This window comes from Sphingomonas sp. BL2 (assembly GCF_056680015.1).
This window is the reverse complement of sequence record NZ_CM155261.1, coordinates 1,368,609-1,457,500: the sequence shown is the minus strand read 5'-3', so window position 1 is coordinate 1,457,500 and position 88,892 is coordinate 1,368,609. Positions and strand designations below refer to the sequence as shown.

Sequence of the window (88,892 nt, the reverse complement as noted above, 5' to 3'; positions counted from 1 at the left end):
CGGCCTATCCCCTTTACCTGGGGATCAGCGCTTGGCGGACGCTGCCGGTGATCGGCGTTCGGGCGCGGGACGTGGCGCGCGCGGTCGCATCGCCGGCACTGGCGGCGATTGCGATGGCGCTGATCGTCGGGCTGGTGGATCGCGCGCTGCCACCGCTCGATGCGCATTGGCGGCTGATGATGCTCGTGGCGATCGGCGCGGCGGTCTATGCGGCGTGGATGCTTGTCTTTGCGCGGGCGACTGTGCGCGAACTGATCGCGGTCGCGCGGAAGCAGCCGGTCGCCGCTTAGTTACGCGGACTGGATATATTCGCGCATCGCCGCGGCATCGGCCTCGATCCGGTCGATGCGGTATTTGACGAGATCGCCGATCGAGACGAAGCCGACCAGCGTTTCGCCATCGATCACCGGCAGGTGGCGGATGCGGCGCTGGGTCATCAGCGACAGCGCACCGATCGCCGACTCATTGGGCCCGATCGACTTTACCGCGGTGGTCATCACATCGCCGATCCGCCGTTCGAGCGCCGCTGCGCCATCCGACTGCAGGCAGTGAATGACGTCGCGTTCGGAGAAGATCCCGACGACCTTGCCGCCTTCGAGCACCGGCGCCGCGCCGATCCGCTTCTCCGCGAGCAGGGCCACCGCCTGGGCCATGGTAGAATTGGGGGTCAGCGACTGTATGTCGCCCTTGTCCTTCAGGATCGCCGCGATCGTCATCTTCGCCTCTCCTCAACTGCGCCTGTTGCGCTTGGCTTGAGGAAACCATGTTTGCGCGGCAATGTGAAGCGATGACCGATCGATTGCCTGAACCGCCGGCCGGGTTGGACGACCCGCACTACGCTGCATTCGCGTGGGCACGGTTCCGGGGGATCATGGCGTGGATGGTGCTGGCGGCGGCGATATGCGTCGCGGCGATCATCGTGGCGATGGCGCATGTGCAAGGGCCGCTGAATCTGGTGACGATGCTCGCGGTGATGGGCGGGGTTGGCGGATCGGTGATGATGGCCGGACTGTTGATGGGTCTCGCATTCCTCAGTTCGGGAAGCGGGCATGACGAGGACGTGACGCGGCTCGATTGAGCGCGCGGCGCTGATATGGTCGGGCATGAAAAAGGCCGGCGTCGCGTGAAGCGGCACCGGCCTCTTCAGGTCTTAGCGTGATCCCGGAAAGGTCCGGAATGACGGCTTCAGCCTGCGACCTCGTCCGGTACCGCACGAACGCGGCGACGGCGGGGCTTTTCTTCGGGCGCAGCATCGGCGGCGGGCGAGTCCTTCGCAGGTGCTGGCGCCGGCGTTATTGCCGAGATCCCGAGTGATGGCGGCAGTCGGTCCGCGTCGAATGCGGTCGGTGCCGCATCTTCGGACGCGCCCTGGTCCTGCGCGACCGGTGCGTCGAGGCTGCGATCGCGGCGCGGGCGACCGCGACGGCGGGGCTGCTCCTCGGTTGCTGCAACGGGAGCGACGGTCTCGACGGTTTCGGTCGGCTGGGCTGCCTGCTCGGGGGCTTCGGTTACCGAGCGGACCGCATCAGCTTCGGAGTCCTGGTTGGCGTTGGCGACCGGCGCGCTCACGCGAGGGGTGCGGCGGATCGTCTCGCGCTGCGGCGCATCGCGGTAATCGCTGCGGGGCTCCCGGACCTGCTCGTCGCGTGACTGCGTCTCGCGTTGCTGAGTCTCGCGCGACTGGGCCTCACGGGCCTGATCCTGCTCTTCGCCGTTGCGGTCGTCGCGGGGCTGAGCATCACGCGGCTGGGCGTTGCGCTGGTTGCGCGGGTTGTCGCCACGGACGCGATCTTCGCGCTGGCCGTCGTTACGGGGGCCGTCGTTACGGGGGCCGTCATTACGCTGACCCTCATTACGCTGGCCTTCGTAGCGATTGTTCTCGTACCGCGGACGCTCTTCGCGCTGCGGACGATCTTCACGCTGAGGGCGGTCCTCGCGGTTCTGGTTCTCACGATTCTGGCGGGGCGCGTTCTGGTACTGGCCGTTCTGCTGGCCGCCATTCTGCTCGCCACGCGGCTGCTCGGGCGTACCCTGCTGCTCGCCGGAGCGGATCGGTTCGCCCTCGTCGCCGTAATCGTCGTCGCCGTCGAGATCGAACGGCTGCTGGCGGCGCGGCTGCTGCTGCGCCTGCGGCTGGCTCTCTTCGAAGCGGGCGCGGGTTTCGCTCAGGACGCGGAAATAATGATCCGCGAACTGGAGGTAATATTCGATGTTGACGCGGTCGCCCTGCTGCTGCGCGTCGCGCGCGAGGTTCTTGTACTTCTCGTACAGCTGGCTCGCGTTGCCGCGCGCGCGGCTGTCGATGCGGTTGCCGGTATCGCGACCACCCTGGCCGCCGCCGCCACCCTGGCGTTGACCGCCACCACTACCGCCGCCGCCATTATTATTGTTGCCACGACCGCGACGGCGGCCGGCTTGCCGGTTGTTGATCAAGCTTGTGTCCTCAGTCGTCGAACCAAAATCTGGTCGTGCTCCGAAATGCGGTGCAAACCCCCGTCGCGCACCGACGATCTAGACGAGATCGATGCGTCGAACTTGCCAGGGCCGCCGGACTGCAGCGACCTCAAAGCGAAGGATGCGGGTCATCGCTCTAAACCGACCAATCGTCGAGAGTGCGTGCCCCTGCCCGCGTGATAGCGTCCGCAAGGGACCTACTACAAGCGAAATGTGAGGTTTAGCGCCATATTGTTCAAGTCGCGGGCGCGTGGGTTGCCACTAACGCACGCGCGTTGCCGCCATAGTCGTGATGGAGCGCGACGTGCAGGCCCTGCGCTTCGAGCAGCGCCGTGACGGGGACGGCCTGCGTCGAACCGATCTCGATCACCGCCGCGCCACCGGGGGCGATCAGCGTGGGGAGTTGTTTGGCGAGGATGCGGTAGTCGTCGAGCCCGTCTGCGCCGGCGTAGAGCGCGGCGTGGGGTTCGTGGTCGTGGACTTCGGGCGGGAGCTGCTCGGCGGTGGCGATGTAGGGCGGGTTGGCGAGGATCAGGTCGAACCGGCCGACGATCGCGCTGGCCCAGCTGCCGCGGATGAAGTGCGCGCGGTCGGCCATGCCTAGGGTTGCGGCGTTGGCGCGGGCGTAGGCGAGCGCTTGGGGGGAATAGTCTACGCCGAGGCCTTGTGCAGGCCATTCGTCGAGCGCGGCGAGGAGCAATGTGCCGGGGCCGGTGCCGAGGTCGAGTATCGTTGCGGGGGCGCGGCCGGCAAAGTGCGCTTGGGCTGCGATCAGGAGTGTTTCGCTGTCGGCGCGGGGGACGAGTGCACCGGGGCCGACGGCGAGGTCGATCGACCAGAAGCCGCGGGTGCCGGTGATGTAGGCGATAGGCTCATGGTTGAGGCGGCGTTCGACGAGTGCGGCGAAGGTGTCGGGGACGGTGTGGCGATCCGGGTCGAGGAGGATCGCGTTGCGCTCGACGCCGAGCGCGTGCGCCATCAGGAGTTCCGCGTCGAGGCGCGGGGTGGCGGAGAAGCCGAACTGCCCAGCGGCGGTGGCGATGGCCGTCCTTACTGCTCCCCTTCCGCTTGCGGGAGGGGTCGGGGGAGGGGCTGTCACCAAGCGATGCCCTTAGCGGGAAGCCCCTCCCCTAACCCCTCCCGCAAGCGGGAGGGGAATGCCGTTGCGGCTGGGGAACGCTCAGCCATCCAGCTGCGCCAGGCGGTCCGCTTCGTCCTGCGCGACCAGCGCGCCGATCAGTTCGTCCATCTCGCCCGCGACGATCTCCGGCAGGCGGTGCAGCGTCAGGTTGATGCGGTGATCGGTGACGCGACCCTGCGGAAAATTATACGTCCGGATCCGCTCCGAGCGATCCCCCGAGCCGACCATCGATTTCCGCGCACCCGCGCGCTCGGCGTGCAGCCGGTCGCGCTCGGCTTCGTAGAGGCGTGTCCTGAGCACACGCAACGCCTTGGCCTTGTTCTTGTGCTGCGACTTCTCGTCCTGCTGGATCACGGTCAACCCGGTCGGGATGTGGACGATCCGCACCGCCGAGTCCGTCGTATTGACCGACTGCCCGCCCGGCCCCGACGAGCGATACACGTCGATGCGCAGGTCCTTGTCGTCGATCTTGACGTCGACCTCCTCCGCCTCGGGCAGCACCGCGACGGTCGCCGCCGAGGTGTGGATCCGGCCGCCGGCCTCGGTCGTCGGCACGCGCTGGACGCGGTGGACGCCGCTCTCGAACTTGAGTTTCGCGAACACGCCCTGGCCGGTGACGCTGGCGACGACTTCCTTGAAGCCGCCCGCGTCGGACGACGAACCGGAGATCATCTCGACCCGCCAGCCCTGCGATTCGGCATAGCGCTGGTACATCCGGAACAGGTCACCCGCGAACAGCGCCGCCTCGTCGCCACCGGTGCCGGCGCGGACCTCGAGCATCGCCGAGCGCTCGTCGGCGGAGTCGCGCGGCAACAGCGCGAGCGCGAGTTTGCGGTCCGCGGTCTCGAGCAGCGTGCGGTTCTCGTGCAGCTCGTCCGACGCCATCGCGCGCAGTTCGTCGTCGGCATCCTCCGCCATGAACGCGAGGCTTTCGGCCTCCTGACGCAACCGGCGCACTTCGGTGGCGGCTTGGGCGACGGGTTCGAGCTCGGCATATTCCTTCGACACCGCGACGAAGCGGTCCGAGGGGAGATCGCCGGTCGACATCAGCGCCTGGAGCTCGTCACGCCGCGCCTCGATCGCGCGGATGCGGTCGGGGGAGATCTGGGTCATGAAATCCTCCCCGGCACGGGGAGGGGGACCGCCCGAAGGGGGGTGGAGGGGGCGGGCCGCAGGTGTTGCGTGACGTGGAAGCCCCCCTCCGTCAGTGCCGCGCACTGCCACCTCCCCGTGCCGGGGAGGATTTGCGAATGATCCATCACGACAGCAGCGTCTTCAATTGGGCCTCAAGCCCTTCGGTTTCCGACCCGAGCATCTTCAACTTTCGAACGACTTCGCCGTCAACACGACGAACGCTCGCGATCGCCTGTGGGGTTGCCTTGACGGCCTTGTCGAAGCGTTTTTTCGCCGAACCGGAAGCAACCAGATCGGCAGAGACTCCATTTCGCCGGAGGTCGGAAATCAGGGCGATCGCATCGAGACTCGAGTCGTCGTCCTCTGCAACGACGATGACTTCGGCACGCTGCTCAGTCGGTTCTTCCAGCAGCATAGCCAGACGCTCGACGCCCGCAGCCCAACCAACGCCCGCCGTCTCCGGCCCACCAAGCGAGCCGATCAGCCCGTCATACCGGCCGCCGGCTAGGACCGTCCCCTGTGCACCCAACCGATCGGTCACGAACTCGAACGCGGTGTGGCGGTAGTAATCGAGGCCGCGGACCAGGCGCGCGTTGCGTTCCCATGCGACGCCTGCCGCATCGAGCCCGGCGGTCACCGCCTCGAAGAACGTGCGTGCCTCGGGGGTCAGATACGCGTCGATATCGGGCGCGCTGTCGGCGATTGGGCGGTCGCGCGGGTCCTTCGAGTCGAGGATCCGCATCGGGTTCTTCTTGAGCCGCGTCAGGCTGTCCTCGGACAGTTCCCCGCGATGCGCCTCGAAATGCGCGACCAGCGCCTCGCGCCACGCATCGCGCGTCGCCGCGTCGCCCAGCGTGTTGAGCTGCAACGTCACGCCCTCGGAAATGCCGAGTTCGCGCAGCAGCTGGTCCGCGAGCACGAGCAGCTCGACGTCCGCCGCCGGTTCTGCGGCACCGATCACCTCGGCATCGATCTGGTGAAATTGGCGGAAGCGCCCCTTTTGCGGGCGCTCGTAGCGGAACACGGGCCCGCTGGTGGTGAGCTTCAGCGGCGCGAACTGCTGCCAGCCTTCGGTCAGATAGGCGCGCGCAATGCCGGCGGTGAACTCCGGGCGGAGCGTCAGCGAGTCCCCGCCGCGATCCTCGAACGTGTACATCTCCTTCGACACGACGTCGGTCGTCTCGCCGAGCGATCGCGCGAACACCGCGGTGGATTCGAACACCGGGATATCGACGCGCTGGAAGCAATACAGCGCCCGCACGCGCTCGAACGTGGCAAGGACGTGCGCGAACCGGCGCTGCTCGTCGCCGAAAATGTCCTGGGTGCCACGGATGCGGCGCGGGGTTTCTGTCTTGGCCATGATGCGCGCGTATCTAGGCGACGTGCCCACGAAGCGCTAGCGCTGTGGCATGACTGAAAAAGCCAGATATTGGGGTCTCGGCCAACGCGTTGCCCCGCCGCGCTTCATCCTGTTCGTGCTGGTCTTCGCGATTGGGCTGGCCACGCTAATCCCGCGCTTCGGGCTCGGGCGGGGGACGATGGCCGCGTTCGACGTCGCGGCGGTCGTGTTCCTGATCGCGGTCTCGACCTTGTTTCGCAACGCCACCGCCGCCCGGATGCGCCGCGCGGCGGAGGAGAACGACGCCAACCGCGCGGTGCTGCTGGGGTTCAGCGGGACGATCATGCTGGTGATCCTGGTCGCGGTGGCGAAGGAATTGCAGGGCAAAAACGACGCGGTCGGAATCGCGCTGACGATCTCGACGCTGGCGCTCGCGTGGCTCTTCTCGAACATGATCTACACGCTGCACTATGCGCATATCTATTACAGCGACGACGAGGACGGGAAGGACATCAAGGGCCTGGACTTCCCCAAGTGCGACGAGCCCGATTACTGGGACTTCGCCTATTTCGCGTTCACGCTGGGGATGACGTTCCAGACCTCCGACGTCGAGATCACCTCGCGCCGGGTGCGCAAAGCCGCGCTCGGCCAGTGCATGGCGGCGTTCGTGTTCAACATCGGCGTGCTGGCGTTCACGATCAACGTGCTGGGGAGTGCTGGCTGAGGGTACCGGGTAAAGGACTGGACGGCTGCCCTTTATCGCGATTACACCTCGTGTCATCGTCTCTCAGCCGGAAGGCCCTTCCTTGATCCGCAAGCTTCTCGTCGCGTCCCTGCTCGCATCCGCCGTACCCGCCTTCGCGCAAGTCCCCGCCGGAAACACCGCACCACAGCCGGTGCCGTTCGTCGACACCATTCCCGATGCAGTCGACACGCCCTATCCCGGCACGTTGCTGCTCGATGTCGACGCTACCGATACCGAGCGCGGCATCTTCCGCGTGAAGCAGACGATTCCGGTCGCCAAGTCGGGGCCGATGGCACTGCTCTATTCGAAGTGGCTGCCCGGCGCGCATTCCCCACGCGGCGAGATCGAGAAGCTCGCGGGCCTCGTGATCCGCGCGAATGGTAAGATCGTCCCCTGGACGCGCGATCCGGTCGACGTCTTCGCCTTCCATATCGACGTGCCGACCGGCGCCAAGTCTGTGGTGGCCGAGTTCCAGTTCATCTCCGCGACCAAGGGCGACCAGGGCCGCATCGTCATGACCCCGACGATGGTGAGCCTCGAGCCGAACCTCGTCAGCCTGTACCCCGCCGGCTATTTCACGCGGCAGATTCCGATCAAGATGACCGTCACCTACCCGACCGGCTGGACCGCTGCGGGTGCGGTACCGGCGAAGGTCTCGGGATCGACCTACAGCTACGACACGACCAACTACGAGATCCTCGTCGATTCGCCGACGCTCGCGGGGAAGTACGGCAAGGTCTGGCCGCTCTCCCCCCGCGTCGACCTGAACGTTTTCGCCGACAGCCCCGACCAGCTCGTCGCCAAGCCCGAGCAGATCGATGCGCACAAGCGCCTCGTCGACCAGGCCGCGAAGACCTTCGGCGCGCAGCACTACGATCATTATGAATTCCTGCTGTCAATCACCGACCAGCTCGGCGGAATCGGCCTCGAACATCATCGCAGCTCCGAGAACGGCGTCCGTCCCGGCTATTTCACCGAGTGGGAAACCGGCGCCGCCGCGCGCAACCTGTTGCCGCACGAATACACGCATAGCTGGGACGGCAAGTTCCGCCGCGGCGCAGACCTGTGGACCCCCGACTTCCGCACGCCGATGCGCGATTCGCTACTCTGGGTGTATGAAGGCCAGACGCAGTTCTGGGGCTATGTGCTCCAGGCGCGTTCGGGTCTGGTCAGCAAGCAGGATACGCTCGACGGTTACGCCTCGATCCTCGGCAACTACGACACCGCGCCGGGCCGTCAGTGGCGTCCGCTGATCGATACGACCAACGATCCGGTGATCTCGGCACGCAAGCCGAAGGGCTGGACCAGCTGGCAGCGCTCGGAGGATTACTACAACGAGGGCCTGATGGTGTGGATGGAGGTCGATGCGATGCTCCGCCAGAAGTCCGGCGGGACCAAGTCGATCGACGATTTCGCGCGAGCCTTCTTCGGCGTCCGTGATGGCGACTACGGCGAGCTCACCTATACCTTCGCCGACGTTGCCAAGACGCTGAACGGTATCGTCCCCTATGATTGGGCGACGTTCCTCAACACGCGCCTGACCGAGACCGGCAAGCCCGCGCCGATTAATGGCTTCGCGATGAACGGCTACAAGCTGGTCTATGGCCCAGAGCAGAGCCCGTATCTGAAGCAGGCGGAGAAGAGCCGCGGCACCGACGTCAGCTACTCGCTCGGCATGGTGATCAACAAGGAGGGCGTAGTCACCTCGTCGATCTGGGACAGCCCCGCGTTCAAGGCGGGCCTGGACGTCGGCACCGAGATCGAGGCGGTCAACAGCGAGGCGTATTCGTCTGACCGGATCAAGGCGGCGATCCTCGCGGCAAAGGGCACGAAGGTGCCGATCCGTCTTACTGTGAAAAACAACGACCGATTCCGCGACATCTTGCTCGATTACCATGACGGCCCGCGCTATCCGCGGCTACAGAAGGTGGGTACGGGTGACGGCGGGCTGGACAGGCTGCTGATGCCGCGCTGACCAGAGACTAAACTAACGTGGTGCCGGCCGCTCCCCAGACGAGGAGCGCCGGCATCGTCATATCGAAAGGACCGCCATGCGTATCGACCTCATCCCGACCGGCAAGAATCCCCCCGATGACCTGAACGTCATCATCGAAGTGCCGACCGGCGGCGAGCCCGTGAAGTACGAGTTCGACAAGGCATCGGGCGCGCTGTTCGTCGATCGCATCCTCCACACGCCGATGCGCTATCCGGCGAACTACGGCTTCGTGCCGCACACGCTCAGCCCCGATGGCGATCCGTTGGATGCGCTGGTGATCGCACGCTCGCCGTTCATCCCCGGCTGCGTCGTTCGCGCGCGGCCGATCGCGGTGCTGAACCTCGAAGACGAAGCCGGTGGCGACGAGAAGCTCGTCTGCGTGCCGGTCGACGCGGTGTTCCCGTATTACGCCAACATCGGCGAGCGCGGCGATATGCCCGAGATCGTGTTCGAGCAGATCGAGCACTTCTTCACGCACTACAAGGACCTCGAGAAGACGAAGTGGGTCCGGGTCGGCAAGTGGGGCGACGCCGAAGAAGCCAAGCGCGTCACGATCGAGGCGATCGAGCGCTACAACGCCGAGAAGGCCAAGGGCGAAGAGCCGATGAACGCGGACGACACCGCAGGGCGCTGATAGCATGACGACGGCGTCTTCTACGTTCGACGGCATCCGCGTCCGCGCGGCGCAGATCGGACTGTACGAGACGCCGATCCTGCACGGACGGCTGGCCGATGCCGCGGCGCTGACGGCGGCGTTGCGTGCCGCAATCCTTGATCGCTACGCCGCCGCGCCCAGCTTGGCTCGATCGAATGTCGGTGGCTGGCATTCCGCCACAGACATGCTCGACTGGGGCGGGCCGGCGGCGGCCGCGCTCGCCGATACCGCGGTGAAGATGGCCAAGCGTGCATCGCATTTCGACGGGCGCGATGCGGCGACGGTCGAGTGGACCGTCAAGATGTGGGCGAACGTGTCGCCGCCCGGCGCGCTCAACATGAGCCACGCGCATCCCGGGGTGCTGTGGGCGGCGGTCTATTACGTCGACATGGGCGTAGCGCCGGCATCCGGTGAGGCAGGCGGCGAGCTCTTCTTCGAGGACCCGCGCTTTCCGGTGCCGTTCATGCGGCTGCCGGGGTTTCGGCTCGTCGGGATCGACGGCCAGCCGCAACCGGTCGAGCGTCGCCTGCCGACCGAGGCGGGCGATCTGGTCCTGTTCCCCGCCTGGCTCCGCCACGGCGTCCGCCCACACTTGGGAACAGGCGACCGTATCTCGATCGCGATGAACATCGACGTGAAGGGCTAGGCGGGCGCAACGGACAATCCTCCCCCGCCAGGGGGAGGTGGCTGGCACTTGCCAGACGGAGGGGGAGGTAAGCGCCGACCGACGTTCCGTGTCCTCCCCCTCCGTCACCTGCGGTGACACCTCCCCCTGGCGGGGGAGGATCATTTGCTACCCTACCGTCCAGCGAGCTTCACCAAAGCATCCCCCGACATTCGCTGGATCGTCCAGTCTTCCATCCCGACCGCGCCGACCTTCTGATAGAATGCAATCGCATCGGCGTTCCAGTCGAGCACCGACCATTCGAACCGCGCGCAGCCGCGATCGAGCGCAACACCCGCCAAATGCGCTAACAACGCACCGCCAACCCCCTGCCCGCGCGCGTCCGGCGTCACGTACAGGTCCTCCAGATACAGCCCGCGCTTGCCCGTCCACGTCGAGAAGTTGTGGAAGAACAGCGCGAACCCCAACGGGCCTTCCGCGGTCTCGGCGATCAAGGCTTCCGCGGCAGGTCGCTCACCGAACAGCGCCTCCGCCAGCATCGGCTCGGTAGCCTCAACGGCATCCGGCTCGCGCTCGAACGCGGCGAGTTCGCGGACGAAGCGGAGGATCGTGCCGACATCGGCGGTGGTCGCGAAACGGATATGGGTCATGCACTAGCCTCGATCGATGTCTGCGCGATGTCACGCCGCCGCGCCGCGTACAGGCACGCGACGACGATGATCGCCGCGCCCGCCAGCGTGAACGCCGATACCCGCTCGCCGAACACCAGGAAACCCAAGCCGGCGGCATAGACGAACGACGTATATTCGGTGGTCGCAAGGAACCCGGTATCGCCGTGCGCATAGGCCCAGCCGAGCAGCCACAGCGATGCGGTCGCGAGCCCCGCGGCGAGTATGAGCTTCGGCCATTGCGCCGCTTCGGGCATCACCGCCAGCCACGGCGCGGCGAGCCCCAGCGTGACGGTGATGACGAGCGCCTGGAAGAATGCGATCTCCCCCGGCCGCGCCGCCTGGCTCTGCATCCGCGCGATCACCAGGTTGACCGCATACAGCACTGCCGAACCCAGGATCGCCAGCGTCCCGTGGAACGTTTCGGGTCCAGGCACCTCGCGCCCCTGCCCGATCATCACCACCAGCACGCCACCCAGCGCGGCGATCGAGGCGACGAACGTTTTCCACCCGACCCGCTCACCGAGTGTCACCGCCGCGAGCAACAGCGCGAGAATTGGCGCGATGTAAGTCAGCGAAATCGCCTGCGCCATCGGCACGCGCGCCAGCCCCCAAAAGAACAGCACCGCCATCGCCGTCGTCACCAGCCCGCGCGCCAGATGCAGCTTGAGCGCCCGCCCGCTCGGTCGCCCGCTATTGCCCAGCTTCCACGCGACGGCACCGAGCCCTACGCTGATCATCTGTCGCCAGAGCAGTGCGTTATAGACGCCGATCGCCAGGACGAGCGACTTCATCACCGCATCCATCATGGAGAACAGTCCGATGCCCAGCGCGGCAACCGCAAAGGCCAAGGCCGGCGAAACGCCGCGAGGGGTCACCGGACTAAACCGCATCGTACACGATCAGTGTTTGGATCATCCGCATGCAATCCGCATAACCGGCATCCCATCGCTACGCTATCGTCGGCGCGGGAACCGCCGTTGCGGTTCCGTTTCGCTGGAGCGGTCTCCACGCTTTTTAATCGTTGTTCCCTCGCGAACGCGGGGCCCCAGGACCACGAACGCTATCGTCTCTTACCCTGGACTCCCGCTTTCGCGGGAGAACGAGGAAAGGCGCCTGCCTCCACACGGCGTCATCCTGACGGGATTCAAAATAACGGATGTTGGAGCCGCTCGCGTAAATCGTTATTCCGCCGCCATCTCCGGCACCAGCGCGGCTATCGCTTCATCCGCCGCGTCGATCTCCGCCGCCTTAGCTTCGACCAGCCGGACGATGTGGTCGACCATGTCGGCGTCCTGGACGTGGTGATCGGTGACGCCCGACAGATACACCATGTGCTTGCCGTTGCCGCCGCCAGTGATGCCGATATCGGTCTCGCGCGCCTCGCCGGGGCCGTTCACCACGCAGCCGAGCACCGACAAGGACATCGGCGTGCGAATGTGCTGCAGGCGTTCTTCCAGCGCCTGCACCGTGCGGATCACATCGAAGCCCTGCCGCGCGCACGAGGGACACGACACGACGCGGACGCCGCGATTGCGGATGCCGAGCGCTTTCAGGATCTCAAAGCCGACGCGGACTTCCTCCTCGGGCTCAGCCGAGAGCGACACGCGAATGGTGTCGCCGATGCCGTACCAGAGCAGGCTGCCCATCCCGATCGCCGACTTGACCGTGCCTCCAACGAACCCGCCCGCCTCGGTGATGCCGAGATGCAGCGGGCAATCGACCTGTTCGGCAAGCTGCTGGTAAGCCGCCACCGCGAGGAACAGGTCGGACGCCTTCACCGCGACCTTGAACTCGTGAAAGTCGTGGTCCTGCAACAGCTTGATGTGATCGAGCGCCGATTCGACCAGCGCATCAGGGCAAGGCTCGCCGTATTTCTCGAGCAGGTGCCGCTCGAGCGAGCCGCCGTTGACGCCGATCCGGATCGCGCAGCCGTTCGACTTGGCCGCATCAACGACTTCCTTCACGCGCGCCGCCGAACCGATATTGCCCGGATTGATCCGCAGGCACGCCGCGCCCGCATCGGCGGCTTCGAGTGCGCGCTTGTAATGGAAATGGATGTCGGCGACGATCGGCACGCGGCTCGCACGGACGATCTGCTTGAGCGCGGCAGTCGATTCGACGTCGGGGCAGCTTACGCGGATGATGTCGACGCCCGCGTCTTCGCAGCGCCGGATCTGGTCGACCGTCGCGCGCACGTCGTCGGTCGGGGTGTTGGTCATCGTCTGCACCGTGACCGGCGCATCGCCGCCGACGGGGACGTTGCCGACCATGATCTGGCGGCTCTTGCGGCGGGTGATATCGCGCCAGGGACGAAGGGACATGGGGATTCCTCGGGAGTTCGAGGCCTATATAGCGACTTGCGCGCTGGAACGGAACATCGCTGGCCCGAGTAGCGCTCGTCGGCCATAGCGGCGCACGGCTTTAGGAGCGAACGCGATGACCCTGTCCCTGTACGATGCGACGATTCCCTCGAATCTCCAGATTCTCCGCGCGGTCGACGCGCTGCTCGACAAGGCGGAAGCGTTCGCCGTCGAGAAGGGTATCGAACCCGCGACGCTGATCGATGCGAAGCTCGCCGACGACATGCTGCCGTTCGGTTACCAAGTGAAGGCGTGTGCGACGCATTCGGTCGGCGGCATCGAAGGCGTCCGCGGCGGCACCTTCGCGCCCGACCGTTCGGCCTGGCCGACCGATTTCGCGGGTCTCCACATCGTGATGCGCGACGCGATCGCCAAGCTGGAAGCGATCGACCGGGAGACGTTCGACGCGCTCGCCGACAACGACACGACCTTCGAGTTCGGCACGTTCGTCATGCCGTTCTCCGGCGCGAACTTCCTGCTCTCGTTCTCGCAGCCCAACTTCTACTTCCACGCCAGCACCGCCTACGCGATCCTCCGCGCGCAAGGCGTATCGATCGGCAAGCGCGACTTCATGGGCACGCCGCGCATGAAGGCATGAACCGGCGCGGGGAACGCCTCAGCCGTCGTACGCTTGCGGCACCGCTCCCCGCCCCGTAGGGCCGCGCGATGACGCGGCATTATGGCATGGACTGGCTGCGGATCGGGGCGTTCGCGCTGCTGATCCTCTACCATATCGGCATGGTCTTCGTGCCGTGGAACTTCCATGTGAAGTCGCTCCATGTCGAGGACTGGGTGCGGCTGCCGATGCTGGCGAGCAACGCGTGGCGGCTGACGCTGCTGTTCGTGGTTTCGGGCTATGCCAGCCGCGCGCTGCTTGCCCGGTCGAGCGGCACAAGCGGGTTCTTCGCCAACCGCTGCTACCGCCTGCTCGTGCCGCTTGTGTTCGGCATGGCGGTAATCGTGCCGCCGCAACCCTGGGTCGAGCTGGTGACCAAGCACGCTTATGCCGGCAGCTATCTAACGTTCTGGACCCATGACTATTTCCGCTTCGGCAAGCTCGCCGGACTGTCGCTGCCGACCTGGAACCACCTCTGGTTCGTGGTCTATCTCTGGGTCTACACGAGTGTTTTGACGCTCGGGCTGGTCGTCGTCCGCGGCGACTGGCTGCAACGCGCGTTCGACTGGGTCTTCGGCAGCTGGGCGGTGCTCGTCCTGCCGGTCGCGTGGCTCGTGTTCGTCCACGCCTGGTGGTTCCAGATGGCTGCAGAATCGCAAGCCCTGTTCGGCGACTGGGTCGCGCACGTCACCTATTTCCCCGCCTTCCTGTTCGGCTTCGGCCTAGCCCGTTCCGAGCCCGTAATGGCGGCGATCGCGCGCTGGTGGAAGGTCGGCGCGGTCGCCGCGGTGCTCGGCTATGGCGCGATCATCGGCGTCGAGCTCGAATGGCCGGGGGACATCGTTGCGCCGCGCTGGATCTACCCCGGCTACGGCGTCGCACACGCGCTCGAGCAATGGGGGGCGATCGTCGCGCTGATCGGGATCGCCGAGCGCCACTGGAACCGCGACCACCGCTGGCGCCGCACGCTGACCGAGGCGGTGTTCCCGTTCTACCTGATCCACCAGACGATCATCGTCCTCGTGATGTACGCGCTGCTCCCCGCCGGTCTGCCGGGCTGGGCCGAGTTCGCGTGCCTGCTCGCCGCGACGACGATCGGCTGCATCGCCTTCTACTGGATCGGCCGCAGCATCGCGCCGCTCCGTCCCCTCATCGGCCTTCGCGCCCTACCCTCGAAAGACTCAGCATGACCTGGACCCTCGTCATCCATGGCGGCGCCGGCAAACTCGACAGCGAGATGGTCTCGCCCGAGCAGGATGCAGGCGCGCGAGCCGGCCTGTCGCGCGCGCTCGACGTGGGCGCGAAAGTGCTGGCGGACAGCGGCAGCGCGCTCGACGCGGTCGAGGCGGCGGTTCGTGCCCTAGAGGACGACCCGCACTTCAATTCGGGGCGCGGCGCGGTGTTCACGCACGACGGCACGCTGGAGCTCGACGCCGCGATCATGGACGGGCGCACGCGGGCGGCGGGGGCCGTTGCCGCAGCGACCACGACGCGCAACCCCGTCGGCCTCGCCCGCGCGATCCTAGACGAAGGCCGCCACGTCTTCCTCGCCGGCAAAGGCGCGGATGCGTTCTCGCTCGAACGCGACCTTCCCCAGGCGGATGCGGACTGGTTCGCGACCGACGAACGCCGCCGGCAATTCGCCGAGTTCCAGGCCGATGGCGGCGGGTTCGACGTCGACATGAAATACGGCACGGTCGGTGCAGTGGCGTGCGACTCGCACGGCCACGTCGCCGCCGCCACATCGACCGGCGGCGTGACCGGCAAGCGCTGGGGCCGGATTGGCGATACGCCGGTGATCGGCGCGGGCACCTTCGCCGACGATCGCGCCTGCGCCGTGTCGTGCACGGGCTCGGGCGAGTTCTTCCTTCGCGTCGGCGTCGGCCACGAGATCGCCGCGCGCGTGCGGTTGTCGGACGAGTCGCTGCAGGTCGCCGCCGACGCGGTGCTGGCCGAAGTGAAGGCGCTTGGCGGCACCGGCGGGGTGATCGTCGCGGGGCCGGACGGCAACATGGCGTGGGGCTTCAACACCGTCGGCATGTACCGCGGATGCGCGTCGTCCGAGGGTAGCCGGACCGTTGCGATCTACGCTAACGAGCCAGCATGAAGCGCTATCTCCTGGCTGCGATTGCCTCGCTCGGCCTCGCCTCCCCCGCCACCGCGTTCTGGGAGTACGGCCACCAGACCGTCGCGCAGATCGCCTATGCCAACGTCACGCCAAAGACCAAGGCCGCGATCCGGAAGCTGCTCGCACAGCAGGCGCTGCTCGACACGCCCGAATGCCCGGCGGAGACGATCGAGCAGGCGAGCGTCTGGGCGGACTGCATCAAGCCGCTCAAGACCGCCGACGGCAAGTCGCGTTTCGGGTTCGCGTACACGTGGCATTTCCAGGATGCCGACGTCTGCGCGCCGTTCGACCTGACGCCCGCGTGCAAGGACGGCAATTGCGTCTCGGTCCAGATCGATCGCGACGTGAAGCTGTTGAGGGATCGCGCCACGTCGCCGAAGGACCGGGTGCAGGCGCTGGCGTTCCTGATCCACTTCGTCGGCGATCTGCACCAACCGCTGCATGCGGGCGATCGTAACGACAAGGGCGGCAACGACGTGAAGGCGGATTACGGGATCTACGGCCCCGCGCGGTTCAACCTGCACTCGATCTGGGACGGGCCGCTGGCGGAGCGGGCGATTTCGACGCCGCCGTCGCTGGTAAGGCGGTATCCGGCGGCCGAGCGGGCGAAGATCGGGGCTGGGACGGTCGTCGACTGGAGCCGGGAGTCCTGGGAAGCAGCGCATACGGCGTATGCGGCGGCACTTGGCGGCGACGCGTGCGGTACCGTGCCTGCGCGCGTGAAGATGGACGATGCCACGATCGCCAAGATGGTGCCGGTGTCGCGAGAAGAGATCCGCCGCGGGGGCATCCGTCTGGCGAAACTACTCGACAAGGCACTGGGCTGAGCCACTTACCCTCTCCCCGCCGGGGAGAGGGAGGGACCCGCGGGCTCTTGCACGTGGGAGGGTGAGGGGCGTGAGGCTCGGGCCGTCCGTCCCAACAGCCCCTCACCCTCCCGTCGCCAAGTGGCTCCTCCTTCCCTCTCCCCGGAGGGGAGAGGGACTGCCGCGACAATCCTAGTTCAACACCACCGTGACCGCGCGACGGTTCGCCGCCCAGCTCTGGTCGTCCGAGCCCATCGCCACCGGGCGCTCCTTGCCGTAGCTGATCGTCGTCATCCGCGACGACGACACGCCCTTCGCGGCCAGATAGTTCTTGGTCGCGTTCGCGCGGCGGTCACCCAGCGCGAGATTATACTCGCGCGTGCCACGCTCGTCGGCATGGCCTTCGATCGTGATGCGCTGGTTCGGGAACTTCGCCAGCCACTGCGCCTGGCTGTCGAGGATCGCGCGCGCGGTCGGATCGATGTCGTACATGTCGAGTCCGAAGTTCACCGTGTTCGAGCTGACCGAGCGCTGGAAATCGGCATCCGACCCCGGCACGATCGCCCCGCCGACATTGCCGCCGTTCTGCCCCGCATTGGGATCGACCGGCGCGTTGTTGTCGACCGGTGCGGGCGGCAGCACCTCGGGACGCTTCTTCGCACAGCCGGCGACGGCGATCAGCGCGGTACACGCAAGCAAGATGTTGGAAAGCTTCGACATAGATAGTCTCCCGTAGAAAATCACGTTTCCCCGTTATGCCCCCATAGCAGGTTCAGGGCCGCAAGGGGCCCCATGCCGGATCCGAGCCATCCAGCGGCGTCGGGATCTTGCGCTCGTTGACGCCGGTCAGGTCGACCGACCAGAGGTCCGCCTTGCCGCCGCTGCCGCGTCCCGAGCGATAGAAGTTGATCACGCGACCGTTCGGCGACCAGCTCGGTCCCTCGTCCTGCCAGTCGTTGGTGAGCAATTTCTCGCCGCCGCCGCTCGGGCTCATGATGCCGATCCGGAACCCGCCGCCGAGCTTGGTGAACGCGATCAGGTCGCCGCGCGGGCTCCACACCGGCGTCGCATACCGCCCGCCGCCGAAGCTGATCCGCTGTTGGTTAGAGCCGTCCGCGTTCATCACGTAGATCTGCTGCCCGCCCGAGCGATCGCTCTCGAACACGATCCGCGAGCCGTCAGGCGAATAGCTGCCGCCGGTGTCGATCCCCGGCGAGTTGGTCAGGCGTTGCGGGCTGCCTCCTTGCGCCGACACACGGTAGACGTCGGTATTGCCACCCTGCGCCATCGAGAACAGGATGTTACGCCCGTCCGGCGAGAAGCGCGGCGCAAACGTCAGGTTTGCGTTCGCCACCACCAGCCGCTGCTTCCCCGAGCCGATGTCGTAGACGTAGATCGCCGGGCGATTGTTGAGATAGCTCATATAGACGATCGACTGCTGGTTCGGCGCGAACCGCGGCGTCAGCACGATCGACTGGCCGTTGGTCAGGAAACGGTGATTGGCGCCGTCCTGATCCATGATCGCGAGCCGCTTGATCCGGCGTCCCTTGGGTCCGGTCTCGGACACATAGACGACGCGACTGTCGAAATAGGCGCCTTCGCCGGTGAGGCGCGTGTAGACCATGTCGGCGCATTTATGCCCTGCGCGACGCCAGTCCGACGGCGGCACGACGAACCCGGTGCGGGTCAGCTCGGCCTTCGACGACACATCGTAGAGGTAGCAGCCGACGGTCAGGTTGCCGTCGCCATTGGCGCGGATGAAACCCTGTACGAGCGCCTGCGCGCCGGTGCTGCCCCAGTAGTCGAACCCGGGTGCGGTGACTTCGGGGAAGGTGATCGGGCGGAGCTGACCGGGGGATAGCGGCGTGAACAGGCCCGAGTTGCGGAGATCGTTGGTGACGATGTCGGCGAGCTGGCGGCCGAGCACGTCGGTCGATCCTGCCGGCGTCGACATCACCGCGGCGGTCGGCATCACCGGAATGGCGATCGGCATCGGTGCGGAGATGCCGCCGGTGACGTCGACCACGAGCCCGCCGGACTGATCGCCTGCTGGGGCTGGGGCTGGGGCTGCAGGGTCAGCGGGGGCTTGTTGCGGTGCCGGGGCGGGAGCGTCCTGTGCGCTGGCGGTACCGGATACGAACGCCAGCAATCCCACCGAAGCCAGAACCGATCGAGCCTTACGCCCACTTAACACCACCCCGGCGAAGGCCGGGGCCCAGTTGGGAGACGCCGGTGAAGGAGCGTTGCGCATCGTTACATCGACCTTTCCAACTGGGCCCCGGCCTCCGCCGGGGTGGTTACCGAGCGATGAGTGGTCACCCGCAACTAAAGTTGGGCGCGAAGGGAAAAATCCCAGGATCGATCGAGTCATAACGGACATCCTCAGCCGGGAAGTTTGTAGCGCAGGCTGAAATTGCTCCAGCCGTTCTGCACGTCATACAGGTCGTCGGGCAAACCGCGTAGCGGCGAACACCCGACAAAGGTCGCGATCGCCAGATCGTCGACGCGGTCGACATAGCGCCGGTTGTCGTCGTCGACGCCCGCGTGACCGCTGATCGTCGGCCGCGACTTCAGCGTGCCGTCGCGGTTGAGCTTCAGGTTGATCGTCACGCGGATCCGCTCGGCGCCCGGCCCCGGCGTGACCTGGCGGTTGGCGCAAGGCTGCACCTGTCGCAGGATCGCCGAGCCGATGTTCGCCGCCGCCTGCGCGCCGAGCTTGGCGGCCTTGGGCGCCTCCGACTTGCTCGGCGACGGATCGGCCGACAGCCCCTTGAGGAAATTGTCGCCGAGCCGCGACCCGCGTGGCCGCGACGCCTTCGCCTCGGCGGTCGAGCCGCTGCCCTTGGTCGAGGACGGCTTGGCGGGCTTGGCCGACGACGCGGAAGACGACGTCTTCGCGGGCGCGGCGCTCGGTTTCGCCGCAGCCTTGGTCGGTGCGGCCTTCGCGGGAGCAGCCTTCGCAGGCGCGGACTTGGTCGGTGGCGCCTTTTCGGGCTTTGGCTGCGGCTTCACGACGGGCTTCGCGACCGGGGCAGGCTTGGCGGCGGGCTTTGGTGGCGCGGGCTTGGGTTTGGGCTGCGGCTTGGCCACCGGTTCCGGCGCCGGTTGCGGCTTGGGGGCAGGCTTCGGCGGCGCGGGCTTGGGCTGCGGCGCAGGCGGCACGGGATCAGGCTTCGGCTCGGGCTCGGCTTCTTCCGGAGCAGGCGGCGCAGCATCCTCGGGCGCGCCTTCGTCCGGTGCGATCGATTGCGCGGGCGTCTCCGCCGATTGCGGCGCGGTCGCCTCGAGCGCGACGTCGGGCACGAGGCTCACGTCGATCGGCTGCTGCTCGATCTTCTTCGGCAGTTCGGGCGCACCGAGAAAGCCAAGCGACAGCGCGCCGAACAGCAGGACGTGCCCGACGACCGCGACGCCAAGGCCGATCTTCTCCGAACGATCCATCAGCCGAGCGCCATCAGTTCTGGTTACCCTCGACGGTCACCAGCGCGACGCGGTTCAGCCCGGCGCGGTTGAGTTCGCCCATCACGCGCATCACGCGGCCGTAATCGAGCTTCCGATCCGCGCGCAACAGCACTTGAGGCTCGTCGCCGACCGCTCGGCTGGCGGCGATCGCGGCCAACCGGACCGGCAGCGCGTCATCGGTCACCTGATCCTTGTCGATGAACAGCGCGCCGGTGCCGTCCATCGAGATCTCGACCGGCTTCTGCTCCTGGTCGAGCGCTTTAGCGCGCGCGTCGGGGAGGTTCACCGGTACGCCCGCGGTCATCAGCGGCGCGGTCACCATGAAGATGATCAGCAGCACCAGCATCACGTCGACCAGCGGCGTAACATTGATATCCGCCATTGGCGCGCGGCGACCGCGGCCGCGGGAAGAAGGAAGGTTCATCGCCACTTAAAATCCTCCCCGCACGCGGGGAGGGGGACCAGCGAAGCTGGTGGTGGGGGCGTGCGTCATATGCTGTGGTGCGTAGAGGGCCTCGTTCCACGGGCGCTGTGCGACGTGGAGAACCCCCTCCACCACGCCGCTGCGCGTCGCGGTCCCCCTCCCCGTGCCGGGGAGGATTTGCGTCGCGCTCATCGCGAGCCGTCCAATTGGCGCGACAACGTCGTGTGGAAACCGTCGGCGAACCGGTTGAGGCTCGCCTCGATCCGGTTGATGCCGTGCGAGAACCGGTTGTACGCGATCACTGCCGGGATGGCCGCGAACAGGCCGATCGCGGTGGCGAACAACGCCTCCGCGATCCCCGGCGCGACCACCGCCAGCGACGTGTTCTGCGCCGCCGCGATGCTGGTGAAGCTCCGCATGATCCCCCACACCGTGCCGAACAGCCCGACGAACGGCGCGACCGAGCCGACCGTCGCCAGCACGTTGAGCCGATCCGACAGCTTGTCGATCTCGCCCGCGACCGCTGCGCCCATCGTCGTCGCCAGCCGCTCGCGCGTGCCGCTCTTGTCGATCGTGCCGCCCGCGGTCGAGCGCCGCCACTCGGTCACGCCGGCCGCGAACACGCGCGCCGACGGTAGGTCGTTCTCGCCCTCCGCCTTGTAGAAGACGTCGATATCCTCGGCCTTCCAGAAATCGCGCTCGAACCGGGTCATGCCCTTGCGCGTCTTGCCGATCCGCCGCCAGAACGCGACGATCAGCGCCCAGGTCCAGATACTGGCGAGCAACAGCCCGATCATCACGCCCTTCACCACCCAGTCGGCCTGGAGGAACAAGTGGATCGGCGACAGCGTCGCGCTATCCATAGTCAACACCGGATTCATGCTTCCCCCTGCCAGACAAGGCGTTCGTAGATATCGATCCAGGCGCGCGGCTGGCGGCGTGGGCGGCCATTGGGAGCGACCAATGCCGCCACCACGTCCGCCTCGGCCAAGACAAGCCCGTCGCGCATGACCCTTTGATGAATGGTGACCCCGGCCGAGCGGACACGGCGTATCCGCGAGACGACCAGCAAGGCGTCGTCGAGCTTCGCCGGCGCGGCGTAGCGGATGGCGACGCTGGCGATCGCGTAGGAGCCCTCGCCCGCCTCGAACGTCGCGCGCTGGTCGATCCCGCCGACCCGCAGCATGTCCGAGCGCGCGCGTTCCATGTAGCGCAGATAATTGGCGTGATAGACCGCGCCCGACAGATCGGTGTCCTCAAAATAGACGCGCACCGGAAACCGGTGCTCGCGCCCTTCGAAGCGGCCTTCCGCCGGACGATCTGAAACCTCAGTCATTCCCGCGGCTGTTAACCCAGTCTTTGCAGGTAAGCCAAGCTTTGCCTTCACCATGTCGGCACTGGCCGGGGGCAGGCGAGCGGCGTACGCTGGCAGGGTTCAACGCAGGAGACTCGCATGGCCGATCGTCCCACCAGCGGAATCACACCGTTCCTCGTCATCCGCGGGCAACGCGGACGCGAGGCGCTCGCGTTCTACGAGGCTGCGTTTGCCGCGACCGTAGTCGAGACGAACTTCGCGGACGACGGTGTTCGACTGATGCAGGCCAGCTTGCGAATCAACGACGCCTGGCTGATGCTGTCCGACGAGTTTCCCGAATGGCGTGGTCATGCCGAACCCGAACCCGCCGGCATAACCCTGCATCTCAGGGTCGACGACACCGACGCCTGGGTAGGTCGTGCGGTAGCCGCGGGCGCCGTCCTGACGATGCCGGTCGCCGACCAGTTCTGGGGCGATCGCTACGGTCAGGTGCGCGATCCGTTCGGCCATAGCTGGTCGATCGGAACGCCCATCAAGGCCTGACTACTGGAAGACGCTGGCGTCGAGCTTCAGACGAGGCTGCGCGGGTGGCACCGGCTGCGAGATCGGCTGGAGACGCGCCTGCGTGATCGTCTGCACCGGCATGTTCGACGCGTATTGGCGCGAGATGGCCAGTTGCGGCTGGACCGGACGCACCGTGCGCCCCCGCCATGCATCGACCGCGCGGTAGAAATCGGTGAACGGCCGCTCGAGCACCGGCAGGTTCTGTGCAGCGAACGTGGGCATGGCCTCGGCGGTCAGACCGGCGCTCTGCGCGAGAACCGTCTGCGCCGCGGCGCAGAACTCGTCGCGTGCGGGCGACTGCGAGAAGAAGTTGTACAGCCGCGTCATCGAATCGTCGTAGCGATCCTGCCAGTCGCCGCCGCCCGACTTGTATTCGCTGGCATAGGTCGCCTCGGCCTTGGCGAGCACCGGCTTCTGCGCCGAAAGCAACGCGTTGTAGCCCGCGACGATCACCACTTCCTGAGGCCCGCGGCACGCCAGCGCGGCGACGTTGAGCGCAGCGCGAAGGTGCCAGACCTTGGCGGACGTCGTCAGGTTGCGATTCGGTGTCGGGTAGGTGCCGTCGGCGAGCGCGACCGGGATGACGATGGTCGGCGACGCGCCCTTCGGCATCACCGGGGCCGGTACCGGCACCATGATCACGGGCGGCGCAACGGCAGCCACGGTCCGTGGTTTCTGTGCGCAACCGGCCAGCAGGCCAAGCGCGGTAACGGACAGCAAAGCAAACCGACGACTCATCGCAACCACCTCATGACGTCCCCCGACGGGACACTCTATGCATGTGTTAGGTTAACGAGACGTAAGCCGTATGCGCTTTGCGGCGAGTGGAGAGGGCATGGGGTTGGGGGTTAGGGTTATCTGTCGCTTCGGCGGGGTGCGGCGATAACCTCGCCCCCCACTCCACCACCCCGGCGGAGGCCGGGGCCCAGTTGGAAAGGTTGCAGTAACGGAGCGCGACCTCGGTCAGCGACGTCCCCCAATTGGGCCCCGGCCTTCGCCGGGGTGGTGCTGAGTTCTGTCGGCTGACCCGACATAACGAAGCGCCGTCCTATTGATCCTCCCCCGCCAGGGGGAGGTGGCGCCATAGGCGACGGAGGGGGAGGACACGGAACAGACGTTTCGCAATCCGCCCCCTCCGTCAGGCAAGAGCCTGACACCTCCCCCTTGCGGGGGAGGATCAGTACCGCCTCAAACCGCGCGCGCTTCCAGTGCCGCCGCCGCCTGCGCCATCAGCCCACCGATGATCTCCGCAACCGGCTCCTCGCGCTTGACCATGCCGACCGACTGGCCCGCCATCACCGAGCCATGCTCGACATCGCCATCGATCACCGCGCGGCGCAGCGCACCCGCCCAATAATGCTCGATCTGCAACTGTGCCTCGGCCATTTCCACGCGGCCACCGTCGAGATGCCCGGCAACCTCACGCTGCTTCGCGGTGAACAGCTCGCTCGATGCGTTCTTAAGCGCACGCACCGGGATGACCGGAAGCCGCACATCGATCTGCACGCTCGCGATCGCATCGCGTGCCGAGGCGCGAATGAACGCCTTCTTGAAATTGGCGTGTGCGATCGACTCGGTCGCGCACACGAACAGCGTGCCGAGCTGGACGCCCGCCGCACCCATGTCGAGATAGCCCGCGATCGCCTCGCCGCGACCGATCCCGCCCGCAACGAACACGGGAACCTGCTCGGCGATCTCGGGCAGCATCTCCTGCGCCAGCACGCTGGTCGAGACCGGTCCGATATGGCCACCGGCCTCCATCCCCTCGATCACCAGTGCATCGACGCCGCTGCGAATCAGCTTCTTCGCCAGCGCCAGTGCGGGCGAGAACGCGATCAGCTTGGCGCCCGTTTCCTTGATCGCCTCGATGCTACCCTTGGGCGGCAGGCCACCGGCGAGCACGACGTGGCCGACCTTGTGCTTGGCGCAGACCGCGATCAGCTCGAACAGGTCCGGGTGCATCGTGATCAGGTTTACGCCGAACGGCTTGTCAGTCATCGCCTTGGTCGCGGCGATCTCGGTATCGAGCAGCGCAGGCGTCATCGCGCCGCACGCGATCACGCCGAACCCACCCGCGTTCGAAATCGCCGACACGAGGTGCCGCTCGCTCACCCACGACATCGCGCCGCCGAGAATCGCGACCTCCGACCCGAGGAACGCGGCGCCGCGCGCCATCCGGCGTTGCAGCCGCTCAGTACCGATCGTCATGCATCCATCCCCGTCGTCCCGGCGCCTGCCAGGATCATGTCGTTATCTATCGAGCTCAAGCCGCATCCTCGGCATCGAGCCCGTACGCCGTGTGCAGCACGCGCACAGCCAGCTCGGTATAATCCTCTTCGATCAGCACGCTGACCTTGATCTCCGACGTCGCGATCGCCTGGATGTTAATCCCGCGCTCGCCGAGCGTGGTGAACATCGTCGAGGCGACGCCCGCGTGGCTGCGCATGCCGACGCCGACCACCGACACCTTGGCGACACGCGTATCGTGGACGATCGTCGCATAGCCGATCGCGTCCTTCGCCTTGTCGAGCACGTCGAGCGAGCGCGCCAGATCGGCTGCCGGCACGGTGAACGTCACGTCGGTCGAGCCGGTCGAATGCGCGACGTTCTGCACGATCATGTCGACGTTGATCCCCGCGTCGGCAAGCGGCGCGAAGATCGCCGCGACCGATCCCGGCCGATCGCTGACCTGCGTCAGGGTGATCTTCGCCTCGTTCTTGTCGTGCGCGATGCCGGTGATGAGCTGGCGTTCCATATCGTCGATTTCCTCTTCGCCCACGATCAACGTGCCGCGGTGACCATCATTGGTATCGCCGTCTTCGAACGAAGACAGCACGCGCACGCGCACATTCTCTTTCATCGCCAGGCCGACAGACCGCGTCTGCAACACCTTGGCACCGACGCTGGCGAGTTCCAGCATCTCTTCGTACGTGACCTTGCTCAGCTTCCGCGCACGCGGCACGATCCTGGGGTCGGTCGTGTAGACGCCGTCGACGTCGGTATAGATGTCGCAGCGGTCGGCCTTCATCGCCGCCGCCATCGCCACCGCCGACGTATCCGAGCCGCCGCGCCCGAGCGTCGTCACGCGCTGGCCGTCCGCGACGCCCTGGAAACCGGGGATCACGGCGACGACGCCGTCCGCAAGGCTCGCGTCGAGCGCGGCCGTGTCGATCTCACCGATACGGGCCGAGCCGTGCGCGTCCGACGTGTTGATCGGCAACTGCCAGCCGAGCCAGCTGCGCGCCTTGCAGCCCGCCGCCTGCAGCGCGATCGCGAGCAAACCACTCGTAATCTGCTCGCCGGCCGAGACGACGACGTCATATTCCTTCGCGTCGTACAGCGACGACGCCTCGCGGCAGAAGCCGACCAGCCGGTCCGTCTCGCCGGCCATCGCGGAGACGACGACGGCGACCTGGTTACCGGCGTCGACTTCGCGCTTCACGCGCGCGGCGACGTTGCGGATACGCTCGATCCCAGCCATCGACGTCCCGCCGAATTTCATCACGATACGGGCCATTGGCAGCGCAAATCCCTTTGGGTCGAAGCGGCGGCCCTGATAGGTAGCGCGCATGATACTGGCAAGTGACACCGTAAACGGCGCAACAATCGATCCGCGCGAAGCCGCGCATTTCGGTACGATGGCGAAGGACTGGTGGGACCCGAAGGGCTCGTCCGCCCCGCTCCACAAGCTCAACCCGCCGCGATTGCGCTATATCCGCGAGCAGGTCGACGCGCATTGGGGTGGCGATGGTGCGACCTTCACGCCGCTCGCGGGGAAGACGGCACTCGACGTCGGCTGCGGCGCGGGGTTGCTGTGCGAGCCGCTCGCCCGGCTTGGCGCAGAGGTTATGGGGATCGATGCGGCACCCGAGAATATCGCGGTTGCGGAGATCCATGCGGCGCAGAGCGGGCTTGCGATCGATTACCGCGCGGGGGGAGTCGAGGGACTGGTGGGACAGTTCGACCTCGTCACCAGTTTGGAGGTGATCGAGCATGTCAGCGATCCCGCCGGCTTCGTGCGGGGCTTGGCGCGGACGTTGGCGGAGGGTGGATTGCTGATTCTTTCGACGCCCAACCGGACGCCATTGTCGCGGTTGGCGATGATTACCGTGGCGGAGGGCGCTGGCGTCATTCCCAAGGGCACGCACGACTGGAACAAGTTCCTGACGCCCGAGGAACTGACCGCGTTGCTGAAGGATGCGGGGCTCCGCGTGACGGATACGCGGGGACTAAGCTTCTCGCCAGCGACGGGGTTCGCGCTGAGCGATTCGACCAACCTCGACTATTTCCTGACCGCGGTAAAAGCCTGACCTTGCCCCACACGCCACCACCCCGGCCTTCTCCGCCACCCCGGCGAAGGCCGGGGCCCAGTTGGGAAAGCCGTGGTAACGAAGCGCAGTCCTTAGCCATCACCGTCCCCCAACTGGGCCCCGGCCTCCGCCGGGGTGGGAGTGGTGGGTATGGTGGCATTCGTGGCTGAGCACACCGCTCCCCAACCCTGTTCACCCGCGAAGGCGGGCGCCCAGACTGGGCACCCGCCTTCGCGGGTGAACAAACTTCTGACGTTCGCAGCGCTGGCAATGATTCTCATCATCCTCGCCCTCCTCCGCCCCGTCGACCACGACGAGAGCCAGTACGTCGCCGCCGCCATCCTCACCGCGCACGGCCTTATCCCCTACCGAGACTTCGCCTACCTCCAGACCCCGCTCCAACCCTACCTCTTCGCCCCGATCGCAGCCCTGGCCACCACCTGGACCTGGCCGGCACTCCGCATAACCAACGCCGCCCTCGGCACAGCCACCATCGCCGCCGTCCACCGCGCCGCCCGCATAGGCGGTGCCGGCACCCGCACAGCCACCATAGCAACCGCGCTGTTCGCCACCTGCGACATCCTACTCTTCAGCATCGGCACCGCGCGCAACGACGCGCTCCCCGCCGCCTGCCTGGCGCTAGCCCTCCCCGCGATCGTCCGAACCGCGCGCGACCAGGCAAGTCGCCGCGACGCGATCCTGATCGGCGCGCTGCTCGCAGCCGCCGCAACCGCGAAAATCTCCTATGCCCTCCCCGCACTCACTTACGGCGTCTGGACGCTGTTCAGCCGCAACCGACGCCCGTGGTGGACATTGCTCGGCGCAATGCCGTTCGCGCTCTTCACCCTGGCGCTGTTCGCCGCATCGCCCGAAGGCTTCCTGTTCGGCGTGCTCGCCTTTCCCGGCCAGGCACCAACCGAATGGTACCAGGCCCGCCCCTGGAAGCTGTCGAACACCGCCAAGATCGCCGACACGCTCAAGTTCCTCGCGCTCGGCCCTGCCCTGCTCGCGATCGTCGCCATCACCGGCAGGCGCCATCGCTGGCACCTGATCCTCGACCTTCTGATCCTCGCCGGCCTGACCGCCGCGCTAGCGCCGGTGCCGACATGGCGGCAATATCTGCTGCCAATGCTCCCCGCTCTGTTCGTGCGGCTCGCGCTGGTCTGGCACGCGCACCCGCCGGGCAAGGCGATGCGGATCGCCGCAATCGTCTTCGCCTGCGCCGGACTCGCCCCCACGATCGAAGCCGTCGCGAGCGGCCGCATCCCCATGCTCGACGCGATGCGCGACGCCTCAGCCGTTCGCCAGGCGCTGGACCGCGAACACGTCGCCGGCCCGGTCGCGACGCTCTCCCCGCAATTCCTCCCCAGCAGAGCGATCGACCCGCGCTTCGCCACCGGCCCCTTTTATTTCCGCAGCACCGCGCTCCTGAACGCGTATAAGGAACGCAAACTCCGCTTGATCTCGCACGCGCGGATCGCCCTGCTCGGCCAACCGCCCGCGATCCTCACCGGCGGCGAAGGCGCGTGGAGCAGCGGCGACGACCGCATCGACGCATCCCTCGCCACCTACGCAAAACACCAGGGCTACCGCGCGGTCCCCGTCCCCGACACCCGATTCACCCTGTACGTCGCACGCCATGCTTCGCCGCGACCAGCCCCGCATAATAATCCATGAGCTCCACCGCATGCTCGCGGTCGCTGCGGACATGCCGCGCTGCCACCGCCGCCGCTCGCCGCAACATCGCCGGATCGCGCGCGAACAATCGCCCGATCGCCGCCGCCGCGCTCTCCGCATCGCGCGCCGCGTAAAGCTCGCTGGCGTGGCGGTCCGCGACTTCCGCACACCCGCCCGTATCAGGCACGATCAGCGGCAGGCCCGACGCCATCGCCTCCGACGCGACCAGCCCGAACGGCTCCGCCTCCGACCCGTGGATCAGCGCATCGCAGCTCGCCATGATCCGCGCGAGCCGCTCACGGTCGTATACCGGCGCGAACATCCGGATATGCGGCGAGCCCCCGATCCGGCGCTGGATCGCCTTGGTCTGCGCACCCGCGCCGATCAGGACCAACCCCACCGGCAGAGTCGCCCCCGCCCGCGCCACCGCGTCGACCACCAAGGGCCAGCGCTTCTCGCCATGATGCCGCCCGAGCCCGAGCAATAGCATCCCGTCCTCGGGCAAGCCGCACTGCCGCAGCAACGCCGCGCGCAACCGCGTATCGCGCAAGTCCGGCGAGAAATGCCCGCGCTCGATCCCGAGCGGCATCGCCGCATCGATCCGCAGCCCGCGCGCGCGCAACCGCTTCTCCAGCGCCGGGCCGTTGGTGACGACGACGTCGTATTTCTCGAGGAAACGCCGCATGTACCGGCTGTACCAGGCGAAGCCGCGCTCGATCTGGTCATGGCTCGCGACGCCCGCGAACCAGCGCTGCGCATAGGCCGCGATATTGTCGTTGTGCATGAAGAACGCCTTTACCGCGCGCCCCTGCCAGTCGCCGACGAACCACGCCGGCCGCCACGGCGAACAGCATTCGACCACGTCCGGATCGAGTTCGTCGAGCACGCGGTGGATGGCGCCCTCGTCCCAGAACAACCCGTAATTGCGATCGAACGGCATCCCCGGCGACTTGAGGTAGATGATCCGCCCGCCGCCCGGCCGCTCCTCGACGCGGTCCTCCTTGCCCGGCGCGACGACGATCAGCTCATGGCCCATGTCCGCCATGATCCCCATTTTCCGGTCGACATAGGTCCGCACGCCGCCGCCGGTCGGCGAGTAGAACTCGTTGACGTCCACCACTCTCACGGCGTGACGGGCCCAAACCCGCCGAGCCCGCGCAGATACTGCACGGTGATCCGCACCGTCGTGACGCCCGCGCCGACCTCGACCAGCGCCTGCTCGACCTTCGGCCGCGACCGCCCGAGCTTCACGTTGCTCGCGAACCCGGCACCATCGGTCCAGAAGCTGAACTTGTTCTTCCCGTCGCGATTATGCGTCAGCAACAGCGCATAGCGGCCCGGCCGCGGCACTCGGATGCACAGCATCGGCGCGCCGCTCGGCGGCGTCGGCACCACCACGCGCCGAAACGTCTTTCCCGCCGCGATCAGCACGTGGTCGTCCTTGAGAAAGCCCGCTTCGTCATCAGGATAGAGTTCGAGCTTCAACTCGCCCGTACGATCCTTCAGCCCGCTGACCTCGACCGCGATCGCCGGCCCCTCGCCCGGTCGACACGCCGCCGCATCGCTACCGAGCACCTGTGCCCCGGCCGGTCCCGCAAGCGCAGCGATCGCGGCCAGCGCGATACAGGCGCGGATCATGCGCGCAACCGGGTGAGTCCGGCGTGGATGCCGAACAGGATGATCAGCGCGACATGCACCAGCAACGTCAGCGCGGCGGTGAACGCGATCAGTTCCGACAGGGTCTGGTCCTGCCCGATCAACAGGATCGCGGCGTTGGCGAACAGCAGGTCTTTGTTCGGCACCAGCGGCAGGCGCGACACCAGCAGGCGCCCGGCGGCAAGGAACAGCCACATCCCGACCGGAACCCCGGGCAACGCATAATGCCAGGCGAACGCGATCAGGACCGACCCGCACAACAGCCGGATGCAATGGATCCCGAACACCCACCACAGTTTCGCGCGCGGCAGCGAGAACACGCGGCGCGAGAAGATCAGGAACGGCAGCGAGATCGCCAGCGTCACGCCCGCCGACGCCAGCACGGTGCGGAACTGGTCGTGCGTCAGCAGGTGCCGGCCGAGCGGCAACGCGATCGCCACGAGCAGCAGCGTCACCGCATTCCCCGCGATCGCCGACAGGATCGACACGTCCTTCACCGCGCCGAACGGCGACGCCACCATCCGCGCCTTCGCCCGCGCCCAGGCGTAGAAATACGCATCGCCGGAGTATCCGAACACGACTTCGTTCGCGATCCGCTTTTTGATCAGCGCGACGAGGCCGCCGAGCGGAATACCCCAGAGCCGGCGGAAGATGACGTAATCTCCGGTCGGCGGCGACATGTAGAGCAGGCCGAAGCACAGATAGAAACGCGGATCCTGCGGCACCGAGCGCGACAGCCCGGCAAGGCCATGCCCGAGCAGTTCGCGCCCCAGCCCGACAATCATTGCCAGCGTCAGCACCGCACCGATAATCGCGGGCCAGCGACTGCCGAGCGCCTTCAGCGGCTCGAGCCCGGCGCGCGCGATATCCGCATAGCCTTCGGATTCGGTCGACTTCGCACGCGTGTTCAATTGCCTGTCCTCAACCAATCGCTCTCAAGCCGCTCCACCGTCTGTCGGCCGGCCCAATAGCCGGCCGTCGATGTGCGTGCACGCAAAGTCGGTTTCATTCGGTCGCGATCTCCGCTTTATCCATCGCGCACTATGATGACCCCCATATGTCACCCGTGAGCGAGCCGCCGACCGTCCGGCACATCCTGACCTATGCCGAGGATCTGCGCGGCGGCGGGGTCGAGCGCGCGCAACTGCGCCTCGCACGCGGCTGGCTGGCGGCGGGGCGCCGCGTGACGCTGGCGATCGAGGATATTGCCGGGCCGCTGGCGGCGGAACTCCCGGAGGGTCTGGAGATCGTCACGCCCTCGCGGTTGCTGGCGTTGCCGGGGGTCGTGCGTCGCTTGGCGCCAGACGTGATCTTTTGCCCCGGTAATTTCTATACCGGCATCGCGGCATGGACGCGGCTGCGACTCGGCAGGACGTGCCCGCCGATCGTCGCCAAGATGTCCAACGCCCCCGCACGCGCCGATCACGGCCGCCTGATGCACGCCGCGCATCAAGTCTGGCTGGCACGCCACGGGAGCTTCCTCGATCACCTCGTCGCGATGACGCCGGCGACGGCGGACGAGGCGGCGTTGGCGACCCGGATGATCGGGCGGACGAGCGTCATCCCGAACCCGCCAGCGGTGCCGATCCCGGGCGCGCTGCCAGACCTGCCTGAGCGTTTCATTCTCGGCGTAGGCAGGCTCGAACCGCAGAAGCGCTGGGACCGCCTGATCGCCGCGCACCCGCTGCTGGCGGACCAGACGATACCGCTCGTCATCCTCGGCGAGGGGAGCGAGCGGGGGGCGATCGAGGCGCAGATTTGCGCGCTCGGCTTGGGGGGCCGCGTTCTCCTGCTCGGCCACAGTAGCGATCCGCTCCCGGTCATGGCCCGAGCCGCGGTACTGGTGCTGACGTCGGATTACGAAGGTGTGCCCGGTGTGTTGCGCGAGGCGCTGTCGGTTGGGACGCCGGTAATCTCCACCGATTCGAGCACGGCGGTGGCGGAAATCATCGACCGCGCGGACTGTGGTACGATCGTCGCGAGGGACGATGCGGCTGGGCTGATCGCAGCGTTGGATGCATGGCTAGCGCCAACTGCGCAACGCCCGGAGCCGGTCCCGCAGGCCGGTGCGGACTCGGCGGACCGCTATCTCGCGCTCTTCGACCAATTGGTCAGGCGCTAGCGCCCTAGCCTTTCTCGCCCCCGCCCCATTGTCGGTCTCCGCCCCCACCTTCCGTCATCCCCGCGGACGCGGGGACCCATACTGGCAAACTTCGGAGGATATGGGTCCCCGCGTCCGCGGGGATGACGGATTGTGAGCTTTATCCCACCACCATTGTAGAACGAGGGTGCTTACCACCGGAGGTCGGTACCGTTGCGCGTGCCGACCGCACGGGCACCCCCGTCACGCAGTAGCAGCCACTCCCTCGTCAGCCTCAGCCTTCTCCTCTTCCCGCTCCGACCGCCGCTCCAGCGCGGTCTTCAACATTGCGGTCATCGGATCGGCCAGCGCCAGCCCCAGGATCCCGAACAGCGCGCTCGCCAGGATCTGCGCACCCAAGGTCAACGCCGGCGGCAGATCGACCGTGCGCTTGGCGACCATCGGCACGATCACATACCCGTCGATCGTCTGCACGACGAGGTACGTGCCGATCGCCCAATACCCCGTGTCGACGCCCGCGCTGAACCCGACCGCGACCATCAGCACGCCCGTCACGATCGCGCCGACGTTCGGGATGAACGCCAGGATCCCTGCGATGATGCCGAGCAGCATCGCCATCGGCACGCCGCCGATCGCCAGCGCGATGCCGCTCGCGACACCCTCGACCGCCATCCCGAGCAGGCGCCCGGCCAGCAAGCGGCGCAACGTCGCGCCCATCTTGACCAGCGTCTTCGCGAACTCAGGGCGGAGATCGCTCGGCACCATCCACTGCATCCCGCGCGAATAGGTGCCCGGATCCATCGCGATGAACAGCCCGAGGATCAGAATCATGAACATGCTGGTGATCGCGCCGATCGCGCTGCCCACCCACGACGTCACGCGCCCAACCGAACCGAGCGCCTGCCTGACGATCCCGTTGACGTCCGACGCGCCCGGCATCAGCCCCTGCGACGTCAGATAGCCCGTGAAGCGATTGGCCTGCGATTCCAGCGTCGAGCGCAACTGCGTCACCTGCTCGGTGACCTGAACGCCGGTGAGGATGAACGTCCCCACCAGGAACGCGAAGGTCAGCAGCACGACGATCAGCAGCCGCCAGCCCCGCCCGATCGGCAGTACCCGCCCGAGCAGCCGCACGCCGCCATCGAGCAGCGCCGCGAACACGACGCCGGCAAAGATGATCAGCAACGGCTGCACCAGCACGATCAGCAACGCGATCACGCAGGCCAAGCCCAGCCAGATCATCGCGCGCTTCAGTTCCTTGCGCAGGAACGGATCGCGCATCTCGACCGGGCTGAGCTCGTCGACGGTCTTCGTCTCGGCCATCTCAGTTCACCTTGACGGGATGCAGCGAGGTGCCGGCACGGTCCGAGCGCAGCGAACTCCACCAGCTCAGCGGATTGAACGTCGCATCGCCGTCGAGACTGAACGTGATGAACTCCGCACGGCCGCCGAGATTCTCGTACGGCACCGGACCGCCAAGACCGAGTTGGCTCAGCGCGAACCGGCTATCGGCCGAGCGATCGCGGTTATCGCCCATCAGGAAGACATGGTTCGCGGGGATCGCGATCTCGGCGAAATTGTCGCCCTGGCTGTCCGATTCGAGATCGATCGTCTCGTAGCGGCGGCCGTTCGGCAGCGTCTCGGTATAGGTCGGCAGGCGGCACATCTCGCGACCGTCGGGCAGCGTCTCGCGGGCGCCGGGATAGTCGATCTCGCTGCACGGGCTGTTGGTGTCGACTGGGATCAGCGTGTCGTGCAAGGGGCCGCGCTTCACCGCGACGCCGTTGAGGAACACGATTCCGCCGCGCACGGCCAGCTTGTCGCCGGGCAGGCCGATGACGCGCTTGATATAGTCGTTATGCGTTCCCGGCGGCGTCACGATCACCACGTCGCCACGCGTCGGCAGCGAGCCGAACAGGCGGCCGTGGATGAACGGCAGCGACACGCTCCAGCTGTCCTCCTGCTGGCGCAGCACAACGCCCTTGAAGATCGCGACCGGGTTCGGGATCGTCGGCGACACGAACGACCAGCCGTACGCGAACTTGGTCACCACCAGCCGGTCACCGATCCGCAGCCCCGGCAGCATCGACTCGCTTGGGATATAGAAGGGCTTGGCGATGAAGCTGTGGAAGCCGAGCACGACCAGGATCAGCCAGAATATGCCCTTCACCTCGCCCCACCAGTCGGTGCCGCGGCGGCGGGTTGTTTCCGGTGTGGTGCCGGCCGGTGGCGCGGTATCGGCCGCGGTCTGGGCTAGGGGGGCCTGCGCGAGGGGCTTTTCGGGGAACTCGTTGCCGTCCAACGCCGCGTCCTTCATCGGTTCGTATCCTGGCGCATGTCCGGGGATATCAGAGGTATGGCTTCGATGATCACGAAGGCCTGCGCCCACGGATGATCATCGGTCATGGTCAAATGCACGCGCGCGGCGTGGCCTTCCGGGGTCAACGCGTCAAGCCTCGCTTTGGCGCCCCCGGTCAACGCCAGCGTCGGTGCGCCGCTGGGGGCGTTGACCACGCCGATGTCGCGCATGAAGACGCCTGCGCGAAACCCGGTCCCGACCGCCTTCGAAAACGCCTCCTTGGCGGCAAATCGCTTCGCCAGCGTCCCCGCCTTTGTAAAAGGCCGCCGCGCCGCCTTCGCCCGCTCGACATCGGTAAACACCCGCTGCTCGAACCGATCCCCGAACCGCTCGACCGACGCCGCGATCCGCTCGATGTTACACAGGTCAGACCCGAGCCCGATAATCATCGCGACGCCTGGGGTCGGAAGACAAAATTAGATTTGCGCGCAGAGGCGCAGAGGCGCGGAGAGTATGAAGGCCGCAAGAGCGGCAAGATCGAGCCAGGCAGCGAGAGAATCCAGCCACGGGCTAGCCCCCTCTTCTGCTCCGCGCCTCTGCGCCTCTGCGCGAACAAAACTGCCTTACTACCGCGCCGCATCCATAGCCTCGCGCATCAACCGAACCGCCTCACCAAGCCCAACGAACAGCGCCTCACCAACAAGAAAATGCCCGATGTTCAGCTCCCGGACCTGCCGGATAGCCGCGATCGGTGCGACGTTGTCGTAGGTCAGCCCGTGGCCCGCATGCACCTCGATGCCGTTCTTCGCCGCCAACGCCGCCGCGTCGCTCAGCCGCCGCAGCTCGACCGTCCGCGCTTCGCCCGACAGTTCCGCGTAGAGCCCGGTATGCAGCTCGACCACCGGCACCTTGAGCCGAACCGCCGCCTCGATCTGGCGCGCGTCCGGCTCGATGAACAACGATACGCGGATGCCCGCCCCCGCCAGCGCATCGACCAGCCGCGCCATCCGGTCGTAATGCCCGGCGACGTCGAGCCCGCCCTCGGTGGTCAGTTCCTCGCGCTTTTCCGGCACGATGCACGCCGCGTGCGGCTTGTGGCGCAGCGCGATGCCCAGCATCTCGTCGGTCGCCGCCATCTCCAGGTTGAGCGGGATCGTCAGCTCGGCCGACAGCCGCGCGATGTCGTCGTCGGTGATGTGCCGCCGGTCCTCCCGCAGATGCGCGGTGATCCCGTCCGCGCCAGCCGCCGCCGCGACCAGCGCCGCGCGCACCGGATCGGGATACCCCGCCCCGCGCGCATTCCGCACCGTTGCGACGTGATCGATGTTCACCCCAAGGCGCAGGTGGTCGTTGCCAAGGGGGCTCATGCCGCCGCCCGACTTCCAGGCTTGATGGCCGGGATCGCGGCGAGTTCACGCGGCAACGCGTCCGCCGGATGGGTCGGCACGTCGAGCCGGATCAGCGGGAAGAACGGCACGCCCAGGTCCGCCGTCCCGTTCGAGCGATCGACCAAGGCCGCCGCCGCGACCGTCACGCCGCCCGCGCGCCCGATCGCCGCGATCGCCTCGCGCGACGACAGCCCAGTGGTGACCACGTCCTCCATCATCAGCACGCGCTGCCCGGGCGCGAGCCGGAACCCACGACGCAGTTCGAACACACCGTCGGGCCGCTCGAGGAATACCGCCTCGACCCCAAGTGCACGGCCCATTTCGTGGCCGGCAATCACGCCGCCCATCGCCGGCGAGACGACGATATCGATCTGCGCACGCAACTCGGCCGGGATCGACGCCACCAGCGCTTCCGACAGCCGAGCGCCTCGCGCCGGATCCATCAAAACCCGCGCGCATTGCAGGTAGCGCGAACTGCGCAGGCCGGAGGACAGGATGAAATGCCCTTCGAGCAACGCTTCGGCAGCGCGGAATTCGGCGAGCACGTCGTCTTCGGTCATCGCGGGTCATCGCTCCAAATGGTCTCCCCGCGCTGATACGAGCGCACGAAACCACGTGCAACGAGAACCGGCGCACCACCTGCATCCTGACGAAAGTCAGGACCCAGAGCCGCAGGGGACGGCGTTCGTGATCCTGGATCCTGACTTTCGTCAGGATGACGGGGGTTAGTGCGGGCGCCTGAAGGGCTCATGCCAGACAAGGCTTGAGGCGAGCCCCCCCGCTGGGTATAGCTCTTCCCAAATCATAAGCAGACATCCGCGCGTCCGGAATCGGGTTCGCTATAAACCGGGGTCAAGAATAACGATGCGCAAGATGGGGATGAGAGGATTTGCGATGGCAGCGGGGCTCGCACTGGCGAGTCTCGGTGGTGTCGCCGGGCACGCGGCCCAGCCGGCTGCCACGCCAACGTCAGCAGCACCCGCACCGCAAGCCGCTGCCGCTCCGGGAGGCGTGTCGAACACTGCGCCGACGACCGCCGCAGCGACGCCCACCGCCAACCCGTCCAGCCCCGAGCTCGCGATGGACGGTGCGCCCGCGATGACGGTCAAGCCGATGATCGGCCAGCCCACGGACGGCCTGTTCGGCCTCCAGCCACAGGTCACCAAGAACGGCCAGTTCGCGCACTGGATGCACAATTCGATCCTGGTGCCGACGATCACGATCATCTCGCTATTCGTCCTCGCGCTGCTGTTCTGGGTCTCGTTCCGCTACCGCAAGGCACGCAACCCGGTCGCGTCGAAGACCAGCCACAACACCTTCATCGAGATCATCTGGACGCTCGCGCCGGTCGTGATCCTGGTGCTGATCGCGGTTCCCTCGATCGGGCTGTTGCAGGCCCAGTTCAAGCCCGCCCCGTCGGGTGCGGTGACGCTGAAGGCGATCGGCAATCAGTGGTATTGGACCTACCAGTATCCGGACAATGGCGGCTTCGAGATCACCGCCAACATGCTGAAGGAAAAGGCTGACGTCGCCGCCGGCGAGCGCCCGCGCACCGATGCCGACGGCCCCAAGCTGCTCGCCACCGACAACCGCATCGTCCTCCCCGTCGGTGTGCCGATCCGCCTGATCACGACGTCGAACGACGTGATCCACAGCTGGGCGGTCCCCGCCTTCTGGATCAAGCTCGACGCGATCCCCGGCCGCCTGAACGAGACCAGCTTTACGATCGAAAAGCCCGGCCTGTATTTCGGCCAGTGCTCGGAGCTCTGCGGCGCGCGCCACGGCTATATGCCGATCGCGGTCGAGGCGGTTCCGCCGGCCGAATATGCAGCCTGGGTCAAGGCCAAGGGCGGCACGATGCCGACCCCCGGCAAGGCGTCCGACAAGGTCATTCCGCAGCCCGGCGCCGACGGCTCCGCGGCGAAGGTCGAGGAGGCCGCGGAGACCGCCAACGCCACCGGCCCCGTGGAAAATGTGACCACCGCAGCCCCTGCGACGACGCAGGGCGCCACCTCAAACCCGGCCGGCGCCGGCAACGCGGGACAGTAAGATGACCGACACCGCTCTCACCCCGTCGGCCTTCGTGTCTCACGAAGCGCACGATCATCATCACGATACCGATCACAAGCCGGGCTTCTTCGCGCGTTGGTTCATGTCGACCAACCACAAGGACATCGGTACGCTGTACCTGATCTTCGCGATCGTCGCGGGGATCATCGGTGGCTCGGTCTCGGGCCTCATGCGCGCCGAGCTCGCGCATCCCGGCATCCAGTATCTGCAGGGCTGGGCAAGCATGCTCCACGGCGGCCCCGCCAGCCTCGACGAATCGCTCCATCTCTGGAACGTGCTGATCACCGCGCACGGCCTGATCATGGTGTTTTTCATGGTCATGCCGGCGATGGTCGGCGGCTTCGGCAACTGGTTCGTGCCGATCATGATCGGCGCGCCGGACATGGCGTTTCCGCGCATGAACAACGTGTCGTTCTGGCTGCTGATCCCCGCCTTTACGCTGCTGCTGGCATCGCCGTTCTTCGGCGGCGCAGGTAACGGCTGGACGCTCTACGCGCCGCTCTCGACGTACGGCGAGCCCGGACCGTCGACCGACATGGCGATCCTCGCGCTCCATCTCGCGGGCGCATCGTCGATTCTTGGCGCGATCAACTTCATCACGACGATCTTTAACATGCGCGCGCCGGGCATGACGCTGCACAAGATGCCGCTGTTTGTGTGGTCGATGCTCGTCACCGCGTTCCTGCTGCTGCTCGCACTCCCAGTGCTAGCCGCCGCGATCACGATGCTGCTGACCGATCGCAACTTCGGTACGACGTTCTTCGATCCGGCCGGCGGCGGCGATCCCGTCCTGTACCAGCATCTGTTCTGGTTCTTCGGCCATCCCGAAGTCTACATCATGATCCTGCCGGGCTTCGGCATCGTCAGCCAGATCATCTCGACGTTCAGCCGCAAGCCCGTCTTCGGCTATCTCGGCATGGCGTATGCGATGGTCGCGATCGGCGTGGTCGGGTTCGTCGTGTGGGCGCACCACATGTTCACCACCGGCCTCAGCGTGAACACCAAAATGTACTTCACCGCGGCGACGATGGTCATCGCGGTCCCGACCGGCATCAAGATCTTCTCGTGGATTGCGACGATGTGGGGCGGCTCGCTCACCTTCAAGACGCCGATGGTGTGGTCGATCGGGTTCATCTTCATGTTTACCGTCGGCGGCGTGACCGGCGTGGTGCTCGCGAACGGCGGCATCGACGACTACATGCAGGATACCTATTACGTGGTGGCGCATTTTCACTACGTGCTGTCGCTGGGTGCGGTGTTCTCGCTGTTCGCCGGGTTCTACTACTGGTTCCCGAAGATGACCGGCAAGATGTATAACGAGTTCCTCGGCCAGCTGCACTTCTGGGTGTTCTTCATCGGCGTGAACGTGATGTTCTTCCCGATGCACTTCCTGGGCTTGCAGGGCATGCCGCGCCGCATCCCGGACTACACGCCGCAGTACGAGCATTGGAACACGGTCGCCTCGGTCGGCTACATGATCATGGCCGCAGGCATGGTGGTGTTCTTCGTCAACCTGATCTGGTCGCTGCTCGCGGGCAAGCCGGCGGGCGACAACCCCTGGGGCGACGGCGCGACGACGCTGGAGTGGACGATCTCCTCGCCGCCGCCGTACCACCAGTTCGAGACACTGCCGCGGATCGATTAGGATGCGAGGCCGCGTAGCGCCAGCTGCGCGCCGGTGCGGTCAAGCCGCACGCATCCGACCGGCCGGCGCGGCAAGGCCGCGTCCGACGACACGGGACTTGCTCCCGTGTCGGAGCCGGCCAAAAGCGAAGACGCCTCGGGGAAACCCGGGGCGTTTTTCGTTCCGCGATGCGGACCGAGCGCTCACCTAGAATCCGACATTCATCTTTCCGGAGGAGAATCGCGCTACTCCTCCCTCCATGACGACGTCGCCCAGCTCCCTAGCCTCCGACCCACGCACCCTCGAAGCGCCAGTCGCCCCCGGCACACCCCGTGCGGTCTTCGCGCTGTTCGTCGGATTTGCGGCGTTCGCCTTCACGATCATTCTCCCGACGCTGCTGCTCGATGGCGACACCGGCTGGCATCTCGCGACTGGCGCCTGGATCGTCGCGCACGGTAGCGTCCCGACGCACGACCCGTTCTCGTTCACTGCCGTAGGACGCCACTGGGTCGCACACGAATGGCTCTCCGAACTCGCGATGTACGCGAGTTATCGCGCAGCGGGGTGGACCGGGCTGAACTTGCTGACCGGCGTCGCAATGGCCGCGCTCTACGCGCTTGTCGGGTATGAACTCCCCCGTTGGATGAGTATCCGGGCGAGCATCGTCGCCGTGTTGCTGACCGCACCCGGCATCGCGCCCTCTCTGCTCGCGCGCCCGCATATCCTGGCCTTGCCCCTCCTCGCAGGATGGCTGATCGCCCTTCTTCACGCGCGTGAACGCGGTCAGGCGCCGTCCCTCCTTCTCGTGCCGCTGATGCTCGTCTGGGCGAACGCGCATGGCAGCTTCATCTTCGGGCTCGCGCTTTCTGCAGTCTTCGCGCTCGAAGCCCTGATCGCCGCGGCTCCTGCCGACCGTCGCACCGTGATCTTCACCTGGGGCAAGTTCGGCCTGTGCGCAGGGCTCGCTGCGCTGGCGACACCGGCAGGCTTCGGCGGCTTGGTCTTCCCGTTCTACGTCAACGGCCTCAAGCTGCTGGCGCATCTTGGCGAATGGCAGCCCGCCGATTTCTCTACCTTCACCGCCTCCGAAGCGACCCTCCTGGCCACGCTGTTCTTCGTACTGGCAAAGCCCGTCCGAATCCCGCCCGTTCGCCTGCTGCTCTTGCTCGGGGTCCTGCATCTCGCCTTGCAGCATACCCGACAGGAGATCGTTCTCATGGTCGTCGGCGTGCTTATTCTCGCGGAACCGATCGGCAAAGCCTGGACGCCGGCTGCGGCGGCTAAGGCTGCACTTGATTCGCCGACCGCACGCCGCGATACCTATCGGGCCGGCTTGGCGGTCCTCGCGATTGCTCTCGCGCTCGTCGCCTACCGGATCGCAGTCCCGGTCGCGCGCACCAACAGCACCGGCGTCCCGGCCGCCGCGCTGCGCCACCTGCCGCCATCGTTGCGCGGCGCGCGCGTTTTCAATGAATACAGCTTTGGCGGATCGCTCATCCTCGCCGGCATCCGCCCCTATATCGACGGTCGTTCCGACATGTACGGCGATCCGTTCACGCTCGATTACATCGAGATAGTCGGCGGCAACGCGGCACGCTGGGAGGCGGCGAACGCCAAATGGCATTTCGGCTGGACGATCCTCCCACCACGATCGAAGCTGGCAAAACGGCTCGACCACGATCCGGCCTGGCGACGGGTCTACGCGGACGATATCGCCGCGATCCACGTTGCTCGATCGGCCCGCTGACCCTGCGCGACACGAAGGGTTTCCGACACATGCGAGGAAGCGTATAGCATATCCGAACAATGACTCCTGCCACCCCCCTATTGCCACCAGCGCACTGGCGCGATTTCCTTGCGCTGACCAAGCCGCGCGTGATGACGCTGGTTGTCTTCACCGGGCTGTGCGGCATGCTCGCCGCGCCGGTCGGCGTGCACCCGGTGATCGGCTTCACCGCAATCCTCTGCATCGCGCTCGGCGCGGGTGCCGCGGGTGCACTCAACCAATGGTACGAGTCGGACATCGACGCGGTCATGCGCCGCACGCAAAAGCGACCGCTCCCCGATGGCCGGATGGAACGCCAGGCCGCGCTGCATTTCGGCGTCGGACTCGGTGCCTTCTCGGTGCTGTTCATGGGCGTCGCAGTTAACCTCGTCGCGGCCGCGATCCTGACCGTCTCGATCCTGTTCTACGTGCTGGTCTACACCGTCTGGCTGAAGCGCCGGACGCCGCAGAACATCGTCATTGGTGGTGCCGCCGGGGCGTTCCCGCCACTGATCGGCTGGGCCGCGGCGACCGGCGATATCGCGCTGCTGCCGGTGTTGTTGTTCCTGTTCGTGTTCCTCTGGACGCCGCCGCATTTCTGGGCGCTCGCACTGTTCATGAAGAGTGATTACGCCGCAGCGGGCGTGCCTATGCTCCCCGTCGTGTCGGGCGAGCGGACCACGCGGACACAGATCGGACTCTACACGATTCCGATGGCGGCGGTCGCGATCCTGCCGTGGCCACTCGGGCTGACCGGGCCGATCTACGGCGTCGCCGCGGTCCTGCTGACCGGTTGGTTCGCATTGCTTGCCATCCGCGTCTCGAGGCGCACCACGCATGCCGACGATGCGATGAAACCGGAGAAGGCCTTGTTCAAATACTCGATCCTGTATCTGTTCGTGATGTTCGGCGCGCTGGTCGTCGATCGGTGGTTCGCATGAGCATGCCCGATCCCATCCGCGACGAAGACCTGATCCGCAGCCGCCAGCGCGGTCGCGCGCGCGTGATGGCCATCCTGCTCGGCGCGTTCGTCATCCTCGTCTTCGCGATCTCGATCGCCAAGATCCGGGCGGGGATGCCGCACTGATGGCCGGCTGGAAGGCCATGTCGCGCACCAACCGTACGGCGGCGCTAGCGGTTCTCTTCATCTGTTTCATGACCGGGCTCGCCTGGGCCAGCGTGCCGCTCTACCGCCTGTTCTGCGCCGCGACCGGGCTCAACGGCACCACCAACCGCGGACTGGCTGCCCCCGGCGCGGTCGACCACAAGATCACGATAGACTTCGACACCAACGTCAGCCCCAAGCTGCCGTGGAAGTTCACGCCCGAGAATCGCTCCGACACGGTCGACGTCGGCGCGCGCGACATGGCGTTCTTTACCGCGACCAACACGTCGAACAAGCCGCTGACCGGCACCGCGACCTTCAACGTCCAGCCCGCACAGGCCGGCAAGTATTTCACCAAGATCCAGTGTTTCTGCTTCACCCAGCAGACGCTGAAACCCGGCGAGACCGCGCGGATGCCGGTGATCTTCTTCGTCGATCCGAAGATCCTGACGGACCCCGACGCGGCCGATATCCAGACGATCACGCTCAGCTATACGTTTTACCCGGTGGATTCTGCGAAAACAGCCAGCTAGAACGACGCCAAAGAAAATAGGGGAGTACCGATGGCCGGCGCCAAGAACCATGATTACCACATCCTGCCGCCGAGCATCTGGCCGCTGGTCGGCTCGTTCTCGGCGCTGATCATGGCGGTCGGCGGCATCATGTGGATGCACGGCGGCCATATCGACAAGCCAAACGGCGGCGGCTGGGTGTTCTTCATCGGCCTCGCGGGCGTGCTCTTCACAATGTATTCCTGGTGGACGCAGGTCGTGCACGAGGCACGTGCGGGCGATCATACGCCGGTCGTCCAGCTCCATTTCCGCTACGGCATGATCCTGTTCATCGCCTCAGAAGTGATGTTCTTCGTCGGCTGGTTCTGGGCGTTCTTCGACTTCTCGCTGTTCCCGACCGCAATGACCTTCGCCGATGGCACCGTCACGCGCGCGGTCGAAGGCGGCGCGGCGATCGTCGCGCAGTGGCCGCCCAAGGGCCTGACGGTCATCAACCCGTTCGAACTGCCGCTGCTCAACACGCTGATCCTGCTGACGTCGGGCACCACCGTGACCTGGGCGCATCACGCGCTGATCCATAACCAGCGCGGCGGCGAGAAGACCGGTGCATGGGGCCTGATCGGCGTCGGCAACCGCGACGGCGTGCTGAAAGGCCTGTGGCTGACGGTAATCCTCGGCGCGCTGTTCAGCTCGATCCAGGCGTACGAGTACGTCCACGCACCGTTCCCGTTCAAGGGGATCAACTACGGCGCGTCGTTCTTCATGGCGACGGGCTTCCACGGCTTCCACGTGCTGATCGGCACGATCTTCCTGATCGTCTGCCTGGTCCGCGCCTATCGCGGCGACTTCACCCCGCGCCAGCACTTCGGCTTCGAAGCGGCGGCGTGGTACTGGCATTTCGTCGACGTCGTGTGGCTGTTCCTGTTCGTCACCGTCTACGTCTGGGGCGGCTGGGGCGCCCCCGTCCACGGCGGTTGAGCGACTACTGTCCCGTCTTTAGCCGCCACCCCGGCGCAGGCCGGGGCCCAGTTGGAAAGGTGGTGGTAACTAAGCACTGCCCTCCGTTAGCAACGTCCCCCAACTGGGCCCCGGCCTTCGCCGGGGTGGCGGCGAATAGCCGAAAGCTCACTCAAGCTTCCGCGCTAACCGTGTTCTCCCGCGAAGGCGGGAGCCCAGTCTTGATCCCCGCCTTCGCGGGGAAACAAGGTATGGAGGAACTGACGGCATGACCGAAGACCCATACCCCCTCGCCACAGCCCCCACGATCGCCCAAGTCGCGCTGAAAGGCCTCTGCCCCCGCTGCGGCAAGCCGACCCTCTTCGCGAAATGGTCAAACTTCGCCGACCGTTGCCCGAACTGCGGACTCGACTTCAGCAAGTTCAACGTCGGCGACGGCCCTGCCGCATTCCTGACCCTGATCCTCGGCGCGCTAGTCGTAGCGCTCGCGATCACGCTCGAACTCAAAGTCCACCCGCCGCTCTGGCTGCATATGCTGATCTGGATCCCCTTCACCGCCGGCGGAGTCGTCCTCTCGCTCCGAGCAGCCAAAGGCGCGCTCATGTCCGCCGAATACCGCAACGCAGCCCGCGAAGGCCGAATCGACCCGTGACCCGACCCGCACGACGTATCCCAATAGTCCCGACCATCCTCGTCACGCTCGCAATCTTGGCGATGATCGGGCTCGGCTTGTGGCAACTCCTCGACCGCCTCCCCAAAAAGGAAGCGTTCCTCGCGCAGCTCGCTGCCAACCCCGCCAAGCCGCCGATGGCCTTCCCGCGCTTCCCTGACGAGACGCTGTTGTTCCGCCGCGCCTCCGGTCTCTGCCTCCAGCCGACCGACATCAAGCTCGCCGGCGCCGGCAAGTCCGGCTTCCGCGCGATCGCCGAGTGCCGCACGGGCGCAGAAGGCCCCGGGATGATCGTCCAGCTCGGGACGACGCGTGATCCCATGGCAAAGGTGGCTTGGCCCGGGGGCGAAGTCTCCGGCTTCATCAGCCACGCGCCCGACGGCCGTTCGCTGATCGGATCGCTGTTCGATCATACGCCGCAGCGCCTGATGCTGGTCGCGGACACGCCACAGGCGGATCTCAACCCCAACGGCAAGCCCGACATCGCCTCGGTCCCGAACAACCACCTCGCCTACGCCGGCCAATGGTTCTTCTTCGCCGCCATCGCCGCGATCATCTACACCCTCGCGCTCCGCCGCCGCCCGCGCTAGCCGTTCTCCTGCGAACGCAGGAGCCCAGGGTACCGCGCGCATCCCTCCGTAACCCTGGATTCCTGCGTTCGCAGGAAAACGGAAGGCGCGCGCAGCTTGTCGCCTCCCCGCCCATTCGCTAACCGCTTGGCCATGCGTTACATCAGCACCCGCGGCTCGGCGCCCATCCTCGATTTCGAAGCAGCAACGCTCGCCGGCCTCGCCTCCGATGGCGGCCTCTACCTCCCCGACGCGTGGCCGACGCTGACCCGCGACGCGATCGCCGCGCTCGCCGGGCTATCCTATGTTGACACCGCGGTCGCGGTAATGGCCCCGTTCGTCGGCGACGCGATGACGCGCGAGGAACTGAAGGCACTCTGCGAACAAGCGTACGGCCGGTTCTCGCACGCCGCAGTCGTCCCACTCGTGCAACTCGACCACGACCAGTGGCTGCTCGAGCTCTTCCACGGCCCGACGCTCGCGTTCAAGGACGTCGCGCTCCAGTTGCTTGGCCTCTTCTTCGAGCGCTTCCTCGCCGACACCGACAAGCGCCTGACGATCGTCGGCGCGACCAGCGGCGATACCGGCTCGGCGGCGATCGACGCGGTCGCGGGGCGCGAGGGCATCGACATCTTCATGCTTCACCCGGTCGGCCGCATCTCCGACGTCCAGCGCCGCCAGATGACCACGGTGCTCAGCCCCAACGTCTACAACATCGCCATCGAAGGCAGCTTCGACGATGCGCAGGCGCTGGTGAAGGCGATGTTCAACGACCGCGCCTTCTCGACCAAGTTCGCGCTGTCGGCGGTCAATTCGATCAACTGGGCCCGCCTGATGGCGCAGGTGGTGTACTTCTTCTACGCCGCCGTCCGCCTCGGCGCGCCCGATCGCGAAGTCGCGTTCGCGGTCCCGACCGGTAATTTCGGCGACGTCTTCGCCGGCTATGTCGCGGCGAAGATGGGCCTCCCGATCGCCAAGCTGGTCGTCGCGACCAACGTCAACGACATCCTCCACCGCGCGCTCAGCACCGGCGATTACTCGAAGGGGGGCGTCCAGCAGACCCCAACGCCGTCGATGGACATCCAGGTGAGCTCGAACTTCGAACGCCTGTTGTTCGACCTCGGCGACCGCGACGGCGCAGCGCTCGCTGCACAGATGGCCGGCTTCGAATCCTCGGGTGCGATGCGCCTCACCAATGCACAGTCGCAGGGCGCCTCGGCCCTTTTCCAGAGCGAACGCATCGCCCTCGACGACATGACGCTGGCAATGCGCTGGGCGCACGAGCACGCCGGCCAGGTGATCGACCCGCACACCGCTATCGGCTTGGCCGCAGCCTTGCGCACCAAAGTCCCCGCCGGCGTACCGATCGTCACACTCGCGACAGCACATCCGGCCAAGTTCGGCGACGCGGTAGAGCGTGCCACCGGCGTTCGCCCCTCGCTCCCCACCCGCGTCGGCGACCTGTTCGACCGCGAGGAGCGCTACGCTACGCTGCCGGCGACCTTCGAAGCGATCACCGCCTACATCACCGAGCGCGCGAAGCCGTCGGCATGAAGCTGCATACCCTCATCGGCGAGCCCTGGGCGGATTACGGCCTGATCGACTCCGGCCACGGCAAGAAGCTCGAACGCTATGGCCGCTTCCGCTTCATCCGTCCCGAGCCCCAGGCGATGTGGGCCCCCGCCTCGACCGACTGGCAGGCGCAGGGCGAATTCGTCCCCGGCTCGGACGAGGACGGGGGCGGCCGCTGGGAATTCTCCGAACCCGTGCCGCGAGAAGGCTGGACGCTCAAGTGGAACGAGGTGTCGTACACCGCGCAGACGACGCCGTTCCGCCACCTCGGTTTCTTCCCCGATATGGCGCCGGTGTGGAGCTGGATGCGCGAGCGCGTCGCGGGGCTCGATTCGCCCGAATGCATGAACCTGTTCGGCTATACCGGCGTCGGCACGCTGGCGATGGCGACCAAGGGCGTCCGCATGGTGCACGTCGATGCGTCGAAGAAGTCGGTCGAGGCGGCCAAGGCCAACGCGAAACTGTCGGGCATGGCCGACGCGCCGATCCGCTGGATGACGGATGATGCGGCGAAGTTCGTCGCGCGGGAAGTTCGGCGGGGGCGGCGGTATGATGGGATCCTGCTCGATCCGCCGAAATATGGGCGTGGGCCGGAAGGTGAGGTCTGGCGGCTCGAGGAGGATCTTCCCAAGCTTATCGCCGACTGTCGGAAACTCCTCGACGAGAACTCCCGCTTCCTGTTCCTAACGGTCTACGCGGTGCGGATGTCCGCGCTGGCGATCGGCGAGTTGCTGAACCAGGTCTTCGCCGACCTGCCCGGCAAAGTCGAAGTCGGCGAACTTGGCGTCCGCGAAGAAGCGCGGGGGCTAGTCCTCCCCACCGCGATCTGGGCCCGCTGGAGCCGCTAAGCCCACTCTCATAGTACCACCCCGGCCTTCGCCGGGGTAGTGCTTTTAATTCAAGAGCTCAGTGCACCTCGAAGGCCGCTCCCCCGCGAAGGCGGGGCTCCAGGAGCCAGGAACGATATCGCTTGTGACCCTAGGCCCCCGCCTTCGCGGGGGAACAAGAATAGGAGTCAGCCGGGGATCTGCTGCGAGATGCAGTGGAAGCTCCCGCCCCCGGTCAGGATATGATCGGCGCGTTGCCCCACCACCTCACGGTCCGGGAACAGCGCCTGGATCGCCACCACCGCCGCCTGGTCGTTCTCCGCTCCGTACAACGGCACCACCACCGCGGCATTGCCGATATAGAAGTTCATGTAGCTCGCCGGCACGACCTCCTCGTCGCGCAGCACGCGGCCCGGTGACGGGATCGTCACGACCTCCAGCCCGGCCGCCTCGGCGTCCCGCGCCGCGTTCTGGTACACCTGCCAGTTCGGATCGTTGTCGGCCGCGTTCGGGATCGCCACGCGCCCCTCGCCGACGAACCGCGCGAGGTTGTCGACATGGCCGTCAGTGTGATCGTTGACCAACCCGTCGCCCAGCCACACCACGCGGGTATAGCCGAGATCGGACGCCAGCCGCGCCTCGATATCCGCCTTGGTCAGCGAGGGATTGCGATTGCGATTGAGCAGGCACTGCGCCGTCGTGACGACCGTCCCGGTGCCATCGCCATCGATCGCACCGCCCTCGAGGACCCAGTCGCACGCCTCGACCCGCGTGTGCCGGCTTTCCGCCAGCCGCAGCCCGATCGTGTCGTCGCCCGGCAAGTCGTACTTCCCGCCCCAGCCGTTGAATCGGAAGTCCCGCGCGCTGCCGTCGCCGACGATGATCGGGGCGGTATCGCGAAGCCAGATATCGCCGAACGGCTCGACCACCACGTCCGCGAACGGGGCAAGACGCTTGGCGGTGGTCGCCGACCCGACATCGGCGGCGACCAGGATCACCGTCTCGCCCTTGCCGCCGGCGTGCACGGCCTTGGCAAACGCGACGACCTCGTCACGCGCGGGCTCCAGATCCTCCAACCACAGGTCCGCATGGCTCGGAAAGCCGATCCAGACGGCCTTGTGGTGCGCCCATTCGGCGGGTGTCGAGACGGTCGTGGTCACTTACTTGGCTCCTGCGCGATCGCGGTCACGAATGCCGCGGAATTCGGCGGTCTTATACCAGTTCGGCCACAGACTGGTATCGTCCGCGAGCTTGCGCCCGAGCCCATAATAGATCGTCAAATCCTCGACCGCACCCGACCAGTCCCACTTCGCATCATATTCGTCCGCGGGTTTGTGATACCGGTGCGCGACATAATCCTCGCGCGCCGCATGCCCCGCCGCCGTACCGCCAACGACGAGGTCCTCGCCGCTGCCGCCATCGAGCATCGGCACGCCCAGCTTGGCGAAACTGAAATGGTCGGAGCGGTAATAGCCGCCGCGCTCCGGATTCGTCTCGACACCGATCACCCGGCCCTCGGCAGCGACGAACGGCTTCACCAGATCCTCGATCTCCGACTTCCCCGCGCCGGTCAGCACGAAATCCTTCGCCCGCCCGTCGACGTTCAGCACGTCCATGTTCACCCCGCCAACGGTGTGCGCGAGCGGATAGATCGGATGCTCGGCATAATAGCGCGACCCGAGCAACCCGGACTCTTCCGCCGTCACCGCCAGGAACGCGATCGAGCGCTTGGCCGGCCCCGCCTTCACCTGAGCCTCGGCCAGCGCCACTAGCCCGGCGACCCCGCTCGCATTGTCAGCCGCGCCATTGCAGATGTCGTCGCCATCGACCGCGTCGCAGCGCCCGAGATGATCCCAATGCGCGGAATACATCACGTAATCATTGGGAGCCGCCGTCCCCGGCAGCACGCCGATGACGTTCTTCGACGCCTGCCGCTTGATCGTGTTGTCGAACCCACCGCCGAACTTCAGCCCCAGCGGCACCGCCTTGAACCCCTTAACCTTGGCCGCGGCCGCCAGGGTTGCGTAATCCTTGCCCGCGCTCGCGAACACGCGCTCCGCCGCGGGCTTCTGCATCCAGCCGACGATCTGCGACTGGTCGAGATGATCGCCCTTCTCGTCCAGCTCGAGCTGCGGCCCGGTCCAGGACGACTGCACCACCGCCCACGGATACGCCGCCGGCTCGGTATCGTGGACGATGATCGCCGCCGCCGCGCCGTGCTTGGCGGCATTCTCGAACTTGTACGGCCAGCGCCCGTACCACGTCATCGCGCGGCCTTCGAACGGCCCCTCGCGCGACATCGTCTGCCAATCGGCATCGTTGATGAGGATGACCACGGTCTTCCCCTTCACGTCGGTGCCGGCATAATCGTCCCAGCCCTTTTCGGGCGCGGTGATGCCGTAGCCAACGAACACCACGTCGCTGTTCGCCACCGCGGACTTGGGCGCCACGCGGTAGGTGCCAGCGACCATATCGGTGCGATAGGCGAGACTGACAGGCGCCTTCCCGCCCGTGAACACGTAAGGCTGCACGTTCGTGGCGGTAATCTCCACCATCGGCACGTCCTGAGTCCACGCCCCCTTGTTGCCGGGCTTCAGCCCCGCCGCCTTCATCCGCTCGACGATATAGGCGACCGTCTTCGCCTCCGCAGGCGTAGTCGGCGCGCGGCCCTCGTAGGCGTCCGACGAGAGTACCTGCGTAACGGTCTTCAATGTCTCGACCGAAATCGCGGGAGCGGTCTGCGCGGACGCGGCGGTCCCGAGCAGCAGGAGAGGCAGGATGGCAGCGCGCATGGTCATATCCCCATTTGGTTGCGCGCGTTCTGGCAAAGCTGGGCATGCATGTCCACGAGGCGACAAGGGGCAACGAAAAAGGGCGGCCCCGCAGGACCGCCCTTTTCTGTTCCAAACCGCGCCGTGGCAAAGCCACATCGTCGGACGGTGCCTGAGCACCGCCGGCCGGTCGACGAATTTTACTCGGCTTAACGCGAGTAGAATTCGACGACCAGGTTAGGCTCCATCTTCACCGGGTAAGGAACCTCATCGAGCGTCGGGACGCGCGTGAAGGTCACCTTGGCCGCGCCGTCGGTGGCGACGTAGTCGGGAATCTCGCGCTCGGCAAGGCTCTGGGCTTCCATGACCAGCGCCATTTCCTGCGCCTTCGAACCCAGCGTGATCTCGTCGCCGACGAAGCAGCGACGCGAGGCGATGTTGCACTTTACACCGTTGACGCGGATGTGGCCGTGCGAAACGATCTGGCGGGCCGCGAAGATCGTCGGCGCGAACTTGGCGCGGTAGACGATCATGTCGAGACGCTGCTCGAGCAGGCCGATCAGGTTCTGCGAGGTATCGCCCTTCAGACGCGCAGCCTCATGGTAGCACGCACGGAACTGCTTCTCGGTCACGTCGCCATAGTAGCCCTTGAGCTTCTGCTTGGCGCGCAGCTGGATACCGAAATCGCTGACCTTGCCCTTGCGGCGCTGGCCGTGCTGGCCCGGGCCGTATTCGCGCTTGTTGACCGGCGACTTGGGACGACCCCAGATGTTCTCGCCCATACGGCGATCGAGTTTGTACTTCGCGCTTTGACGCTTCGACATAGTAAGTCCTTGGCAAATGCTAACAACGTTGGTCCCGGTATCGCTCTGCTGGCTGTACGAGACTGATGTCCAGACAGGGCAGGGCCACCGCTTCACCGGGGTGCAGGGCCATTGCGAAGGCGGGCGCCTAGACGGGGGGCGGTCCAGAGTCAAGCTGGACAGGCCGGATGGGGCTCGGCAAGAGACGGCGCATGACCATTCTCCCCGGCCCAGATTGCACCACCATGACCGAGGTCCGCGCGGGCGTCGACGCGCTCGACCGAGATTTGGTCGCGCTGCTCGCCAGGCGCTTCGCCTACATGGACGCCGCCGCGCGCATCAAGCCCGAGCGTGGGCATGTCCGCGACGAAGCGCGGAAGACACAGGTGATCGACAATGCGCGGGCCGAGGCGGTGAAGCTTGGACTCCCCGACGCCGCGATCGCAGACCTCTGGGAGAAGCTGGTCGAAGCCTCAATCGCGTATGAGCTAGCTGCGTTCGACCGCCGCTAATCCCACCTTCCGTTCGTGCTGAGCGAAGTCGAAGCACCTTCGCTTGGGGCACACCCTTCGACTTCGCTCAGGGCGAACGGAAAGAGGGGCGAACGGAGGCTGATAACCAGTCGGAAAATTAGCCCCGCGGCCTCTTCCCCGCCAGCGACGACAACACCCCGCGGAGGGTCCGGATCTCCTGGCTAGACCAGCCCGGTTTGGTCAGCAGCGTGCGGAGAGTCCGCCGCGTCGACTGCATCTTGTCGGGTAGGTGGAAGAACCCCGCCCCCGTCAGCATCGCATCGAGCTGCCCGATCATCCCGTCCAACTCCTCCTGCGGCGCGGGCGGCATGATCGGGTTGATCGACGGCTGCGACAGCTCGCGATCGGCGGTCAGCCCCTTCGACCATTCATACGCGACCAGGATCACCGCCTGGGCAAGGTTGAGCGAGCCGAACTCCGGGTTGATCGGCACCGTGATGATCGTCCGCGCGACCGCGACGTCGTCGGTTTCGAGGCCGGAGCGCTCGGGTCCGAACAGGATGGCGGAGCGGCCGGGAGCGGCGTGGATCTCGGTCGCGGCCTGCTCGGGGGTAACGACGGGCTTGGTTACGCCGCGTTTCCGCACCGTGGTGGCGAACACCTGCGCGCAGTCGGCGGTGGCGGCGGCTACGCTGTCGTAGACCTTGGCGTTCTGGAGCACGATGTCGGCACCGCTGGCGGCGGGGCCGGCGGAGGGGTTGGGCCAGCCGTCTCTGGGGGAGACGAGACGCATTTCGGTAAGGCCGAAATTGAGCATGGCGCGCGCGGCCTTGCCGATGTTCTCGCCGAGTTGGGGGCGGACGAGGACGATGACGGGGGGTGGAGCTCCAACCGCCCCATCTCCATCCGCGAGTACATCGCTGTCCCCAGCCGCGTCCGTACCAATCATGTTTTCGTTAATCACGTCGCCAAATCCACCAATCTCGCCAAAGTCGTCCGGCTCGGCCAATCCACTTTGCTCAGCCAAACCATCCCGCTCATCCAACCCACCTCGTTCGTCCTGAGTAGGGGCTGAGCGAAGCCGAAGACCCGTATCGAAGGATTTGCGCGAGAGTAAGCGCACCGCGTCCCAATCCCCCGCCGCCAGCGCTTCCTTCTTCGCCCGCGTCCAGCCTTTCAACTGACGCTCGGCCGCCAGCGCCTCGATCCTGCTCGGGAAGTCCTGCGACCACATCAGCGTAACCGGGCGCCGGTTGTGTGTGTATCCGGGGAGCTCACCGTGCTGGTGCTGGGCAATGCGGCGTTCCAACGAGTCGGTGTGGCCGATATAGTAGCTGCCGTCGGAACAGCGGAGCATGTAGGCGTAAAAGCTCATGCAACCTGTCCTTCGATACGGGCCTTCGCCGCGCTCAGTCCCTACTCAGGACGAACGGAAGAGGGATGAGGAACCGTCGATAAGGTAAAGTTTGTGATGCTGCCAGTTGCGCGGACACAAACCCGGACAAGGACGAGGCTGAACGAGAGCAGGCCGGGAGAGGGAAGGACGAATCACTCCGCCCGCCCGACCTCCTCAACACTCCCGGCAAAAGCCTCGAAGTCCTTCGCCTCGCTGAAGTCCCGATAAACACTAGCAAACCGGATATACGCGACCGAATCGAGCCCCTTGAGCCCGTCCATCACCATCTCGCCGATCCGCTTCGACGTCACGTCGTTCTCGCCCAGTGTCTCCAGCCGCCGCTGGATCCCACTCACCAGCTTCTCGATCCGCCCCGCCTCGATCGCCCGCTTCCGCGTCGCGATCGACAACGACCGAAGCAGCTTCTCCCGATCGAACGGCTCTCTCCGCACCCCACCTTCTGAACCGGCGCTCTTCAACACGAACAGCTCGCGCAGCTGTATGCGCTCGAACGTCGTGAAACGCGCGGCACACCCTTCGCATTGGCGCCGGCGTCGGATCGCCGCCCCGTCTTCGGTGGGGCGGCTGTCTTTTACCTGGCTGTCTTCATGTCCGCAGAAGGGGCAGCGCATTCAGACCTTCTTCTTGCCCTTGTAGTACGCGTAGCCTGCGCCTGCGAGCGCGCCGAAGATCGGGCCGATCACCGGCACCGGGATCGCGACGACCGCGCCGAGTGCGCTCCACTTGGCCATGCTCTTGCCGAGGCCGGGGGTCGCCTTGATGTCGTTCTGGACGTCGTCGAACTTCGACATGCTGTTTATCCTTGATAGATCGGGAAGCGCGCGCAGAGTGCACGAACACGCGTCCGAACGTCCGCCTCGACTTCCGGGTCCCCATGCTCGCCCTTTTTCGCAAGGCCGTCCAGCACGTCGGCGACCATGTTGCCGATCTCGCGGAACTCGGCCGGGCCGAACCCGCGCGTCGTACCTGCGGGCGAACCGACGCGGATGCCGCTGGTCTTGACCGGCGGCAGCGGATCGTTGGGGATGCCGTTCTTGTTGCAGGTGATCCCCGCGCGCTCGAGCGCCTCGTCCGCATCGCGCCCGGTGATGCCCAGCGGGGTGAGGTCGATCAGCGCCAGATGCGTGTCGGTGCCGCCCGAGACGACGTCCGAGCCGCGCCCCTTAAGCGTCGCCGCGAGCACCTTGGCGTTTTCAACGACCGCGGCGATGTAGCTCTTGAAGTCGGGCTGCAGCGCCTCGCCGAACGCGACCGCCTTCGCCGCGATCACGTGCATCAGCGGCCCGCCCTGAAGGCCCGGGAACACCGCCGAGTTGATCTTCTTCGCTACGCCCTCGTCATTGGTCATGATCATGCCACCGCGCGGGCCCCGTAGCGTCTTGTGCGTGGTGGTCGTCACGACGTGCGCGTGGCCGAACGGCGTCGGGTGCAGGCCCGCTGCGACGATCCCGGCGAAATGCGCCATGTCGACCATGAAATACGCGCCGACCTTGTCCGCGATCGCACGGAACTTGGCGAAATCGATGACGCGTGGGTAGGCCGAACCGCCCGCGATGATCAGTTTCGGCTGATGCTCGACCGCCAGCGCCTCGACCTGGTCGTAGTCGATCAGGTGCGTGGTCGCGTCGACCCCGTATTGAATGGCGTTGAACCACTTGCCCGACATCGCCGGCTTGGCGCCATGCGTCAGGTGGCCGCCGGCATCGAGGCTCATGCCGAGGATCGTGTCGCCGGGCTTGACCAGCGCCAGCATCACCGCGCCGTTCGCCTGCGCGCCAGAATGCGGCTGCACGTTGACGAACCCACAGCCGAAGATCTGCTTGGCGCGCTCGATCGCCAGCGTCTCGACCGTGTCCGACGGCGCGCAGCCCTGGTAATAGCGCTTGCCCGGATAGCCCTCGGCGTATTTGTTCGTGAACACCGAACCCTGCGCCTCGAGCACCGCCTTCGAGACGATGTTCTCGGACGCGATCAGCTCGATCTGCGTCTGCTCGCGCTCGAGTTCGGCGGCGACGCCGGCGAATACGGCAGCGTCCGCATCGGCAAGGCCGCGCGTGAAGAAGCCGTCGGGCTGGACGTCATGGAGTTCGCGGGGCTGGGTGCTCATGCGGGGACCTTTAACTTGTCGACACGGAGTTGATGACGGCCGCCGGCAAAATCGGCGGACAGGAAGGCTTCGACGCACGCCTTGGCCATTTCCTCGCCGATCAGGCGCGCGCCCATCGCTATGGCGTTGGCGTCGTTATGTACGCGGGCAAGGCTCGCCGACAGCGGTTCGGACACGAGCGCGCAGCGGCAGGCGGGATTGCGGTTGGCGGCAATCGAAATGCCGATCCCGGAGCCGCACAACGCGATGCCGCGGTCCGCGCTACCATCGGCGATCGCCGACGCGAGCTTGAACCCGTAGTCCGGATAGTCGACGCTGGCGGTGCCTTCGGGCCCAAGATCGAGCACGTCATGCCCCGCCTCGCGCAGCCACGTGGCGAGCACCGCTTTCAACGAAACGGCGGCGTGATCGGACGCGATGGCGATGCGCACCTGGCGTAATCCTGTGACGGGAGATCGGGTGCCCAGCCCCATACCGACCCGAGCCGGAATTTGCCACACCTGTTCGCGGGCGCTTTCGTCAGGATGACGCGTTAAGGTCGGGAATGACGCCGAACGAGACTGTGAAGGAGACATCCATGAAGGCCCTCACCCTGCTTGCCGCCGCCACGCTGACCGCGTGTTCCGGCCCCGCCCCCGATACCAGCAGCGACGGCAACATGACGTCGGCGGGATCGGTCGAGCGCAAGGTCGCCGCTCCCAAGTCCGACGCACCCAACCCCAAAGCGCCCAACTACACCGGCCGCTGGATCGGCGTCGAAGGCATGGTCCTCGACGTCGCCCCGACCGCCACCCCCGGCCATTATGCGCTGACCATGCAGTGGGACCTAGACAACAAGGGCAAGTTCGACGGCATCGCGAGCGGCGACACGATAGCGTTCGATCGCGGTGGCATCCGCGAAACCCTGCGGCCGACCAACGGCGACGCGACCGGGCTCAAATACCTCGCCGGCAAAACCGACTGCCTCACCGTGAAGCCCGGCGAAGGCTATTGCCGCGACGGACTTAGCCGCTAGGTTCCCGCCCGTGACTATCGCACATGCCAACGCCGACGCCGCCCGCGCGCACCTTTCCGAAGTGCTGCTGCGGACCGGCCAAGAGGACCGCGACGCGTTTCGCGAACTCTATACGCTGACCAGCGCGAAGCTTTTCGGGATCACCCACCGTATCTGTGGCAACGCCCAAGCCGCGGAGGATGTGCTGCACGAGGTCTATCTCACGATCTGGAAACGCGCCGGTGCCTGGGAACCCGGTCGCGCGAGCCCGATAACCTGGTTGGCGACGATCGCGCGCAACCGCGCCATCGACTGGCAGCGCGCACAGGGCGTCCGTCGCACGAGCCCGCTCGACGATGCGCCCGACGTCGCCGATCCCGCCGAGGGTGCCGAGGCGGGGATGCTGGCGAGCGAATCCTCGCGCGAACTGATCGAGTGCCTCGACGGTCTCGAGCCGCAGCAGCGCGACGCGATCCGGACCGCATTCTTCGAGGGCATTACCTACGCCGAACTCGCGATCAAGCGCGCGGTGCCGCTGGGGACTATGAAGAGCTGGGTCCGCCGCGGCCTCGCCCGCCTGAAGGATTGCCTCGATGGTTGATCCGACCACCGATACCGGCGTGCCTGAGGACGTTGCCGCCGCCGAACTCGCACTCGGCCTGCTCGAGGGCGAGGAGCGCGGGGCTGCGCTGCGCCGCGTACTCGCCGAGCCCGGTTTCGCCGCACAGGTCGAATGGTGGCGGTCGCGGCTGGCGGTCCTGTTCGACCTCTGGCCCGAACACGCCGCGCCGCCACATCTCGCCGCCCGGATCGAAGCCAGTCTCGATGGCACGCCAGCGAGTGCGCAAACGAGCCGCTTCGCATGGCCGGCGCTCGCCGCCGTCACCAGCGCGATCGCCGCGTCGCTGTTGCTGTTCGTCATGGTCCGCCCAGAGCCGACCGTGCCCGTCTCGCAACCGATCGCCCCCTCAATATCGGCCGCGCGCCCGACTAGCGTCCTCGTCGCGATGCTCGGCGATGCGAAGTCGCCCGTCGCCGCGGTCTACGATCCCGCAAACGGCGCGCTCCGCGTCGCGGCAGGCCCCGGCGTTCCGGACGCGCGCGTCGCGCAGCTCTGGGTGATCGGTGGCGATGGCGTGCCGCATTCGCTCGGCCTGCTCTCGGGCCGTCCGACCTCGCTGGCACCTAAGGGCGTCGATCGCGGTCGCATAGCTCCCGGCGCGACGCTCGCGATCTCGGTCGAGCCGCTCGGCGGCTCGCCGACCGGCCTGCCGACCGGCCCGGTCGTCGCCACCGGCGTGGTCGCGCGCGTCTGATGACCAAGCGACTTCCCGCGACCGGCGGCATCCCGCCGATCGCGCGCCTGCTCGGGCTGAGCGGCCTCCTCCCACAACTCGCGGCGGTCGCGCTGCTGCTGAACGGAGATCCGCAAAGCCGGTTCTCCGCGCTGGCGATCGCCTACGCCTATGCCGCGATCATCCTGAGCTTCCTCGGTGGCCTCTGGTGGGGCCTCGCCGCACGCACCGACTCGCCGCCCCGCTGGCTGTGGTTCGCGAGCGTCGCCCCGTCGCTGGTCGCGCTGGTCACCGCCTGGCCCTGGATGGTCGGCCTGCGCTGGCCCGGCCCGTCGCTGGTCGTGCTCGGCATCAGCCTGATCGCCGCGCCGCTTGTAGACCGCGCGCTGGTTCGCGCCGGTATCGCCCCGCCCGGCTGGATGGCCTTGCGCATACCTTTGTCGCTTGGTCTCGGCGTCCTGACGATGCTCGCCGCCGCGCTTTAAGGCCACGCCGCACGATTCGCGGGCTGGCTCGATTCATGGTACGAATCGGTCATGAATACATCCGCCGCGAGTCTCCGCACCGATCGGCAGGAAAAGGCGCGTTTCACCACCGCCGAGTTCCTGCGCATGGGTGAGTCCGGCGCGTTCGACGACATGAAGGTCGAACTGGTCGAAGGGGAACTCGTCCGGATGAACCCGCCCCAGTTTTCGCACGCCTCGCGCCAGGCCAAGATCGCCATTCGCCTGTCGCGTCTATTTGCTGAGTCGAGAATCGTTGGCGAGGCCGGCGTCGATCTGGGTAACGATACGGTGCTCGGCTGCGACGTCGCAGTTCTACGCACATCGGTGAAAGAAAACCGCCTATTGCTCGCCGCCGATTTCCTGCTCGTCATCGAAGTCGCGGAAACGTCGGTCGCGCGCGATACCACTATGAAGCGCTTCGCCTATGCGCGCGGCGGCATCCCACATTACTGGGTGGTCGATGGAAACCGGTCCGTGGTCCATGTCTACGCCAACCCGTTGGAAGGCGATTACACGCGGTTTCATTCGGTAGGTTTCGGTGAAACGCTAGACGTGCCGGGCACTGACGGCTCGATTTCGATCGACTGATCAGCGCTGCACCGCCTGGACGGGACCAGCCTCAGGCCGCCTTCCGCAGGTCCAGCCGGCTCCAGATCTCCACCAGCGCATCGGTCAGTTCGCGCATCATCGCCTCGGTATGCGCAGGGCCCGGCGTAAACCGGAGCCGCTCGGTGCCGCGCGGTACGGTCGGATAGTTGATCGGCTGCACGTACACGCCGTATTCGGCGAGCAGCACATCGCTGATCTTCTTCGCCTTGACCGGATCGCCGACCATCAGCGGCACGATATGCGTATCGCCGATCATCACCGGCAGCCCGGCGTCCTTCAGCATCGCCTTCAGCATCGCGGCCGACGCCTGCTGCCCCTCGCGCTCGACGCTCGACGCCTTCAGATGCCGCACGCTAGCCAGCACACCAGCGACCAACACCGGAGACAGCGAGGTCGTGAAGATGAACCCCGGCGCATAGCTGCGGATCACGTCGACGATCGTGCGATCGGCGGCGATATAGCCCCCCATCACGCCAAACGCCTTGCCCAGCGTGCCCTCGAGGATCGTGATCCGGTGCGCGACCTCGTCCCGCTCCGAAATGCCGCCGCCGCGCGCGCCATACATCCCGACCGCGTGGACTTCGTCGCAATAGGTCAGCGCGTTGTAACGGTCGGCAAGGTCGCACACCGCCGAGATCGGCGAGATATCGCCCTCCATCGAATACACGCTCTCGAACGCGATCAGCTTCGGCGCCGCCGGATCTTCGGCCGCGAGGAGCTCTTCGAGGTGCGCGAGATCGTTGTGGCGGAATACCCGCTTCTCGCAGCCCGAGTTGCGGATGCCCGCGATCATCGACGCGTGATTCAGTTCGTCCGAAAAGATGATGCAGCCCGGCAGCACCTTCGCCAACGTCGCCAGCGTAGCCTCGTTCGAAACGTAGCCGCTCGTGAACAGCAAAGCCGCTTCCTTGCCGTGCAGGTCGGCGAGTTCGCCTTCCAGGTCGACATGGTAATGCGTGTTGCCGCCGATGTTGCGCGTACCGCCCGAGCCTGCGCCGACGTCGTGCAGCGCCTCTTCCATCGCCGCGATGACCTTCGGGTGCTGGCCCATCGCAAGATAATCGTTCGAGCACCACACCGTGATAGGCTTCGGCCCGTTATGCCCGGCAAAGCAGCGCGCGTTCGGAAATGCGCCCTTGTTGCGGAGAATGTCGATGAACACGCGGTAGCGCCCTTCGGCGTGCAACCGGTCGATCGCCTGCGTGAAAACGCGCGAATAATCGACTCGCGGACCCTTGATCGAATCCGTTGCCGGAATGCCGTCGCTAATCATGGCCTTGGGCACTACGCCTCGCTTTCACTCGTTTCCAGCGCAATACCGCTCTTACGGTGATCGCTTTCCTCATCCTGGCAGCACATTGCCACGATGCGGCCGCGACGCAAGGTGGCACATTGTCCCAGGTTACCGCTTAAAGCTGCTCGATCCTGCCAAACCCGCGCGCCGCCAGAGCCGGTCCGAGCGCGCGCTCCTCGTCGCCCAACCGGGTGAAGACGGCAACGCCCTCCCCCGCTCCCGACCATGATTCGCCCTGCATGAGATGCACGATCCGCCGCGCGATCCCCGGTCCGCCATCGACGAAGCGCACACCGGGAGCAGCGGCCGCAAGCTCCGCTTCCACTAGTGGAAAATGCGTGCAGGCGTTGACGATCGTGTCGATCGCGTCGCCGCCGGGTTGCGAAAACAAGCCGTCTAGCACCGCTGCATAGCGTTCCAGCGCAACGACTCGGCCATGCAATTTCGCCTCGGCCATCTCGACGAGAGCCGCCGACCCGTAGCGCAGCACCGTGCAATCGCCCGCGAACTTCGCCGCCAGATCATCGACATACGCCTGCCGGACGGTCGCCTCGGTCCCCAGCACGCCGATCGTTCGCGTCTTCGAAAGCAGCGCGGCCGGCTTGATCGCCGGCACCGTTCCGACCACCGGCAGGTCGAGCGCCGCGCGCACCACCGGCAGTGCAATCGTCGAGGCCGTATTGCACGCGATCACGATCAACCGCGGTCGATATCGCTCAGCCAACCGCCCCAGCAACACCGGCACACGCGCCGCAATCTCGGCCTCGCTCTTGGTCCCGTACGGAAAACCGGCCGAGTCGGCGGCGTAGACGAACGGCGCATCGGGCAGCGCCGCGCGCGCCGGACCGACGATCGACAACCCGCCGACACCGGAATCGAAGAACAGGATGGGGCGCGTGTCCATACCAAGCTCATAGGACGGTTCGTCCTTTCGGAACCAGACTTCCTTCTCGTCATCCTGACGAAAGTCAGGACCCAGGATTATAGGCGGTGATTTTCGCGGCTCTGGGTCCTGACTTTCGTCAGGATGACGTGATGCGCGATGTTGATGCCCCCTTCACGCCATTTGCCGTCAGCCCCGCGTAGCCTATAAGCCACTCCAGAACGGGGGACATAGTTGCAGACGGAAATTCTCTGGGTCGCGCCCACGCTATCGCTCGTGCTGAGCTATCTGCTCGGCTCGATCCCTTTCGGTGTCATCCTCACGCGGCTCGGCGGCGCAGGTGATCTGCGCACGATCGGCTCGGGCAATATCGGCGCAACCAACGTCCTGCGCACCGGGCGGAAGGGTCTCGCCGCCGCCACGCTGCTGCTCGACATGGCCAAGGGTGCGGTCGCCGTGCTGCTGGTCGCGTACCTGTTCCCCGGCAACGCACTGCTCGCGGCTGCCGGCTCGTTCATCGGCCATTGCTACCCCGTCTGGCTGAAGTTCAAGGGCGGCAAGGGCGTCGCTACGCTCATGGGCATCGTCGTCGCGCTCTATTGGCCGCTCGGGCTGGTCTACGCGGTCGTCTGGCTGGGACTTCTCGCAAGCCTGCGCATATCCTCGGTCGCCGGCATGGCCGCCGCGCTCAGTGCCCCTTTCGCGGCCGCGCTGTTCGGTCGCTTCGACCTTGTCCTGCTGCTCCTCGCACTCGCACTGATTGTCCTCTGGAAGCACCGCGAGAACGTCGACCGCCTGTTCTCGGGCACCGAGCCACGCATCGGTTCCAACCGGCAAAAGAGTGACTGACCCGACAATCTCAAGACTTCGGCTCATCCGCACGACCGGGATCGGACCGGTCACCTATCGCCAACTCATCGCCCGCTTCGGCAGCGCAGACGCCGCCATCGAGGCGCTCCCCATGCTCGCCCAACGCGGCGGCGGACGCGCGCCGAAAATCGCCGACGCAGCGCTAGCCGAACGCGAAATGGCCGCCACCGCCAGGCTCGGCGCACGCTACCTCTTCCTCGACGACCCGGACTATCCCCGGCTGCTCGCCGAGATCGAGACCGCGCCCCCGGCCCTCATCCTCCGCGGCGACATCGCCCACGCCAGCCGCCCCTGCATCGCCATGGTCGGTGCCCGCAATGCGTCCGCCGCCGCCTGCCGCTTCGCCCGCCAGCTCGCGCTGCAACTCGCCGAGGAAGGCACGACGATCGTCTCCGGCCTCGCCCGCGGCATCGACACCGCTGCGCACATCGGCGCGCTCGGCGGAGGCTCCAGCGGCGCCACGATCGGCGTCATCGCCAGCGGCATCGACATCGCCTACCCACCCGACAACGCCGCGTTGCAGGAACGCATAGCCACCTACGGCCTGCTGCTCGCCGAACAGCCCCCCGGCACCGAGCCCAAGGCGCGCAACTTCCCCTCGCGCAACCGCATCATCGCCGGCCTCGCGATCGGCACCGTGGTGGTCGAGGCCGTCCCCAAATCCGGCTCGCTGATCACCGCGCGCCTCGCCAACGAATCCGGCCGCGAAGTCATGGCCGTCCCGGGCAGCCCGCTCGATCCCCGCGCGCAAGGCTGCAACCTGCTGATCCGCGAAGGCGCCACGCTGGTGCAATCGGCCGCCGACATCCTCGAACAGATCCGCCCGTTCGACCCGCGCTCGGTCCGCTCCCCGACCGACGCCTACGCCGCCTCACCCCCCGAAGACGCAAGCGATGACGACCGCCGCAGGATCACCGACCTGCTTGGCCCCGTCCCGGTGACGATCGACGAACTCATCCGCCAGTCGCACCTGAGCCCGGCGGTCGTCCAGACCGTGCTGCTCGAGCTCGAACTCGGCAGCCACCTGGAACGCCATGCCGGCGGAAGAGTGAGCATGGTCTGACTGCCGATGCCAGTGGACGCGGATGGCCGACATGCGGAGCTGCCGCTTTATTCCAAACCGGATCCGACCGGTGTCGGCCAATATAGTCGCTACCAACGGTTCGTGCATATTTGGGAACTTGCCATAGCGATCGTAAAAACGCGCTAGTCCTTATGGATGGGCAGCGACGCCAGCTCCGCTAATGCAGATTTCACATCTTCGACCTGACCGGCAAAGTCCTGTGCGGGGTCGACCTGTCCGTCGTTCGTCACGACTCGTTCTCGGGCCAGCATCAGGCCAGGCATGGCGTCCGTCAATCGCGCGCCTATCGCACCCATCACGATCCGCAACTGAGCGCCGCAATGGCCGCCGCCGTGCCCGCCATAGGTTATAATCAACACCGGTTTGCCCTGCCATTCGCGATACAAATGGTCGATCGCGTTCTTCAACGCTGCGGGGTAGCCCCAATTGTATTGCGGCGTGACGATCACCACGCCAGTGGCGCGGGAGACCAATTCGCCCCAGGCCCGCGTCGTTTCACACGCATAGTCATGCAGTGCCGGTATGCCAGGCTCGTCATCAAGTTGTAGCGCCAGATCGCGAAGGTCGATCACGCGAAACTGGGCAGCTGCGATCTCGCCGCCGAGGTCTGCGACCCATTGTGCAATGACCGGAGAGCGGCGGTTCGGACGCGTACTGCCAGCGATGACTAGGTAATTATGTGTGTGCATGGTGCACGTATATTATTAATAATGAACTGCTGTAAAGCGTGCATCATGCACAGTTCAGATAACCCGCTTGGCCCCGCGATCAGCGCATTGACTAGTTTCATCAATGACCCTCGCCACGACCGCCATCTCATGGCTGAGGCTGGTCTGACGTTTGACCCCGTGTTCATGCCATTGCTGGTGAGGCTTGGCTCGGCGGGCGAAGCAGGTGTGGTGGAACTTGCTTTGCAGCTTGGACGCGATCATTCGACGATCAGCCGGCAAATGACAAAGCTGGAGACTGCCGGCCTGCTCGAGCGGGTGCCTGCCCAGAAGGACGGCCGCGTGCGCACGGCCCGCCTCACTACCCGCGGCCTCGACGCCTTCGCCGATTTGGGTGCGGCTCGGAGGCGCCTTCTCGACCGGGTGTTGGCCGACTGGGCCGAAGAGGACCGCGAGGCGCTGGGCCGATTGCTCCTCCGGTTCGTGCAGGCCTTACCGGCAGCTTGAAATGTCGTAGTTGCAGTGACTTAGTTCCGCCACGCATTGGGCGGGCACGCTTCGGTACATTCTTATGTGCCGGAGGTAAGTTGATAGCGAGGCGTTTTCCGCTGCCCGGCGCGGTTCACGAACGACTGCGCGCTACTTACCCTCGCACCCTTTCAATCAGCGCCATCGCCGCATGGGGTGCGCGAACCTTTGCGCCGTTGATGAAGAACATGAACGCCTCTCGCGGCGTCTTCGCGGGCGATGCGTCCTGGACATAGGGCAGGCCTTCGGGTCGTCCGCCCGCGGCCCAGGTCTTCGCCTTGTCCGCCCATTCGTCCAGCGCGGTCGGCGCGTAGCCTGCGACGAAGCGCTCCTCGGCATCCTCCAGTCGCGCGTAGACGAAGTCGCCGGTCACGTCGGCGATCGCGGGATATTGGGCCGACTGCGCGAAGACGATAGCGACGCCCGCATCGCGGCACATCGAGACGAACTCCGGCACCGCGAAACTCTCATGCCGGACTTGTATCGCATGGCGCAGCGCGAGCCCGCCCTCCCTGTCAGGCAACAGCTTGAGGAATGCGGCAAAATCGTCTGCGTCGAATTTCTTGGTCGCCATGAACTGCCACAGGATCGGCCCGAGCCGGTCGCCGAGCTCGACGATCCCCTGCCCGGTGAACTTGGCGATCGACTCGCCCGCCTCGGCAAGCACCTTCCGATTGGTGCAATAGCGCGACGCCTTGAGCGAAAAGACGAACCCGTCGGGCACCGCCTTCGCCCAGGATGCGAACGTCGCCGGCTTCTGGCTGCCGTAATAGGTGCCGTTGATCTCGATCGCGGTGACGTGTTCGGCGGCATAGTCGAGCTCGCGCTTCTGCGCCCATTTCTCCGGATAGAAGGTTCCGCGCCACGGCTCGTAGGTCCAGCCGCCAATACCGATTCTGATGGTCATGGGCGCGAGTGTAGCGCGCTGGAGAAGCGCTTGGCGATGCCCTATTCGGTGATGACGCCGCGCAGTCCCGGCAGGTCGAGGATACGGACCTGCGCATAGGCCACCGCGACCAGGCCATCGCGCTCGAACCGCTTCAGGTGGCGGTTGAGCGTCTGGCGCGCGATGCCGACGACGCCGGCCAGTTCCTCCTGACGGATCGTGATCCGACCATCCCCCGCCTGCGACGCGCGCATCAGCGCTTGCGCCAGTCGCACGCGGATCGACTGCCCGACGCTCTGCGCGATGAACCGCAAGGCGGTGCGCTGATGCGCGCACACGAGCAGGCCGAGATCGCGGTAAAGCTCCGGGTCCGCCGCCGCCGCCCGCGCGAACGCCGCCACCGGCACATGCAGCAGACGCGCGGCACCGAACGCCGTCGCATCATGCGGCCTGGGATGGCCGTCCAGTGTCGACAATTCCCCGAACCACGTTCCCGGCCGCACGATCAGCGCGAGCAGTTCGGCACCATTGGCGGACAAGCCCTTCAACCGGACCTGACCGTCCAGAACTGCCCACAACCCGTTCGGCGGATCGCCGGAGCCGTAGATCCGCGCGCCGTTCTCCAGCACCTCGACTCGTGCCTCCTGCAACAGGCGCTCGCGACGGCCCGCCGGTATCGCGCCGAACCAGCTATCGGTCCCCAGTATCGCGTGATCCGAATCGTGCATCGCGCAAGGCTAGGCGAAATTTCGAGATTGTCACCATCGAGACAAAGTTTGCCGAAGGCCGGTCGTACAAGGGGCCAAACATAAGGAGGCGGATGATGGCGACGGCATTGAAGGCGATGGAACCGACGGCAGCGGCAACGACGATCAAGGACCAGGTATCGGCCGAGGAATGGGCGCTGCGCGTCGATCTCGCTGCCGCGTACCGGCTGGTCGCGCTGTACGGCTGGGACGATCTGATCTTCACGCATCTCTCGGCGCGCGTCCCCGGACCCGAGCATCATTTCCTGATCAACCCGTACACGCACATGTTCGAGGAGATCACCGCATCGTCGCTGGTCAAGATCGATGTCGACGGCAACAAGGTCATGGACACCCCTGCCCCGGTCAACCGCGCGGGCTTCGTGATCCACTCGGCGGTCCACGCCGCGCGTCACGATGCGGTGGCAGTGCTGCATCTCCACACCCCGCACGGCCAGGCGGTGTCGGCGATGGCCGAGGGGCTCCTCCCGCATACGCAGACGGCGATGATCGCCGGGCACGACGTCGCCTATCACGACTTCGAGGGCATCGCGACGGAACTGGAGGAACGCGAGCGGCTGGTCCAGGATCTCGGCACCAAGAACGCGATGATCCTGCGCAACCATGGCACGCTGACGGTCGGCGAGTCGGTGCCGCAGGCGTTCCTACGGATGTATTTCCTGGAACGCGCCTGCGAAGCCCAGGTCCTGATGCTCAGCGCCGGTCGCGAGAATCTGAACAATCCGAACCAGGGCGTCGCAGAAAAGGTCGAGGGGCAATCGAGCGCGACAGGCATGCGGATGCTTGCCGATGGACTCGCCTGGCCCGCGCTGTTGCGCAAGCTCGACCGCGTCAATCCGGGCTATCGGGACTGATCGCGACCAGCTTCGGAGGGCAACGCATGCCGCATTTCGGCGATTACCAGAACGAGATCTATTTCGCCGGCCTCGCCGGTGTCGTGCCGAAGATCCCGGTCGATTTCGCATCGCTCGAAGCTCGGGCGGCCGCGGCCTTGCCACCGTCGGTGCTCGGTTATCTGCAAGGTGGGTGCGGCGACGAGTTCACGCAGCGCCAGAATGCCGACGCGTTCAGGCACTGGGGCATGACGCCCCGGATGATGGTCGATGCCACGCGCCGCGACCTGTCGCTCGACCTGTTCGGGATGAGGTTGCCAAGCCCGATCTTCATGAGCCCGGTCGGGATCAACGGCCTCTGCACGCAGGACGGCCACGGCGATCTCGCCGCCGCGCGGGCGGCCGCGCTGACCGGCGTTCCGCTGATCCAGTCGACGCTGTCGAACGATCCGCTCGAGGACGTCGCCGCGGCGATGGGCGACACGCCCGGCTTCTTCCAGCTCTACACACCCAAGGACACGCCGCTTGCCGAGAGCCTCGTCCACCGCGCCGAGGCGGCCGGATACAAGGCGATCGTCGTCACGCTCGACACCTGGGTCACCGGCTGGCGCCCGCGCGACCTGAACGTCGCGAACTTCCCGCAGCTGCGCGGCCATGTGCTGGAGAATTACTTCAGCGACCCGGTCTTCCGCGCGATGCTTGCCAAGCCCCCGCGCGAGGATTTACCCGCGGCGGTGCGGCAATGGGCCGGGACGTTCGGCAAGGTGCTGACGTGGGACGACATGCCGTGGCTGCGGTCGATGACCAAGCTGCCGATCGTCCTGAAGGGGATCTGCCATCCCGACGACGCGCGGCGCGCGATCGATCTGGGGGCGGACGCGATCTACTGCTCGAACCATGGCGGTCGCCAGGCGAACGGCGGGATCGCCGCAATCGACATGCTGCCCGCGGTGGTCGCGGCGAGCGGGGCCGTGCCGGTGCTGTTCGACTCCGGCGTTCGGTCAGGGAGCGACGTGGTCAAGGCGCTGGCACTCGGCGCCACCGCGGTCGGGATCGGCCGGCCCTACACCTACGGCCTCGCGCTCGATGGTGCGAACGGCGCGGCGCATGTGCTGAAGTGCATCCTCGCCGAAGCCGACCTGCTGATGGCCGTCAACGGCTACCCAACGCTCGCCGCCGTCCGGGAGGCCGGCGCGACGCGGATGGGGTACTGAAGCAAGACGATCAGGCGGCGGTCTCGTCGAGCCGGCGTGCTTCCTCGACCAGCATCACCGGCACGCCGTCGCGGATCGGATAGGCGAGCCCGGCAGCGTCCGAAATCAATTCCTGCGCGGTCTCGTCATAGCGAAGCGGCGTGCGCGTCATCGGGCAGACGAGGCGTTCGAGCAGCCAGGGGTCCAGGGGTGTCATCGTCAAACTCCTTCGCCCCGAGAAGGCGGCGCCGCGGCGGCGTGGGCAATGCGACCGGACTCGCTGCCGATCCGCCGCTGCGTCGCGACGTGTTCGATCGCGGTGATCTTCTTGGGATCGAACAGATTGGCGAAGAACATGCCGATCAACATCACGGCACCGTGCGCGCGACCCTTGCTGGGCGACTTCACTGCAACGTCACCGATTCGTCGCCGTCGTGCCGCCCGAAGAACTGCATCAACTGGATGATCAGCTCGGCGCGCTGCTCGATATCCGGCGCCTCGAGCAACGCCTGTTTGGCGGCGGCATCAAACGGTGCGATCTGGGCGATACCGTTGACCAGGCTCTCGTCGTCGAGCCGTCCGACCGCATCCCAATCGACCGCATAGCCCTGCATGTCGGCGAACCGACGCGACTCCAGTTCCAGCGACGACCGCCGCCCGAGCGACAGCGCGTCGTCCTCGATCAACGGCAGCAACTCGGCCTCGACCTGGCGGAATGCGGTCGTCACGTCCAACTCGCGGACGATCCGGAACAGCGCGATGCCCTCCAGCACGACATTGTAACGCCCGTCATCGAGCGCCTCGACCTCGGCGATCTTGCCGACGCAGCCGATGTCATACAGCGCATCCGCGTCGTCATGCGGTCCGCCCCGCGGCTGGATCATCCCGATCCGCCGGTCGCGCGCCATCGCATCGCTGATCATCGCCCGATAGCGCGGCTCGAACATGTGCAGCGGCAGGTGCATGCCGGGGAACAGCAGCGCCCCCGGCAACGGGAAGATCGACAGTCGCGTGGTCGTGCGCGGTGGGGTGGCGCGCGGAGGAGCGGACTCGGTGGTCATCCGAACAGGATCGCAGACAGGCGGCGTCGCTGTCCAGACACCCACGGGTCTTCGAGCCCGACGACCTCGAACAATTTCAACAACTGCGTCCGCGCCGCGCCCTCGTTCCAGTCGCGCTCGGTGGCGATGATGCCGAGGAACGTGTCCGCCGCCGCATCCCGGTCGTTCGCCGCCATCTGGCCATTGGCGAGCGCGAACCGGGCCTGCAGGTCGTCAGGGTTTGCCTCGACTGCTGCGAGCAGCGGCGACAAATCCTCGACCGGCGGCGCAGACTGCGCGAGTGCGAGCGCGGCCTGCGCACGGGTGATAGCCGGGTCCTTGGCGATCGCCGGATCGAGGTTCGCCAGCCAGTCCGAGGCCTCGTCAAGCTGCCCGGTCGCGACCAGCGCGCGGACGAACCCGGCATGGACCTGTGGATGCTCGGGCGCGATCTCGGCGATCTCGCGGAAAATCCCGAGCGCGCGCTCGCCGTCATTGGCCGCCAGCGCCTCTTCGCCGATCGCGATCAACGGCTCGACGTCGGGCACCGCGTCTGTTGCGCCGGCTTCGATCGGCAATTGCTTGAGCAACTGGTCGAGGATCACGCGCAACTGCGATTCGGTGCGCGCGCTGGTCATGTCGGCGACCAGCTGGCCCTGGAACATCGCATAGACGGTCGGGATCGACTTGATCTGGAATTGCCCGGCGATGAACTGGTTCTTGTCGGTATCGACCTTCGCCAGCACGACGCCCTTGTCGGCATAGTCGGCGGCGACCTTCTCCAGCGTCGGCGTCAGCGCCTTGCACGGCCCGCACCATTCCGCCCAGAAATCGATGATCACGAGCTTCGTCATCGACGGTTCGACGACATCGCGACGGAACGCCTCGACGGCATCCTTCTCCGCGGGGGACATTCCAAGCGTGGCCAAGTTCAACTCCCGTGTAATCCAGACGCGCTATCTGGGGGGCGCCCGCGGCGAATGCCACCTTTAGGATGGATAGGCATGCACGACAAACGTGCCTTGGTATTCGGTTCGCGCGTCGAGGCGTCATTTGTCTTGCTTGCGGTTCCGACATCCATGGGTGCGCGTGGGCATAGATACGGCCTTGCGAGACGGTGCCCCCCCGAATTGGCCAGCATTTCCATCTTCGGACAAGCCACCTCCCCGGCGAAGGCCGGGGTCCAGTTGGAAAGGTCACAGTTACGGAGCGCAGCCTCCATCAGCAACGTTTCCCAACTGGACCCCGGCCTCCGCCGGGGAGGTGCCTCTATTCGGAGGGGGTAGGCGCTAAACCGGTCCGGGTGACTGAGCGTTCGGCGATGTTGGGCACCACACCAACGAACGGCAATCCGCCCTCAATGAAAGTCACGCGACTTGGGGAGGACGCGCACGTCGCGCGGATGCGTCGCGCGCGGATAATGCGCGCGAGCATCGGGACTCCGCGTGAGGACCGGCCGGATCACCTCGTCCACCCGCGCGAGCGGCGGCTCCAGCGCGTGATCCTCCGACAACAGCCGCAGCATCTCGGTGCGGTCCTGCACCCGCGACGTCATCAGGTGCGTCACGCCTTCCTCGCTGCGCTGGATCACGCCCTCCAGCACCATCAACCGCGACGCCATCACCGCGCGGCGGTTCGCCTCGAAATCGCGCGCCCACATCAGCCCGTTGGTTATCCCCGTCTCGTCCTCGATCGTCACGAAGATCGCATTGCCCTTGCCCGGCCGCTGGCGGACCAGCACCACGCCGGCCACCTTCGCGCGCCGCCCGTCCTTGGTCGCGTTGGCCTGCGCGCTCGACAAGATCCCTTCGGCGGCAAAGCGTTCGCGGAGGAACTGCATCGGATGCGCCTTCAACGATAGCCGGGTCGTCTGGTAATCCGCCGCGACCTGCTCGGACAGCGGCATCGCCGGCAGATGCGCATCGGGCTCCGCGCCAAGCTCGGGCACCTCTGCCGCGGCGAACAGCGCAAGCTGCTTGGGCGGCGTCCGGCGCACATCCCACAAAGCCTCGCGCCGTTCCTTCGCCACCGACCGGAACGCATCCGCATCGGCCAGCAGGTTCATCGCCCGCTGCGGCAGGTTCGCGCGCCGTGCGAGGTCCTCGATACTAGCAAACGGCGTGGTCCGAACGCGAATGATCTCCTCGGCCCAATCCTTCCGAAACCCATCCACCTGCCGAAAACCAAGCCGCAAATCCTTCCCGGCACGGGGAGGGGGACCATCCGCAGGATGGTGGAGGGGGGGCGCCGCAAACGTCCCGCTTGGAAGAGTAGCAGCCTTATCCGCCCCTCCCGTAACAGTGCCACCCCCAAGCGATACGTCCGCGGAAGCCCCCCTCCACCCCGCTTCGCGCGGTCCCCCTCCCCGTGCCGGGGAGGATAGGCTGTTATCCCACCCGCTCGCGTTCACATCGACCGGCAGCACGGTCACCCCGTGCTCGACCGCATCGCGCACCAACTGCGCCGGCGCATAAAACCCCATCGGCTGCGAATTGAGCAACGCGCAGCAGAACACCGCCGGGTGAAAGCATTTGATCCACGACGATACATACACCAGCCGCGCGAACGACAGGGCGTGGCTCTCGGGAAATCCGTAGGACCCAAACCCCTCGATCTGCTTGAAACAGCGTTCCGCGAACTCGGCCTTGTACCCCCGGCCGACCATCCCGCCGATCAGCTTGGCGTGGAAATTGTCCATGCCGCCAACCTTCCGGAACGTCGCCATCGACTTGCGCAACTGGTTCGCCTCGTTCGGGGTAAACCCCGCCGCGACGATCGCCAGCTTCATCGCCTGTTCCTGGAACAACGGCACGCCATAGGTGAATCGGAGCAGTTGCTTGAGTTCGTCGGCCGGCCCGAACTTCGGATCGGGCGAGGGATATTCGGCCACCTCCTTGCCGCTGCGCCGCCGTAGATACGGATGCACCATGTCGCCCTCGATCGGCCCGGGCCGGACGATCGCCACCTGCACCACCAGATCGTACAGCTCGCGGGGACGCAACCGTGGCAGCATGTTGATCTGCGCCCGGCTCTCGACCTGGAACACGCCGATGCTGTCACCCTTGCACAGCATGTCATAGACCCGGTCGTCCTCGGCCACCGCAATCGTATCGAGCAGGTGATCGCCGAGCCCGTGAAGACGCATCAGGTCGAAGCTCTTGCGGATGCACGTCAGCATCCCGAGCGCGAGGATATCGACCTTCATCAGCCCGAGCGCGTCGATATCGTCCTTGTCCCATTCGATGAAAGTGCGCTCCTCCATCGCGCCGTTATGGATCGGCACCATCTCGTCGAGCCGCCCCTGCGTGAGCACGAACCCGCCGACATGCTGCGACAGATGCCGCGGAAATTCGAGCAGCCGGTCGACCATCTCGCGCAACCGCGCGATCTCCGGATTGTCGACATCGAAGCCGGTTTCGGCAAAGCGCTGTTCCTGGAACCGGCTCGAGAAACTGCCCCACACCGTGCTCGTCAGACGCTGCGTCACGTCCTCGGTCAGGCCGAGCGCCTTGCCGACCTCGCGCACCGTGCTCTTGGGCCGATAATGGATGACGGTCGCGGCGATCGCGGCGCGGTCGCGGCCATAGCGGCGATAGATATACTGCATCACCTCCTCGCGCCGCTCATGCTCGAAATCGACGTCGATATCCGGCGGCTCGTCGCGCTCGCTCGATACGAACCGCGAGAAGAGAAGGTCGTATTTCATCGGATCGACCGACGTGACGCCGAGCAGGTAACATACGACCGAGTTGGCGGCGGACCCGCGCCCCTGGCACAGGATCGGCGGATCCTGCGCCCGCGCGAACCGGACGATGTCGTGCACGGTCAGGAAATAATAGGCGTATTCGCGCTCGCGGATCAGCGCGAATTCCTCGTGGAGCAGCGCCCGCATCTTTTCCGGCACGCGGTAGTCATAGCGTTCCAGCGCGAGCTGCCAGACATGATGTTCAAGCCAATCCTGTGCCTCCCAGCCTGCAGGAATGGGTTCATGCGGATATTCGTATTTGAGATCGTCGAGCGAGAACGCGATCCGCGACAGCAACCGCGCGCTCTGCGCCACCGCATCGGGGCGATCGCGGAACAGCCGGGCGATCTCTTCCTCGGGCTTCAGATGCCGCTCGCCGTTCGCGGCCAGCAGGCGCCCGGCCTTGTGGATCGTCGTGCGCTCGCGGATGCAGGTGACGACATCGTGCAGGTCGCGGTCGTCGGTATAGGCATAGAGCGCGTCGGTGGTCGCGAGCACGGGAACGCCCGCCGCGTCGGCAATCCGCCCCAATCGCGCCAGCCGCTGCCGATCGCGACCGCCCCGCGGCATCGTCACGCCCAGCCAGATCGAGTCCGGCCCCAGTCGCTTCACCGCCTTCAGGATCGTCCGCAGATCACGCTCGCCTCGTTCGGGCAAGGCGTCGCCGTCGGGCAAAGGCGATACCGGCACGGCGCCGCGCGCGCTGCTTTCGGGCATGACGACCAGCATCATGTCGGCATGATGCGCGATCAGGTCGCCGAGCCCCAGGATGCAGCCGCCCTTTTCGGCGCGTCTGTTGCCGATCGTCAGCAACCGGGTCAGTCGTCCCCAGCCGCGTCGGGTCGAAGGGTAGGCGACGATGTCGGGCGTGCCGTCCTCGAACACCAGCCGCGCACCGACCACCAGTCGGAAATCGATCGGCGGCATCGCCAAGCCGAGCAGGCCGTCGCGTGCCTTCTTCAACGCCTGATGCGCGCGGACGACGCCCGCAACGGTGTTGCGATCGGCGATACCGATGCCGCCAAGCCCCAGTTCCACCGCACGCCCGACCATGGCGCCCGCATCGCTCGCCCCGTCGAGGAACGAGAAATTGGTCGCGGCAACGAGCTCGGCGAACCCGGTCATGGCGCCGCGCCGCTCACGCGAACACGCCGTGGAGGTACCAGCGCGGCGCCTCCATCTCGGAATACAGGCCGTGGCGGAAGATCCAGAAGCGGCGGCCGCGGCGGTCTTCGATGCGGTAGTAATCGCGCGTCGGGATGTCCTGCCGTCGCCACCATTCGCCGGCGATCCGCTCCGGGCCCTCGCTGTGCGCCACGTCATGCACGGTACGTCGCCAGCGGAAGCGGTGCGGAGGCCCGTCCGGGACCTCGGCCATCATCGATTCGATCGGCTGCGGTGGATCGAACAGGTAGATCGGGCGGAGCGGTGGTTCGCCTGTCTCCGGCGCAGTCCACGGCGTCGGGGCAGGAGCCTCGGCGGCGGGCAGCATCAGCTCCGCCTGCTCGGGGATATGGCTGTCGCGCGCCGAGAACCGGCGGACGCGGGTTCGCCCCAGTCGCGTGCCGAGCTGGTCGACGAGTTGTGCGACCTCACCCTTCTGCGCCTCGCCACCCTCCAGCTTCAACTGCGACGCATCGAGCTTTTCTGCGAGCGCCACGTCGAGCCCCACCAGATCATAGCCAAACCCCGGATCGAGCGGGTCGGCGAGGCTGTCGATCCGCTCGCGGAACAGCCGCATCAACAGCGCCACGTCGCGCGTCGGCTGGCCGGTCTCGATCCGCAACCGCTGGACGAGGCCGTCCGCACGGAACAGGCGCGCCTCCCACCGTCGGCCGCCTTCGTGGCGGTCGGTAAGCTGGGCCGCCGCTTCAGTGGCGAGTTCGGCGAGCATCTCCAGCGCGTATTCAGTGCGCGCGATCGGTTCGGCGAAGCGGCGTTCGACACCGATCTTGGCCACCGTGCGGCGCGCGATGATCGGTCCCTTCACCGACCCGTCGAGCCGGCGGATCATCATCGCCGCCTCCTCGCCGAACCGCGCCGCGATCGTCGCGAGCGGCCGCGCCATCACGTCGCCGACCGTCTTCAGCCCGGCGCGCGACAAGGCGGTCGTCGCATCCTCGTCGAGGCCCAACGCCGCCACCGGCAACCGCTTCACCGCCCGCTTTTCATCCGGAGCCGGCGCCCCCGCATACCGCGCCAGCGCCCGCGCCGTATCGGGCGTATCGCCGAACGCATGGCGAACCAGCAGCCCCCGCCGCGCAAGGCGTTCTTCTAGATCGGCGGCGAGGCGGCGTTCGCCTTCGAACTCGTGCACGCAACCGGCAATATCGAGGATCAACCCGTCGGGTTCGTCAAGCGCAACCGAGGGCGTGTACCGCTGGCACCCGTCGGCCAGCCGCTCGAGCCATTCGTGATCGGCATGCGCGTCATGCTCGTACACCTCCAGTTCGGGCACCCGCGCCCGCGCATCGGCCAGCGTCAGCCCCGGCTGGAGCCCTGCCCGCACCGCCTCGCGGTCGAGCGCCTTCAGCCGCACCCCACCCGAGACCGTCTCGACGAACGCGATCGGTGTCTCAGCCCGTCCGACGAACAAATGCGGCCGCATCGTCCGCAGCCGCTCGATCGGCAGCCACGGAAACACCAGCGCCAGGTAGCGTCGTGGAATCGTCAGAGGCGAAGGCGGTTTGGTCGAAGATATGCGCGTCACGGTCCCACTCCACACGCCAGCGAAGCCCGGCCTGGCCTCCGCGTCGGCGCAGCAATTCGATGTCGAAGGCAGGTTTGCCCGGTGCGTCGGCTTCCAGCGGTCGCGAGCGACACGCGGCGACCTGCCAGCGCGACGCTGCCGCACTCGGCACCGGCTCGGCACCGATGCGCAGGCTGAGAATGGTAACGCCCGAGGCTTCGGCCGCCAGCATCAGCCGCCGCGTCGCGGTAAGATCGATTTTAGGCGCGCGCCCCCAGGATTCGATCAGCAACGTGCCGAGCCCGTGGCACCGCGCTGCATCGGCGGCGGCGCGCAACAAGCTCGCCTCGTCCTCGACCAGCCCCAGCACCAGCGACGTCACGTCGAGCCCCATCTCGACCAGCCCGGTCGCGTGCAGCCGCCCGCCCTGGCGCTCGCTCGCCTCGGTCCGCAGCCACATCACCGGCGCCGCCTTTGCCGCCAACACCGAAGCGATCGCGAACCCCGCGCCACTCGCCGAATCGTCGACCGTCGCGAAAATCTCGTGGAGTTGCGCCTTCGCCATCCCCTGCGTCAGCCACGCATCGTCCGCACGGCCATCACCCTGAGTCGGCATCCCGGTCGTGGCAATCCGCTTCAGGCGGGCTATCAAGGCAGACGACTCGTTCACAATTGTTCTTGTAATGTTCTAGTGCCGGACTCGCCAAGCGGAATCTTTTTCAAAGGTGAATCTTAGGCCCCGTTCAACGCGTATCATACCACTGCGTTACGCATTTCAGTCGCCCGCAATTGAAGCACGGTTCATCCGCTAGCGTGACATAACTATGAAAAATGCGACAGGAACAGTGTCTTTTCTGCGACACCCAACCGGCGAACTTTTGAGCGCTTGATCTCACTTATTTACAGTTTTGCGACGCGGCCTCAGGTCTTCCGCCCAGCCACATTCCTCCCCGGGTGCGGCCGTTCCGGAACGCGCTCGATGCCACCCTCGCAAGGGTTGGAGACGGGCCTAGTAAGAGATTGCTCGCCATGACTACCACCCTCGCTTTCCGGCCGACGCTGCTTCGTAGCTCGGCGCTTTCTGCACTCGCTTTTGCCGGACTGATCGGCACCGCACCGGCGTTCGCGCAGGATGCTCAAGTCCAGCCGAGCACGTCCGTCTCGACTCCATCGCAGGGTGACGTCTCGCCTGCCCCGACATCGGCACCGACGGCAGCCCCTGCCAGCCCCGCCGCTGCCGCACCCGCTGCTCAGGTCGACCAGCCGCAGGACATCGTCGTCACCGGCTCGCTGTTCCGCCGCACCGATACCGAGACGCCGTCGCCCGTCACCGTGCTGACCGCCGACTCGCTCGCCAAGGCCGGCATCAACAACGTGTCCGACGCGGTCCGCTCGATTTCCGCCGACAGCAGCGGCTCGGTTCCGACCTCGTTCACCAATGGCTTCGGCGCGGGCTCGTCGGGCGTGTCGCTGCGCGGCCTGACGGTCAACTCGACGCTGACGCTGATCGACGGCGTGCGCACCGCGAACTATCCGCTGGCCGATGACGGGCAGCGCTCGTTCGTCGATCTCAACACCATCCCCAACGCGATCGTCGACCGCGTCGAGGTGCTCAAGGACGGCGCATCGTCGAGCTATGGCGCGGATGCGATCGGTGGCGTCGTCAACATCATCATGAAGAAGGAGATCGTCGGCGCGTACGGCACGGTCGAGGGCGGCGTGACGCAGCGCGGCGACGGTGGCAGCCAGCGCGCGACGCTGACGCTCGGCACCGGCCGCCTGAAGGAGCAGGGCTTCAACTTCTACGTCAGCGGCGAATATCAGCACAACGATCCGATCTACAATCGCAACCGCGGCTTCCCGTACAACACGCAGGATCTGACCTCGATCGGCGGTGACAACAACAATCCGGGCTCGGTCGCGCCGAGCAGCACGACCAGCGCGGTCGTCGCCCCCACCACGCAGACCACGCCAGGCAACATCCTGTCGGGTACCGGCCTCGCCACCGGTCCGTTCCAGGTGCTCAACCCCAATGGCTGCGCGGCCGGCCAGACGCTCGTCACCACGCCGCGCTCTGGCACCGGCTTCAACGACCAGGGCTGCGAGCAGAACCTGGTTTCCCAATACAGCCAGATTCAGCCCGAGCAGACGCGGTTCGGCGTTACCGTCCACGGCACCGCGCAGATCAACGACAAGACGCAAGCGTATCTGATTGCGTCGTATTTCCAGAACGACGTGAAGTCGCAGGGCAACCCGTCGCTGATCCGCTCGGCCAACCCGGTCAACACGCAGAACATCGTCCTCCCGGCGACCTTGGCGAACGGCGCAGACAATCCCAACAACCCGTTCAACACGCCGGCCGCGATCCGCTACCGGTTCGGCGACATCGCCAACTCGTCCGAGTACAAGAACCACGTGATCCGCGCCGCCGCCGGCATCGACGGCCAGTTCGGCGAGGGCTGGGGCTATTCCGCCACGATCACCGCGGCGCATTCGTGGCTCGACATCACGCAGAACGGCTATCTGAACCTCGCCGGATTGCAGACCGCGATCACCACCGGCAGCTACAATTTCGTCAATCCCGAGCTGAACACCGCCGCCGTCCGCGCCTCGATCTCGCCGACCGTCCGCTCGCAGGCGACCAGCGATCTCGACATGGTCCAGGGCGTCATCACCAAGGATCTGTTCCAGCTTCCGGGTGGCGCGCTGCAACTCGGCGTCGGCGGGTCGGTCCGCTACGAGGCACAGAACGATCCGAGCCAGAACCCGGATTTCACGACGATCAACCTCAACCAGTTCTCGGCAGTCGGCAACCGCACCGTCGAATCGGCGTATTTCGAGGTCAATGCGCCGATCCTCACCAGCCTGGAGATCGACGGCTCGGGCCGCTTCGATCACTATTCGGAAGGCTATAGCCACTTCTCGCCCAAGATCGGCGTGAAGTTCACGCCGATCCGCCAGGTCGCGCTGCGCGGTACCTTCTCGAAGGGCTTCCGCGCCCCGAGCTTTGCCGAGACGTCGGGCTCGGTGGTCGGCTTCACCGCCGCCACGCCCCCCTGCTCGCTCCAGGCGCAGCACGGTGCCACGGTCACCGGCACGACCTGCTCGGGCGGCAGCGCGTACAACCAGTCCTACTCGATCGGCTTCAACACCGCCGGCAACCCCGACATCAAGCCAGAGCTGTCGCGCAGCTTCACCGGCGGCGTAGTCGTCCAGCCGCTCCGCTGGCTGAGCTTCACCGCGGATTACTACAACATCAAGAAGACGCGAGTGATCACCGGCGGGCCGCTCTCGAACCAGGCACTTGCCGCCTATTATGCAGGTACCGCGCTGCCCGCGGGCTATAGCGTGACGCCCGACGCGATCGATCCCTCGTTCCCGAACGCCCCGGCACGCGCGCTGTTCGTCAACTCGCCGTTCGCCAATGCCGCGGCCCTCAAGACCTCGGGGCTCGATTTCTCGGCTCTCGTCCAGCTCAAGCCAACCGACGACTTCCACTTCACCAGCCGTGCGGAGGCGACCTACATCCTCCATTACGACTTTAAGCAGAGCGATGCAGATCCGTTCGTCGATTTCGTCGGCACGCAAGCGCCGTTCATCACCTCGTCGGGTGCGGGCACGCCGGCATGGCGCGGCAACTGGCAGAACAGCATCGACTACAAGGCGTACACGCTCACCGCGACGGCGTACTACACGTCGGGCTACAAGGCGGTGGCGTACGACCAGTTCGGGACCACCGACTGCAACGGCGGCAGCACCTATGGCGGCACGGACCCCGAGTTCAACTGCCACGTGAAGCACTTCGTCGACGTCGACCTGACCGGCAACGTGAAGGTCAACGACAAGTTCGACCTGTACTTCAACGTCGTCAACCTGCTCGACCAGAAGGCGCCGCTGAACGCGGGCAACTATGCCGCGGTCAACTACAACCCGACCTACACGCAGATCGGTGCGGTCGGCCGGACGATCCGGGTGGGCGCGAACTTCCAGTTCTGAGCCGTTAGGACTGATCGGGCACACCTGATCAAAAGCCTCGGGGGCGGACGGCAACGTCCGCCCCTTTTTCATGCCCTCCAAACCAGCACCCGTCAGAATTTTACACGAAGAATGCAGAAGGCGCTTGCCGTCCCGGAAACACCGGGCTAACAGCGCGCCTCACCCAGTCACCGTGTCGCTTCAGACCGGAGGCATAGGCGCCAGAGCGGGCGTAGCTCAGGGGTAGAGCACAACCTTGCCAAGGTTGGGGTCGAGGGTTCGAATCCCTTCGCCCGCTCCAGTTTTCCTAGGAAAACAGCGGTCCAGCGCGAGGCGACAGAGCCTCAGCCTTCCGATCCACCATCTTCATCACCATCAGTACGCATGGCGTTTCTCATGCGCTCGCCTTACGCTCGGCGCATGGCAATCCCTCGGCGCGCGCGTCACCCGTTGATCCTGTCGGCCTTGCTGCTGGCCGCCCCCTCCTCGGCAACCCCTGTTTCCGCGCCCACCGACATGCAACGATGGCAGGCGCAGGCCAAGCGCGTGACGATCACCCGCGACGACTGGGGCATCCCGCATATCAAGGGTCGGTCGGATGCCGATGCTGTGTTCGGGATGATCTATGCGCAGGCGGAGGACGACTTCCCGCGCATCGAGGCGAATTACCTGACCGCGCTCGGCCGGACCGCCGAGGCGGCGGGTGCTGACGTGGGAGAGGACGCGGTCTGGGCGGACCTTCGCCAGCGGCTGTTCGTCGATCCGCCCACGCTGAAGGCGGACTATGCCGCGAGCCCGGCCTGGTTGCGCACGCTGATGCAGGCCTGGGCGGACGGGCTGAACTATTATCTCGCGACGCACCCGCAGACAAAGCCCCGCGTGCTGACCAGGTTCGAGCCGTGGATGGCACTCAGCTTCACCGAAGGCAGCATCGGCGGCGATATCGAGCGGATCTCGCTCAGCGACCTGAAGACCTTCTACGGCCAGCCGACCCCGCCCACGCCCGAAGAACTGGGGATGATCCCACGCGAGCCGTCCGGCTCCAACGGCATCGCCATCGCGCCCCGGCTGACCGCGAACGGCCACGCGCTGCTGCTGATCAATCCGCACACCAGCTTCTATTTCCGCTCCGAGGCGCAGATGACCAGCGACGAGGGGCTGAACGCGTATGGCGCCAGCACATGGGGCCAGTTCTTCGTCTACCAGGGCTTCAATCCGAAGGCCGGGTGGATGCACACCTCGGCGACGGTCGACAACGTCGACGAGTTCGCCGAACGGGTCACGCGGCGTGGCGGCGGCTATGCCTATCGCTACGGAACGGCCAGCCGGCCGGTCGTCGCGAACACCGTTACGCTGCGAGTCCGCCAGCCCGACGGGACGATCGCCGAGCGCCGCTTCACCACCTATCGCACGCATCACGGCCCGATCGTCGCCTCCAAGGCCGGCAAATGGATCGCCACCGCGCTGATGTGGCGCCCGGTGCCGGCGCTCGAACAAAGCTATCTGCGGACCAAGGCGACCGATCTCGCAGGATACATGAGGGTCGCGGCGTTGAAGGCGAATTCGTCGAACGACACGCTGTTCGCGGACAGCAAGGGCGAGATCGCGTTCCTGATGCCGCAGTTCATGCCGATCCGCGACGATCGCTTCGACTATACCCGCCCGGTCGACGGCAGCGACCCCGCGACCGACTGGCATGGCCTGCATACGCTCCCCAGCCTGCCGAGCGTGCTCAACCCGCGCATAGGGTGGGCGCACAACACCAACGACTGGCCGTGGAGCGCGGCGGGCCCCGACAGCCCCAAGGCGGCCGACTATCCGCGCTACATGGACCAGGTCGGCGGCAATGCGCGCGGCGTCCATGCCGACCTGTTGCTGACGGGGAAGACCGGCTGGACACCCGACACGCTGCGGGCCGCAGCGTTCGATCCCTATCTCCCCGCCTTTGCGCGATTGCTGCCCGGACTGGTCGCCGCGTGGGAGGCACTTCCCGCCAGCGATCCGCGTCGCCCCGCGCTTGCCGCACCGATCGCGCTGCTCAAGAGCTGGGACCATCGCTGGGGCTACGACTCTACCGCGACCAGCCTCGCGGTCTTCTGGGGCGACCAATTGTGGCGCGAGGTCGGCAGCTTCGCGCAGGCGGAGCGGCTGAACGTGCCCGACTATATCGCCACGCGAGTCGGCCCTGATACGAAGCTCGCCGCGCTGAGCACGGCCGTCACTCGGCTCAAGCAGGATTTCGGCGACTGGCGGACGCCGTGGAAGGACATCAACCGCTTCCAGCGGCTCGACGATTCGATCGCACCGCATTTCGACGATGCCCGCACCTCGACCCCGGTGCCGTTCACCTCGGCGCAGTGGGGCAGCCTCGCATCGTTCGGCGCGAAACCGTGGCCGGGGACGAAGCGCTATTACGGCACCAGCGGCAACAGCTTCGTCGCGGTGGTCGAGTTCGGCGCGCGGGTGAAGGCGATGGCGGTCATGGCCGGCGGCCAGAGCGGCGACGTCCGATCGCCGCATTTCGCCGATCAGGTAGCGCGCTATGCCGAGGGACGGCTGCGGCCGGTCTATTTCCATCCCGACGAACTCACGGGGCACGTCGAACGAACCTATCGACCCGGTTACTGATCTACCGCATATCCAGCGATGTCGGTGCTTGCGGCGCCACCCAAGCTATTGCACGGACTGGACATGGCTGACGCCCCTCCCCTTCTCGCGGTCCGTGCGCTCGGTAAGTCGGTGCCGGGGCCGCGGCGGTTGTTCCGGCATCTGGATCTGGAGGTCGGCGCGGGCGAACTGGTCGCGATCATCGGCGAATCCGGGGTCGGAAAATCGACGTTGCTCAACATCCTCGCCGGGTTGGACGAGGCGGACGAAGGCAGCGTGGCGATCGACGGGATCGACCTCGGCACGCTCGACGAAACCGCGCGGACCCGGTTGCGGCGCGAGCGGATCGGCTTCGTCTTCCAGGCCTTCCACATCCTCCCCTATCTGACGCTGCGCCAGAACGTCGCGCTGCCGCTCGCGCTCGTCTCGCCGGACAACGTCGCGGCATCGGCGCGCGCGGAAGAGATGCTCGATGCGGTCGGGCTGGATGGTCGCGGTGACGGCTATGCGCGGGATCTGTCGGGCGGTGAGCTGCAGCGCGTGGCGATCGCCCGTGCGCTCGTCCACCGCCCGGCGCTGATCCTCGCGGACGAGCCGACCGGCAACCTCGATCCGGAGACCGCGGCACGCGTGCTGTCGCTGTTCGCCGATGCGGTGCGTGGCAATGGCGCGGCGGGCGTGATGGTGACGCATTCGGACGCGAGCGCGGCGATCGCCGACCGCGTGCTGACGCTGGGCGCCGAAGGGCTGGTGGAGCGGCGTGGCGCCTGAGATCGGCCTGAAGTCCGGGTCCGGGCTCTGGTCGGGACGGCTGGGACTTGGCTGGCTGATCGCGGGCGAATGGCGGTTCCACCCTGCCCGCTTCCTGTTGACGGCGGTCGCGATCGCGGTCGGCGTGGCGCTTGGCTTTGCGGTGCATCTCGTCAACGGATCGGCGCTGGCGTCGTTCGACGGCGCGATGCGCGGCGTCAGTGGTGCCGCCGAACTGTCGGTCCGCGCGACCAGCCCGCTCGGTTTCGACGAACGCCTCTATCCCCGCGTAGCGCGTGCCGATGGAGTCGGCGATGCCAGCCCGGTGCTCCGCCTCGATGCGCGGGTCGGCAAGGCGCGGCTGACGCTGTTGGGAGTCGACGTGATCCGTGCCGCCAAAGTGACGCCGTCGCTGATCGGTATCCGCCCGCGTGGTCCTGATACCGGCAACGATACGGCGTTCGACGAGTCCGCGCTGTTCCTGTCCCGCGCGGCGCTGACCCAGGTCGGTGCGAAGATCGGAACTCAGCTGGTCGTCGTCGCCAACGGCCGGTCGGTGCCGCTGCGGGTGGCAGGCACGCTGCCGGCGACGGACGAATCGACCGCGGTCGGCGTCATGGATATCGCCGCAGCGCAGTGGCGGTTCGGGCGTCTCGGGCGGATCGATCGCCTCGACCTCGCGCTGTCGGATCGCGCGGTCGCGGAGCCGGCGTTGCGCGCGATCCTGCCCGCGGACGCGATCCTGTCGACCGCCGAGACGCAGAACGCGCAGGGCGATGCCCTGTCTCGCGCGTACCGGGTCAATCTCGACATGCTGGCGCTGGTCGCGCTGCTGACCGGCGGTTTCCTCGTCTATTCGGCGCAGTCGCTGTCGGTGGTGCGGCGGCAACGTGCGTTCGCTCTGCTCCGGACATTGGGCATGCCGCGCGCCGGGATCATCGCCGCAGTCGTGATCGAGGGGCTTGCGATCGGACTGGTCGGCGCCGCGGCAGGATTGGCGGCAGGCTACGGCCTTGCATGGGCGGCACTCCACTGGTTCGGCGGCGACCTCGGTGCGGGCTATTTCGGTGGCAGCACCGCGCGCGTCGTGATCCAGCCCGGTGCCGCGATCGGGTTCTTCGCGCTCGGCCTGCTCGCGGCGATCCTCGGCAGCGCGTTGCCTGCACGCGTCGCGGCGCGGGCTGCACCGGCCGCAGCGCTCAAGAACGCCGGCGACGTACTCGATCCGCGGCGGCCGGTCGCGTGGTGGCCTGCCGCCGCGCTGCTCATCGCAGGGGGCGCCGCATCGCTGTTGCCCGCGATCGCCGGGCTGCCGCTGTTCGGATTTCTGGGAATGGCGTTGATGCTCGCGGGCGGCGTCGCGGGTGTGCCGTGGTTCGCGCGCACGCTGCTGACCCCGCTGGCACGGCGGACGCGGGGCAGCGTACCCGGCCTGCTCGCGGTCCGTCACCTTCACGGCGCGCCCGGCGAAGCGGCGACGGCGTTGTGCGGGATCGTCGCGTCGACCGCGCTGATGATCGCGATGGCGACGATGGTGACCAGCTTCCGCGGCGCGGTCGACGAGTGGCTCAACCAGGTGCTCGGCGCGGACCTGTATCTGCGCACCACCGCTGGCGCGACGTTCGATCCGGCGACCCGCACGCGTATCGCGGGCACGCCGGGTATCGCCCGCCTCGCCTTCAGCCGCCAGATCCCGCTGACCATCGCCGCGGATCGCCCACCCGTCAGCCTGATCGCAAGACCCGAGCGCGGTGGCCGCGATCCGTTGCTGGTGCTGATCGATCGCGGACCGCCGGTGCCAAAGGATGCGCTGCCGATCTGGGTCTCCGAGCCCGCACACCGCCTGTACGGCTGGGATACGGGCGAGCACATCACGCTGCCGATCGCCGGCCGCACGCAGTTCACGGTCGCCGGCATATGGCGCGACTACGGACGCCAGGCGGGCGCGGTGCTGATCGACGAGGGCGATTACCAGCGCCTGACGGGCGACGATCGCCGCGACGAGATTTCCGCGACGATCCTGCCCGGCGCGGATCCAGCGAAGGTCGCGCGCGCGATGACAGATCGTCTGCCCGCCGACCTGCGCCCCCAGGTCGAAGTCGGCCAGCCGGCGACGCTGCGGAAACTCGCGCTGACGCTGTTCGATCGCAGTTTCGCGGTCACGTATCTGCTGGAGGCGGTGGCGATCCTGGTCGGGCTGGCGGGCGTCGCGGCAACGATGTCGGCGCAGACGATCGCGCGCGAACGCGAGTTCGGGATGCTCCGGCATCTCGGCCTTACCCGCGGCCAGCTCACCAGGATGCTCGCCACTGAGGGTGCGATCGTCGGCCTCACCGGCGCGCTCGCGGGGATCGGGCTCGGCCTGGTCCTGTCGCAGGTGCTGATCCACGTCATCAACCCGCAGTCGTTCAACTGGACGATGACCACCCGCATCCCGCTCGGCACGCTGATCGGCGTCGCGACCGCGCTGACGGGTGCGGCGGCGGCGACCGCGATGCTCGCGGGGCGGCGCGCCACGGCGAAGAGCGCGGTTCAGTCGGTGCGGGAGGATTGGTGATGCTGCGACCCTGGGCCCTGCTCGGCTGGATCGCCGCGATCGGTGTCGCCGCGCCCGCCGCCACGCCGCCCGCCCCTTATCCGGTCGTGCGGCCGGGGATCAGCTTGCGCTTCCCCGCGGATCACGGCGCGCACCCGGCGTTTCGCACCGAATGGTGGTACGTGACCGGCTGGTTGCGGACCGAGGATGGCAAGGATCTCGGTTTCCAGGTCACCTTCTTCCGCACGCGTCCGCCGGTCGATCCGCGCAACCCGAGCCGGTTCGCCGCACGCCAGGTCCTGTTCGCGCACGCCGCGCTGTCCGATCCGACCACCGGCAAGCTGCTCCACGGCGAGCAGGCGGCACGCGAAGGCTTCGGTCTCGCCCAGGCGCGGACGGGTGATGCCGACGTCGCGATCCGCGACTGGCGGTTGCGCCGTGCAGGCAATGGCCGCTGGACGACGCGTGTAAACGCGGACGGCTTCGGCCTCGCGCTCGACTTCCAGCCGACGCAGCCTCCCCTGCCGCAAGGAATCGGCGGCTATAGCCGCAAGGGACCGCGCCCCGAGGAAGCGAGCTATTACTACTCGGTGCCGCATCTCCGCGTGACCGGCCGGGTCCGCAAAGGTGGCGGAACGATCGCGGTAACCGGCGAGGCGTGGCTCGATCGCGAATGGTCGTCCAACTACCTCGCCCCCGCCGCGCAAGGCTGGGACTGGACCGGGCTCAATTTCGACGACGGCTCCGCGCTGATGGCGTTCCGCATCCGGCGCAAGGGCGGCGGGACGGTCTGGACGGGCGGCTCGCTCCGTCGCGCCGATGGCAGCATGACGGTGTTCGGCCCGGGCGACGTCGCCTTCCGCCCGCTCGCGACATGGCGCAGCAAGGCGACCGGCGCGCTCTACCCCGTCTCGCAGGAACTGAGCGTGCGGATAGCCGGCGGCATCCAGCGCTGGCGCCTCGTACCGATGTTCGCCGCGCAGGAGCTCGACGCCCGCCGCAGCGGCCTGCCGGTCTATTGGGAGGGCGCGGTCCGCACGCGCGGCGGTCGCGGCTATCTCGAACTCACAGGCTACGAGCGCGCACTCGAGATGTGAGCGCGCAAAATTTGCGGCGGCGGCGGACGAAACGCGTGCCAGCGCGTTGAGGTCGCTCGAACCGAAACGGGAGAGGACCGGGTTTGCCGCATTTTCTGGTTGCCGAAAGCGAGACCGCGGACGAGCGCGAGGCGCGTCGTCGCCACGCCGGCAAAAGCTCCGGCGAAACCTACGCGTCGACGCTTCGTCAGCTCCGTCCCGATGCCGAGATCACGATCGTCGCGCCCGCCGATGACGATGCGCAGGTCTACGAAGCCAGCGCCCTGGGCCTGTTCGACGCGGTGTTCATCACCGGGTCGCCGCTCCACGTCTATGACGACAGCCCAGAGGTCCGACGCCAGTTGACCTTCATGCGATCGGTGTTCGCATCAGGCACGCCGTCGTTCGGATCCTGTGCCGGGCTGCAGCTCGCGGTCGCCGCTGCCGGAGGGAAAGTCCGCAAGATGCCACAGCGGATGGAGGCCGGGATCGCCCGCCGCATCACGCCGACCGACGCAGGCCGCGATCACCCGCTGCTAGCCGGTCGCGCGGCGAGCTGGGACGCACCCGCGATCCACGGCGACGAGGTCGAGACGCTTCCCGCAGACGCGACCCTGCTGGCGAGCAACGCCGTCACGACGATCCAGGCCGCCGAGATCCGCCACGACGGCGGGATTTTCTGGGGCGTGCAATATCACCCCGAACTCGCGCTCGGCGAGATCGCGGTGGCGCTGCGTCGCCAGGCCGAGGACATCGTCGAAGCCGGGCTCGCGGAGACAACCGACGATGTCGAGCACCGCGCGGACCAGCTCGATGCGCTCCACCACGATCCCGATCGCCGCTCGCTGCTATGGGCGCTCGGCGTCGACCGCGAGTTCGCCGACGAAGCGCGGCGCCGCACCGAACTTAACAATTTCCTCGATCACCTCGCGGACATCGACGCCAGCGATCGCGCACACGCCGCATCGCCCGATCTGTGTCCCGCCTGACCTTTTGACCCGCAACAAGGAGCGACCAATGTCCACCACTCTCAAGGCAAAGTTCGATACCCGCCGCGAAGCCGAGATGACCGTCGAGCGCCTGGTCCAGGAGCAAGGCATCGAGCGGACCGACATCTTCATCACCACCGACGGCGCAGACAACAGCGTCGGCGACGAGAAGGCCGGTTCGGATACCGAAGGCAAGGACCCGACGCCGGAATCACGTGACGATGCTGCCCTTGAAGGCAAGATTGTCGTCTCGGTCGACATTGCGGACGATGCCCGCGCCGCCGAGGTGAAGGCCGCGTTCAAGGAATTCGACGCGAGCGAGATCCAGGGCTGATAGCCAATCGAGGTACGGCGCTCACCACGCCGTACCTCGCTGCCGCTCAGTGCGGGGCAAGTCTCCGGAACGTCTCGATAACCGAAGATTCGCTGATCGGCTTGTCGAGTATCGCAGCCGGCGGATCGCATGGTACGCATGCCTCGGGCGTTCCGGTGATGAACATCACGGGGATGTCGCCATGCATGGCGATGATCCGCTGGACCGCCAGCGGTCCGGTCCCTTCGCGTAGCTTTACGTCGGACACGATCATGTCCGGGGTGCGTGCGCCAGCCGCGTCAACCGCATCGGTCTCGCAATCGGCCTGGTCATAGGACGTCGCGCCAGCCTGCTCGATCAAGCTTATGATATGATCCGCGATCAGCCAGTCGTCTTCGATTACAAGCACGTGGCACATCTGCGTTTCCCGTAAAACCAGTGTCCCTCAACGCGCTGGGTCCGGCCCGGGTCCGGCTTGGACATATTTTATGGTTAAATAGGTTACTCGGTTACGCGGCGTCATCCACCGTCGCAAACCAGTCCGCATAGGGCGTCGTGCGCGCCATGTGCCGGTTGAGGTCGGGCGCGCCATCGGTCCACCATACCGGCCCGCGCTCGCCCAGACCGTGCTTCGCCGCATCGACCGCGGTCCGCGCAGCCGCCTCCGCTGCGCTATCGCCATCCCGTTTCGCCGCGGCTACGCCTCGCCGACCGTCCATCAAAGCCGCAACCAGTCGCACGCGGTCGTCTTCGTCAAGGCCGGGGTTCGCGGTGCGCCAAAGCCGTCCGCGCACCACGATATAGCGCCCGTCGGGAGTCGTCAGCGGGGGCGGTTTCGGCATCGACGTCCGCGAGCCTAGAGCGGCGCGTCGATCGTGAAGACGACGCCGGTGTCGCGATACTCGATCCGGGCGGTGCCGCGCATATGCTGTGCGAGCACGCGTTCGATCATCCGCGATCCGAAGCCGGTGCGCGTCGGCGTGGTGACTACCGGGCCACCGGTCTCCTCCCACATGAAGGCCAGCCGGCGTCCGCCCTCGCCGATGCCGACGCTCCATGAAATCGTGACATGCCCGCCCGCGACGTGGAGCGCGCCATATTTGGCGGCGTTGGTCGCCAGTTCGTGAAGCGCCATCGACAAGGCGAGCGTCACGCGCGGCTCGAGCCGGACATCCGGCCCCTCGACCGAGAACAGGCGACCGCCGCCATCGTCGAACGGCGCCATCACCCCGGTCACGATATCCGCGATCGTCGCGCCCTCCACCTCGTCGCGCAGCAACAGGTCGTGCGCAACCGCCAGCGATCCAATCCGCGCACCGATCGTGTCGCGTGCCTCGGACATCGAGGCGGCATCGCGCAACGTCTGGTTGACGATCGCGCTGACCGTCGCGAGCGTGTTCTTCACCCGGTGCGTCAACTCGCCCGCCAGCAGCGCGCGGTGTTCCTCGGTCCGCTTGCGCTCGGTGATGTCGGTCGAGAAGCCGGTCATCGACAGCGCCGTGCCATCCGCGCGCGTCAGCAATTCGCCGCGGATCGCGACCCAGCGAACCTCGGCCGTCGGCGTCACGATGCGGTATTCGATGTCGTAGTCGCATCCCGTCGCGATCGTCTCCTGGATCGCCTCGACGACGCGCGCGCGATCCTCCGCATGGAT

The 88,892-nt window shown here is 66.6% G+C and carries 91 protein-coding genes and 1 tRNA gene (2 of these 92 cut by a window edge); 44 read left to right on the top strand and 48 right to left on the bottom strand.

Going from position 1 to position 88,892, the window contains the following annotated elements; genetic code table 11:
• On the top strand, positions 1 to 290 hold the final stretch of the coding sequence (locus AC1ME3_RS06790) for a lipopolysaccharide biosynthesis protein (protein WP_480955780.1). The gene continues 1,210 nt to the left of window position 1, outside the view; only the last 290 of its 1,500 coding nucleotides appear in the window; the start codon falls outside the window, past its left edge; the stop codon is at positions 288 to 290.
• On the opposite strand, the gene AC1ME3_RS06785 is transcribed toward AC1ME3_RS06790, so the two are convergent.
• Positions 291 to 716 carry a CBS domain-containing protein gene (locus AC1ME3_RS06785; protein WP_480955372.1) on the bottom strand — a complete coding sequence of 142 codons (426 nt, stop codon included), beginning with the start codon at positions 714 to 716 and terminating at the stop codon, positions 291 to 293.
• A 71-nt stretch (positions 717 to 787) separates the two neighbouring features.
• Between AC1ME3_RS06785 and AC1ME3_RS06780 the strand changes: the two genes are divergently transcribed.
• Entirely contained in the window at positions 788 to 1,078 is a 291-nt protein-coding gene (locus tag AC1ME3_RS06780) for a hypothetical protein (RefSeq protein WP_480955371.1), read from the top strand.
• A 107-nt stretch (positions 1,079 to 1,185) separates the two neighbouring features.
• On the opposite strand, the gene AC1ME3_RS06775 is transcribed toward AC1ME3_RS06780, so the two are convergent.
• The 4 genes from AC1ME3_RS06775 to hisS form a co-directional block, all read right to left on the bottom strand.
• Entirely contained in the window at positions 1,186 to 2,433 is a 1,248-nt protein-coding gene (locus tag AC1ME3_RS06775; protein ID WP_480955370.1) for a DUF4167 domain-containing protein, read from the bottom strand.
• Positions 2,434 to 2,689: 256 nt separating this feature from the next.
• Positions 2,690 to 3,553, bottom strand: coding sequence for a peptide chain release factor N(5)-glutamine methyltransferase (gene prmC / locus AC1ME3_RS06770; protein WP_480955369.1), 864 nt, complete (start codon positions 3,551 to 3,553; stop codon positions 2,690 to 2,692).
• Positions 3,554 to 3,634: 81 nt separating this feature from the next.
• Positions 3,635 to 4,708 carry a peptide chain release factor 1 gene (gene prfA / locus AC1ME3_RS06765; protein WP_056053173.1) on the bottom strand — a complete coding sequence of 358 codons (1,074 nt, stop codon included), beginning with the start codon at positions 4,706 to 4,708 and terminating at the stop codon, positions 3,635 to 3,637.
• 145 nt (positions 4,709 to 4,853) lie between these two features.
• On the bottom strand, positions 4,854 to 6,089 hold the full coding sequence (gene hisS, locus AC1ME3_RS06760; RefSeq protein WP_480955368.1) for a histidine--tRNA ligase: 1,236 nt from the start codon (positions 6,087 to 6,089) through the stop codon (positions 4,854 to 4,856).
• A 49-nt stretch (positions 6,090 to 6,138) separates the two neighbouring features.
• Between hisS and AC1ME3_RS06755 the strand changes: the two genes are divergently transcribed.
• The 4 genes from AC1ME3_RS06755 to AC1ME3_RS06740 all read left to right on the top strand — a co-directional run bounded on the left by AC1ME3_RS06755 (position 6,139) and on the right by AC1ME3_RS06740 (position 10,110).
• Entirely contained in the window at positions 6,139 to 6,792 is a 654-nt protein-coding gene (locus AC1ME3_RS06755) for a DUF1345 domain-containing protein (RefSeq protein ID WP_480955367.1), read from the top strand.
• 82 nt (positions 6,793 to 6,874) lie between these two features.
• On the top strand, positions 6,875 to 8,788 hold the full coding sequence (locus AC1ME3_RS06750; protein WP_480955366.1) for a M61 family metallopeptidase: 1,914 nt from the start codon (positions 6,875 to 6,877) through the stop codon (positions 8,786 to 8,788).
• 76 nt (positions 8,789 to 8,864) lie between these two features.
• On the top strand, positions 8,865 to 9,443 hold the full coding sequence (gene ppa, locus AC1ME3_RS06745; protein WP_480955365.1) for an inorganic diphosphatase: 579 nt from the start codon (positions 8,865 to 8,867) through the stop codon (positions 9,441 to 9,443).
• 4 nt (positions 9,444 to 9,447) lie between these two features.
• A complete protein-coding gene (locus tag AC1ME3_RS06740; protein WP_480955364.1) occupies positions 9,448 to 10,110 on the top strand; it encodes a TIGR02466 family protein in 663 nt (220 codons plus the stop codon).
• 152 nt (positions 10,111 to 10,262) lie between these two features.
• On the opposite strand, the gene AC1ME3_RS06735 is transcribed toward AC1ME3_RS06740, so the two are convergent.
• The 3 genes from AC1ME3_RS06735 to ispG all read right to left on the bottom strand — a co-directional run bounded on the left by AC1ME3_RS06735 (position 10,263) and on the right by ispG (position 13,081).
• Entirely contained in the window at positions 10,263 to 10,739 is a 477-nt protein-coding gene (locus AC1ME3_RS06735) for an N-acetyltransferase family protein (RefSeq protein WP_480955363.1), read from the bottom strand.
• Entirely contained in the window at positions 10,736 to 11,650 is a 915-nt protein-coding gene (locus tag AC1ME3_RS06730) for a DMT family transporter (protein WP_480955362.1), read from the bottom strand. Before AC1ME3_RS06730 ends, AC1ME3_RS06735 begins: the two co-directional genes overlap by 4 nt.
• Positions 11,651 to 11,941: 291 nt before the next feature.
• Entirely contained in the window at positions 11,942 to 13,081 is a 1,140-nt protein-coding gene (gene ispG / locus AC1ME3_RS06725) for a flavodoxin-dependent (E)-4-hydroxy-3-methylbut-2-enyl-diphosphate synthase (protein WP_353466818.1), read from the bottom strand.
• A 115-nt stretch (positions 13,082 to 13,196) separates the two neighbouring features.
• Between ispG and AC1ME3_RS06720 the strand changes: the two genes are divergently transcribed.
• The 4 genes from AC1ME3_RS06720 (at position 13,197) to AC1ME3_RS06705 (ending at position 16,691) form a co-directional block, all read left to right on the top strand.
• Complete coding sequence (locus AC1ME3_RS06720; RefSeq protein WP_480955361.1) at positions 13,197 to 13,718, top strand: DUF1993 domain-containing protein; 522 nt, start codon at positions 13,197 to 13,199, stop codon at positions 13,716 to 13,718.
• A 68-nt stretch (positions 13,719 to 13,786) separates the two neighbouring features.
• On the top strand, positions 13,787 to 14,926 hold the full coding sequence (locus AC1ME3_RS06715) for an acyltransferase family protein (RefSeq protein ID WP_480955360.1): 1,140 nt from the start codon (positions 13,787 to 13,789) through the stop codon (positions 14,924 to 14,926).
• Positions 14,923 to 15,843: an isoaspartyl peptidase/L-asparaginase family protein gene (locus AC1ME3_RS06710; RefSeq protein ID WP_480955359.1), complete on the top strand. Its 921-nt coding sequence runs from the start codon at positions 14,923 to 14,925 to the stop codon at positions 15,841 to 15,843. The genes AC1ME3_RS06715 and AC1ME3_RS06710 overlap by 4 nt, the downstream gene beginning before the upstream one ends.
• On the top strand, positions 15,840 to 16,691 hold the full coding sequence (locus AC1ME3_RS06705) for a S1/P1 nuclease (protein WP_480955358.1): 852 nt from the start codon (positions 15,840 to 15,842) through the stop codon (positions 16,689 to 16,691). The genes AC1ME3_RS06710 and AC1ME3_RS06705 overlap by 4 nt, the downstream gene beginning before the upstream one ends.
• Positions 16,692 to 16,862: 171 nt before the next feature.
• On the opposite strand, the gene pal is transcribed toward AC1ME3_RS06705, so the two are convergent.
• The 6 genes from pal to AC1ME3_RS06675 all read right to left on the bottom strand — a co-directional run bounded on the left by pal (position 16,863) and on the right by AC1ME3_RS06675 (position 21,892).
• The gene (pal, locus tag AC1ME3_RS06700; RefSeq protein WP_107964487.1) at positions 16,863 to 17,390 is read right to left on the bottom strand and encodes a peptidoglycan-associated lipoprotein Pal; all 528 of its coding nucleotides are present in this window, start codon (positions 17,388 to 17,390) and stop codon (positions 16,863 to 16,865) included.
• A 52-nt stretch (positions 17,391 to 17,442) separates the two neighbouring features.
• Positions 17,443 to 18,921: a Tol-Pal system beta propeller repeat protein TolB gene (gene tolB / locus AC1ME3_RS06695; RefSeq protein WP_480955357.1), complete on the bottom strand. Its 1,479-nt coding sequence runs from the start codon at positions 18,919 to 18,921 to the stop codon at positions 17,443 to 17,445.
• 131 nt (positions 18,922 to 19,052) lie between these two features.
• Positions 19,053 to 20,111 carry a cell envelope biogenesis protein TolA gene (locus tag AC1ME3_RS06690; RefSeq protein WP_480955356.1) on the bottom strand — a complete coding sequence of 353 codons (1,059 nt, stop codon included), beginning with the start codon at positions 20,109 to 20,111 and terminating at the stop codon, positions 19,053 to 19,055.
• Between the two features lie 13 nt (positions 20,112 to 20,124).
• The gene (tolR, locus tag AC1ME3_RS06685; protein WP_056053220.1) at positions 20,125 to 20,562 is read right to left on the bottom strand and encodes a protein TolR; all 438 of its coding nucleotides are present in this window, start codon (positions 20,560 to 20,562) and stop codon (positions 20,125 to 20,127) included.
• A gap of 182 nt (positions 20,563 to 20,744) precedes the next feature.
• The gene (gene tolQ, locus AC1ME3_RS06680; protein WP_056053223.1) at positions 20,745 to 21,437 is read right to left on the bottom strand and encodes a protein TolQ; all 693 of its coding nucleotides are present in this window, start codon (positions 21,435 to 21,437) and stop codon (positions 20,745 to 20,747) included.
• Entirely contained in the window at positions 21,434 to 21,892 is a 459-nt protein-coding gene (locus AC1ME3_RS06675; protein ID WP_480955355.1) for a YbgC/FadM family acyl-CoA thioesterase, read from the bottom strand. Before AC1ME3_RS06675 ends, tolQ begins: the two co-directional genes overlap by 4 nt.
• 117 nt (positions 21,893 to 22,009) lie before the next feature.
• On the opposite strand from AC1ME3_RS06675, the gene AC1ME3_RS06670 reads away from it, so the two are divergent.
• On the top strand, positions 22,010 to 22,414 hold the full coding sequence (locus AC1ME3_RS06670; protein ID WP_480955354.1) for a VOC family protein: 405 nt from the start codon (positions 22,010 to 22,012) through the stop codon (positions 22,412 to 22,414).
• Here AC1ME3_RS06670 and AC1ME3_RS06665 read toward each other — a convergent pair whose 3' ends face one another.
• The 3 genes from AC1ME3_RS06665 to AC1ME3_RS06655 all read right to left on the bottom strand — a co-directional run bounded on the left by AC1ME3_RS06665 (position 22,415) and on the right by AC1ME3_RS06655 (position 25,952).
• Positions 22,415 to 23,173 (bottom strand): hypothetical protein, encoded by a 759-nt coding sequence (locus AC1ME3_RS06665; protein ID WP_480955353.1) that lies wholly within the window; start codon positions 23,171 to 23,173, stop codon positions 22,415 to 22,417.
• A gap of 450 nt (positions 23,174 to 23,623) precedes the next feature.
• Positions 23,624 to 24,643 (bottom strand): NAD(P)H-dependent flavin oxidoreductase, encoded by a 1,020-nt coding sequence (locus AC1ME3_RS06660; RefSeq protein WP_480955352.1) that lies wholly within the window; start codon positions 24,641 to 24,643, stop codon positions 23,624 to 23,626.
• A 55-nt stretch (positions 24,644 to 24,698) separates the two neighbouring features.
• On the bottom strand, positions 24,699 to 25,952 hold the full coding sequence (locus tag AC1ME3_RS06655; RefSeq protein ID WP_056054666.1) for an aspartate kinase: 1,254 nt from the start codon (positions 25,950 to 25,952) through the stop codon (positions 24,699 to 24,701).
• A gap of 52 nt (positions 25,953 to 26,004) precedes the next feature.
• Between AC1ME3_RS06655 and ubiG the strand changes: the two genes are divergently transcribed.
• Entirely contained in the window at positions 26,005 to 26,745 is a 741-nt protein-coding gene (ubiG, locus tag AC1ME3_RS06650) for a bifunctional 2-polyprenyl-6-hydroxyphenol methylase/3-demethylubiquinol 3-O-methyltransferase UbiG (RefSeq protein ID WP_480955351.1), read from the top strand.
• A 237-nt stretch (positions 26,746 to 26,982) separates the two neighbouring features.
• Complete coding sequence (locus AC1ME3_RS06645) at positions 26,983 to 28,422, top strand: DUF2029 domain-containing protein (protein WP_480955350.1); 1,440 nt, start codon at positions 26,983 to 26,985, stop codon at positions 28,420 to 28,422.
• Here AC1ME3_RS06645 and AC1ME3_RS06640 read toward each other — a convergent pair.
• Genes AC1ME3_RS06640 through AC1ME3_RS06630 form a run of 3 tightly spaced genes read right to left on the bottom strand, consistent with a single transcriptional unit; the run spans position 28,364 to position 30,989 of the window.
• Entirely contained in the window at positions 28,364 to 29,548 is a 1,185-nt protein-coding gene (locus AC1ME3_RS06640; RefSeq protein WP_480955349.1) for a glycosyltransferase, read from the bottom strand. The two genes, AC1ME3_RS06645 and AC1ME3_RS06640, sit on opposite strands and share 59 nt — an antisense overlap.
• Positions 29,545 to 30,060 carry a DUF2141 domain-containing protein gene (locus tag AC1ME3_RS06635; protein WP_480955348.1) on the bottom strand — a complete coding sequence of 172 codons (516 nt, stop codon included), beginning with the start codon at positions 30,058 to 30,060 and terminating at the stop codon, positions 29,545 to 29,547. Before AC1ME3_RS06635 ends, AC1ME3_RS06640 begins: the two co-directional genes overlap by 4 nt.
• Positions 30,057 to 30,989, bottom strand: a complete 933-nt coding sequence (locus AC1ME3_RS06630) for a hypothetical protein (protein ID WP_480955347.1) — start codon at positions 30,987 to 30,989, stop codon at positions 30,057 to 30,059. The genes AC1ME3_RS06635 and AC1ME3_RS06630 overlap by 4 nt, the downstream gene beginning before the upstream one ends.
• 146 nt (positions 30,990 to 31,135) lie before the next feature.
• Here AC1ME3_RS06630 and AC1ME3_RS06625 point away from each other — a divergent pair, with 146 nt between their 5' ends.
• The gene (locus tag AC1ME3_RS06625) at positions 31,136 to 32,200 is read left to right on the top strand and encodes a glycosyltransferase (protein WP_480955346.1); all 1,065 of its coding nucleotides are present in this window, start codon (positions 31,136 to 31,138) and stop codon (positions 32,198 to 32,200) included.
• A 222-nt stretch (positions 32,201 to 32,422) separates the two neighbouring features.
• On the opposite strand, the gene AC1ME3_RS06620 is transcribed toward AC1ME3_RS06625, so the two are convergent.
• The 5 genes from AC1ME3_RS06620 to pyrE form a co-directional block, all read right to left on the bottom strand.
• On the bottom strand, positions 32,423 to 33,502 hold the full coding sequence (locus AC1ME3_RS06620) for an AI-2E family transporter (RefSeq protein WP_480955345.1): 1,080 nt from the start codon (positions 33,500 to 33,502) through the stop codon (positions 32,423 to 32,425).
• Between the two features lies 1 nt (position 33,503).
• A complete protein-coding gene (gene lepB, locus AC1ME3_RS06615; protein WP_480955344.1) occupies positions 33,504 to 34,496 on the bottom strand; it encodes a signal peptidase I in 993 nt (330 codons plus the stop codon).
• Positions 34,493 to 34,927, bottom strand: a complete 435-nt coding sequence (gene acpS, locus AC1ME3_RS06610; RefSeq protein ID WP_480955343.1) for a holo-ACP synthase — start codon at positions 34,925 to 34,927, stop codon at positions 34,493 to 34,495. The genes lepB and acpS overlap by 4 nt, the downstream gene beginning before the upstream one ends.
• A gap of 177 nt (positions 34,928 to 35,104) precedes the next feature.
• Positions 35,105 to 35,845 (bottom strand): pyridoxine 5'-phosphate synthase, encoded by a 741-nt coding sequence (locus tag AC1ME3_RS06605; protein ID WP_060525942.1) that lies wholly within the window; start codon positions 35,843 to 35,845, stop codon positions 35,105 to 35,107.
• Positions 35,842 to 36,426, bottom strand: a complete 585-nt coding sequence (pyrE, locus tag AC1ME3_RS06600) for an orotate phosphoribosyltransferase (RefSeq protein ID WP_480955342.1) — start codon at positions 36,424 to 36,426, stop codon at positions 35,842 to 35,844. The genes AC1ME3_RS06605 and pyrE overlap by 4 nt, the downstream gene beginning before the upstream one ends.
• A gap of 334 nt (positions 36,427 to 36,760) precedes the next feature.
• On the opposite strand from pyrE, the gene coxB reads away from it, so the two are divergent.
• The 11 genes from coxB (at position 36,761) to AC1ME3_RS06545 (ending at position 47,558) form a co-directional block, all read left to right on the top strand.
• On the top strand, positions 36,761 to 37,915 hold the full coding sequence (gene coxB / locus AC1ME3_RS06595) for a cytochrome c oxidase subunit II (RefSeq protein WP_244655792.1): 1,155 nt from the start codon (positions 36,761 to 36,763) through the stop codon (positions 37,913 to 37,915).
• A 1-nt stretch (position 37,916) separates the two neighbouring features.
• The gene (gene ctaD / locus AC1ME3_RS06590; protein ID WP_353466860.1) at positions 37,917 to 39,581 is read left to right on the top strand and encodes a cytochrome c oxidase subunit I; all 1,665 of its coding nucleotides are present in this window, start codon (positions 37,917 to 37,919) and stop codon (positions 39,579 to 39,581) included.
• A 238-nt stretch (positions 39,582 to 39,819) separates the two neighbouring features.
• Entirely contained in the window at positions 39,820 to 41,307 is a 1,488-nt protein-coding gene (locus tag AC1ME3_RS06585; RefSeq protein WP_480955341.1) for a hypothetical protein, read from the top strand.
• A gap of 59 nt (positions 41,308 to 41,366) precedes the next feature.
• Positions 41,367 to 42,266, top strand: a complete 900-nt coding sequence (locus AC1ME3_RS06580) for a heme o synthase (protein ID WP_480955340.1) — start codon at positions 41,367 to 41,369, stop codon at positions 42,264 to 42,266.
• Positions 42,263 to 42,412 carry a hypothetical protein gene (locus AC1ME3_RS06575; RefSeq protein ID WP_167397693.1) on the top strand — a complete coding sequence of 50 codons (150 nt, stop codon included), beginning with the start codon at positions 42,263 to 42,265 and terminating at the stop codon, positions 42,410 to 42,412. The genes AC1ME3_RS06580 and AC1ME3_RS06575 overlap by 4 nt, the downstream gene beginning before the upstream one ends.
• Positions 42,412 to 42,963, top strand: coding sequence for a cytochrome c oxidase assembly protein (locus tag AC1ME3_RS06570; RefSeq protein WP_480955339.1), 552 nt, complete (start codon positions 42,412 to 42,414; stop codon positions 42,961 to 42,963). Before AC1ME3_RS06575 ends, AC1ME3_RS06570 begins: the two co-directional genes overlap by 1 nt.
• 30 nt (positions 42,964 to 42,993) lie before the next feature.
• The gene (locus AC1ME3_RS06565) at positions 42,994 to 43,920 is read left to right on the top strand and encodes a cytochrome c oxidase subunit 3 (protein ID WP_480955338.1); all 927 of its coding nucleotides are present in this window, start codon (positions 42,994 to 42,996) and stop codon (positions 43,918 to 43,920) included.
• 247 nt (positions 43,921 to 44,167) lie between these two features.
• Positions 44,168 to 44,551: a DUF983 domain-containing protein gene (locus AC1ME3_RS06560; RefSeq protein ID WP_480955337.1), complete on the top strand. Its 384-nt coding sequence runs from the start codon at positions 44,168 to 44,170 to the stop codon at positions 44,549 to 44,551.
• A 62-nt stretch (positions 44,552 to 44,613) separates the two neighbouring features.
• The gene (locus AC1ME3_RS06555) at positions 44,614 to 45,159 is read left to right on the top strand and encodes an SURF1 family cytochrome oxidase biogenesis protein (protein WP_480955779.1); all 546 of its coding nucleotides are present in this window, start codon (positions 44,614 to 44,616) and stop codon (positions 45,157 to 45,159) included.
• A gap of 132 nt (positions 45,160 to 45,291) precedes the next feature.
• The gene (gene thrC / locus AC1ME3_RS06550) at positions 45,292 to 46,692 is read left to right on the top strand and encodes a threonine synthase (RefSeq protein WP_480955336.1); all 1,401 of its coding nucleotides are present in this window, start codon (positions 45,292 to 45,294) and stop codon (positions 46,690 to 46,692) included.
• A complete protein-coding gene (locus AC1ME3_RS06545) occupies positions 46,689 to 47,558 on the top strand; it encodes a class I SAM-dependent methyltransferase (RefSeq protein WP_480955335.1) in 870 nt (289 codons plus the stop codon). The genes thrC and AC1ME3_RS06545 overlap by 4 nt, the downstream gene beginning before the upstream one ends.
• A gap of 167 nt (positions 47,559 to 47,725) precedes the next feature.
• On the opposite strand, the gene AC1ME3_RS06540 is transcribed toward AC1ME3_RS06545, so the two are convergent.
• From AC1ME3_RS06540 to rpsD, 3 genes are all read right to left on the bottom strand, one after another.
• Positions 47,726 to 48,697, bottom strand: coding sequence for an agmatine deiminase family protein (locus tag AC1ME3_RS06540; RefSeq protein ID WP_480955334.1), 972 nt, complete (start codon positions 48,695 to 48,697; stop codon positions 47,726 to 47,728).
• Positions 48,698 to 50,329: a M28 family peptidase gene (locus AC1ME3_RS06535; RefSeq protein ID WP_480955333.1), complete on the bottom strand. Its 1,632-nt coding sequence runs from the start codon at positions 50,327 to 50,329 to the stop codon at positions 48,698 to 48,700.
• 188 nt (positions 50,330 to 50,517) lie between these two features.
• The gene (gene rpsD / locus AC1ME3_RS06530; protein ID WP_056053294.1) at positions 50,518 to 51,132 is read right to left on the bottom strand and encodes a 30S ribosomal protein S4; all 615 of its coding nucleotides are present in this window, start codon (positions 51,130 to 51,132) and stop codon (positions 50,518 to 50,520) included.
• Positions 51,133 to 51,323: 191 nt separating this feature from the next.
• Between rpsD and AC1ME3_RS06525 the strand changes: the two genes are divergently transcribed.
• A complete protein-coding gene (locus tag AC1ME3_RS06525) occupies positions 51,324 to 51,623 on the top strand; it encodes a chorismate mutase (RefSeq protein WP_480955332.1) in 300 nt (99 codons plus the stop codon).
• Between the two features lie 118 nt (positions 51,624 to 51,741).
• On the opposite strand, the gene AC1ME3_RS06520 is transcribed toward AC1ME3_RS06525, so the two are convergent.
• From AC1ME3_RS06520 to rpiB, 5 genes are all read right to left on the bottom strand, one after another.
• Complete coding sequence (locus AC1ME3_RS06520) at positions 51,742 to 52,959, bottom strand: TrmH family RNA methyltransferase (protein WP_480955331.1); 1,218 nt, start codon at positions 52,957 to 52,959, stop codon at positions 51,742 to 51,744.
• Positions 52,960 to 53,132: 173 nt separating this feature from the next.
• Complete coding sequence (nrdR, locus tag AC1ME3_RS06515; protein ID WP_480955330.1) at positions 53,133 to 53,612, bottom strand: transcriptional regulator NrdR; 480 nt, start codon at positions 53,610 to 53,612, stop codon at positions 53,133 to 53,135.
• Positions 53,613 to 53,792, bottom strand: coding sequence for a hypothetical protein (locus AC1ME3_RS06510; RefSeq protein ID WP_056053298.1), 180 nt, complete (start codon positions 53,790 to 53,792; stop codon positions 53,613 to 53,615). It abuts the gene before it with no gap.
• A gap of 5 nt (positions 53,793 to 53,797) precedes the next feature.
• Positions 53,798 to 55,108 (bottom strand): serine hydroxymethyltransferase, encoded by a 1,311-nt coding sequence (locus AC1ME3_RS06505; RefSeq protein WP_480955329.1) that lies wholly within the window; start codon positions 55,106 to 55,108, stop codon positions 53,798 to 53,800.
• Positions 55,105 to 55,539, bottom strand: coding sequence for a ribose 5-phosphate isomerase B (gene rpiB / locus AC1ME3_RS06500; protein WP_480955328.1), 435 nt, complete (start codon positions 55,537 to 55,539; stop codon positions 55,105 to 55,107). Before rpiB ends, AC1ME3_RS06505 begins: the two co-directional genes overlap by 4 nt.
• Before the next feature lie 146 nt (positions 55,540 to 55,685).
• Between rpiB and AC1ME3_RS06495 the strand changes: the two genes are divergently transcribed.
• The 5 genes from AC1ME3_RS06495 to AC1ME3_RS06475 are packed head-to-tail and all read left to right on the top strand — an operon-like array spanning position 55,686 to position 58,491.
• Positions 55,686 to 56,123: a hypothetical protein gene (locus tag AC1ME3_RS06495; RefSeq protein ID WP_480955327.1), complete on the top strand. Its 438-nt coding sequence runs from the start codon at positions 55,686 to 55,688 to the stop codon at positions 56,121 to 56,123.
• Positions 56,124 to 56,133: 10 nt separating this feature from the next.
• Positions 56,134 to 56,703, top strand: a complete 570-nt coding sequence (locus tag AC1ME3_RS06490; protein WP_480955326.1) for a sigma-70 family RNA polymerase sigma factor — start codon at positions 56,134 to 56,136, stop codon at positions 56,701 to 56,703.
• Entirely contained in the window at positions 56,696 to 57,418 is a 723-nt protein-coding gene (locus tag AC1ME3_RS06485) for an anti-sigma factor (RefSeq protein ID WP_480955325.1), read from the top strand. Before AC1ME3_RS06490 ends, AC1ME3_RS06485 begins: the two co-directional genes overlap by 8 nt.
• Entirely contained in the window at positions 57,418 to 57,882 is a 465-nt protein-coding gene (locus tag AC1ME3_RS06480; RefSeq protein WP_480955324.1) for a DUF3429 domain-containing protein, read from the top strand. The genes AC1ME3_RS06485 and AC1ME3_RS06480 overlap by 1 nt, the downstream gene beginning before the upstream one ends.
• A 51-nt stretch (positions 57,883 to 57,933) precedes the next feature.
• Positions 57,934 to 58,491 (top strand): Uma2 family endonuclease, encoded by a 558-nt coding sequence (locus tag AC1ME3_RS06475; protein ID WP_480955323.1) that lies wholly within the window; start codon positions 57,934 to 57,936, stop codon positions 58,489 to 58,491.
• A gap of 31 nt (positions 58,492 to 58,522) precedes the next feature.
• Here the strand turns inward: AC1ME3_RS06475 and hemA are convergent, their stop codons facing one another.
• Entirely contained in the window at positions 58,523 to 59,785 is a 1,263-nt protein-coding gene (hemA, locus tag AC1ME3_RS06470) for a 5-aminolevulinate synthase (protein ID WP_480955778.1), read from the bottom strand.
• Between the two features lie 136 nt (positions 59,786 to 59,921).
• Positions 59,922 to 60,710, bottom strand: coding sequence for a glutamate racemase (gene murI, locus AC1ME3_RS06465; RefSeq protein WP_480955322.1), 789 nt, complete (start codon positions 60,708 to 60,710; stop codon positions 59,922 to 59,924).
• A gap of 213 nt (positions 60,711 to 60,923) precedes the next feature.
• On the opposite strand from murI, the gene plsY reads away from it, so the two are divergent.
• Both plsY and dprA read left to right on the top strand, forming a co-directional pair.
• Entirely contained in the window at positions 60,924 to 61,538 is a 615-nt protein-coding gene (plsY, locus tag AC1ME3_RS06460; RefSeq protein WP_480955321.1) for a glycerol-3-phosphate 1-O-acyltransferase PlsY, read from the top strand.
• Positions 61,531 to 62,622 (top strand): DNA-processing protein DprA, encoded by a 1,092-nt coding sequence (dprA, locus tag AC1ME3_RS06455; RefSeq protein ID WP_480955320.1) that lies wholly within the window; start codon positions 61,531 to 61,533, stop codon positions 62,620 to 62,622. Before plsY ends, dprA begins: the two co-directional genes overlap by 8 nt.
• Before the next feature lie 143 nt (positions 62,623 to 62,765).
• Here the strand turns inward: dprA and AC1ME3_RS06450 are convergent, their stop codons facing one another.
• The gene (locus AC1ME3_RS06450; protein ID WP_480955319.1) at positions 62,766 to 63,332 is read right to left on the bottom strand and encodes an NADPH-dependent FMN reductase; all 567 of its coding nucleotides are present in this window, start codon (positions 63,330 to 63,332) and stop codon (positions 62,766 to 62,768) included.
• Positions 63,333 to 63,377: 45 nt separating this feature from the next.
• On the opposite strand from AC1ME3_RS06450, the gene AC1ME3_RS06445 reads away from it, so the two are divergent.
• A complete protein-coding gene (locus AC1ME3_RS06445; protein WP_480955318.1) occupies positions 63,378 to 63,818 on the top strand; it encodes a MarR family winged helix-turn-helix transcriptional regulator in 441 nt (146 codons plus the stop codon).
• A gap of 136 nt (positions 63,819 to 63,954) precedes the next feature.
• Here AC1ME3_RS06445 and AC1ME3_RS06440 read toward each other — a convergent pair whose 3' ends face one another.
• A complete protein-coding gene (locus tag AC1ME3_RS06440) occupies positions 63,955 to 64,746 on the bottom strand; it encodes a DUF72 domain-containing protein (RefSeq protein WP_480955317.1) in 792 nt (263 codons plus the stop codon).
• Positions 64,747 to 64,787: 41 nt separating this feature from the next.
• Entirely contained in the window at positions 64,788 to 65,453 is a 666-nt protein-coding gene (locus tag AC1ME3_RS06435; RefSeq protein WP_480955316.1) for a Crp/Fnr family transcriptional regulator, read from the bottom strand.
• A gap of 95 nt (positions 65,454 to 65,548) precedes the next feature.
• On the opposite strand from AC1ME3_RS06435, the gene AC1ME3_RS06430 reads away from it, so the two are divergent.
• Positions 65,549 to 66,346 carry a class II aldolase/adducin family protein gene (locus tag AC1ME3_RS06430; protein ID WP_480955315.1) on the top strand — a complete coding sequence of 266 codons (798 nt, stop codon included), beginning with the start codon at positions 65,549 to 65,551 and terminating at the stop codon, positions 66,344 to 66,346.
• Positions 66,347 to 66,372: 26 nt separating this feature from the next.
• On the top strand, positions 66,373 to 67,539 hold the full coding sequence (locus tag AC1ME3_RS06425; RefSeq protein ID WP_480955314.1) for an alpha-hydroxy-acid oxidizing protein: 1,167 nt from the start codon (positions 66,373 to 66,375) through the stop codon (positions 67,537 to 67,539).
• A 10-nt stretch (positions 67,540 to 67,549) separates the two neighbouring features.
• On the opposite strand, the gene AC1ME3_RS06420 is transcribed toward AC1ME3_RS06425, so the two are convergent.
• From AC1ME3_RS06420 to AC1ME3_RS06390, 7 genes are all read right to left on the bottom strand, one after another.
• Positions 67,550 to 67,735, bottom strand: coding sequence for a Trm112 family protein (locus AC1ME3_RS06420; RefSeq protein WP_480955313.1), 186 nt, complete (start codon positions 67,733 to 67,735; stop codon positions 67,550 to 67,552).
• A gap of 2 nt (positions 67,736 to 67,737) precedes the next feature.
• A complete protein-coding gene (locus AC1ME3_RS06415) occupies positions 67,738 to 67,926 on the bottom strand; it encodes a hypothetical protein (protein ID WP_480955312.1) in 189 nt (62 codons plus the stop codon).
• Positions 67,923 to 68,579, bottom strand: coding sequence for an LON peptidase substrate-binding domain-containing protein (locus tag AC1ME3_RS06410; protein WP_480955311.1), 657 nt, complete (start codon positions 68,577 to 68,579; stop codon positions 67,923 to 67,925). The genes AC1ME3_RS06415 and AC1ME3_RS06410 overlap by 4 nt, the downstream gene beginning before the upstream one ends.
• Positions 68,576 to 69,472 (bottom strand): tetratricopeptide repeat protein, encoded by an 897-nt coding sequence (locus AC1ME3_RS06405; RefSeq protein WP_480955777.1) that lies wholly within the window; start codon positions 69,470 to 69,472, stop codon positions 68,576 to 68,578. The genes AC1ME3_RS06410 and AC1ME3_RS06405 overlap by 4 nt, the downstream gene beginning before the upstream one ends.
• Before the next feature lie 443 nt (positions 69,473 to 69,915).
• Positions 69,916 to 73,428: an error-prone DNA polymerase gene (locus tag AC1ME3_RS06400; RefSeq protein WP_480955310.1), complete on the bottom strand. Its 3,513-nt coding sequence runs from the start codon at positions 73,426 to 73,428 to the stop codon at positions 69,916 to 69,918.
• Positions 73,429 to 73,441: 13 nt separating this feature from the next.
• Complete coding sequence (locus AC1ME3_RS06395) at positions 73,442 to 74,911, bottom strand: Y-family DNA polymerase (RefSeq protein ID WP_480955776.1); 1,470 nt, start codon at positions 74,909 to 74,911, stop codon at positions 73,442 to 73,444.
• On the bottom strand, positions 74,880 to 75,662 hold the full coding sequence (locus AC1ME3_RS06390; protein WP_480955309.1) for an ImuA family protein: 783 nt from the start codon (positions 75,660 to 75,662) through the stop codon (positions 74,880 to 74,882). The genes AC1ME3_RS06395 and AC1ME3_RS06390 overlap by 32 nt, the downstream gene beginning before the upstream one ends.
• A gap of 359 nt (positions 75,663 to 76,021) precedes the next feature.
• Here AC1ME3_RS06390 and AC1ME3_RS06385 point away from each other — a divergent pair, with 359 nt between their 5' ends.
• From AC1ME3_RS06385 to AC1ME3_RS06350, 8 genes are all read left to right on the top strand, one after another.
• Positions 76,022 to 78,988, top strand: a complete 2,967-nt coding sequence (locus tag AC1ME3_RS06385) for a TonB-dependent receptor domain-containing protein (RefSeq protein WP_480955308.1) — start codon at positions 76,022 to 76,024, stop codon at positions 78,986 to 78,988.
• A gap of 205 nt (positions 78,989 to 79,193) precedes the next feature.
• Positions 79,194 to 79,268: transfer RNA gene (locus tag AC1ME3_RS06380), tRNA-Gly, on the top strand.
• A 119-nt stretch (positions 79,269 to 79,387) separates the two neighbouring features.
• Positions 79,388 to 81,595 (top strand): penicillin acylase family protein, encoded by a 2,208-nt coding sequence (locus AC1ME3_RS06375; RefSeq protein ID WP_480955307.1) that lies wholly within the window; start codon positions 79,388 to 79,390, stop codon positions 81,593 to 81,595.
• A gap of 63 nt (positions 81,596 to 81,658) precedes the next feature.
• The gene (locus AC1ME3_RS06370) at positions 81,659 to 82,345 is read left to right on the top strand and encodes an ABC transporter ATP-binding protein (RefSeq protein WP_480955306.1); all 687 of its coding nucleotides are present in this window, start codon (positions 81,659 to 81,661) and stop codon (positions 82,343 to 82,345) included.
• On the top strand, positions 82,335 to 84,881 hold the full coding sequence (locus tag AC1ME3_RS06365; RefSeq protein WP_480955305.1) for an FtsX-like permease family protein: 2,547 nt from the start codon (positions 82,335 to 82,337) through the stop codon (positions 84,879 to 84,881). The genes AC1ME3_RS06370 and AC1ME3_RS06365 overlap by 11 nt, the downstream gene beginning before the upstream one ends.
• Positions 84,881 to 85,957: a lipocalin-like domain-containing protein gene (locus AC1ME3_RS06360; RefSeq protein ID WP_480955304.1), complete on the top strand. Its 1,077-nt coding sequence runs from the start codon at positions 84,881 to 84,883 to the stop codon at positions 85,955 to 85,957. Before AC1ME3_RS06365 ends, AC1ME3_RS06360 begins: the two co-directional genes overlap by 1 nt.
• An 83-nt stretch (positions 85,958 to 86,040) precedes the next feature.
• Positions 86,041 to 86,925, top strand: a complete 885-nt coding sequence (locus tag AC1ME3_RS06355) for a type 1 glutamine amidotransferase (protein ID WP_480955303.1) — start codon at positions 86,041 to 86,043, stop codon at positions 86,923 to 86,925.
• A 28-nt stretch (positions 86,926 to 86,953) separates the two neighbouring features.
• Positions 86,954 to 87,259: a hypothetical protein gene (locus AC1ME3_RS06350; protein WP_480955302.1), complete on the top strand. Its 306-nt coding sequence runs from the start codon at positions 86,954 to 86,956 to the stop codon at positions 87,257 to 87,259.
• Between the two features lie 46 nt (positions 87,260 to 87,305).
• On the opposite strand, the gene AC1ME3_RS06345 is transcribed toward AC1ME3_RS06350, so the two are convergent.
• The 3 genes from AC1ME3_RS06345 to AC1ME3_RS06335 all read right to left on the bottom strand — a co-directional run.
• Positions 87,306 to 87,656 carry a response regulator gene (locus tag AC1ME3_RS06345; protein ID WP_480955301.1) on the bottom strand — a complete coding sequence of 117 codons (351 nt, stop codon included), beginning with the start codon at positions 87,654 to 87,656 and terminating at the stop codon, positions 87,306 to 87,308.
• A gap of 91 nt (positions 87,657 to 87,747) precedes the next feature.
• Entirely contained in the window at positions 87,748 to 88,080 is a 333-nt protein-coding gene (locus tag AC1ME3_RS06340) for a hypothetical protein (protein WP_480955300.1), read from the bottom strand.
• Positions 88,081 to 88,094: 14 nt separating this feature from the next.
• Positions 88,095 to 88,892: the 3' portion of a PAS domain-containing protein gene (locus tag AC1ME3_RS06335; RefSeq protein WP_480955299.1), read on the bottom strand. It continues 684 nt past the right edge of the window; the window shows 798 of its 1,482 coding nt (coding positions 685–1,482); the start codon falls outside the window, past its right edge — the gene reads right to left on this strand; its stop codon occupies positions 88,095 to 88,097.

Coding starts and splice junctions, on each gene's coding strand:
- AC1ME3_RS06785 (WP_480955372.1), bottom strand. CDS start 716: ATGACGATCGCGGCGATCCTGAAGGACAAGGGCGACATACAGTCGCTG.
- AC1ME3_RS06780 (WP_480955371.1), top strand. CDS start 788: ATGACCGATCGATTGCCTGAACCGCCGGCCGGGTTGGACGACCCGCAC.
- prfA (WP_056053173.1), bottom strand. CDS start 4,708: ATGACCCAGATCTCCCCCGACCGCATCCGCGCGATCGAGGCGCGGCGT.
- hisS (WP_480955368.1), bottom strand. CDS start 6,089: ATGGCCAAGACAGAAACCCCGCGCCGCATCCGTGGCACCCAGGACATT.
- AC1ME3_RS06755 (WP_480955367.1), top strand. CDS start 6,139: ATGACTGAAAAAGCCAGATATTGGGGTCTCGGCCAACGCGTTGCCCCG.
- ppa (WP_480955365.1), top strand. CDS start 8,865: ATGCGTATCGACCTCATCCCGACCGGCAAGAATCCCCCCGATGACCTG.
- AC1ME3_RS06740 (WP_480955364.1), top strand. CDS start 9,448: ATGACGACGGCGTCTTCTACGTTCGACGGCATCCGCGTCCGCGCGGCG.
- AC1ME3_RS06735 (WP_480955363.1), bottom strand. CDS start 10,739: ATGACCCATATCCGTTTCGCGACCACCGCCGATGTCGGCACGATCCTC.
- AC1ME3_RS06730 (WP_480955362.1), bottom strand. CDS start 11,650: ATGCGGTTTAGTCCGGTGACCCCTCGCGGCGTTTCGCCGGCCTTGGCC.
- ispG (WP_353466818.1), bottom strand. CDS start 13,081: ATGTCCCTTCGTCCCTGGCGCGATATCACCCGCCGCAAGAGCCGCCAG.
- AC1ME3_RS06720 (WP_480955361.1), top strand. CDS start 13,197: ATGACCCTGTCCCTGTACGATGCGACGATTCCCTCGAATCTCCAGATT.
- AC1ME3_RS06715 (WP_480955360.1), top strand. CDS start 13,787: ATGACGCGGCATTATGGCATGGACTGGCTGCGGATCGGGGCGTTCGCG.
- AC1ME3_RS06710 (WP_480955359.1), top strand. CDS start 14,923: ATGACCTGGACCCTCGTCATCCATGGCGGCGCCGGCAAACTCGACAGC.
- AC1ME3_RS06705 (WP_480955358.1), top strand. CDS start 15,840: ATGAAGCGCTATCTCCTGGCTGCGATTGCCTCGCTCGGCCTCGCCTCC.
- pal (WP_107964487.1), bottom strand. CDS start 17,390: ATGTCGAAGCTTTCCAACATCTTGCTTGCGTGTACCGCGCTGATCGCC.
- tolB (WP_480955357.1), bottom strand. CDS start 18,921: ATGCGCAACGCTCCTTCACCGGCGTCTCCCAACTGGGCCCCGGCCTTC.
- AC1ME3_RS06690 (WP_480955356.1), bottom strand. CDS start 20,111: ATGGATCGTTCGGAGAAGATCGGCCTTGGCGTCGCGGTCGTCGGGCAC.
- tolQ (WP_056053223.1), bottom strand. CDS start 21,437: ATGAATCCGGTGTTGACTATGGATAGCGCGACGCTGTCGCCGATCCAC.
- AC1ME3_RS06675 (WP_480955355.1), bottom strand. CDS start 21,892: ATGACTGAGGTTTCAGATCGTCCGGCGGAAGGCCGCTTCGAAGGGCGC.
- AC1ME3_RS06670 (WP_480955354.1), top strand. CDS start 22,010: ATGGCCGATCGTCCCACCAGCGGAATCACACCGTTCCTCGTCATCCGC.
- AC1ME3_RS06665 (WP_480955353.1), bottom strand. CDS start 23,173: ATGAGTCGTCGGTTTGCTTTGCTGTCCGTTACCGCGCTTGGCCTGCTG.
- AC1ME3_RS06660 (WP_480955352.1), bottom strand. CDS start 24,643: ATGACGATCGGTACTGAGCGGCTGCAACGCCGGATGGCGCGCGGCGCC.
- AC1ME3_RS06655 (WP_056054666.1), bottom strand. CDS start 25,952: ATGGCCCGTATCGTGATGAAATTCGGCGGGACGTCGATGGCTGGGATC.
- ubiG (WP_480955351.1), top strand. CDS start 26,005: ATGATACTGGCAAGTGACACCGTAAACGGCGCAACAATCGATCCGCGC.
- AC1ME3_RS06635 (WP_480955348.1), bottom strand. CDS start 30,060: ATGATCCGCGCCTGTATCGCGCTGGCCGCGATCGCTGCGCTTGCGGGA.
- AC1ME3_RS06625 (WP_480955346.1), top strand. CDS start 31,136: ATGTCACCCGTGAGCGAGCCGCCGACCGTCCGGCACATCCTGACCTAT.
- AC1ME3_RS06620 (WP_480955345.1), bottom strand. CDS start 33,502: ATGGCCGAGACGAAGACCGTCGACGAGCTCAGCCCGGTCGAGATGCGC.
- lepB (WP_480955344.1), bottom strand. CDS start 34,496: ATGAAGGACGCGGCGTTGGACGGCAACGAGTTCCCCGAAAAGCCCCTC.
- acpS (WP_480955343.1), bottom strand. CDS start 34,927: ATGATTATCGGGCTCGGGTCTGACCTGTGTAACATCGAGCGGATCGCG.
- AC1ME3_RS06605 (WP_060525942.1), bottom strand. CDS start 35,845: ATGAGCCCCCTTGGCAACGACCACCTGCGCCTTGGGGTGAACATCGAT.
- pyrE (WP_480955342.1), bottom strand. CDS start 36,426: ATGACCGAAGACGACGTGCTCGCCGAATTCCGCGCTGCCGAAGCGTTG.
- coxB (WP_244655792.1), top strand. CDS start 36,761: ATGGCAGCGGGGCTCGCACTGGCGAGTCTCGGTGGTGTCGCCGGGCAC.
- ctaD (WP_353466860.1), top strand. CDS start 37,917: ATGACCGACACCGCTCTCACCCCGTCGGCCTTCGTGTCTCACGAAGCG.
- AC1ME3_RS06585 (WP_480955341.1), top strand. CDS start 39,820: ATGACGACGTCGCCCAGCTCCCTAGCCTCCGACCCACGCACCCTCGAA.
- AC1ME3_RS06580 (WP_480955340.1), top strand. CDS start 41,367: ATGACTCCTGCCACCCCCCTATTGCCACCAGCGCACTGGCGCGATTTC.
- AC1ME3_RS06575 (WP_167397693.1), top strand. CDS start 42,263: ATGAGCATGCCCGATCCCATCCGCGACGAAGACCTGATCCGCAGCCGC.
- AC1ME3_RS06570 (WP_480955339.1), top strand. CDS start 42,412: ATGGCCGGCTGGAAGGCCATGTCGCGCACCAACCGTACGGCGGCGCTA.
- AC1ME3_RS06565 (WP_480955338.1), top strand. CDS start 42,994: ATGGCCGGCGCCAAGAACCATGATTACCACATCCTGCCGCCGAGCATC.
- AC1ME3_RS06560 (WP_480955337.1), top strand. CDS start 44,168: ATGACCGAAGACCCATACCCCCTCGCCACAGCCCCCACGATCGCCCAA.
- AC1ME3_RS06555 (WP_480955779.1), top strand. CDS start 44,614: ATGATCGGGCTCGGCTTGTGGCAACTCCTCGACCGCCTCCCCAAAAAG.
- thrC (WP_480955336.1), top strand. CDS start 45,292: ATGCGTTACATCAGCACCCGCGGCTCGGCGCCCATCCTCGATTTCGAA.
- AC1ME3_RS06545 (WP_480955335.1), top strand. CDS start 46,689: ATGAAGCTGCATACCCTCATCGGCGAGCCCTGGGCGGATTACGGCCTG.
- AC1ME3_RS06535 (WP_480955333.1), bottom strand. CDS start 50,329: ATGCGCGCTGCCATCCTGCCTCTCCTGCTGCTCGGGACCGCCGCGTCC.
- rpsD (WP_056053294.1), bottom strand. CDS start 51,132: ATGTCGAAGCGTCAAAGCGCGAAGTACAAACTCGATCGCCGTATGGGC.
- AC1ME3_RS06525 (WP_480955332.1), top strand. CDS start 51,324: ATGACCATTCTCCCCGGCCCAGATTGCACCACCATGACCGAGGTCCGC.
- AC1ME3_RS06520 (WP_480955331.1), bottom strand. CDS start 52,959: ATGAGCTTTTACGCCTACATGCTCCGCTGTTCCGACGGCAGCTACTAT.
- nrdR (WP_480955330.1), bottom strand. CDS start 53,612: ATGCGCTGCCCCTTCTGCGGACATGAAGACAGCCAGGTAAAAGACAGC.
- AC1ME3_RS06510 (WP_056053298.1), bottom strand. CDS start 53,792: ATGTCGAAGTTCGACGACGTCCAGAACGACATCAAGGCGACCCCCGGC.
- AC1ME3_RS06505 (WP_480955329.1), bottom strand. CDS start 55,108: ATGAGCACCCAGCCCCGCGAACTCCATGACGTCCAGCCCGACGGCTTC.
- AC1ME3_RS06495 (WP_480955327.1), top strand. CDS start 55,686: ATGAAGGCCCTCACCCTGCTTGCCGCCGCCACGCTGACCGCGTGTTCC.
- AC1ME3_RS06485 (WP_480955325.1), top strand. CDS start 56,696: ATGGTTGATCCGACCACCGATACCGGCGTGCCTGAGGACGTTGCCGCC.
- AC1ME3_RS06480 (WP_480955324.1), top strand. CDS start 57,418: ATGACCAAGCGACTTCCCGCGACCGGCGGCATCCCGCCGATCGCGCGC.
- AC1ME3_RS06475 (WP_480955323.1), top strand. CDS start 57,934: ATGAATACATCCGCCGCGAGTCTCCGCACCGATCGGCAGGAAAAGGCG.
- hemA (WP_480955778.1), bottom strand. CDS start 59,785: ATGATTAGCGACGGCATTCCGGCAACGGATTCGATCAAGGGTCCGCGA.
- murI (WP_480955322.1), bottom strand. CDS start 60,710: ATGGACACGCGCCCCATCCTGTTCTTCGATTCCGGTGTCGGCGGGTTG.
- AC1ME3_RS06450 (WP_480955319.1), bottom strand. CDS start 63,332: ATGCACACACATAATTACCTAGTCATCGCTGGCAGTACGCGTCCGAAC.
- AC1ME3_RS06445 (WP_480955318.1), top strand. CDS start 63,378: ATGCACAGTTCAGATAACCCGCTTGGCCCCGCGATCAGCGCATTGACT.
- AC1ME3_RS06440 (WP_480955317.1), bottom strand. CDS start 64,746: ATGACCATCAGAATCGGTATTGGCGGCTGGACCTACGAGCCGTGGCGC.
- AC1ME3_RS06435 (WP_480955316.1), bottom strand. CDS start 65,453: ATGCACGATTCGGATCACGCGATACTGGGGACCGATAGCTGGTTCGGC.
- AC1ME3_RS06430 (WP_480955315.1), top strand. CDS start 65,549: ATGGCGACGGCATTGAAGGCGATGGAACCGACGGCAGCGGCAACGACG.
- AC1ME3_RS06425 (WP_480955314.1), top strand. CDS start 66,373: ATGCCGCATTTCGGCGATTACCAGAACGAGATCTATTTCGCCGGCCTC.
- AC1ME3_RS06420 (WP_480955313.1), bottom strand. CDS start 67,735: ATGACACCCCTGGACCCCTGGCTGCTCGAACGCCTCGTCTGCCCGATG.
- AC1ME3_RS06410 (WP_480955311.1), bottom strand. CDS start 68,579: ATGACCACCGAGTCCGCTCCTCCGCGCGCCACCCCACCGCGCACGACC.
- AC1ME3_RS06405 (WP_480955777.1), bottom strand. CDS start 69,472: ATGTCCCCCGCGGAGAAGGATGCCGTCGAGGCGTTCCGTCGCGATGTC.
- AC1ME3_RS06400 (WP_480955310.1), bottom strand. CDS start 73,428: ATGACCGGGTTCGCCGAGCTCGTTGCCGCGACCAATTTCTCGTTCCTC.
- AC1ME3_RS06395 (WP_480955776.1), bottom strand. CDS start 74,911: ATGCGGCCGCATTTGTTCGTCGGACGGGCTGAGACACCGATCGCGTTC.
- AC1ME3_RS06385 (WP_480955308.1), top strand. CDS start 76,022: ATGACTACCACCCTCGCTTTCCGGCCGACGCTGCTTCGTAGCTCGGCG.
- AC1ME3_RS06375 (WP_480955307.1), top strand. CDS start 79,388: ATGGCAATCCCTCGGCGCGCGCGTCACCCGTTGATCCTGTCGGCCTTG.
- AC1ME3_RS06370 (WP_480955306.1), top strand. CDS start 81,659: ATGGCTGACGCCCCTCCCCTTCTCGCGGTCCGTGCGCTCGGTAAGTCG.
- AC1ME3_RS06360 (WP_480955304.1), top strand. CDS start 84,881: ATGCTGCGACCCTGGGCCCTGCTCGGCTGGATCGCCGCGATCGGTGTC.
- AC1ME3_RS06350 (WP_480955302.1), top strand. CDS start 86,954: ATGTCCACCACTCTCAAGGCAAAGTTCGATACCCGCCGCGAAGCCGAG.
- AC1ME3_RS06345 (WP_480955301.1), bottom strand. CDS start 87,656: ATGTGCCACGTGCTTGTAATCGAAGACGACTGGCTGATCGCGGATCAT.
- AC1ME3_RS06340 (WP_480955300.1), bottom strand. CDS start 88,080: ATGCCGAAACCGCCCCCGCTGACGACTCCCGACGGGCGCTATATCGTG.